This is a genomic window from Streptomyces sp. SKN60, assembly GCF_026236535.1.
Taxonomy (GTDB): domain Bacteria; phylum Actinomycetota; class Actinomycetes; order Streptomycetales; family Streptomycetaceae; genus Streptomyces.
In genome coordinates this window covers 169976-282959 of the sequence record NZ_JAHTMW010000003.1, presented here as the reverse complement: position 1 = coordinate 282959, position 112984 = coordinate 169976, and the positions used below count along the sequence as shown (strand labels likewise).

The 112984-nt window shown below is 73.3% G+C and carries 102 protein-coding genes, 2 tRNA genes and 1 riboswitch (2 of these 105 cut by a window edge); of the genes, 47 read left to right on the top strand and 57 right to left on the bottom strand.

What is annotated here, in order from left to right:
• The 3 genes from KV205_RS07205 to KV205_RS07195 form a co-directional block, all read left to right on the top strand.
• Positions 1-1005, top strand: the 3' portion of a protein-coding gene (locus tag KV205_RS07205; RefSeq protein ID WP_265863300.1) for an aspartate aminotransferase family protein. It extends 381 nt beyond the left edge of the window; the window shows 1005 of its 1386 coding nt (coding positions 382-1386); the start codon falls outside the window, past its left edge; the stop codon is at positions 1003-1005.
• An 86-nt stretch (positions 1006-1091) separates the two neighbouring features.
• Complete coding sequence (locus KV205_RS07200; protein ID WP_265863112.1) at positions 1092-1691, top strand: helix-turn-helix domain-containing protein; 600 nt, start codon at positions 1092-1094, stop codon at positions 1689-1691.
• Positions 1692-1709: 18 nt separating this feature from the next.
• Positions 1710-1859: a DUF6126 family protein gene (locus KV205_RS07195; RefSeq protein WP_265863110.1), complete on the top strand. Its 150-nt coding sequence runs from the start codon at positions 1710-1712 to the stop codon at positions 1857-1859.
• A gap of 15 nt (positions 1860-1874) precedes the next feature.
• Here KV205_RS07195 and KV205_RS07190 read toward each other — a convergent pair whose 3' ends face one another.
• On the bottom strand, positions 1875-2672 hold the full coding sequence (locus KV205_RS07190; RefSeq protein ID WP_265863108.1) for a tyrosine-protein phosphatase: 798 nt from the start codon (positions 2670-2672) through the stop codon (positions 1875-1877).
• Between the two features lie 373 nt (positions 2673-3045).
• Positions 3046-3202, top strand: a riboswitch (cyclic di-AMP (ydaO/yuaA leader).
• A 4-nt stretch (positions 3203-3206) separates the two neighbouring features.
• Here KV205_RS07190 and KV205_RS07185 point away from each other — a divergent pair.
• Entirely contained in the window at positions 3207-4178 is a 972-nt protein-coding gene (locus KV205_RS07185; protein ID WP_265863107.1) for a LysM peptidoglycan-binding domain-containing M23 family metallopeptidase, read from the top strand.
• A gap of 173 nt (positions 4179-4351) precedes the next feature.
• Entirely contained in the window at positions 4352-5146 is a 795-nt protein-coding gene (locus KV205_RS07180; protein WP_265863105.1) for an SGNH/GDSL hydrolase family protein, read from the top strand.
• On the opposite strand, the gene KV205_RS07175 is transcribed toward KV205_RS07180, so the two are convergent.
• From KV205_RS07175 to KV205_RS07155, 5 genes are read right to left on the bottom strand one after another with little or no spacing between them, the layout of a single operon-like run.
• Positions 5143-6015 carry an STM4011 family radical SAM protein gene (locus KV205_RS07175; protein ID WP_265863103.1) on the bottom strand — a complete coding sequence of 291 codons (873 nt, stop codon included), beginning with the start codon at positions 6013-6015 and terminating at the stop codon, positions 5143-5145. The two genes, KV205_RS07180 and KV205_RS07175, sit on opposite strands and share 4 nt — an antisense overlap.
• An 11-nt stretch (positions 6016-6026) precedes the next feature.
• On the bottom strand, positions 6027-7367 hold the full coding sequence (locus tag KV205_RS07170) for an STM4012 family radical SAM protein (protein ID WP_265863101.1): 1341 nt from the start codon (positions 7365-7367) through the stop codon (positions 6027-6029).
• The gene (locus tag KV205_RS07165; protein WP_265863299.1) at positions 7364-8194 is read right to left on the bottom strand and encodes an STM4013/SEN3800 family hydrolase; all 831 of its coding nucleotides are present in this window, start codon (positions 8192-8194) and stop codon (positions 7364-7366) included. Before KV205_RS07165 ends, KV205_RS07170 begins: the two co-directional genes overlap by 4 nt.
• A gap of 35 nt (positions 8195-8229) precedes the next feature.
• Complete coding sequence (locus tag KV205_RS07160) at positions 8230-9387, bottom strand: STM4014 family protein (RefSeq protein WP_265863099.1); 1158 nt, start codon at positions 9385-9387, stop codon at positions 8230-8232.
• The gene (locus tag KV205_RS07155) at positions 9384-10358 is read right to left on the bottom strand and encodes an STM4015 family protein (protein ID WP_265863097.1); all 975 of its coding nucleotides are present in this window, start codon (positions 10356-10358) and stop codon (positions 9384-9386) included. Before KV205_RS07155 ends, KV205_RS07160 begins: the two co-directional genes overlap by 4 nt.
• Before the next feature lie 235 nt (positions 10359-10593).
• On the opposite strand from KV205_RS07155, the gene KV205_RS07150 reads away from it, so the two are divergent.
• The 8 genes from KV205_RS07150 (at position 10594) to KV205_RS07115 (ending at position 18540) form a co-directional block, all read left to right on the top strand.
• A complete protein-coding gene (locus KV205_RS07150; protein ID WP_265863095.1) occupies positions 10594-11724 on the top strand; it encodes a hypothetical protein in 1131 nt (376 codons plus the stop codon).
• 134 nt (positions 11725-11858) lie between these two features.
• A complete protein-coding gene (locus KV205_RS07145) occupies positions 11859-12665 on the top strand; it encodes an SIMPL domain-containing protein (RefSeq protein WP_265863093.1) in 807 nt (268 codons plus the stop codon).
• Between the two features lie 203 nt (positions 12666-12868).
• Complete coding sequence (locus KV205_RS07140; RefSeq protein ID WP_265863091.1) at positions 12869-14071, top strand: MBL fold metallo-hydrolase; 1203 nt, start codon at positions 12869-12871, stop codon at positions 14069-14071.
• A gap of 531 nt (positions 14072-14602) precedes the next feature.
• Positions 14603-16543, top strand: a complete 1941-nt coding sequence (locus tag KV205_RS07135) for a sensor histidine kinase KdpD (RefSeq protein ID WP_265863089.1) — start codon at positions 14603-14605, stop codon at positions 16541-16543.
• Positions 16544-16549: 6 nt separating this feature from the next.
• Positions 16550-16984 carry a roadblock/LC7 domain-containing protein gene (locus tag KV205_RS07130; RefSeq protein WP_265863088.1) on the top strand — a complete coding sequence of 145 codons (435 nt, stop codon included), beginning with the start codon at positions 16550-16552 and terminating at the stop codon, positions 16982-16984.
• Positions 16985-16986: 2 nt separating this feature from the next.
• Positions 16987-17358, top strand: a complete 372-nt coding sequence (locus tag KV205_RS07125) for a DUF742 domain-containing protein (protein WP_265863298.1) — start codon at positions 16987-16989, stop codon at positions 17356-17358.
• Positions 17336-17971: an ATP/GTP-binding protein gene (locus KV205_RS07120; RefSeq protein ID WP_265863087.1), complete on the top strand. Its 636-nt coding sequence runs from the start codon at positions 17336-17338 to the stop codon at positions 17969-17971. The genes KV205_RS07125 and KV205_RS07120 overlap by 23 nt, the downstream gene beginning before the upstream one ends.
• Positions 17968-18540, top strand: a complete 573-nt coding sequence (locus tag KV205_RS07115; RefSeq protein ID WP_265863085.1) for a GAF domain-containing protein — start codon at positions 17968-17970, stop codon at positions 18538-18540. The genes KV205_RS07120 and KV205_RS07115 overlap by 4 nt, the downstream gene beginning before the upstream one ends.
• Before the next feature lie 173 nt (positions 18541-18713).
• On the opposite strand, the gene KV205_RS07110 is transcribed toward KV205_RS07115, so the two are convergent.
• The 3 genes from KV205_RS07110 to KV205_RS07100 form a co-directional block, all read right to left on the bottom strand.
• Positions 18714-19922 carry an acyl-CoA dehydrogenase family protein gene (locus KV205_RS07110; RefSeq protein ID WP_265863083.1) on the bottom strand — a complete coding sequence of 403 codons (1209 nt, stop codon included), beginning with the start codon at positions 19920-19922 and terminating at the stop codon, positions 18714-18716.
• A 540-nt stretch (positions 19923-20462) separates the two neighbouring features.
• A complete protein-coding gene (locus tag KV205_RS07105) occupies positions 20463-21356 on the bottom strand; it encodes a transketolase family protein (RefSeq protein ID WP_265863082.1) in 894 nt (297 codons plus the stop codon).
• A 55-nt stretch (positions 21357-21411) separates the two neighbouring features.
• Positions 21412-22110, bottom strand: a complete 699-nt coding sequence (locus KV205_RS07100) for a transketolase (RefSeq protein WP_265863081.1) — start codon at positions 22108-22110, stop codon at positions 21412-21414.
• Positions 22111-22235: 125 nt separating this feature from the next.
• Here KV205_RS07100 and KV205_RS07095 point away from each other — a divergent pair.
• From KV205_RS07095 to KV205_RS07085, 3 genes are all read left to right on the top strand, one after another.
• Positions 22236-22309: transfer RNA gene (locus tag KV205_RS07095), tRNA-Pro, on the top strand.
• 222 nt (positions 22310-22531) lie between these two features.
• Entirely contained in the window at positions 22532-25084 is a 2553-nt protein-coding gene (locus tag KV205_RS07090) for a discoidin domain-containing protein (RefSeq protein WP_265863080.1), read from the top strand.
• Between the two features lie 196 nt (positions 25085-25280).
• Entirely contained in the window at positions 25281-26663 is a 1383-nt protein-coding gene (locus tag KV205_RS07085; RefSeq protein WP_265863079.1) for an FAD-binding oxidoreductase, read from the top strand.
• A 33-nt stretch (positions 26664-26696) separates the two neighbouring features.
• Here the strand turns inward: KV205_RS07085 and KV205_RS07080 are convergent, their stop codons facing one another.
• Complete coding sequence (locus KV205_RS07080; protein WP_265863078.1) at positions 26697-27350, bottom strand: DUF1326 domain-containing protein; 654 nt, start codon at positions 27348-27350, stop codon at positions 26697-26699.
• 141 nt (positions 27351-27491) lie between these two features.
• On the opposite strand from KV205_RS07080, the gene KV205_RS07075 reads away from it, so the two are divergent.
• The 5 genes from KV205_RS07075 (at position 27492) to KV205_RS07055 (ending at position 29686) form a co-directional block, all read left to right on the top strand.
• A complete protein-coding gene (locus KV205_RS07075; RefSeq protein ID WP_265863077.1) occupies positions 27492-28304 on the top strand; it encodes a DUF2182 domain-containing protein in 813 nt (270 codons plus the stop codon).
• A 115-nt stretch (positions 28305-28419) separates the two neighbouring features.
• Complete coding sequence (locus KV205_RS07070) at positions 28420-28635, top strand: hypothetical protein (protein ID WP_265863075.1); 216 nt, start codon at positions 28420-28422, stop codon at positions 28633-28635.
• Positions 28632-28994 (top strand): metalloregulator ArsR/SmtB family transcription factor, encoded by a 363-nt coding sequence (locus KV205_RS07065; protein WP_265863074.1) that lies wholly within the window; start codon positions 28632-28634, stop codon positions 28992-28994. The genes KV205_RS07070 and KV205_RS07065 overlap by 4 nt, the downstream gene beginning before the upstream one ends.
• Positions 28995-28999: 5 nt before the next feature.
• Entirely contained in the window at positions 29000-29509 is a 510-nt protein-coding gene (locus KV205_RS07060; protein ID WP_265863072.1) for an ATP-binding protein, read from the top strand.
• 57 nt (positions 29510-29566) lie between these two features.
• Positions 29567-29686, top strand: coding sequence for a DUF6126 family protein (locus tag KV205_RS07055; protein ID WP_265863297.1), 120 nt, complete (start codon positions 29567-29569; stop codon positions 29684-29686).
• 34 nt (positions 29687-29720) lie between these two features.
• On the opposite strand, the gene KV205_RS07050 is transcribed toward KV205_RS07055, so the two are convergent.
• The 12 genes from KV205_RS07050 to KV205_RS06995 all read right to left on the bottom strand — a co-directional run bounded on the left by KV205_RS07050 (position 29721) and on the right by KV205_RS06995 (position 41348).
• Positions 29721-31196 (bottom strand): NADH-quinone oxidoreductase subunit C, encoded by a 1476-nt coding sequence (locus KV205_RS07050; RefSeq protein ID WP_265863070.1) that lies wholly within the window; start codon positions 31194-31196, stop codon positions 29721-29723.
• A gap of 2 nt (positions 31197-31198) precedes the next feature.
• Positions 31199-32797: a proton-conducting transporter membrane subunit gene (locus KV205_RS07045; RefSeq protein ID WP_265863068.1), complete on the bottom strand. Its 1599-nt coding sequence runs from the start codon at positions 32795-32797 to the stop codon at positions 31199-31201.
• Entirely contained in the window at positions 32797-33489 is a 693-nt protein-coding gene (locus KV205_RS07040; protein ID WP_265863067.1) for a hypothetical protein, read from the bottom strand. The genes KV205_RS07045 and KV205_RS07040 overlap by 1 nt, the downstream gene beginning before the upstream one ends.
• A gap of 7 nt (positions 33490-33496) precedes the next feature.
• Positions 33497-34450, bottom strand: a complete 954-nt coding sequence (locus KV205_RS07035; protein ID WP_265863065.1) for a respiratory chain complex I subunit 1 family protein — start codon at positions 34448-34450, stop codon at positions 33497-33499.
• Positions 34447-36468 (bottom strand): proton-conducting transporter membrane subunit, encoded by a 2022-nt coding sequence (locus KV205_RS07030; protein ID WP_265863064.1) that lies wholly within the window; start codon positions 36466-36468, stop codon positions 34447-34449. Before KV205_RS07030 ends, KV205_RS07035 begins: the two co-directional genes overlap by 4 nt.
• Complete coding sequence (locus KV205_RS07025) at positions 36465-36947, bottom strand: NADH-quinone oxidoreductase subunit B family protein (protein WP_265863063.1); 483 nt, start codon at positions 36945-36947, stop codon at positions 36465-36467. Before KV205_RS07025 ends, KV205_RS07030 begins: the two co-directional genes overlap by 4 nt.
• Before the next feature lie 384 nt (positions 36948-37331).
• A complete protein-coding gene (locus KV205_RS07020; RefSeq protein WP_265863062.1) occupies positions 37332-37748 on the bottom strand; it encodes an STAS domain-containing protein in 417 nt (138 codons plus the stop codon).
• Positions 37745-38182 carry an ATP-binding protein gene (locus tag KV205_RS07015; protein WP_265863061.1) on the bottom strand — a complete coding sequence of 146 codons (438 nt, stop codon included), beginning with the start codon at positions 38180-38182 and terminating at the stop codon, positions 37745-37747. The genes KV205_RS07020 and KV205_RS07015 overlap by 4 nt, the downstream gene beginning before the upstream one ends.
• Positions 38179-38592, bottom strand: coding sequence for a pyridoxamine 5'-phosphate oxidase family protein (locus KV205_RS07010; protein WP_265863059.1), 414 nt, complete (start codon positions 38590-38592; stop codon positions 38179-38181). Before KV205_RS07010 ends, KV205_RS07015 begins: the two co-directional genes overlap by 4 nt.
• Positions 38589-40340 carry a SulP family inorganic anion transporter gene (locus tag KV205_RS07005; RefSeq protein ID WP_265863057.1) on the bottom strand — a complete coding sequence of 584 codons (1752 nt, stop codon included), beginning with the start codon at positions 40338-40340 and terminating at the stop codon, positions 38589-38591. The genes KV205_RS07010 and KV205_RS07005 overlap by 4 nt, the downstream gene beginning before the upstream one ends.
• A complete protein-coding gene (locus KV205_RS07000; protein WP_265863056.1) occupies positions 40337-40678 on the bottom strand; it encodes a metalloregulator ArsR/SmtB family transcription factor in 342 nt (113 codons plus the stop codon). Before KV205_RS07000 ends, KV205_RS07005 begins: the two co-directional genes overlap by 4 nt.
• A gap of 211 nt (positions 40679-40889) precedes the next feature.
• A complete protein-coding gene (locus tag KV205_RS06995; RefSeq protein WP_265863054.1) occupies positions 40890-41348 on the bottom strand; it encodes a pyridoxamine 5'-phosphate oxidase family protein in 459 nt (152 codons plus the stop codon).
• Positions 41349-41544: 196 nt separating this feature from the next.
• On the opposite strand from KV205_RS06995, the gene KV205_RS06990 reads away from it, so the two are divergent.
• Positions 41545-42048 (top strand): hypothetical protein, encoded by a 504-nt coding sequence (locus tag KV205_RS06990; RefSeq protein ID WP_265863052.1) that lies wholly within the window; start codon positions 41545-41547, stop codon positions 42046-42048.
• A 182-nt stretch (positions 42049-42230) separates the two neighbouring features.
• Entirely contained in the window at positions 42231-42896 is a 666-nt protein-coding gene (locus tag KV205_RS06985) for a vitamin K epoxide reductase family protein (RefSeq protein WP_265863050.1), read from the top strand.
• Here KV205_RS06985 and KV205_RS06980 read toward each other — a convergent pair.
• From KV205_RS06980 to KV205_RS06970, 3 genes are all read right to left on the bottom strand, one after another.
• On the bottom strand, positions 42875-44026 hold the full coding sequence (locus tag KV205_RS06980) for a PP2C family protein-serine/threonine phosphatase (protein WP_265863049.1): 1152 nt from the start codon (positions 44024-44026) through the stop codon (positions 42875-42877). The genes KV205_RS06985 and KV205_RS06980 overlap by 22 nt on opposite strands.
• Positions 44027-44096: 70 nt before the next feature.
• Entirely contained in the window at positions 44097-47084 is a 2988-nt protein-coding gene (locus KV205_RS06975; protein ID WP_265863047.1) for an ABC transporter substrate-binding protein, read from the bottom strand.
• Between the two features lie 103 nt (positions 47085-47187).
• Positions 47188-47823 (bottom strand): bifunctional 2-polyprenyl-6-hydroxyphenol methylase/3-demethylubiquinol 3-O-methyltransferase UbiG, encoded by a 636-nt coding sequence (locus KV205_RS06970; RefSeq protein ID WP_265863046.1) that lies wholly within the window; start codon positions 47821-47823, stop codon positions 47188-47190.
• A gap of 542 nt (positions 47824-48365) precedes the next feature.
• Between KV205_RS06970 and KV205_RS06965 the strand changes: the two genes are divergently transcribed.
• The 4 genes from KV205_RS06965 to KV205_RS06950 all read left to right on the top strand — a co-directional run bounded on the left by KV205_RS06965 (position 48366) and on the right by KV205_RS06950 (position 53181).
• Positions 48366-49781, top strand: a complete 1416-nt coding sequence (locus KV205_RS06965; protein WP_265863044.1) for a family 2B encapsulin nanocompartment shell protein — start codon at positions 48366-48368, stop codon at positions 49779-49781.
• Positions 49782-49872: 91 nt separating this feature from the next.
• Positions 49873-51195: a family 2 encapsulin nanocompartment cargo protein terpene cyclase gene (locus KV205_RS06960; RefSeq protein WP_265863042.1), complete on the top strand. Its 1323-nt coding sequence runs from the start codon at positions 49873-49875 to the stop codon at positions 51193-51195.
• 40 nt (positions 51196-51235) lie between these two features.
• Positions 51236-52114 (top strand): geranyl diphosphate 2-C-methyltransferase, encoded by an 879-nt coding sequence (locus KV205_RS06955; RefSeq protein WP_265863041.1) that lies wholly within the window; start codon positions 51236-51238, stop codon positions 52112-52114.
• 131 nt (positions 52115-52245) lie between these two features.
• Positions 52246-53181 (top strand): Ku protein, encoded by a 936-nt coding sequence (locus KV205_RS06950; protein WP_265863040.1) that lies wholly within the window; start codon positions 52246-52248, stop codon positions 53179-53181.
• Between the two features lie 15 nt (positions 53182-53196).
• On the opposite strand, the gene KV205_RS06945 is transcribed toward KV205_RS06950, so the two are convergent.
• The 4 genes from KV205_RS06945 to KV205_RS06930 all read right to left on the bottom strand — a co-directional run bounded on the left by KV205_RS06945 (position 53197) and on the right by KV205_RS06930 (position 57912).
• Complete coding sequence (locus KV205_RS06945; protein ID WP_265863039.1) at positions 53197-53766, bottom strand: hypothetical protein; 570 nt, start codon at positions 53764-53766, stop codon at positions 53197-53199.
• A 7-nt stretch (positions 53767-53773) separates the two neighbouring features.
• Entirely contained in the window at positions 53774-54703 is a 930-nt protein-coding gene (gene ligD, locus KV205_RS06940; protein ID WP_265863038.1) for a non-homologous end-joining DNA ligase, read from the bottom strand.
• Positions 54700-55326 carry a DNA polymerase ligase N-terminal domain-containing protein gene (locus tag KV205_RS06935; protein WP_265863037.1) on the bottom strand — a complete coding sequence of 209 codons (627 nt, stop codon included), beginning with the start codon at positions 55324-55326 and terminating at the stop codon, positions 54700-54702. The genes ligD and KV205_RS06935 overlap by 4 nt, the downstream gene beginning before the upstream one ends.
• A 63-nt stretch (positions 55327-55389) precedes the next feature.
• Positions 55390-57912, bottom strand: coding sequence for an ATP-dependent Clp protease ATP-binding subunit (locus tag KV205_RS06930; RefSeq protein ID WP_265863036.1), 2523 nt, complete (start codon positions 57910-57912; stop codon positions 55390-55392).
• Between the two features lie 223 nt (positions 57913-58135).
• Here KV205_RS06930 and KV205_RS06925 point away from each other — a divergent pair, with 223 nt between their 5' ends.
• Both KV205_RS06925 and KV205_RS06920 read left to right on the top strand, forming a co-directional pair.
• On the top strand, positions 58136-59140 hold the full coding sequence (locus KV205_RS06925) for a Dyp-type peroxidase (protein ID WP_265863035.1): 1005 nt from the start codon (positions 58136-58138) through the stop codon (positions 59138-59140).
• Between the two features lie 5 nt (positions 59141-59145).
• Entirely contained in the window at positions 59146-59970 is an 825-nt protein-coding gene (locus KV205_RS06920; protein ID WP_265863034.1) for a family 1 encapsulin nanocompartment shell protein, read from the top strand.
• Positions 59971-60012: 42 nt separating this feature from the next.
• Here the strand turns inward: KV205_RS06920 and KV205_RS06915 are convergent, their stop codons facing one another.
• Positions 60013-60477, bottom strand: a complete 465-nt coding sequence (locus KV205_RS06915; protein WP_265863033.1) for a GreA/GreB family elongation factor — start codon at positions 60475-60477, stop codon at positions 60013-60015.
• Positions 60478-60605: 128 nt separating this feature from the next.
• On the opposite strand from KV205_RS06915, the gene KV205_RS06910 reads away from it, so the two are divergent.
• Positions 60606-61292 carry an HAD family hydrolase gene (locus tag KV205_RS06910; RefSeq protein ID WP_265863296.1) on the top strand — a complete coding sequence of 229 codons (687 nt, stop codon included), beginning with the start codon at positions 60606-60608 and terminating at the stop codon, positions 61290-61292.
• A 36-nt stretch (positions 61293-61328) separates the two neighbouring features.
• Here the strand turns inward: KV205_RS06910 and KV205_RS06905 are convergent, their stop codons facing one another.
• The 3 genes from KV205_RS06905 to KV205_RS06895 form a co-directional block, all read right to left on the bottom strand.
• A complete protein-coding gene (locus tag KV205_RS06905; RefSeq protein WP_265863032.1) occupies positions 61329-62432 on the bottom strand; it encodes a serine protease in 1104 nt (367 codons plus the stop codon).
• 49 nt (positions 62433-62481) lie between these two features.
• Complete coding sequence (locus tag KV205_RS06900; RefSeq protein ID WP_265863029.1) at positions 62482-67740, bottom strand: trypsin-like peptidase domain-containing protein; 5259 nt, start codon at positions 67738-67740, stop codon at positions 62482-62484.
• 125 nt (positions 67741-67865) lie between these two features.
• Positions 67866-68723 carry a DNA/RNA non-specific endonuclease gene (locus tag KV205_RS06895; protein WP_265863027.1) on the bottom strand — a complete coding sequence of 286 codons (858 nt, stop codon included), beginning with the start codon at positions 68721-68723 and terminating at the stop codon, positions 67866-67868.
• A gap of 106 nt (positions 68724-68829) precedes the next feature.
• Here KV205_RS06895 and KV205_RS06890 point away from each other — a divergent pair, with 106 nt between their 5' ends.
• Positions 68830-69639, top strand: a complete 810-nt coding sequence (locus tag KV205_RS06890; RefSeq protein WP_265863026.1) for a caspase family protein — start codon at positions 68830-68832, stop codon at positions 69637-69639.
• Positions 69640-69653: 14 nt separating this feature from the next.
• On the opposite strand, the gene KV205_RS06885 is transcribed toward KV205_RS06890, so the two are convergent.
• The 7 genes from KV205_RS06885 to KV205_RS06855 all read right to left on the bottom strand — a co-directional run bounded on the left by KV205_RS06885 (position 69654) and on the right by KV205_RS06855 (position 80175).
• Positions 69654-72758, bottom strand: coding sequence for a helix-turn-helix transcriptional regulator (locus KV205_RS06885; protein WP_265863024.1), 3105 nt, complete (start codon positions 72756-72758; stop codon positions 69654-69656).
• Positions 72759-72997: 239 nt separating this feature from the next.
• The gene (locus KV205_RS06880; protein WP_265863294.1) at positions 72998-74695 is read right to left on the bottom strand and encodes a S8 family serine peptidase; all 1698 of its coding nucleotides are present in this window, start codon (positions 74693-74695) and stop codon (positions 72998-73000) included.
• Between the two features lie 567 nt (positions 74696-75262).
• Positions 75263-76111, bottom strand: coding sequence for a GNAT family N-acetyltransferase (locus KV205_RS06875; protein ID WP_265863022.1), 849 nt, complete (start codon positions 76109-76111; stop codon positions 75263-75265).
• Positions 76112-76248: 137 nt separating this feature from the next.
• Positions 76249-77151, bottom strand: coding sequence for a hypothetical protein (locus KV205_RS06870; protein WP_265863020.1), 903 nt, complete (start codon positions 77149-77151; stop codon positions 76249-76251).
• Positions 77148-78185, bottom strand: coding sequence for an SPFH domain-containing protein (locus KV205_RS06865; protein WP_265863018.1), 1038 nt, complete (start codon positions 78183-78185; stop codon positions 77148-77150). The genes KV205_RS06870 and KV205_RS06865 overlap by 4 nt, the downstream gene beginning before the upstream one ends.
• A 53-nt stretch (positions 78186-78238) precedes the next feature.
• The gene (locus KV205_RS06860) at positions 78239-79342 is read right to left on the bottom strand and encodes a DMT family transporter (RefSeq protein ID WP_265863017.1); all 1104 of its coding nucleotides are present in this window, start codon (positions 79340-79342) and stop codon (positions 78239-78241) included.
• Positions 79339-80175, bottom strand: a complete 837-nt coding sequence (locus KV205_RS06855) for a phosphatase PAP2 family protein (RefSeq protein ID WP_265863015.1) — start codon at positions 80173-80175, stop codon at positions 79339-79341. Before KV205_RS06855 ends, KV205_RS06860 begins: the two co-directional genes overlap by 4 nt.
• A 167-nt stretch (positions 80176-80342) precedes the next feature.
• On the opposite strand from KV205_RS06855, the gene KV205_RS06850 reads away from it, so the two are divergent.
• Positions 80343-80975 (top strand): TetR/AcrR family transcriptional regulator, encoded by a 633-nt coding sequence (locus KV205_RS06850; RefSeq protein ID WP_265863014.1) that lies wholly within the window; start codon positions 80343-80345, stop codon positions 80973-80975.
• Positions 80976-81004: 29 nt separating this feature from the next.
• Positions 81005-81394 (top strand): DUF488 domain-containing protein, encoded by a 390-nt coding sequence (locus tag KV205_RS06845; RefSeq protein ID WP_265863012.1) that lies wholly within the window; start codon positions 81005-81007, stop codon positions 81392-81394.
• A gap of 83 nt (positions 81395-81477) precedes the next feature.
• Here KV205_RS06845 and KV205_RS06840 read toward each other — a convergent pair whose 3' ends face one another.
• Positions 81478-82005, bottom strand: coding sequence for a DUF309 domain-containing protein (locus tag KV205_RS06840; protein WP_265863002.1), 528 nt, complete (start codon positions 82003-82005; stop codon positions 81478-81480).
• Positions 82006-82122: 117 nt separating this feature from the next.
• Here KV205_RS06840 and KV205_RS06835 point away from each other — a divergent pair.
• Positions 82123-82196: transfer RNA gene (locus KV205_RS06835), tRNA-Pro, on the top strand.
• An 84-nt stretch (positions 82197-82280) separates the two neighbouring features.
• Here the strand turns inward: KV205_RS06835 and KV205_RS06830 are convergent.
• Entirely contained in the window at positions 82281-83237 is a 957-nt protein-coding gene (locus tag KV205_RS06830; protein ID WP_265863000.1) for a glycoside hydrolase family 16 protein, read from the bottom strand.
• Between the two features lie 361 nt (positions 83238-83598).
• Here KV205_RS06830 and KV205_RS06825 point away from each other — a divergent pair, with 361 nt between their 5' ends.
• The 3 genes from KV205_RS06825 (at position 83599) to KV205_RS06815 (ending at position 87418) form a co-directional block, all read left to right on the top strand.
• Positions 83599-83835, top strand: a complete 237-nt coding sequence (locus KV205_RS06825) for a hypothetical protein (protein WP_265862998.1) — start codon at positions 83599-83601, stop codon at positions 83833-83835.
• Positions 83836-83999: 164 nt separating this feature from the next.
• A complete protein-coding gene (locus tag KV205_RS06820; RefSeq protein WP_374214638.1) occupies positions 84000-86150 on the top strand; it encodes a bifunctional polysaccharide deacetylase/glycosyltransferase family 2 protein in 2151 nt (716 codons plus the stop codon).
• Between the two features lie 2 nt (positions 86151-86152).
• The gene (locus KV205_RS06815) at positions 86153-87418 is read left to right on the top strand and encodes an acyltransferase (protein WP_265862997.1); all 1266 of its coding nucleotides are present in this window, start codon (positions 86153-86155) and stop codon (positions 87416-87418) included.
• A gap of 22 nt (positions 87419-87440) precedes the next feature.
• On the opposite strand, the gene KV205_RS06810 is transcribed toward KV205_RS06815, so the two are convergent.
• From KV205_RS06810 to KV205_RS06800, 3 genes are read right to left on the bottom strand one after another with little or no spacing between them, the layout of a single operon-like run.
• A complete protein-coding gene (locus KV205_RS06810; protein WP_265862995.1) occupies positions 87441-88703 on the bottom strand; it encodes an MFS transporter in 1263 nt (420 codons plus the stop codon).
• The gene (locus tag KV205_RS06805) at positions 88696-89928 is read right to left on the bottom strand and encodes an MFS transporter (protein WP_265862994.1); all 1233 of its coding nucleotides are present in this window, start codon (positions 89926-89928) and stop codon (positions 88696-88698) included. Before KV205_RS06805 ends, KV205_RS06810 begins: the two co-directional genes overlap by 8 nt.
• Positions 89922-90659: a class II aldolase/adducin family protein gene (locus KV205_RS06800; protein WP_265862993.1), complete on the bottom strand. Its 738-nt coding sequence runs from the start codon at positions 90657-90659 to the stop codon at positions 89922-89924. The genes KV205_RS06805 and KV205_RS06800 overlap by 7 nt, the downstream gene beginning before the upstream one ends.
• A gap of 152 nt (positions 90660-90811) precedes the next feature.
• Between KV205_RS06800 and KV205_RS06795 the strand changes: the two genes are divergently transcribed.
• Positions 90812-91810: a cupin domain-containing protein gene (locus KV205_RS06795; protein WP_265862992.1), complete on the top strand. Its 999-nt coding sequence runs from the start codon at positions 90812-90814 to the stop codon at positions 91808-91810.
• 71 nt (positions 91811-91881) lie between these two features.
• On the opposite strand, the gene KV205_RS06790 is transcribed toward KV205_RS06795, so the two are convergent.
• From KV205_RS06790 to KV205_RS06745, 10 genes are all read right to left on the bottom strand, one after another.
• Positions 91882-92775: an AAA family ATPase gene (locus KV205_RS06790; RefSeq protein WP_265862991.1), complete on the bottom strand. Its 894-nt coding sequence runs from the start codon at positions 92773-92775 to the stop codon at positions 91882-91884.
• 266 nt (positions 92776-93041) lie between these two features.
• Entirely contained in the window at positions 93042-94109 is a 1068-nt protein-coding gene (locus KV205_RS06785) for a cupin domain-containing protein (protein WP_265862990.1), read from the bottom strand.
• A gap of 85 nt (positions 94110-94194) precedes the next feature.
• Complete coding sequence (locus KV205_RS06780) at positions 94195-95421, bottom strand: MFS transporter (RefSeq protein WP_265862989.1); 1227 nt, start codon at positions 95419-95421, stop codon at positions 94195-94197.
• A 40-nt stretch (positions 95422-95461) separates the two neighbouring features.
• Complete coding sequence (locus tag KV205_RS06775; RefSeq protein ID WP_265862986.1) at positions 95462-96598, bottom strand: ABC transporter ATP-binding protein; 1137 nt, start codon at positions 96596-96598, stop codon at positions 95462-95464.
• Between the two features lie 29 nt (positions 96599-96627).
• On the bottom strand, positions 96628-98397 hold the full coding sequence (locus KV205_RS06770) for an iron ABC transporter permease (protein WP_265862985.1): 1770 nt from the start codon (positions 98395-98397) through the stop codon (positions 96628-96630).
• A gap of 10 nt (positions 98398-98407) precedes the next feature.
• Entirely contained in the window at positions 98408-99523 is a 1116-nt protein-coding gene (locus tag KV205_RS06765; protein ID WP_265862983.1) for an extracellular solute-binding protein, read from the bottom strand.
• A 31-nt stretch (positions 99524-99554) separates the two neighbouring features.
• Positions 99555-100664: an extracellular solute-binding protein gene (locus tag KV205_RS06760; protein WP_265862982.1), complete on the bottom strand. Its 1110-nt coding sequence runs from the start codon at positions 100662-100664 to the stop codon at positions 99555-99557.
• A gap of 113 nt (positions 100665-100777) precedes the next feature.
• Positions 100778-102355, bottom strand: a complete 1578-nt coding sequence (locus KV205_RS06755; RefSeq protein ID WP_265862981.1) for an ethanolamine ammonia-lyase reactivating factor EutA — start codon at positions 102353-102355, stop codon at positions 100778-100780.
• An 8-nt stretch (positions 102356-102363) separates the two neighbouring features.
• Positions 102364-103491, bottom strand: a complete 1128-nt coding sequence (locus tag KV205_RS06750) for an ethanolamine ammonia lyase-activating protein (protein WP_265862979.1) — start codon at positions 103489-103491, stop codon at positions 102364-102366.
• A 118-nt stretch (positions 103492-103609) separates the two neighbouring features.
• The gene (locus KV205_RS06745) at positions 103610-104362 is read right to left on the bottom strand and encodes a 2,3-diphosphoglycerate-dependent phosphoglycerate mutase (protein ID WP_265862978.1); all 753 of its coding nucleotides are present in this window, start codon (positions 104360-104362) and stop codon (positions 103610-103612) included.
• Between the two features lie 155 nt (positions 104363-104517).
• Here KV205_RS06745 and KV205_RS06740 point away from each other — a divergent pair, with 155 nt between their 5' ends.
• From KV205_RS06740 to KV205_RS06720, 5 genes are all read left to right on the top strand, one after another.
• Positions 104518-104841, top strand: coding sequence for a 2Fe-2S iron-sulfur cluster-binding protein (locus tag KV205_RS06740; protein ID WP_265862977.1), 324 nt, complete (start codon positions 104518-104520; stop codon positions 104839-104841).
• Positions 104842-104906: 65 nt separating this feature from the next.
• Entirely contained in the window at positions 104907-106193 is a 1287-nt protein-coding gene (locus KV205_RS06735) for an aromatic ring-hydroxylating dioxygenase subunit alpha (RefSeq protein WP_265862976.1), read from the top strand.
• A gap of 3 nt (positions 106194-106196) precedes the next feature.
• A complete protein-coding gene (locus KV205_RS06730; protein WP_265862974.1) occupies positions 106197-106676 on the top strand; it encodes a 3-methyl-2-oxobutanoate hydroxymethyltransferase in 480 nt (159 codons plus the stop codon).
• Between the two features lie 37 nt (positions 106677-106713).
• Positions 106714-107631, top strand: a complete 918-nt coding sequence (locus tag KV205_RS06725; protein ID WP_265862972.1) for a 3-methyl-2-oxobutanoate hydroxymethyltransferase — start codon at positions 106714-106716, stop codon at positions 107629-107631.
• A gap of 3 nt (positions 107632-107634) precedes the next feature.
• The gene (locus KV205_RS06720) at positions 107635-108492 is read left to right on the top strand and encodes an alpha/beta fold hydrolase (protein ID WP_265862971.1); all 858 of its coding nucleotides are present in this window, start codon (positions 107635-107637) and stop codon (positions 108490-108492) included.
• A 66-nt stretch (positions 108493-108558) separates the two neighbouring features.
• On the opposite strand, the gene KV205_RS06715 is transcribed toward KV205_RS06720, so the two are convergent.
• Positions 108559-109002: an RpiB/LacA/LacB family sugar-phosphate isomerase gene (locus tag KV205_RS06715; RefSeq protein WP_265862969.1), complete on the bottom strand. Its 444-nt coding sequence runs from the start codon at positions 109000-109002 to the stop codon at positions 108559-108561.
• Between the two features lie 3 nt (positions 109003-109005).
• Positions 109006-109947: an ABC transporter substrate-binding protein gene (locus KV205_RS06710; protein WP_265862967.1), complete on the bottom strand. Its 942-nt coding sequence runs from the start codon at positions 109945-109947 to the stop codon at positions 109006-109008.
• Positions 109948-110022: 75 nt separating this feature from the next.
• On the opposite strand from KV205_RS06710, the gene KV205_RS06705 reads away from it, so the two are divergent.
• The 4 genes in view from KV205_RS06705 to KV205_RS06690 are tightly spaced (at most 2 nt apart) and all read left to right on the top strand, a layout consistent with a single transcriptional unit that may run on beyond the window.
• Positions 110023-111138: a zinc-binding dehydrogenase gene (locus KV205_RS06705; RefSeq protein WP_265862965.1), complete on the top strand. Its 1116-nt coding sequence runs from the start codon at positions 110023-110025 to the stop codon at positions 111136-111138.
• Positions 111135-111842 (top strand): 4-carboxy-4-hydroxy-2-oxoadipate aldolase/oxaloacetate decarboxylase, encoded by a 708-nt coding sequence (locus KV205_RS06700; RefSeq protein ID WP_265862963.1) that lies wholly within the window; start codon positions 111135-111137, stop codon positions 111840-111842. The genes KV205_RS06705 and KV205_RS06700 overlap by 4 nt, the downstream gene beginning before the upstream one ends.
• Positions 111832-112857, top strand: a complete 1026-nt coding sequence (locus tag KV205_RS06695; protein WP_265862961.1) for an amidohydrolase family protein — start codon at positions 111832-111834, stop codon at positions 112855-112857. Before KV205_RS06700 ends, KV205_RS06695 begins: the two co-directional genes overlap by 11 nt.
• A 2-nt stretch (positions 112858-112859) precedes the next feature.
• A protein-coding gene (locus tag KV205_RS06690; protein ID WP_265862959.1) for an ABC transporter substrate-binding protein crosses the window boundary here: on the top strand, positions 112860-112984 show its start. It continues 880 nt past the right edge of the window; only the first 125 of its 1005 coding nucleotides appear in the window; the start codon lies at positions 112860-112862; the stop codon falls past the right edge of the window.

Sequence of the window (112984 nt, the reverse complement as noted above, 5' to 3'; positions counted from 1 at the left end):
GCCGTCGAGACCGCCCTCAAGTTCGCCCGGTACGCCACCGGCCGGCCCAGGATCGTGTACTGCGCGCACGCCTTCCACGGCCTCACCACCGGCTCCCTCTCCGTCAACGGCGAGAAGGGCTTCCGGGACGGCTTCGCACCGCTGCTCCCCGACACGGCGATCGAGCTGGGCGACCTCGACGCCCTGGAGCGGGAGCTGCGCAAGGGCGACGTGGCGGGCTTCGTCGTCGAGCCCATCCAGGGCAAGGGCGTCCACGAGACCCCGCCGGGCTTCCTGCGCGCCGCCCAGGAGCTGCTGCACCGGCACGGCGCGCTGCTCATCGCCGACGAGGTGCAGACCGGTCTCGGGCGGACCGGCGACTTCTACGCGTACCAGCACGAGGACGGGGTCGAACCCGACCTGGTGTGCGTCGCCAAGGCGCTCTCCGGCGGCTACGTACCGGTGGGCGCCACCCTGGGCAAGGACTGGATCTTCAAGAAGGTCTACTCCTCGATGGACCGGGTCCTCGTCCACTCGGCCAGCTTCGGCTCGAACGCGCAGGCCATGGCCGCCGGGCTCGCGGTGCTCTCGGTCATGGAGGCCGAGGACACCGTGGCGCACGTGCGCCGGACCGGCGACCTGCTCGCCGGCCGGCTGCGCGAGCTGGTCCCGCGCTACGAGCTCCTGAAGGAGATCCGCGGCCGCGGGCTGATGATCGGCATCGAGTTCGGCCGCCCGACCTCGCTCGGCCTGCGCAGCCGCTGGACCATGCTCCAGGCGGCCCGCAAGGGGCTCTTCGCCCAGATGGTCGTGGTGCCGCTGCTCCAGCGCCACCACATCCTGACCCAGGTGTCGGGGGACCATCTGGAGGTGATCAAGCTGATCCCGCCGCTGGTCGTCGACGAGGCGGACGTGGAGCGCTTCGTGACCGCCTTCACGGCGGTGATGGACGACGCCCACGCGGGCGGCGGACTGATGTGGGACTTCGGAAAGACGCTGGTCAAGCAGGCGGTCGCGCAGCGCTGACCGGATTCCGGCGGCCCCCGGGGTCCGGGTTTTGCCTCTGAGGCAAGAAAGTTGCCTCAGAGGCACAAGCCTGGCGCAATGGACGCATGGACCACGTCACCGACGCCCTGCCGGACGTCGCTCCGCAGCTGCGGGCCCTGCGCCGCCGGCGCGGGCTCACCCTGGAGGCGGCCGCCCAGCGCGCCGGGCTCTCGCCCGCCCATCTGTCGCGCCTGGAGACGGGGAACCGGCAGCCCTCGCTGCCGATGCTGCTCGCGCTCGCCCGTATCTACGGTACGACGGTCTCCGAGCTGCTCGGCGAGGCGCCGCCGGAGCGCGACCCGGTCGTGCGGGCCGGGCGCTCCGAGCCGGTCGAGGCCGACGGCTGGAGCTACCGGCAGGCCGGCGGCGCCGGCCGCGCCATGCAGGCGCTTCGCGTCCACGTCCCGTACGCCACCAGCGCGGACATCGTGCGGGTCCATCCCGGCGAGGAGTGGATCCATGTCCTGGAGGGGCGGGTCAGGCTCGCGCTCGGCGAGGCCGTGCACGTGCTCGACCCCGGGGACAGTGCGCACTTCGACTCGCTGACCCCGCACCGGATCGGCGCCGCGACACAGGCCGGGGCCGAGCTGCTGTTCGTCCACACCCTGATGCAGAGCCCCGCCGCCGAGCTGTGCCTCGGCGCCGGGACCCCGCATCGACGCTGAGGTCTAGAAAGGACCGACATGTCCGAGAAGTCCGTACCGGTCACCGGCGAGGAGCGCGGTGAGGGCAAGTTCCCCAAGGGCCTGGTGCTCCGGCTCTTCGCCTACCTGGTCGCCGGCCACGTCTTCGCCGCCTTCCTCTATCTGCTCTTCTCCATGGGCGGGAAGTAGCCCCGACCTGAAGGGTCACGCCTCGGTGAGCAGCCGCCCGCGCAGCCGCTCCCGGGTCTCCGGGGCGAGCCGCAGCCCCTCCGCCAGATAGACGTCGACCGAGCCCCAGCTCTCCTCGATGGTCCCGAACGCGGCCCGCAGATACTCCACCCGCGCGTCGAACAGCGGCGCGAGCAGCTCCATCACCTCCGGCGACATCCCGTCTGGGGCGGTGGAGCTGCGCTGCACCTTGTAGCGGCGGTGCGGGGCGTTGGACTTCACGTAGTCCGCCTCGATCGCCTCGTGCTCGACGCCGACCGCGAGCAGCGAGATCGCGATCGCCAGCCCCGCCCGGTCCTTGCCGGCCGCGCAGTGCATCAGGGCGGGGACGCTGTCCTCGGCCATCGCGTGCAGGATCCGGCTGTGCTCGGCGGTCCGCTCGACGATCATCTTCCGGTACGAGTCGGACATCCGGGCCGCGGCCTTGCCGTCGCCCAGGATCCCGCGCAGCTGGTCCAGGTCCCCGTCGCGGACCAGCTTCCAGAACTCCTTGCCGTCGGCCGGGTCGTTGAGCGGTATGTTCACGTTCCGCACGCCCGGGAGCTCGACGTCCGCGCCCTCGATCCGCCGGTCGGCCTCGTTGCGGAAGTCGAAGACCGTGTGCAGTCCCAGGGTGGTGAGGAAGGCCGCGTCCTCGGCGGTGGCGTGCGCCAGGTGACCGCTGCGGAAGAGGTGCCCGGGGCGCACGGACCGGCCGTCCACGGTCGGCAGTCCGCCCAGATCGCGGAAGTTGCGTACGCCGGTGAGTTCGGGCTCGGTCGTCGCTCGCGTCACGGTTGCTCCTGCTCTCGAGATCGGTTCCTGCGGCAATCATCATGGCTGGCGGGCCGCGTGGGCACCCCATCGGGATGGAATGGGCGATCTGTCCGGATTGAGCGCTTGGGTATAACGCGCCCTGGTTGCAGGGGAGATGGGTTCCGGGGCGTGAGCAGCGTCATAGACGTGACGGACCGTGCCTGATCGTCTTTTTCAAATTCCCCCCGGCAAAGGGAAATCGAGAGACCGTCATCGACGGAGGGTCACCGGAATTCCGGACGGATATCAAGGAATTCGAGATCGAATGGAACCGGTGGCTTGTTCCGCTCGTCCCCGCTCGTCTAGCGTCGCGCTCACTCCGGACGGACCGCCTCATCCTGCCGCCGACCGGAATCCGCACTCACCCGTAGACGGCAGGAGCGGGGGACCCAGGTAAGTCGCCGATCCCTCGGAGAGAAGGACGGCTCGGGGTGAAGCCGCGCGACCGCGCGGCCGGACATCTCCAGTCCGAACCCGACAGCTCACCTCGCAGGCGACGGAGAGGAAACCGCCATGCCCGCGAAGGGTAAGCACCGCCGTACCAAGGCCAACCCGATCACCCGCGGGTTCGTGGCCGCCGGCGCCGGAGGCGCCGTCGTCGCCCTCCCGCTGATCGGCGCGACCGGCGCGCACGCCGCCGAGCAGGCCGCCCCCGCCGCCCGCCCGGCCGTCGCCGCCGTGGCGCCCGCCGCCGTCACCCCCGCCAAGGCCCCGGCCGCCAAGGGCACGAGCTACACCGTCGTGCGCGGCGACTACCTGTCGAAGATCGCCACCGAGCACCACCTGGCCGGCGGCTGGCAGAAGCTCTACCGCGACAACCGCCAGGTCGTCGGCGAGAACCCCTCGCTGATCCTGCCCGGCATGAAGCTCACCCTCGGCGCCAAGAACACCGCCAAGGCCGCGCCCGCGCACAAGGCCGCCCCCGCGCCGAAGGCCGCGCCGAAGAGCTCCGCCAAGAACGGCGACACCGCGCCGAGCCGCGCCTCCCGCGGCAGCGAGCGCACCGCGGCCCCGGCCGCCGCCGACTCCTCCTCTTCCTCTTCCTCTTCCTCGTCCTCCTCGGCGGGCGCGACCAGCTCCTCCGGCTGGGTCGCCCCGGTCGGCGGCGGCATCTCCACCCCGTACCGCGCCTCCGGCTCCATGTGGTCCTCCGGCTACCACACCGGTGTCGACTTCATCGCCTCCACCGGCACCACCGTCCGCGCGGTCGGCCCCGGCACCGTCTACTCCGCCGGCTGGGGCGGCGCCTACGGCAACCAGGTCGTCATCCAGCACGCCGACGGCACCTTCTCGCAGTACGCCCACCTCTCCTCGCTGTCCGTCTCCGCCGGCCAGACGGTGAGCGGCGGCCAGCAGATCGGCCTCTCCGGCGCCACCGGCAACGTCACCGGCCCGCACCTGCACTTCGAGATGCGCACCGGGCCGGACTACGGCTCCGACATCGACCCGCTGGCCGTCCTGCGCCAGCACGGCGTGAGCATCTGACGCCACGTCGGCAACCCGACCCGTTCGGACAGCACCCGGAGGCCCGGCACCTGCGTGCCGGGCCTCCGGCGTATTCCGGCTTGGTGGAATCTTTATCGGTGGCATATGTCACCCGGCGTCAACCCCTCCTTACGGTCGCGTAGGTCACACGGGGAGGGGAAAGATGTGGTCCCGTGGCAGACGATTCGAGATCTACAGAAAACAACTCATTCGGGTCGTACGCGGCGATCGGTGACAGCTTCACCGAGGGCGTCGGAGATCCCGGGCCCGACGGGTCGTTCGTCGGCTGGGCGGACCGGTTCGCGGTCCTGCTCGCCGACGAGATGCCGGAGCACGACGACTTCCGGTACGCCAATCTCGCCGTACGGGGGCGCCTCCTGGACCAGATCGTCGCGGAACAGGTCCCGCGGGCGAAGGAACTCGCCCCCGACCTCGTGACCTTCTGCGCCGGCGGGAACGACATCATCCGCCCCGGCACCGACCCCGACGACGTCGCCGAGCGCTTCGAGCGCGCCGTGGCCGACCTCACCTCCGCCGTCGGCACCGTCATGGTGACCACCGGCTTCGACACCCGCGACGTGACCCTGCTCAAGCACCTGCGGGGCAAGATCGCCACCTACAACGGGCACGTCCGGGCCGTCGCCGACCGGTACGGCTGCCCGGTGCTCGACCTGTGGTCGCTGCGGTCCGTCCAGGACCGGCGCGCCTGGGACGAGGACCGGCTCCACCTCTCGCCCGAGGGCCACACCCGGGTCGCGCTGCGCGCCGCCCAGGTCCTCGGCATGGCGGTGCCGGCCGACCCGGAGCAGCCGTGGCCCCCGGAGCCGCCGCGCGGCACCCTGGAGGTCCGCAAGGACGACATCCACTGGGCCAGGGAGTACCTGGTGCCGTGGATCGGGCGCCGGCTGCGCGGCGAGAGCTCCGGCGACCACGTCGAGGCCAAGCGCCCCGACCTGATGCCGCTCTAGGAGACCCGCCACGACGGATGCGCGGCGAGGTTCGCCGGGACGCGTTCCAGGACGCCCCCGGCGAACACGTCGTACAGCGGCAGCGTCTCCAGGTGCACATAGCCGATGTGGCAGTCGCACACCGCCAGCGGGCACGGCCGGGGCCGCAGCGCCGCCCGGTACGAGCCGTCGTAGAGGTTGCCGAGCTCGGCCCGTACGAAGTGGCAGCGCCGCACCGTGCCGTCGCCGTCCACCGAGATCACCGACTCGCCCGTGCGGCACGGCAGCCCCGCCGAGGCGTGCGGATGCCGGCTGTACGGGAACAGCGGGTCGAGCTCCGTCCAGCCGGCGGCCGCCGCGTCCGTGTATGTATGCCCCTCGGCCGCGTTCACCCACAGGTACACCTGCTCCGGCAGCTCCGCGCGCAGCCGCCGGGCGTGCTCCCGGTGCTCGGGCAGCCCCACGATCCCCACACTGAAGCGCACCCCGCGCGCGGCCAGCTCCCGGCACTTGCCGAGGAAGCGCTCGTACGGCGTCTGGCCCGGGTGGTAGGTGCACCACAGGGCCACCGTGTCGAGGTCGGCCTCCGCCAGCCAGTCGGTGCGGCAGCTCAGATTGGTCTGGATCGCCACCCGCTCCACGTGCGGAAGGTGCGAGAGCTCGACCAGCGTGCGCCGGTACCAGGACCGCACCAGGCCCTCGCCCCACGGGGTGAACAGGACCCGCAGCCGGTCCCCGGTCTGCCCGGCCGCCCACCCGGCGAAGCGCTCCAGGGCCGCCCGGTCGGCCCGCAGCCGCTCCGGGCTGTCCCGCCGCTTGGCGAAGGGGCAGTAGGGACAGTCGTAGTCGCAGGAGGCGAGCGGCCCCCGGTAGAGCACGGTCAGGTCCATCCGGCCGCCCCCTACTTGGCCTCGTACGCGGCCATGGCCGCCCGCACCGCCGGGGAGAACAGCTCGGGACCGAGCCCGTCGGAGTGCGCCAGGCCCTCGGGGGAGAGCCGGAGCAGCCCGGCCGGGGCGTCGGCGTCCAGCCAGCCGCGCTCCTCGAAGCGGGCCAGCTCGGCCCCGAAGTCGTCGAACGCCGAACCGCCGAACCGCGCCGCGTAGTCGGCGAGCGGCATCCCCGCGGCCTGCAGCAGCGACTGCAGCAGATGCCGGCGGCGCGCCTCGCCGGCGTCGACCCGGCGGCCCACCTCGGCCCGGGAGAAGTCCCGTGTGTCGGTGTAGGTGTCGATGATCGAGCGGATCTCGGGCATGCCGACCGCGTAGTCGAAGGAGTAGTGCAGCCGCGACGTGTAGGAGCGGGCGCCGCAGCCCAGGCCGATCATCCCGTCGGTCTGGCAGGCGTGGTCGTCCGGGCCGAGCGCCGGTGCGTCCGCGCGACGGAACATGCGCATCGACACCTGCTCGTAGCCCCGCGCCAGGAGGTGGTCGCGGCCGTGCCGGTAGAGCCGCAGCCGCCGCTCGTCCCACTCCCGGTCGCTCTCCGCCGGGCCCTTGCGGCCCAGACCGGTGAGCGGCCGCACGTACAGCGGATACAGATACAGCTCCTCCGGGCGCCAGACGAGGGCGGCGTCGAGCGAGCGGCGCCAGCTGGCCTCGGTCTGGCCGTCGATGCCGTAGATCAGGTCGATGTTGAGGACCGGGACGCCGGTGTCGCGGATCCGGCCGAGGGCCGCCTCGACCTCGGCCCGGCGCTGCGGGCGGACCGCCGCCCGCGCCTCGGCCTCGACGAAGCTCTGCACCCCGATACTCAGCCGGGTCGCGCCGCGCTCCGCGAGCACCGCGAGCCGGTCGGCGGTCGCCGTCGACGGCGAGGTCTCCACGGACAGCGGCACCGCCCGCAGGTCGGCGCCCATCCGCCGCTCGGCGATGTCGCACAGCCGCTCCAGCTCGGCAGCCGTGAGGAAGGTGGGCGTGCCGCCGCCGAACGCCGCCGTGGCGAACCGCACCGGCGCCGCGTCGCCCAGGGCCTCGCGCACCGCCGTCGCCTGCCGGTCGAGCGCGTCCAGGTAGCGGGTGGTCAGCTCGTCCGGGGCGCCGATCCGGGTGAAGAGGTTGCAGAACCCGCAGCGGACCTCGCAGAAGGGTATGTGCGCGTAGAGGGACAGCGCGTCCTTGGGCTCGTCCGCCCACAGCCCGGCGAGCGCGGGCCGGTCGGGCAGCGGACGGTAGGCCGTCTTGTGCGGATAGGCGTAGACGTAACTGGTGTACGGGCGGACCGCCTCGGTCACGGTGCTCATGCGGCGCCGCCCTCGTTGGCGTCCGGGCCGGGAAGGACGAACTGCGCGTACGGCACCGTCCACACGCTCTCGTGGCCGAGCCGGTGTCCGGTGAAGCCGTCGTCGCCGTAGGCCGTGCCGTGGTCGGAGCAGACGATCGCGAAGCAGTCGCGGCGGCTGCTCATCGCGGCGAACAGGCGCCCGATGTGCCGGTCCACGTACTCGAGGGCGGCGGCGTGGGTGGCGCGGGAGTCGCCGGCCTCGCGGCTCGCGCCCGCCAGATGGAACCAGTTGGGCTGGTGCAGCGCCGAGACGTTGACGAAGAGGAACAGCCGGCGGTCCCGCGGCAGCGCGGCGACGACCTCCTCGGCCCGGGCGACCTGGGACTCGAAGGAGGTCGGCGAGGCCACCCCGAAGGACGGCTCCCAGTGGCTCTCCTGGAAGAGGCCGGGCAGCACCGTGCCGAGCGGCGGCTGCTTGTTGAAGAAGCCCACTCCGCCGACGCACACCGTGCGGTAGCCCTCGTGCGCGAGCGCCGACACCAGATCGGGCGTGTCGTGGAAGACGAAGGTGCCGTCGGCGGTGGTCTCGCTGCCCGCGAACCGGGCGGCGAAGAGCCGCGGGTGCGGACCGGGCGTCGCCGGGGTCGGCAGGAAGCCCGCGAACATCGCCTGGTGGGAGGCGTAGGTGAAGCTGCCGGGCGCGTGCCGCCGCTCCCACGCCCCGCCCGGCAGATGCCGGGCCAGGTTCGGTATCCGGCCCTCGGCGGCGAGTTCGGCGGCCACGTCGAAGCGCAGGGTGTCGAGGGTGACCAGGAGCAGATCGTGGCTGCCCACGATCGCGTTCATGTCGACGTGCGGGGTGTCGGGGGTGTTCGGGGGGTTCACGGCGTGCTGGTTCCTGTGGTGCTCGGGGTCCTGAGGGAGGTTCGGGTACGGAGCAGGGCGGCGACCTGGGCGGCGTAGGTGTCCTGGTCCTCGGCCCCGCTGCCCGGCAGCCCGGTGAGCCCGGGCAGCAGGTCGCCGAAGGCGTTGACCTCGCCGACCGAGAAGCGGCGCCAGCCGGCGGCCGGCAGCAGGTCGACCCCCACGCAGTGGGTGCCGGGGAAGGCGGCCGCGGCCCGCTCGCACACGGCGAACGCGTCGGCGAACCGGCCGCCGGCCGCGACGGTCGCGGCCCGGACGGCGGCCAGGTCACCGCGGGCGCCGCCCAGATGCAGATTGGTCAGGGGGGAGCGGCTGGTGCGCACCACGGCATGGGTGGCCCGGCCGTCGACCACCACGACCCGCAGATCGGCGGCCCGGCCGTCCAGGGCGGCCTTCGGTATCCAGCGCTCGATGTGCAGGCCGTCCGGCGCGAGGGCGTCCACCAGGGCGGCGACCTCGGCCTCGGTGCCGTAACGCCGCACCCGAAGCGAGTTGAACAGACGCCCGTCCGGGGCCCGTTCCACCGAGGTGGTGGCCTGGACCCGGCCGCCGCCCGCGGTCTCCACGGCGAGGACGCCCGAGGCGGAGGAGCCGTGGGCGGGCTTCACGAACACCCGGGCCAGACCGGCGCCGGCCATCAGCGCCCGCAGGTCCGCCCAGCCGCGCACCGGCGGCCCGCCCGGGCCCGAGGTGGGGGAGTCCGGCACGGGCACCCCGGCCGCCCGCAGCCGTCCGTGGGTCAGCCGCTTGTCGAACAGGACGGCGGTCTCGGCCGGGTCGTCCACCAGGACCGCACCGGCCGCCGCCACCCGCGCGGCCAGCTCCGGAAGGGCGCCGGTGAACGCCTCGTACCAGCGCCGCGAGCCCTCCACCCGGGTCGGGTCGTCCGTGCCGCGCAGCAGCCGGTCCACCTCCGGGTCCTCCCCGGGGCTGTCGACCCGCACGGTCTCGCCGGAGCGGAACTCCGCGGTCCCGCGCAGCACGTCGAGCCACGGCACCACCCGCGCCGCGGGCAGCCCGGCGGCCGCCACCGCGTCCAGGAAGAACCGGACCCGGCGGCTTCCGGGGTTGCCGACGACGGCCAGGTCCGGGCGGGGGCCCGCGGCGGAGGTCACTCGCCGACCGCGGTGTAGCGGTAGATCTCGCCGTTGTACTCGTCGGGGACCTGGCGGTCGCTCACGTCCACGGCGACGCCGTGCGGGGCGAGTGCGGCGGTGACGCGCTCGGCCGTCTCTTCGGAGAGGAAGTGGTGCGACAGGTCGAGCCGCTTCAGATGGGTGAGCGGCTGCCCGGCGAGCAGCGCCTCGGCGCCCTGGTCGGTGAGCTCGCCCATGGACAGGTCCAGCTCCTCCAGGCGGGCGACGACGGGGGCGCTCGCCACAGCGGCGACGACCTCGTCCTGGGTGTCGCTGTTCCGCAGCCCCAGGTACCGCAGCGCGGGCAGCCGGGTGCCGGACAGGATCGGCTCCAGATCGGCAGGCGTGGTGTCGTTGCCGTAGTCGTCCCGGCCGAGCCACAGCTCCAGGTGCTCCAGGGCCGGGAAGTCGCAGGCGCCGATGTCCCGGACCACGGCGGCCGGCAGACCGCCGGTCTGCACGACGAGCCGGCGCAGGCCCTCGTGCCGCAGCGGCGGGAAGGCCAGCTCGCTCGCGCCGCGCACGGCCAGGGTGACCAGGCCGGGGTAGGCGGCGAGCAGCGGGGTGACGTCGGACTGGACGATCCAGGAGATCTCGCAGTCCTCGGACAGCATGTCGCCGAGGAACACCGCCTCCAGGGCGGGCAGCCGGTCCTTCGCCGCGACCAGCGCCTCGACGATGGCGGCCGAGGAGTTCTCGTACGCCTCGTCCCAGCCGCCGACGACCACGGCCCGGACCTTCGCGGTGTCCACGGTGTCGAGGAAGCGCGGGAAGAGCTGCTCCCACTCCTCGTCCTCCGGCTCGGCGTAGGTCGGCGCGGACAGCCGCCAGGCCACCGCGGCGGGGTCGGGCAGCTCGGACTGCTCGGCCGCTTCGGCCTTCCCGCCGGGAGCGGGGAACTCGAACACGGGCAGGTCGTGGAACACCCGCAGGTAATTCCCGATGGTCATGAAGGCTCCAGACACCAGAGGGGCCGCCGGACGGCGTGGATCGGCCGATGCCAGAAGTTCTACCAAGCGGCACTGACAACGCCCGTACCCGGGCCGGGAGCTCCGCGGCCGCCGCCGCAACGCCGGTGCACCGCCCGCGTTCTGTGGGGTTCCTGTGTGTGCCCCGCGCGCGTGGTGTAGGTGTTTCGTGCGTGTCACACCGCCAATGTGATGATTCGTCTGATAATCATCATCCGTGTCCGTCCGACGTATTCTCACGGCCCTGCTGTTCGCCGCCGCCGCGCTCTGCACCGCGATCCCGGCCGCCGCCGACACGGGCAAGGGAGGCGGCACCCGCCTCCCCCTCCCGGCCGCCTTCACCATCCGGGGACTCGACCTCCACGACGCCCAGATCGCCAAGTTCGACGACGTCTACTACCTGTACGGCTCGATGTACGGCTGCGGCTTCGAGTGGTATGTCAAGCCCACCCCCTGGTGCGGCTTCGGGGTCTCCACCGCGCCCACCCCGCAGGGCCCGTGGACCGCGCCGCGGCCGCTCTTCGACCCCACCGCCGCCGACCCGTGGACCGACGGCTCCTGGCAGGACACCTGCGGAGCCACCGGACAGGGCTGCTTCAACCCCCGGATGATCCGCCGCTCCGGCTGGGGCCTCGACGACGGCGGCTTCGTCCTCTGGTTCAACAGCCCCCGCCACTACACCCTCAGCCAGGCCAACGCCTACAACACCATGGAGTGCGCCTCCGCCGCCGGACCCTGCGGACCCGGCACCGGACCCGCCGCCGAAGGCTCGTACCGCAAGCCCGACCTGACGATCTGCGCCGGCAACGGCGACTTCGGCATCATCGAGTCCGGCACCCCCGGCGAGCCCCCGGCCATGGTCTGCACCCTCCCCGGCACCGCACAGCTCAACATCGAGCAGCTCGACAGCCGGGGGACCGGCGGCACGGGCGTCGGCGTCCGCAAGGTCGCCGGGCTCAAGAAGGTCGAGGGCCCCGGCGGCTGGTGGGACCCGGTGCAGCGGCGTTACGTCCTCACCTACGCCGACCCCGCCTGCGGCTACTGCACCGGCACGCCCATCGGCTACGCCACCGCGCCCTCGCTCTACTCCGGCTGGGCCGCGCCGGAGAACCTCGGCTGGAGCGCGCCCGTGTACGGCCGCCGCGTCTTCAACGGCAACAGCTGCGGCGGTGCCCCGCGCACCGTCTCCGTCCTCGACGGGCAGCCCTGGCAGATCATCGACCTGTGGCTCGGCACCCGCAACGAGGCCGCCGCCGCCACCCATCTCGTACCGCTCTCCTACACGCCCACTCCGGGCACGGCCGGCGACGGACTCCTGTGGCGGCCGCCGCTCTCGCTCAACTGCTGAGCCGGCCGGCCCGCCCCCTGGTACGGAGAGGTGAAGGACGGCGCCGTACGGTCGTGGCGGCGGGGCCGGGCGGGCGGCGGCTGGTGGGATGTGCGCGGCCGGAGCACCGGCAACCACCCCCGAAGGGACCGCCCATGACACCCCGTCATCCCCGCGATCTGCCCGGCGCCCGACTCGCCGGACCGTTCCGCACCCTCGCCGTCGGCGCCGCTCTCGGCGGGGTGCTGCTCGGTGCCGCCGCCCCCGCGAGCGCCGCCCTCGCGAAGGCCGCCGCGCCGGGCGCCGCGGCCCCGGCGGCGGCCGTACGGGCACCCGTACCGGCCACCGTGACCGTCAGCGGCAGCGGCCGGGCCGCCGCCGCGCCCGACCTGGCCGTGCTCTCGGTCGGCGTCGAGGCCACCCGCAAGACCGCGAAGGAGGCCCTGGCCGCCCAGAACGCGGCGGCGAAGGCGCTGGTCGACGCGCTGCACGCACAGGGCGTCGCCGACCGCGACATCCGCACCGAGAGCCTGTCCCTCTCGCCCGTCTACGCCCAGAGCACCGAGGGCGAGAGCAAGGTCACCGGCTACCAGGCCGGGCAGACCTTCGCCGTGAAGGTCCGCGACATCGACCGGGCCGGCCAGGTCATCGGCGCCGTCAACGACGCCACCGGCGACGCGGGCCGGATCAACGGCGTCGTCTTCGACGTGTCCGACCCCACCGCGCTGCGCGCCACCGCCCGCGAGGCCGCCTACCGTGACGCCCACGACAAGGCCGCCCAGCACGCCAGGCTCAGCGGCCACCGGCTCGGCCGGCTGGTCTCGCTCACCGAGGGCGAGAGCGTCCGCCCCGGCCCCGCCGCCGTCCCCGGCGCCGCGGCCGACGGCGGCGAGGCCGTGCCGCTCGCACCCGGCGAGATCGAGGAGCACGTGACGGTGACGGCGGTGTACGAGTTGATCTAGGCCGACCCGGACCCGGACCCGGACCCGGACCGGGCGGGGTGAGGGGCGGGGCGCGGAGGCGGACGCCGTACCCCTGGCGTACGCCCGCCACGGCGCTCCCACGGCGCTCCCACGGCGCCGCCCCCGGACAAAGACAAGATCGCCACGGCGCCGGACCCGGCGGGCCGCCCATAATGAAGGGACCACCGACCTCAGGAGGCCCTGTGACCGGCACTGGCTCCGACCCCTCGCTGCGGGCACGGCTGCGCGCGCTGCGCCCCGCGGCCTTCGGCGCCGATCCGAGCGGAGAGCGGCTGGAGCGCATCCGCCGCTCCCCGAACTTCGCCGACGGGGTCTTCCAGAACCCGGAGCAGGCCCGGCACCGGCCGTCCGGCTCGACGATCGAGTTCGCCAAGGTCTACTTCGAGAAGGAGGCGCGGGCGCGCCGGGCCCCCACCGGCCACATCCCCGTGCACCCGACCACCGTCGCCGACCTGGCCAAGCCGCCGGCGAGCGGGCTCCGGCTCACCTGGATGGGCCACTCCAGCGTCCTCGCCGAGATCGACGGGCGCCGGGTGCTCTTCGACCCGGTCTGGGGCGAGCGCTGCTCGCCCTTCGCCTTCGTCGGACCCAAGCGGCTGCACCCCGTGCCCGCGCCGCTGGCCGCGCTCGGCCCGGTCGACGTCGTGGTGATCTCCCACGACCACTACGACCACCTCGACCTGCCGACGATCAAGGCCCTGGCGACCACCGACACCCTCTTCGCGGCGCCGCTCGGCGTCGGCGCCCACCTGGAGCACTGGGGCGTGCGCCCCTCCCGGCTGCGCGAGCTGGACTGGAACGAGTCGACCGAGGTCGGCGACCTGCGGCTGACCGCCACCCCGGCCCGCCACTTCTGCGGCCGCGGCCTGCGCAACCAGCAGCACACCCTGTGGGCCTCCTGGGTCGCCGAGGGCCCGGAGCACCGGATCTACCACAGCGGCGACACCGGCTACTTCTCCGGCTTCCAGGAGATCGGCGCCGCCCACGGCCCCTTCGACGCCACCATGATCCAGATCGGTGCCTACTCCGAGTACTGGCCCGACATCCACATGACCCCGGCCGAGGGCCTGCGGGCCCACCTCGACCTCCAGGGCGGCAGCCCGCACGGCGTGCTGCTGCCCATCCACTGGGGCACTTTCAACCTGGCCCCGCACCCGTGGGCCGAGCCGGGGGAGTGGACCAAGGACGCCGCGGAGGAGGCGGGTCAGAGCATCGCCCTGCCCCGCCCGGGCCAGCCCTTCGAGCCGTCCGGCAAGGTGCCCTCCGACCGCTGGTGGGGCGGCATCGCCCACCCGCTGCCCCGCCACTGGAGCCGCGGATCCGCCCCGCAGACCCCGGCCGCCGAGGGCCGCAGCGGAGAACTGGACCTCGCGGCCGAGCGCTGACCCGGCCGCGCCCGTGGGGCGGGACGCGAAGATCGCGTAGAAAGCGAAGGATGCGATAGCGAATACGGACCGGGCCCGTCCGGCCCGGTCCGTGCCCGGCGGCGGCGAGAACCGGCCGGGAGGGGTGCGCTCCGGGGTGGTCACGCAGAGGGGTCGCGCGCTCACATGGCGGATTCCGGTCCGGTGGACGGTACGGGGAGGGCGGCGGTTCCTGGGGCCTCCCCGGGCCTCCGGGGCGGGCGCAGGGGCGGCCCCGCGTGACCCCGGGTCTGCTTCCGGTCCGGTTCCGGTCCGTTTTCGCGGAGCCTCGAACGGCGAGTTTCGGCCAATCATTCCCGGCCGATGGTGCGGGGGCGATACCAGAGCGGGGCGGTCTACGGGTAAGTTTGCCAACTGCGCACCGCACGTGAACGGTTGACGACTATCGTGGCTGCTTGGTGATCATCGGTAGGCTCAACTCACTCACGTCACACCTCCCCCGTAGTGCACCCCCGTCGCACGCCGATTCCTGGGCACGTACCAAGGACACTCATGTCTCAACTTCGCGCACCCGCCGCGCGTTCCGAACGCCGCGAGGGCGGGCGGCACGGCCGGTCAGGCGCCCGCACGCCCGCCGGGCCGACCGGCGCCGGCCCCGATCCGACCCCGGCGCCGTCCCCCGCGCCGCTCCCGACCGAGGCACGCATACGCTCCCAACTCCTGCGTACGTCCGTGCTTCCGGCGGTCGCCGTCGCCCTCGGCGGCGCCGCGGCCGAGCTGTTCACCATCCGCACCACCGGCGCCGAGGCCGGACCCGGCCTGTGGGCCGCGCTCACCGGAGCCGCGGCCATCACCGTCGCCTCCGTGAGCGCCGCCGCCATCGGCGCCGACCGGGCCGCCAAGTCGATCCTCGACCGGGCCGGCACCCTGCGCCAGACCGCCCTCCGCGGGCAGGGCGAACTGCGCACGGTCGTCGAACAGTTGCGCAGGGGCGAGACCCCCGCGGCACGGCCCGCGCTCCCCGCCGGCACCCCCTCCGGCGACGAGTTCGACCGCCTCTCCGACGAACTGACGCGCTCTCACGAAGCCGCCGTGGCCGCCGTGGTGCAGGCCTCGCAGCTCTCCAGCAGCGTCGGCAACGAGCAGAAGGTCGAGGTCTTCGTGAACCTCGCCCGACGCCTCCAGTCCCTTGTCCACCGCGAGATCCAGCTGCTCGACGAGCTGGAGAACGAGGTCGAGGACCCCGAGCTGCTCAAGGGCCTCTTCCACGTCGACCACCTCGCCACCCGCATCCGCCGCCACGCCGAGAACCTCGCCGTCCTCGGCGGCGCCATCGCCCGCCGCCAGTGGTCGAACCCGGTCACCATGACCGAGGTGCTGCGCTCCTCCATCGCCGAGGTCGAGCAGTACCCCCGGGTGAAGCTGGTCCCGCCGATCGACGGCACCCTGCGCGGCCACGCCGTGGCCGACGTCATCCACCTGCTCGCCGAACTGGTCGAGAACGCCACGCTGTTCTCCGCCCCGCACACCACCGTGCTGATGCGCGCCCAGTACGTCACCGCCGGCCTCGCCATCGAGGTCGAGGACCGCGGCCTCGGCATGCCCGTGGCCGAGCAGAACAAGATGAACGCGCTGCTCTCCGACCCCGACCAGGTCAACGTGGCGCACCTGCTCCAGGACGGGCGCATCGGACTCTTCGTGGTCTCCGCGCTCGCCCGGCGGCACGGCATCGCCGTGCGTCTGCAGTCCAACATCTACGGCGGCGTCCAGGCCGTGCTCGTCCTGCCCCAGGGCCTGCTCGGCGCCGACCCCGAGGGCCTGGCCCGCGGCGAGGCCGCCCAGGCCCAGGTCGCGCAGGCGCAGGCCGCTCAGGTCCAGGCCGCGCAGTCCGCCCAGGCCCCGATCCCGGCCCCGCAGCACCAGAGCCAGCCGCAGCCCCCGGTCCAGCCGCAGCCCCAGCCCCAGGTCCAGCCCCAGCCCAGGCCCCACGTCCCGGCGGCGGTCCCCGCTCCGGTCCACGCCGGCGCCGGCGTCCCCGGGGACCACCCGACGGCCCCGCTGGTCATGGACCGCGGCGCCCTCACCGCCCCCGCCCCGACCCCGGCACCGCAGTCCCCCGCGGCGCCCGCGCCCGTCCCCGTGACGGCGCACGCGCAGCCCCACCTCCCGGCTCCGCATCCCGCCCCGGCCGTCCCGGCCACCCACGCCGCCCCCGCCCCCATGGCGGCCGGCCCCGCTCACCCCGCTCCGGCGGCCGTGGTCCCCCCGGCCCCGCGCTCCGGAGCGACGGGCAGGCCCGACCTTCCCAAGCGGCGCGCCCAGGAACACCTCGTACCGCAGCTGCGCGAGGAGCCCACGGCCCGCCCCGACGAGGAGCCCGCCCTGCACGACCCGGGTCTGATGGCCGCCTTCCAGCGCGGCATCGGACTCGCCGAATCCCAGCCCGCCCCCCGTGAATCGCTGCGTCCCCCCGGCGACGCGCACAAGGAGTAGATGTACATGGCGAGCAATGTGCCGCACGGCCATTCCTCGGATCTCGACTGGCTGCTGAGCGGCCTGGTCCAGCGGGTCCCCTACACCCGCAACGCCGTACTGCTCTCCTCCGACGGCCTCGTGAAGTCCGTGCACGGCCTCGACCCCGACGCGGCCGACCACATGGCCGCGCTGGCCTCCGGGCTCTACTCGCTCGGCCGCAGCGCCGGCGCCCGGTTCGGCGACGGCGGCGAGGTCCGCCAGGTCGTCGTCGAACTGGACTCCACCCTGCTCTTCGTCTCCACCGCCGGCTCCGGCACCTGTCTCGCGGTGCTCGCCGGCCGCGAGGCCGACGCCGCCGTCCTCGGTTACGAGATGGCGATGCTCGTCAAGAGCGTGCGGCCGTATCTGGTCACCCCGGCCAGACAGGCCGCCGGTACGGCGGGCAGTGCGGTCCAGTGACCATCGGGTCCCACCAGGAAGGGCCCTGGCTCGACGACGCGGCCGGCCGGCTGATACGTCCGTACACCGTCAGCGGCGGCCGGACCCAGCCGACCGCCGCGCTCGACCTGCTCTCGATGGTGATGGCGACCGGCGCCCTGCCGCAGACCCACATGGGTCCCGAGCACAGCCTGGCCCTCGGGCTGTGCGAGGGGCCCACCTCGGTGGCGGAGATCGCGGCGCACTTACGGCTCCCGGCCGTCGTGACCAAGGTCCTCCTCTCCGATCTCGTGGACTGCGGGGCGCTCACCGCCCGCGCGCCCCGCTTCCACGCCAATCCAACCGACCGTTCCTTGCTGGAGGCAGTGCTCGATGGCCTACGACAACGGCTCTGAGCGCCACGACCGAGGTCACGAAGGCTTCGCGAGCGACCCCTTCCCCACCGCCCTGAAGATCCTGGTGGCGGGCGGTTTCGGGGTCGGCAAGACCACCTTCGTGGGCGCGGTCAGCGAGATCGAACCGCTCAGCACGGAGGAGCTGCTCACCTCGGTCAGCGCGGCCACCGACAGCCTGGAGGGCGTGGAGTCCAAGACGACCACCACGGTCGCCATGGACTTCGGCCGGATCACCCTCGACGGGCGCAACGTGCTCTACCTGTTCGGCACGCCCGGCCAGGAGCGCTTCTGGTTCATGTGGGACGAGCTCTCCGAGGGCGCCCTCGGCGCGGTCATCCTGGCCGACACCCGCCGGCTCGAGGACTGCTTCTCCGCCGTCGACTTCTTCGAGCGGCGCGGCATCGGATTCGTCGTCGCGGTCAACGAGTTCGACGGCTCCTACCGCTACGAGCCGGACGAGGTGCGGGCAGCCCTCGACCTGAAGCCCGAGGTGCCGGTCGTGCTCTGCGACGCCCGGATCTCCAGCTCCGCCATCCGCACCCTGCTGACCCTCGTCCAGCATCTGCTCACCAACATCCCGGCCGCCGCGCCGACCTACGGAGCCACGACATGACCTACGACCCGACCGGTCATCTGCTGCTCACCCCGATCGACCAGGAGGCCCCCGCCCGGGTGCGCCGCCTGCGCGAGCTGGGGCTCGGCGAGCAGCCCGACCCGGCCTTCGACGAATTCGCCCACCGGCTCGCGGAGGTGACCGGCGCCCCGTACTCGATGGTCAACTTCATCGACGAGAACCGGCAGTTCTTCGCGGGCCTGCACACCCCGGCCGGCACCCACTCGGGCACCGACCTGGGCGCGACCGCCGCCGGCGGTGGCGGCGTCGGCCGCTTCATGGCCCGCGACCACGGCTACTGCCCGCACGTGGTGGTGCGCCGCAAGGCCCTCGTCCTCGAAGACGTCTGCGACTACCCGCGGTTCGCGGGCAACCCGGTCGTGGACGAGATCGGCATCCGCTCCTACATGGGCGCGCCGCTGATCGACCGCAGCGGCGTCGCCCTCGGCACCATCTGCGTCGTCGACACGGACGTCCGGCCGTGGGGCCGGGCCGGCCTGGAGACGATCAAGGCGATGGCGGCGGAGCTGGTGGAGCAGATCCACCGGCGCGAGGACGGCCTGCTCTGACCGCCTGTGCTGACGGCCTGTTCTGACGGCCTGTCTGGCGGGCGGCTCCTGCGGCCCCCGCGCGGGGGTGCCCCGGGTCCGGCTGTTTCGCCGGAACCCGGGGCACCGCTCGTTCCACCGGCCTTCCCGGCGGCCGCGGTTCCGGCGCGTTTCAGGCGCGGCTCAGGCGCGGCTCAGGCGTGCGCCGGCTCCATGGGCTGCATGCGGACCACCTCGGAGAGTCGCTCCGACCAACTGCCCTTGTCCTGGCCGAGGGCGACCTCGGCGAGCCGGAGGAGCTGGATGTCGGAGGTGCCCGCGGGCGCGAAGATGTGGTGCGCGTCGCGGAGGTAGCGCTCGATCGGCCGGTCGGTGTACAGGCCGGCGGCCGCGTGGATCTCCATGGCGCTGCGCCCGGAGTCGATCGCCGACTCGACGTTGACCAGCTTGGCGTTCATCAGCTCGGTGTCGCAGGACATGCCCTGGTCGAGCAGGTGCACCGCGTGGTACGCGGCGAGCCGGGCGGTCATGAGCCGCGACTGCATCTGGCCCAGCTTCAGCTTCACCGTGGGGAGTTCGGCGAGCGGCTTGCCGTAGCGGATGCGCTCGGTGGCGAAGCGGGTGGTCTCCTCCAGGATCGCCTGGTGGATGCCGAGCGAGACGGCGGTGAGGTTGGCGCGGCCGTAGAGCACGCTGGAGGAGTACGCGACGGAGAGGCCGTCGCCCTCGTTGCCGAGCCGGTTCGCGGCCGGCACCCGGCAGTTCTCGAAGATGAGCTCGCCGAAGCTGAAGCCGTGCAGACCCATGGCGGGCTGCTGCGGGCCGGTGCGGAAGCCGGGGCGGTCGGACTCCACCAGGAAGGCGGTGAGTCCCTTGGAGCCGGGGCCGGTCCGGACGACCACGCCGTGCAGGTCGCCGACGTGGCTGTTGCCGACATAGACCTTGCGGCCGTTGAGGATGTAGTCGTCCCCGTCGCGGACCGCGTTCGCCTCCATGCCGAGGACGTGGCCGCCGGACTCGTACTCGGTGACCGCGATGGTCGGCAGGCAGTCGCCGGCCGCGATGGCCGGAAGCCAGGTCTTGCGCTGCTCGTCGCTGCCGAAGTGCACGATCTTGGCGGTGCCCAGCTGCGAGGCCTGGACCATGGCACCCATCGCGCCGCTGACCCGGGCGAGCTCCTCGATGATGATCGTCTTGGCCAGATGGCCGGCGTTCATGCCGCCGTACTCGTGGCCGATAGTCGCGCCCAGCCAGCCCTGTTCGGCGATCAGCTTGGACAGCTCGTGGTGCACCGTGCGGGACGCCTCCATCTCCGGTATCCGTGGCCGGACCTCACGCTCTGCGAAGTCCCGCACCGTCTCCCGGAGCTGATGATGCAGTCGGCTGCTGAAGTAGCCGTCCATACGAGTCCCTCCCTACGAAACGCCTGCTCGTCGAGTGGTCCGAACAGGTGGAACATCGGCAGTGATCCCGTCCCGAACAGGCCGACCACTTCATGGTGTTGATCTTTACGGGGTGGATCAATATCGACACCAAGTTTGTCCGAAACCGGAACGGTTGACGTTTGTTTCTGACTGTGTTTCGCGTGGTCTTGGCCTGCTCGGTCCGATCAGGACTGAATCAGCCAAGGTCGACTTTCTGCCACATGCCAACGGCATGCGTTTCAGGGGCATATGCGGTGGACTCGGAACCGATCATTCCTTAGCGCACTTGATCACCTGAGAGGCGGCATTCCGGACCCGTCCGGTCCTGCCGGCGGCACCGGGGCCGTCCTGCCCGCGGCGCGCCGAACCGTCCCGAGGGGGCTCCCGGGGAGCGCGCGGGGGCGTTGCGCGGTGCGAGGAGTCGTGACGGAGAGTGGCCGGTGTTCGTCACGGAACGTGCGCGGGCGTATGCGCCGGGGTGCCGGAACTCCACACGCCTCTCTGTGTATACGGGGGGGCTCAGCGCAGGAAGGCGCCGATCCGGGCCCGCAGGCTCGCCGGGTCCAGGCCCTGCCCGGCCAGGTGCTCGTCCACCGTGCCGTAACGCCGCAGCTCGCGCCGCCCGATGCCGAGCCCGAGCACCCGGTGCGGCACCTCGGCGAGCGCGTCGTTCGCGGCGCCCGTCGACGTCCCCGCGAGATACGGCTCCACGAGCACCACGTCCGGCCGCGCCCCGGCGACCGCCCGGCGCAGCGCGGCGCCGTCGAAGGGCCGCACGGTCGTCGCGTACAGCACCGTCACGTCGAGCCCCTCGGTCGCGGCGAGCACCGCGTCCAGCATCGGCCCCACCGCCACGACCACCCCGCGCGAGCCCTCGCGCAGCACGCCGAAGCCGTCCCCGGCGAGCGGCTGCGCCGAGGCGTTCGCGTGCGCCGACAGGCGTACGTACACCGACTCGTCGCTCGCGGCCGCCCGCCGCAGCAGCGTCTCCGCCTCGTCCGGGTGCCCCGGCACCTGCACGGTCCAGCCGTCCAGGGTGTCCATCAGCGCCACGTCGCCCGGCGACATATGGGTGAAGCCGCCGGCCGGCCAGTCGTACGAGCCGCCCGCGCTGACCAGCACCCCGTGCGTGCCCTGGTGCCCGAAGTCCAGCTTCAGCTGCTCGAAGGGCCGCTCCACCAGGAACGACGCGAAGGTGTGCATGATCGGCCGCAGCCCGGTCAGTGCGATCCCGCCGCCGACGCCGATCAGCAGCTGCTCCCGGATCCCGACGTTGATCGCGCGCTCGGGGTGCCGCGCCAGGGCCGGCCCGAAGCCGTCCCTGCTGATCTCGGCGAGGACGAGCGCGAGCCGGGGATCCTCGTCGAGCAGGCGGGTGGTGGTGGCGATGAAACGGTCGCGCATGGTGTCCATGACGGATTTCTCCTGGTGTGGCCGAGTCTGCTGGTCTGCCGGTCTGGTGGGGAGGTCAGTGCTTGGGCTCGACCCGGGCGACGACCGCGCGCGGCCGCCCGGGGTGCGGGGCGGTGAAGGCGGCGTACAGCGCCTCGTGGTCCCGCCCGTCGACCGTCTCGGCGGACCAGCCGGCCGCCGCGAACCGCGAGGCGATCCCGCCCGGCCAGCCGTAGGTGGCGGAACCGTTGTCGATCACCAGCGTGTGCAGCTGCTCCAGGCCGGCGGGCCCGGCATAGGCGAGCGCCTCGTGGTTGCTCCCCTCGTCCAGCTCGGCGTCCCCGATCAGCACCCACACCTTCGGCTCGGCCAGCCCCTGCGCCCGCAGCCCGAGCACGGTCCCCACGGCCAATGGCAGCCCGTGCCCCAGCGACCCGCTTCCGATCTCCACCCCCGGCACCAGGGTCCGGTCCGGGTGGTGCCCGAGGATCGACGTGTACCCGCCGAACCCGCTCAGGGCGTCCTCGTCGACGAACCCCTTGTCGGCGAGGACCGCGTAGTACGCCATGGGCCCGTGCCCCTTCGACAGCAGGAACCGGTCCCGGCCCGGGTCCCCGGCCCTCTCCGGCGTCACCCGCAGCACCCGGTCGTACAGCACCCACAGAGCGTCGAGCGTCGAGGTGGCGGCCGTCGAGTGCTTCTCGTCCCCGGTCATCAGCCCCATGAGCCGCTGCAGCCGGTCGATGTGCGGTGTCGTGTACGTCGTGTTCGTCATGCACCACACCGTGCTACCTCAAGTCCACTTGAGGTCAACCCGCAAAACGGTTCGTGAGCACGAGCTGAAGTGCGGTATTGTTCTCATGCGCGCTCGGCCGGGGAAACCCCAGGTCAGACGGGCAACGGGACGTGGCGCAGCTTGGTAGCGCACTTGACTGGGGGTCAAGGGGTCGCAGGTTCAAATCCTGTCGTCCCGACTCGGAAGAGTCGTTGGTCGAGGGGCCGTTTCAGAGAAATCTGAAACGGCCCCTCGACCGTTTCCGGGGTCGGGACCGGGGGTCGGGGGTGCGGCGCGGGCGGTGGCCCGTACGGCCAGATGCGAGTTCGCGTCAACTCCGCTGTTCTGCGGTCGAGTTGGGGCGGTTTGGCCTATCTTCTAGGGGCCCGTAGCGGTGCACGGTTGGCCCCAGGAGGTCCGATTGCAGTCCAGACGTATGCGCGCCATATCCGGAGCGCTCCGGCGCTCCCCTCTGCTCATAGCCTTCGCCCTCGGCTCGCTGCTCGTCGGGCTCACCCCCTGGCTGGGCATGGCGAGCCCGGGGCCCGGCGGTCACGGCCCGACCCCGCCACCGGCGCCCGTGCCCTTCGACCAGCAGACCGCGCAGCAGTCGCCGCACCACGGCATCGCCCCGGCGAACGCGATGGAGCCGACGGCTCCCGTGCTCGCCCGGACCGGGTGGACGGCCACGGCGAGCGACGAGGAGACCCTCAAGGAGAACGGCCGCGCGGTCAACGTCCTCGACGGCAGCGTCACCACGATCTGGCACAGCAGGTGGTCGGGGACGCCGGCCCCGCTGCCGCACAGCATCACCGTCGACATGCACCGTACGACGGTGGTCTCGGCGCTCGTCTACCAGCCCCGCACCGACAAGGCCAACGGGCGGGTCGGTGAGTACAGCATCAGCGTGAGCGTCGACGGCCGGAACTGGGGGAACCCGGTCGCCACGGGCACCCTCGCGGACGACGCCGGCGCCAAGACCCTCGGATTCGCCCCGCAGGGCGCGCGGTTCGTCCGGCTCACCGCCCTCACCGAGGCCGGCAACCGCGGCCCGTGGAGCTCCGCCGCGGAGCTCAACCTGCTCGGCGACCCCGGAACCCCGGCGGCCACCGTCGATCTGCCCCGGACCGGGTGGACGGCCACGGCGAGCGACGAGGAGACCCTCAAGGAGAACGGCCGCGCGGTCAACGTCCTCGACGGCGACGCCACCACGATCTGGCACAGCAGGTGGTCGGGGACGCCGGCCCCGCTGCCGCACAGCATCACCGTCGACATGCACCGCACGACCGCGGTCTCCGCCCTCGTCTACCAGCCCCGCAAGGACAAGGCCAACGGGCGCGCGGGCGCCTACACCGTCACCACCAGCACCGACGGCACCGCCTTCGGAGCCCCGGTCTCCTCCGGCACCTGGCGCGACGACGACACCGTCAAGACCGCCACCTTCATCCGCGCCGCCAACGCCCGCTACATACGCCTGACCGTGAGCACCGAGGCCGGCAACCGCGGGCCCTGGACCTCCGCCGCCGAGATACGCCTCAGCGGACCGGCCGACCCCGCCGTCCACGGCACGTGGAGCCGGATCACCGGCTTCCCCCTGGTGCCGGTGGCCACCGCGGTCCTGCCGGGCGACAAGCTCCTGGCCTGGTCGGCGTACGCGGTCGACCGCTTCGGCGGCAGCAACGGCTACACCCAGACCGCGATCCTGGACCTGAAGACGGGCAAGGTGACCCAGCGCCGGATCGACAACACCGGCCACGACATGTTCTGCCCGGGCATAGCGATGCTCGCCGACGGCCGGGTCCTGGTCACCGGCGGCAGCAACGCGGAGAAGGCGAGCATCTACGACCCGGCCACCGACGCCTGGTCCGCGACCACCAGCATGAACATCGCCCGCGGCTACCAGGCCATGACCCTGCTCTCCACCGGCGAGGCCTTCGTCCTCGGCGGATCCTGGAGCGGCGCCACGGGCGACAAGGCCGGCGAGGTCTGGTCCCCGGACACCCGCACCTGGCGCAAGCTCCCCGGCGTCCCCGCCGCCCCCGCCCTCACGGCCGACCCGGCCGGCGCCTACCGCGCCGACAACCACATGTGGCTGTACGCCACCTCGGGCGGCAAGGTGCTCCAGCTGGGCCCGAGCAAGCGGATGAACTGGATCACGACCGCCGGCAACGGGAGCATCGCCTCCGCCGGCACCCGGGCCGACAGCGACGACGCCATGAACGGCAACGCCGTCGCGTACGACATCGGCAAACTGCTCACCCTGGGCGGCTCGCCCGCGTACGAGAAGACCCCCGCCACCCGGCGCGCGTACACGGTGAGCATCGACGGCAGCGGGGTCCGGAGCGCACGCACGGGCGACATGGGCTACGCCCGCTCCTTCGGCAACAGCGTCGTCCTGCCCGACGGCAAGGTCGCCGTGTTCGGCGGGCAGGCGTACCCCGTGCCCTTCAGCGACGCCACCTCCGTGCTGACCCCCGAGCTGTGGGACCCGGCGACCGGACGCTTCACCCCGCTCGCCACCATGGCCATCCCGCGCAACTACCACAGCGTGGCGAACCTGCTGCCCGACGGACGGATCTTCTCCGGCGGCGGCGGCCTGTGCGGCGACTGCGCCACCAACCACGCCGACGGGGCCGTGTTCACACCGCCGTACCTGCTCAACCCGGACGGCACGCCCAAGCCGCGGCCCGCCATCACCGGCGGAGTGCCGCCCCGGGCCGCCGCGGGCAGCTCGCTCGCCGTCACCACCGGCGGGCCGGTGGCCTCCTTCGTCCTGATGCGGGCCGCGGCCGCGACCCACTCCACGGACAACGACCAGCGACGGGTCCCGCTGGCCTCCACGGCCACGGGCGCCGGTACGTACACGGTGTCCATCCCGGCCGACCGGGGCGTGGTTTTGCCGGGCACCTACATGCTCTTCGCCCTGGACGCCCAAGGGGTGCCGAGCACCGCCCGGTTCCTCACCGTCTCCTGACGGTACGACAGCGGCGTCCGCCGCCGGCCGGGAGCACCGGCCGGCGCCGGACGCCGGGGCGGGGCGCTGCGGCGGGGCGCCGCGGCCGGGCCCGGCGCCGAATCGCCTACCGGTGGGTCCGGTCGCATACTGACGGCGTAGCGCAGGCGGTCGTGGCCGTACGGCCGTCATCGACGGCTCAGCAGGGACCAGCGCCATGACCACCACACGACCCGCTCCGCGGATTCCGGGCTTCCAGGGCGAGCTGATCGGGCCCGCCGACGCCGGGTACGAGACCGCCCGCCGGTGCTTCAACCGGGACCACGACCAGCATCCGTCCCTGGTCGCCCGCTGCACGAGCCCGCAGGACGTGCGGGCGGCGCTCCGGTACGCCCGCGAGAACAGCCTCGGGGTCTCGGTGCGCGGGGGCGGGCACGCCACCGCCGGCTTCGCCTCCTGCGAGGGCGGGATCGTCGTCGACACCGGCCCGATGAAGCGGGTGGAGATCGACACCGAGGCCCGCACCGGGCGCTTCGGGGCCGGTCTCACCTGGGGTGAACTGGACGCCGCCACACAGGAGTCCGGCCTCGCCGTGACCGGCGGCCGGGTGTCCGACACCGGAGTCGCGGGGCTGACCCTGGGCAGCGGCTCGGGCTGGCTGGAGCGGATGTACGGGCCGTCGGCCTGGAACATGCTGTCCGCCGAGGTGGTGACCGCCGACGGGCGGATCCTGCACGCCGACGAGACGGAGCACGCCGACCTCTTCTGGGGCCTGCGGGGCGGCGGCGGGAACTTCGGCGTGGTGACCGAGTTCGGCTTCCGGCTGCATCCGGTCGGCCCGCTCCTGTACGCCGGGATGCTGCTGCACCCGCGCTCGGCCGCCGGGCCGCTCACCCGCTTCTACCGGGACTTCCTGGAGCAGGCGCCCGACGAGGTCACCGGGGCCGTCGCCCTGATCACCGCGCCGCCCGAGGACTTCGTCCCCGAGGAGGCCCGCGGGAAGCCGGCGGTCGGCGTCATCGTCGCGTACATCGGCGACCCGGCACGGGGCGAGGAGATCCTGAAGCCGCTCGTCGAGTGGGGCGAACCGCTGGTCAGGATGGTGCAGCCGATGCCGTACACCGCCGTGCAGCGGATGCTGGACGACGGCACCCCGACCGGCGTCAGCGAGTACTTCAAGATCGACTATCTGCCGGAGCTGCCGGACGAGGCCCTCGACACGGCGATCGCACAGGCCGAGTCGGTCACCGCGCCCATGACCCAGGTCATCTTCTGCCCGCTCGGCGGCGAGATGGACCGCCTGGACGCCGGCGCCATGGCCCTCGCCACCCCGCCCGTGAAGTGGGTGTACTTCTGTCTGACCGTCTGGTGGGGCCACGAGGGGCGCGAGCGGCACATTGACTGGGCGCGCGGCTTCCACACGGCGATGCGGCCGTGGACGACCGGCACCTCGGTGCCCAACTTCATCTGCCCGGACGAGGGCGCCCGGCTCCGGGCCTCGTTCGGCCCGGAGAAGTACGCCCGCCTGGTGGCGCTGAAGGACCGGTACGACCCCGGGAACGTCTTCGCCCTCAACCAGAACATCCCGCCGAGCGGATAGCCCTCGGCCGGGCCGGGTTCGGCTCGGCCGGGTTCAGTCGGGGCCGGACCAGTCGAAGGTGATGGACTTGCTCGACTTGCCCGAGCGGTCCCACGAGAAGCCGAAGGCGTCGGCCCGGTCGGTGGTCGCGCGGCCCCAGGTGGCCAGCTGATCCGGGCCGGTCTCGCAGCCGGGCAGGTTGGTCGACTGGACGCGGGCACCCTCCGGGGTGGTCGGACCGGTCAGCGCCTCGGCGCGGGCCTCGACCCGCCCGGGGACGGTGGCCCGCCAGCCGGCCAGGTCCTCGTCGAACTCCACCTCGATGGGCGCGAAGTCCATGCCCCGGACCTCGAAGGCCCCCATGCTCACCAGCTGTGCGGGCCAGCTGCCGGCCTGCCCGCTGAAGATCATCTGCAGCGCCTGGCGCTGCCCCTCGTCGGCCCGCTCGTCGAAGATGAAGGCCGCGTACGCGTCCGAGTGATCCGCCCAGACATTGCCGACGAAGGTACCCAGCATCACCATGTTCAGGCCGTCGAGCCGGACGTCACCGAACGTGCCTTCGCGTATGTGCCACACCAGGACGCCTTCGCAGTCGCCGGTCGTCGGCGGCTGGGCGAAGGAGCACGGACACGGAATATCGCACTTGCACACGTCGAACCAGTCGCCCGCCACATGCCAGGCAGGCGCAGCCTGTGCCGCCTGCGTCATCGTTCTCACCCCTGTCGTCCTCACCCCTGTCGCTCTTCCTCTCCTTCCATCGTCCGCCCGGGCCGCCGCGGCAGCCACCGGCGAGCGGTTTGCGGCCGCCGCGATCCGTGCTGTGCTGGAGGGGACGGACGGGAGTGCGTCATGCGGACCACGCGGCGGCGGATCACCAACAGCCGTCCCTTGCGCACGGGAGCGCTGCTGCCGGCCCGGGAACTCGCCGTCGCCTGGTCGCTCCTCGTCGTGATCGCCGCCCTGGCCTGGCTGCTCACCGTGGGCCAGGCCCGGGACATGGGGGTCGAGCCCGGCACGATGGGCATGGCGCTGCCGCTGTTCCTGCTGCTGTGGCTGGCGATGATGGCGGCGATGATGCTGCCCTCCGTCGCGCCCGTCGCCCTCACCTGGGTCAGGGGAATCGCCCGGCAGTCCAGCGGCGCCGCCAGGGCGGTGCGCACCGCCGAGTTCCTCTGCGGCTATCTGCTCGCCTGGACCGCGTTCGGCATGCTCGCGTACGGCGGCCTCGCCCTCACCGGCGCCCTGGTCGACCGCGACCCGGAGGCCGCGCGGTGGATCGGGGCCGCCGCCTTCGCGCTGGCCGGGCTGTACCAGCTGGGCCCGCTCAAGGACATCTGCCTGCGCCACTGCCGCAGCCCGATGGCCCAGCTGATGCGGTACGCCGCGTACCGGCCGCGGCTGCGCGATCTGCGGGTGGGGCTGCACCACGGCGCGTACTGCGTCGGCTGTTGCTGGGCGCTGATGGTCGTACTGATCCCGCTCGGGGTGATGAACATCGCCGCGATGGCGGGCGTGGCGGCGCTGATCTTCCTGGAGAAGCTCTCGTACCGGGGGCCGCAGCTGGCCCGGGTCGCCGGTGTCGCCTTCCTGGTCCTTTCCGTGCTCGCGCTCTTCCAGGACTGGCCGCTGCCGGGCCTGGAGGGCTCGATGACGCCGATGTGACGCGGCGGGCCGTATCGGACGGCTCGGCGGCGGGCGCCGAGGCGGGTAGGATTTGCGAAATTCTTCAATTCGGCAGTTCAGTATTCAGCTAAGTCCTAGCGGGCAGGAGAGTGGCGTGAGCACGTTCACCGAGGCGGTGCTCGAGCGGGTCCGGGCGGCGCGGGTGCGTCTGGAGACGGCGCTCGCCGCCGAGGACGCCTTCGGCGCGGCCCTCGCCGAGGAGGAGCTGGACGACGCCCTGCGCCTGGCGCGCAAGCACGGCATCGAGACCGACGCCAACGCCGACACCGACTCCGACGCCGTCGGCGACGAAGGGGCGGGCGGGGCGTGAACAAGACGCAGATCCCGCTCTACCAGGCCAAGGCGGAGTTCTTCCGGATGCTCGGGCACCCGGTCCGCATCCGCGTCCTCGAACTCCTCCAGGACGGTCCACTGCCCGTACGCGATCTGCTCGCGGCGATCGAGATCGAGCCGTCCAGCCTCTCCCAGCAGCTCGCGGTGCTGCGCCGCTCCGGGATCGTCACCGCGACCCGGGGCGGTTCGACCGTGGTGTACGAGCTGGCCGGCGGCGACGTGGCCGAGCTGCTGCTCTCGGCGCGCCGGGTGCTTTCCGTGCTGCTCAGCGGCCGGCAGGACCTGCTGGTCTCGCTGACCGAGGCGACCGAGCGGGCCGAGCGGGCCGCTCGGTGAAGGGCATGGAGGGCGCCGGGCCCTGGCGCCGCCACCGGCCGCCGGCCGCGGCGGTCGAGCACGCCCTGCCGCGCGTCGAACGGCATGTGACCAGCACCCGGGTCGGTCCCGGCGCCGTACGGGAGGCCACGCAGGCCGTACGGGACAGCCTGGCCGGAGTCGGCGTCGACCCGCGCAGCGCGCTGGCCGACGCGGTGCTCCTCGTCCTCGGCGAGCTGGTCGCCAATGTGCTGCGGCACGCGCGGCAGACCACGGTGATGGACATCGGCGTCACCGCCGCCCCCGGCCGGCTCGTGCTGTCCGTCGCCGACGGCGATCCGCGGCTGCCGGAACTGGACCCGGTTCGGACCGGCGACGGGCTGCGGTCGGTGATCGAGGTCGCCGCCCTGTACGACGGCGAGCTGAGCGCGGAGCCCGCGGTGAACCACCACGGCAAGATCGTCATGGTGAGCTTCTGCCGCGCGCCCGGCACGAACACGAGCAAGAACACGAGCACGAGCACGAGTGAGGAGTGAGCTGAGATGGCCCGGAAACGAGCGGCCGGCGACGGCGACGGCGGCGCCGGCTGGGACATGGAGAAGTGGAAGGAACGCGGTGTGATGCTGCGGGTCTTCGTCTACATCTTCGCCACCCACGCCTTCGCCGGCTTCGTCTGGCTCCTCTTCTACGTGGGCCAGCACGCGCCCAAGTAGGCGCGGCCGCCCGGGTGTTCGGCGAGCGTCGGGTTCAGAGGTCGTTGCCCGCGTACGACAGGTTGAAGCTCTTGTTGGTCAGCGGGAAGTCCGGGACGATCGTGTCCGCGAGCGCGAGCGGCAGCGCGGGCCAGTTGAAGAAGGACGGGTCCACCGGCTTCACCCGGGCCAGCCGCCCGTCGGCCGTCGTCTCGACGCGCGTCGTGAGCGTGCCGCGCCAGCCCTCCACGATGCCCACACCGGATCCCGAACCCGCCGCCACCGGCACCACGGACGCGCCCGGCGCGAGCTCCTCGGCGAGATGGTCGATCAGCGCGAGGGACACGTCGATCTCCTCGGCGCGGACCAGGAAGCGGGCGAGGACGTCGCCGGTGTCGCGCACCGGGACGGCGAGCTCCGTGTCGTACGACAGGAAGGGGTGGCCGACCCGCGCGTCGGTGCCCGTCAGGCCGCTCGCCCGCGCCACATAGCCGAGGCAGCCGAGGTCCCGGGCCGCCCCGGCGTCGAGGACCGCGGTGCCGGTGAAGCGGTCGCGGACGGTGGAGTGAGCGAGGGCGAGCCCGGCGATCTCCCGGATGTCCCGGCCGAGGGCCGCGAGCCGGGCCGGGGTGGGCAGGGTCCGCAGGACGGCGCCGCCCGGGACCACCCCGCCGCGCAGCAGACGGTGGCCCGTGACCTCGGCGTTGAGCCGGAGCAGCTGTTCGCGCACCCGCTGCGCGTGCGCGTTGAGGACGCCGTGGCCGACGTCGTTGCAGAGCATGCCGAGGTCGGCGACGTGGTTGTGCAGCCGCTCCAGTTCGAGCAGCAGCGCACGGGCGCGGGCGGCGGCGGGCGGGATCCCGGTGCCGGTGGCCTCCTCGACGGCGAGGCAGTACGCGAGGGCGTGCCCGACGGCGGTGTCCCCGCTGATCCGCTCGGCGAGCGGCAGCCCGCCGGCGATCGTCCGGCCCTGGAAGAGCTTCTCGACCCCGCGGTGCACGAACCACAGCCGGGCCTTCAGCTTGAGGATCGTCTCGCCGACGACGGAGAAGCGGAAGTGCCCCGGCTCGATGAGCCCGGCGTGCACCGGGCCGACGGGGATCTCGTACACGCCGTCGCCCTCGACCTCCAGGAAGGGGTACGGGCCTTCCTGCTCGGCGAACGGCGGCGGGGGCCCCGCGTCCGGCCGCATCGGGTACCAGCCCTTCGGCCAGTGGAAGTGCCGCACCAGCCGGCGGGGGAGCGGATGCCCGAGCGGCACCACGCCGTGCAGGTCCCGCATCTCCCGCTCGAACCGGCCGGCCGGGAAGGACAGCGGAGCCAGGGTCGGCACCTCGGGCTTGTCCGGGTCGAGCAGCACATGGAGCTCGGTGCGCACGTCCGGCGGCCCGGCGGTGAAGAGATACACGACACGGATCGCGACGCCGTCGTCGTGGTGCGCGGCGACCAGCGCGAGCCGGTGGCCGGAGGCGAGCAACTCGGCCGTACGCGCGGGGAGTTCCTCGACATGGATCTCATGGGCGGTACGCATGGTCAGTGGCCTCCGATCGCGGCGGCGGCGTCGTGCAGGAGATCGGTCAGCGGCCCGGTCGCGAGACCGAGCGCGGCACACGCGACAAGCCCGAGGACGAGCGGCCACACGGCGCCCGCCCCGCCCGGCACCGTCGCGGGTGCCGGTACGGGGGAGGGCCCGAGGACCATCCGGGCGGTCCGCGCGGCGAGCGCCGCGAACGCGGCCAGGACGAGCAGCAGCGCCCCGGCCGTCGCCCAGCCCATCCCGGCACCGGCGGCGAACCCGGCCCGGACGATGCCCAGTTCGGAGGCGAAGAGGCTGAACGGCGGGAAGCCCAGAAGCGCGAGCACGGCGAGCCCGAGGACCCCGCCCAGCCACGGCAGCCGGGCGAGCAGCCCCCGCACCCGCCCGATCAGGGTGGTCCCGGTCAGCCGCAGCACATGGCCCGAGGCGCAGAAGGCGACCGACTTCGCGAGCCCGTGCCCGGCGATGTGCAGCAGCACGGCCGCAAGGGCCAGGGGCGTGCCGATCGCCGTGCCGAGGGCGATCAGACTCATGTGCTCCATGCTGGAGTACGCCAGCATCCGTTTGTAGTCCCGCTGGGCGAGCAGCAGCCCGGTGGCGAGCGCCAGCGTGAGCAGCGCGATCCCGGTGAGCAGCAGCCGGGTCCAGCCGTGCCCGAGCGCCCCGTCCGCGATCGTGTCGTACCGCAGGACCGCGAGGAAGGCGACCGAGAGCAGCACCCCGGACATCAGCGCCGAGACCGGGGCCGGTGCCTGGCTGTGGGCGTCCGGCAGCCAGGCGTGCAGCGGCACCAGGCCCGCCTTGGCGCCGAAGCCGAGGATCACCAGGGACACCCCGAGGCGGGTGACCGACGGGTCGAGCGCGCCCGCCCGGGCGACCAGGGTCGGCCAGTCCAGGGCGTGCGCCTCGTCGATGCCCGCCTGCCGGGCCGCGTAGTACACCAGGACCGTGCCCAGGAAGGCGAGCGCGATCCCGGCCGAGCAGATCACCACGTACTTCCAGGCGGCCTCGACCGACCGGCGGGTGCGCCGGTGGCCGACCAGGAACGCGGTGACGATCGTCGTCGCCTCCACCGCCACCCACAGCACACCGAGGTTGGCCGTCACCACGGCCAGGCACATCGCGGCCAGGAACGCCTGGACCAGCGTGTGCAGCAGGGCCGTGGCGCGCGCCGAGAGGCGCTCACCGGCGCCGTACGACGGCAGGCTCGCGCAGGCGACGAGCGCGACGGCGCCCACCACGAACAGCATCCACACGGTCGGCGCGTCCGCCCGCAGCAGACCGCCGAAGGCGTCGAGCGCCCCGCCGCGCGGCAGCGCCGCCGCCAGCAGCGCCCCGCATCCGAGCACGACGGCCGGGGACGCCACGCCCCACCACGGGGCGCCTGGAGCGGGCGGCGGCTCGGCGGCCGGGGCGGGTTCCGCGGCCTGCTCGGGCTCCGGGCCCGCCGCTCCGACCAGGACCGCGGCCGGCCGCGGCAGCTCGCGCGGGATCCGGCGCCGCAGCCGGGCGAGGACGAGGGCATGGGCGCCCGCCACGGCACCGGGCACGGCGACGGGCGCGGCGAGGACGGCAGCGGTCATGGTGGCCTGCATCAGTCGTGCAGCTCCCTCAGATCGTCGAGATCGGTGGTGCCGAACGCGGCCCGCATCCGCGCGGTGAGCAGCTGGAGGACCAGCATCGCGAGCAGGACGTCGAAGGAGACGCCGAGTTCGACGATGAGCGGCACACCGGAGGCGGCGAGGAACGCGGTCGCCGTGATGCCGTTGTCGAGCAGCAGGAACCCCACGACCTGGGCGAGCGCCCGCCGCCGGGTGACCAGGACGAAGAACCCGATGAGCACCACGGCGAGACCCACCGGCAGCGCCCGCGTCGCCGGGCTCGGGTCGAGCTCGACCAGCGGGCGCGCCACCGCGTAGGCGAGCAGCGTCAGGGCCGCCGCCGCGAGCAGCGAGGCCGCGACGTTCACCACCGGCCGGGTCTCCCGGCCCTCCGCGCCCCCGGTGTCGTACGGGCGCCGGTCGGCGGTCGCCGCGGTCAGCGCCCGGCGCATCAGGTACGGCAGCACCCCGGCCCGCAGCACACCGATCCCGGCCGCCACCGCGACCAGGTCCGCCCGCCCCTCGTGCAGACCGAGCAGCAGCGCGATCGCGGCGAGGGCCACGCCTTGCAGGGCGAAGGTCCGGACGATCGCGGCGAGTTCACGCCGCCACAGGATCACCACGGCGGCCAGCAGGAAGGCCCCGCAGGCCAGGTCGAGCAGCTGGACGTACGCGCTGCCGCTCATGTCCGGCTCACGCTCCGCTCAGGAAGTAGGAGGCGGTCACCGCGAGCAGCGCCAACAGGAAGGAACCGGCGAGGAGTTCCGGCACCCGGAAGAGCCGCACCTTCGCCCAGAACACCTCCGCCGCCGCCAGCGCCGCGCCGAGCAGCGCCACCTTGACCGCGAACGCCACCAGGGCGAGCGCCAGCGCGCCCACCGACGCCGAGGTGGCGATGCCCCACGGCACGAACAGCGAGGCGAGCAGCCCGAGCAGCACCGTGAGCCGCATCTGCGCGCCCAGCTCGACCAGCGCCAGGTCCCGGCCCGCGTACTCCAGGACCATCGCCTCGTGCACCATCGTCAACTCCAGGTGCGTGGACGGATTGTCGACCGGAATGCGCCCGGTCTCCGCGAGCACCGCGACCACGAGGGCCGCGGCGGCGAGCAGCCCGGCCGGGGACGCGAGCCGGTCGGGCTCGCGCACCGCGCCGTCGACGATCGCCGGCAGATTGGTGGTCCCGGCCGGTATCGACAGGGCGAACACCGCCATCAGGAGCGTCGGTTCGACCAGCGCGGCGATCGTCATCTCCCGCGAGGCCCCCATGCCGCCGAACGCGGTGCCCGTGTCGAGGCCCGCGAGCGCCAGCGTCACCGTGCCGAGCGCGAGCAGCGCCACCACCAGGATCAGATCCGCCCGCCCCGCGACCGGCGTGTCCGTCGAGAGCAGCGGGACCAGCGTCGCCACCACCAGCGTGGTCGCCACGAGCAGCGCCGGCGCCGTACGGAACGCCGGACCCGTCCCGGCCGGCGCGATCGGCTCCCGGCGCAGCAACTTCCTGGTGTCCCGCAGCGGTTGCAGCACCCCGGCCCCGGCCCGCCCCTCCAGGCGGGCCCGCACCTGCCGCATCAGACCCGTGAGCAGCGGCGCCCCGGCGACCACGGCACCCGTCTGCGCGGCGACCGCCGCGTACCCCAGCGCGCTCACCAGCCCACCACCAGGACGACGAAGAGGGAGAGCAGTCCGACGAAGCCGTACCCCAGATAGACGTGCACGCTGCCGCCCGCCAGCCGGCGCGCGGCCCGACCGGTGCGGGCGAGACCGTCGAGCACCGGCCGGTAGAGCCGGTGCTCCACCCGGTCCGGCACCCGGCCCCGGAACCGTACGCGCTCCACCAGATAGGCCGACTCGCGCACATGCGTGACGTCGACGTCCTGCTCGGGGGCGAGCACGTCGTCGAAGACCCGCTGCAGCGGCTCCGCGAACGAGGTCGCCGTATAGGCCATGCGCGGGGTCGGGGCCCCGCCGCCGCAGTCCCACAGCCGGGCCCTGCGCCGCCGGCCGCCCAGGATCCTCGGCAGGGCCGTGGCGAGCAGCACCGCCAGGGTGAGCGCGAGCGCCACCCACAGCGGCGACAGCGAGGTCGCGATGTCGTGCAGCCGGACCGTCAGGGCCCCGCCCGCCACCGAGCCGGTCCCCGGCAGGCCCGCGTCGGCCACCGCTCGGTCGAGCCCCGGGCCGAGCAGCCCCGGCACCAGGGCGAGCCCCGCGCACCCCGCGGCGAGCAGGCCCAGGCCCGAGAGCATCAACGGCGGTGCCTCACGGGCCCGTTCGGCCTCCCGGCTGCGCGGGCGGGCGAAGAAGCCGACCCCGAGGGCCTTCACGAACACCGCCGCCGCCACCCCCGCCGAAAGCGCCACGAGCCCCACCGCCAGCGGCAGCGCGATCGCCACCGCCACCCCCGGCATCTCAAGCCCGTGGATCAGCGACTGCAGCAGCAGCCACTCGCTGACGAACCCGTTCCCCGGCGGCAGCGCCACAGCGCCGAGCGCACCCATCGCGAAAAGCCCGGCCGTCACCGGCATCCGGGGGCGAAGGCCGCCCAGACGGTCCAGGTCCCGCACCCCGGTGGCCCGCACCACCGCACCCGCCGCCCCGAACAACAGGGCCTTGAAAGCAGCGTGGTTGACCACGTGCAGCAGGCCGGCGGCCAGTGCGAGCGCCGCGAGCCCCTGGTCGCCCGACGCGGCGAAGAGCCCCGCCGCACCCGTGGCCACCAGGACGAGACCCAGGTTCTCCGCCGTCGAGTACGCCAGCAGCCGCTTCACGTCCGACGAGATCGCCGCCTGCAGGATCCCGTACACCGCCGAGACCCCGCCGACCCCCATCAGCCCCAGCCACCACCAGGCGGGACCCCCGCCGAGCAGATCGAACCCGGTGCGCACGATCCCGTACGCCCCCAGATTCACCATCGCCGCGCTCATCAGCGCCGACACCGGCCCCGGCGCCTCCGGATGCGCCCGCGGGAGCCAGGCGTGCAGCGGCACCGCACCCGCCTTCGAGGCGAACGCCGCCGCCGTCAGCACGAACACCGTGCCCCGCACCGCCGGCGACAGCTCCCCGGCCCCGGCGCGCAGCGCGTCGAAACCCTCCCCGCCGGCCCGCGCGGCGAACAGCGCGAAGCCCGCGAGCAGCAGCACCAGACCCAGATGGGTCATCACCGCGTACCAGAGACCCGCCGTGCGCACCTCAGCCCGCGCCCGGTGCTCCACCAGGACAAGGAGCAGCGAGGAGAGCGCCATCACCTCCCACACGAAGAGGAACGTGGAGACGGAGGCGGCCGCCGGGACGAGGAGCAGGGTGAGCGCGAACAGCGGCAGCACCGCCTGCGCGGTGCGGGACGCCAGTCCGAGCGTGCCGTGCCCGGACGCGTAACCGATGCCGTACACGGCCACCGCCGCGACCACCGCGCCCGCCACCGCCATGAACAGGCCGGAGAGCGCGTCCACTTGCCACACCGTGCCCGCGAGCGGCAGCAGCTCCGGCAGCCGCCCCGTCCACTGCTCGCCGCCCAGGGCGCCCACCCCGGCCGCGCAGCCCGCCGCGCCGACCCCGGCCGTGCACACGCCCGAGGCCACCAGGCGCGCCCGGCCCGGCAGTACGGACCCGGCCACGGCGCCCGCGGCGGCCAGCGCCCCGGCGGCGCCCAGGCCCGCCGCGATCACCGGCCGGTCACCCGGCGCAGCGCCGCCACGATGGCTTCGGGTTCGGGTGGACAGCCCGGCACCGCCAGGTCCACGGCCACGACGTCGGAGACGGCGCCCTCGATCCCGTAACCCCCGGCGAACTCCCCGCAGTCGATGGCGCAGTCGCCGACCGCGACGACGATCGGCGGCTCGGGCATCGCCTGGACCGTGCGCCGCAGCGGCTCGGCCATGTTCCGGGTGACCGGCCCCGTCACCAGGGCCACGTCCGCGTGCCGGGGCGAGGCCACCAGCCGGGCGCCGTAACGCTCGGCGTCGTGCACGGGGTTGAACGCGGCGGCGATCTCGATCTCGCAGCCGTTGCACGAACCGGCGTCGACACAGCGGACCTGCGCCGAGCCCCCGAGCCGCCGGGCCTGCGGGAGAGGGCCGTCGGCGGGCGCGGGCGGCGCGGGTTCGGCGACCCGCCCGGTCGTACGGATCTTGCGCAACAAGCCCATGAACGCCCCTCCCGACAGGGTGGTGAGGACAGTCCTCCGTGGCGGCTAACGGGGTTCTCCGTAGCCGGAGTTACGGAACTTTCCTTGCGCTTTGCGTGCTTTGTTGAGATTTTGTACGAGCGATTCCGCGGCATGGCGGCCGCTCCATTTTGTGGCTCGGCTCACCTCCGGGCGCTGTGAGCCGGACTCACAGCCCCGTACGTGCTCGCCCCCTCATTCTTCGGGGGCTGCGCGCGCTCGGGGCTGTTCCCCCGGCGCGCCCTTCGGCTCGCTCGCCGGCGCCCGGCCGAGGGAGGCGACCGCCCCCGCACGCGGATGCTGTCCATGTGCGGCGAGGGCGGCCGCCGGTCTCGGCGGAGCCGTCAGAACCGGGGTGACGGCATGTCACCCCCTCTTCCGGGGCTGCGGGGCGGTGCGGGAGCCGGGCCATTCGTCGCTGCACCACTCGCGCAGCTCCCCGCCGTCGCCCTGGTGGGCGGCGAGCGCGGTGGCCAGGTCGGCGTGGACGGTCATCTCCGGGCAGTCGCCGCTGGGCACGAGGGAGCCGTCGGCGGGGATCGCGGCGAGTTCGAGGGGCCGGCCGCCGTCCCGCAGCCGGCGGGCGGCGTCGGCCACCGCGAGCTGGCCGCCCGCGGACCAGCCGCGCAGACCGGTGAGGTCGAGGATCACGGGACCGTCGCCGCGGGCCACGACCCAGCCCACCGCACCGCCGAACCGGCTGACCGCGTCGGCCCCGAGATAGCCGGCGAGCGAGAGCACGCTCAGGCCGGGGCGGGTGGTGTAGCGCCATTCGATGGTCATGGTGTTGCCTTCGCGGGTTGCAGGGGGAGGGTGATCCAGACGCTCTTTCCGCCGCCGTCGGCGTCCCGGCGGACCACACAGGTGCCGCCGGCGGCGGTCATCACCTCGGCGATCACGGCGAGTCCGCCGCCGGCGGTGGCGGCGAGGACCCCGGGATGGTGCGGATGCCGGTCGTGCACGGCGAACGCGAGCGTGTCGTCGCCCGCCGCGAAGGTGACCGTGAGGCTGGGCGAGGTGTCGGCGGCGTGCCGGACGCTGTTGGTGACCAGCTCGCTGAGGATCAGCAGCGCGGGCCCGAGCGCGGGATGGCCGGCGGCGATGCCCCACTCGGCGAAGGTCATCTCCGCCGTCTCGCGCACCACCCGGACCGCCGCGGGCAGCGTCGGCACCGTCAGCACATGACGGTGGGGCAGCGCTGCCGTCGCGGAGCTCATCGCGTCTCCACCGTGCCCAGGCGGTATCCCGTCACGGTCTGCGGGGTGATCCGCAGCAGGGTGTCGTGCGGCCCGTACGCCCAGCCGGGCAGGGTCCGCCGGTAGTGCGCGGCCTCGACCGCCTCGGCGACCGGTTCGGCGGGGCCGGTGACGGTCACGCTCCAGCCGCTGCCCGCCGGCATCCGGATCTCGTCGACCTGGTACGTCAGCGTCGGGCGGGCGTGCAGCAGATCCGCCTGCACCGGGGCGCGGACGATGAGCCGGCCGTATTCGAGGACGTGCACGGCGGGACGCACGACGGCCTGCTCGCGCTGGGCGAAGACCAGACGTCCGTGGGCGGCGCCTTCGAGCAGCCAGAGGGCCTCGGCCCCGGAGGTCTCGACGACCCGGCGGGTGGTCGGCACGCTCATCGGGCCGCCTCCTCGGGCACCCGTCCCGAGCCCTGCCCGGAGGGGCCGGGCTGTCCGGGGACCACCGGGAGGAGGCCGGCGCCGTGCAGATGGGCGCGGGCGCCCGCGATGGCCTCGGGGGTCGTGGCGTACTCGCGGCCGTCGAGCCGCAGCAGGTCGAGCGCGCCGACCGAGTCCAGGGCCTTGCGCTGCCCCGGCCGTATCCCCGAGGTCATGACGACGATGCCGCGCCGGTTGAGCTTCTCCACGGCGTCCTTGAGGACGAGTGCGCCGGTGGCGTCGATCGTGGTCACCCGGGACATCCGCAGGATGACCACGCGGACGTCGGCGACCTCGGCGAGTTCGAGCAGGAAGCGGTGGGCGGCGGCGAAGAACAGCGGGCCGTCGATCCGGTAGGCGACGATGTGCTCGGCGAGCAGGGCGTGCTCCTCCGCGGTGTGCTCGCCGGGCAGGTCGGCCGTGAAGTCGACCTCGGCGAGCCGGGCCTGCCGGGCCACGGCGCGCAGCGCGAGGGCGCCGGCGACGACGAAGCCGATGATCACCGCGTACACCAGGTCGAGCGCGAGGGTCGCGACGGCCGTGAGGACGAGCACGACGGCGTCGGAGCGGGTGGCCTTCGCCATGGCGCGCAGCGAGCCGACCTCGATCATCCGGATCGCGGTGGCGATCAGGACGCCGGCCAGCGCGGCGAGCGGGATCCGCGACACCAGCGGGGCCGCTGCGAAGACGATCATGGCGAGGACGGCGGCGTGGGTGAGGGCCGCGAGCCGCGACGAGGCTCCGGTGCGCACGTTGACGGCGGTACGGGCGATGGCGGCCGTGGCCGGGACGCCGCCGAACAGCGGGGCGGCCAGGTTCGCCAGGCCCTGCCCGAACAGCTCCCGGTCCGGGTCGTGCTTCTGGCCGACCGTCATGCCGTCGGCGACGGTCGCGGAGAGCAGCGACTCCAGGGCGGCGAGCGCGGCGACCGCGACGGCGGGCGCGAGCAGCGAGCCGAGCGCCGAGACGTCGAGGAAGGCGAGGGAGGGCGCGGGCAGTCCGGCCGGCAGGTCGCCGATGGGGGCGGCGGCGTCGAGGTGGAAGAGCTGGGCCGCCACGGTCGCGGCGACGACCGCCACGATCGAGAAGGGGATGGTGGGGCGCCAGCGGGCACCGAGCAGCATGATCAGCGCCACGCCGGCCGCGAGGCCGACGGCGGTCCAGTTCGGCGTCTTCACGAACTCCTGGATCGCGTGCCAGGTCACCACCAGGACCCGGTCGCCCTCGGGCTTGGGGACGCCGAGCGCGTTCGGGATCTGCTGCAGGCCGATGACCAGGGCGATGCCGAGGGTGAAGCCCTCGACGACGGGGGCGGGGATGTAGCGCATGTACCGGCCGGCCCGGGCCACCGCGAGGCCGATCAGCAGCACACCGGCCATCAGACCGACGGTCAGCACGCCGCCGGGGCCGTACTCCGCCACGATCGGTACGAGGACCACGGTCATGGCGCCGGTCGGGCCGGACACCTGCAGGTTCGAGCCGCCGAACAGCGCGGCGAGCGCACCGGCGACCACGGCGGTGGCCAGACCGGCCTCGGCGCCGAGGCCGGAGGAGACGCCGAAGCCGAGCGCCAGCGGCAGCGCGACGATGGCGACGGTGAGCCCGGCGAGCAGATCGCGACGGGGGTCGCGGCGCATGGCGGCGTAGTCGGCGCGGGCGGGCAGGAGGGAACGGATCCGGCGCAGGGCCGGGGCGAGGGCGGTGCTCATCGCGCGGCGACCTCGGCTTCCCGCAGCTCCGCCAGGAGCTCGTTCTGCCCCGCCAGCATCTCGGTGAGGATCCGCCGGGCGGCCTGCATGAGGTCGGCGACGTCGCCGCCGGCGAGCGTGTAGACCACGGTGGAGCCCTCGCGGGTGGAGGTCACGATCCCGGACCGGCGAAGGACCGCGAGCTGCTGGGAGAGCGCCGGGGGTTCGACCTCGATCTCGGCGAGCAGGTCGCGTACCGCCATGGGTCCGTTCTGCAGCAGCTCGAGGACGCGGATGCGGACCGGGTGGCCCAGCATCCGGAAGAACTCGGCCTTGGCCTGATACAGCGGAACCGGCACGATCGCGGCCTCTCCTCACGCCCCGCGCGGCGGCGGCGGGGTCCTGGCTCGGTGCTGTGCCCGCGGCTACCTGCGGGCACAGCGAAACCATCATGTATCGAATTGCCGAATTATGCAATTCATGCATTGGGGAGAGGTGCAGCACAGGCCGGTGTGGCAGGGGGGTTCGGGCGTGGCCGGCGGGCGGCGCCGGCGGGGGGAGCCGGTGGGTTCAGCCGGCCTCGACGAGGCGGATGCCGGTGACCAGGTCGGGCCGGATACGGACCACCTGGTCCATGGTCTGGTCCGACCAGGGCGTGAGCAGACGCTCGTAGCGGGCCAGGTCGTCGGGGTCGGTCACCGGATGGCAGTAGCCCGTCACCACGGTGCTCCAGCCGAGCCGGGTCGTCATGTCGATGTCGTCCGCCTCGTAGGCCACGACGACTCCGCGCGACCCGGCCTCCCGCGTGCTGAGGACGAGCGCGCCGCTCTCGTGGGTGCGGATGACGATCTGCCCGTCGTCGACGATGTGGTTGACCGGGCGGATCGCGGGCAGCGCCTGCCGCGTGAACACGATCCGGCCCAGCGGAACGCCGGCCAGCAGGCGCAGGGCCTCGTCGGCGTCGAGCTCGACCGAGCGGCGCGGACCGGTGGCGGCCGGGGCGGAGGAGCGGGTCGGAGCGTCGTTCATGGGTGGCGTCCTGAGTCGGCGGGGCGGGCGGTCGGGAGGGGCGGGGTGGGGGTGCTCCGCGGGTGGCTCATTTCAGTAGACGACCGGGCGGGTGCGGGGCGGAAGGGCCGTTCGGCCCCTTGCCGCCGCCCGCGGCAGCTCGCTTCACTGCGGGAGACGAGGATGTCACGCAGGAGGCGCGAGGGGTGAGCGAACGGTGATCGTCGCGGTGGGACACATCGATCTGAGCCGGGAGGCGAGGACCGCGGTGGAGGCGGAGCTGAGCGCACGGCTGAGCCGGCTGCCCGCCGGGGAGGCCGGCCTCGTACGGGCCGGCCGGGGCGTCCCTGCCCTGTTCGCCCGCGCGGCGAAGGCCGCCGGCCGCCGCCTGGTCGTCACCTTCCCCGCCCCGGAGTCCGGTACGGGCCCGGCCCCCGAGACGCTGCCGCCGGCCGACCGGCTGCCCGCCGGGGACCTGCTCGCGCTCGCCGACGAGGTACGGCTGCTCGCCTACGACCCCGCCGACCGCGACGCCTGCGTCTGCGCCGACGAACACCTGGTCAAGGGCTGCCGGCACCTGCTCGCCGTTTGGGACGGCTCGCCGTCCAACGGCCGGGACGCCACGGCCCACCTGGTCGCCTACGCCCTCGCCCGGGGCATCCCCGTGGACGTCGTCTGGCCGGACCACGCCCGGCGCGAGTCGACGGCCCCGACGCGGTAGCGGCGTCCGCGCGGTCGCGTCGCCGGGGCGCCGGCCGCCGGAGCCGTCGAACACCTGTGGGCGGGCCGTTCGGCCCTTGGGGGCGGGGGAGCGGCTCGGCTTCACTGCGGCGCATCCATGGCCCGTTCCCGACGGTGGCCCTTCCCGACGCCAGTGAGGCGGTACGCAGTCCGATGAACCCGATGGCCGACACCCCCACACCCACCCGGCACCGCCCGTCCCACGGTCGGGCGGGCGGCACGCGGGCCGCCACCCGCGAGCCGGCCCCCCTCGGCGCCTCGCGGGCGTCGGCCTGGCTGCTGATCGTGACCGGCGCCCTGGGCACGCTCGCCTCCTTCGTCATCACCGTCGACAAGTTCGAACTCCTCGCGAACCCCGGCTTCAGCCCGTCCTGCAACCTCAGCCCGGTCGTCTCCTGCACCAACGTGATGGCGAGCGACCAGGCCTCCGTCCTCGGCTTCCCGAACCCCCTGCTCGGCCTCGCCGCGTACCCCGTCGTCGTCGCCATCGGCGTCGCGCTGCTCGCCGGCGCCGCCTTCCGCCGCTGGTTCTGGCTCGGTCTGCATCTGGGCACGGCGCTCGGCGCGGTCTTCTGCATGTGGCTGATGAGCCAGGCGCTGTACGAGATCGGCGCCCTGTGCCTCTGGTGCTGCCTCGCCTGGGCCGCCACCATCGCGATGTTCTGGTACACCACCGTCCACAACCTGCGCCACGGCATCCTCCGCGCGCCGCGCGGACTCGTCGCGGGGGCACTGGAGTTCCACTGGGTGGTGCCGGTCACCTGGTACCTGGTCGTCGTCCTGCTGATCGCCACCCGCTGGTGGGACTACTGGCGGACGCTGCTCTGACGACATTCGGCCGCGCGGCGGACCGCCAGGACGGTGGTGTCGTCCGTCAGGCCCGTCGCCGCGTGCGCCGTGGCCGCCGCGCGGATGCGGGTGACGAGGACGCCCGGGTCGGTGAGGGTGGGGTCGGTGCGCAGCGAGCGGGCGAGGTCGTCGTAGAGCGGGTAGAACTCGCCGTCGGCGTCGCGGGCCTCGGTCACGCCGTCGGAGAACAGCAGCAGGGTCTCGCCGGGGGCGAGGGTGACCGTCGTGGCGGAGGGGTGCTCGTCGGTCAGGGACAGCATGCCGAGGGGCAGCGTGGACTCGCCGGCCAGCGGGCGGACCCCGGCGGTGCTCACGGCGAGCGGCGTGAGGTGGCCGCAGTTGACCAGGTCGACGGCGGTGCCGGTGGTGTCAGGACCGGCGGGCGGGAAGTGGAGGAGCGCGGCGGTGGCGAAGCGTTCCGTCTCGTCGCTGCCGAGGGCCCGCACGTACTCCTGGTGGCGGCGGAGCCGCGCGTCCATGCGCAGGGCGACGTCGGCGAGGTCGCCCTCGTGGGCGGCGGCCTCACGGAAGCTGCCGACCAGGGCCGCCGCGCAGGCGACCGCGTCGAGCCCCTTGCCCTGCACGTCGCCGAGGACGAGCTGGGTGCCGTGCGGCGAGGGCTGGATGTCGTAGAAGTCCCCGCCGACCCGGGCGGCGACGTCCGCCGCCGTGTACGTGGCGGCGTGCTCCAGGTCGCCCCACCGCGACGGCAGCGGGCGGAGCACCGTACGCCAGGTGGTGTCGGCGACCTCGCGGACGCGGGCGGCCCGGCGTCCGGCGCGCAGCCGGGCACGGCACACGACGAGCGCGCCCAGACTGCTGACCAGGATCAGGCTGAGTCCCGGGGCGGTGCTGCGGAGGGTGACGTACACCGCCAGGGTGAGCGCCGCGTAGAACGCGGTGACGCGCAGGCCGCACAGCAGCGCCGCGAGGCCGGGGACGAGGAGCAGCCACGCGAGGCACTGCCCGCTGTTGAGGTGGCCGGCCCCGTAGCCCGCGAGGACGAGGGCCATCAGGAGGCCGGGGAGGAGGAGGACCAGCGCGCGGCCGTGGCGCGAGCAGGCAGCGGTCACGGTCGTGAGGCGGTGGCGCTCCAGCGAAAGGTTCACGTTTTAACTAGACCTGACGGCCGGGGGACGGTCGACCGGCCCAAAGTCCCGAAACCGCCGGCCGAAGTCCCTACGCGCCCCCGCCCACTCCAAGGGCCTGGATGTCGACCATCCCGTACGCCTGGTTGACGTAGACGTTCGTCAGGCGCGGGTTGCGGTAATTCAGGGCCTTGGTGGCGACGACCGGCAGGTAGTAGGCGCCGTCGGTGACCTTGTGGTTGATGTCGCGGTGGAGCTCGGCGGCCTTCGTGGGGTCGGTCTCCGCGGCGGCCCGGTCGAAGAGGGTGTTGATCGCCGGGTCGTTCACCTGGGCGTAGTCGGTGTTGCCCGAGGCGGTGATCGACCGGCCGTCGGCCAGGGGCCGGAGGAAGCTCGCGCCCTGCGGGTGGTCGCCGACCCAGCCGGTGACGATCAGGCCGTAGCCCTGGTTCTTGACCGTGCTCGGGGAGCCCACGCTGGAGTAGAACTTCGAGAGGTCCAGCTTCTCGATCTCGAGCGTGATGCCGACCGCCTTGAGGCTGTTCTTCAGCACCTCGGCGGTGGCGACGTTCTGGGAATGGCTGTCGCGCACCGCGAGCTTGGCGGCGAAGCCCTGCGGGCGGCCGCAGGCGCGCAGCTCCTCGCGGGCCTTCTCGGGCTGCGCCTTGCCGGCCGTCAGGCCGTAGGGGTCGTAGGCGTCCGACCCGGGGACCGTCGGGGGCAGCAGACTGCCGAGCGGGGCGCCGGCCGTCGGGCCGCCGCGCGCGGTCTGCAGGGCCCGGGGGTCGGCCGCGTAGAACACGGCCTTGCGGCAGTGCACGTTGTCGAACGGCGCCGTCTTCGACACCAGCGCCACCATCGGCACATAGCCCGTGGCCGGCGCGTCCGCCGAGGCCTTCAGCTTCGCGTCGCCGAGCACCCGCGCACGGGCGGCCTGCGCCAGACCGCCCTGCTGCGCGTCCAGGTCGGCCGAGCCGTTGAGGAGCTGCGCGGTCAGCGCCTCGGGATCCTTGGTGACCGTCAGCTCGATCCGGTCCGGCAGCGCCCGGCGCAGCGGGTCGGTGGACTGCTTCCAGTTGGTGTTGCGCACCAGGACGAGCGACTGCTCCGGGGTGTACGAGGCGAACTTGTACGGCCCCGAGGCCACCGGCCGCTGCCCGTAGCGCGCGCCCGTGTCCCGGTCGCGCGGCACCGGCGCGGTCGCGCCCATGGCCAGCAGGTGGGGGAACATCGAGTCCGGCTTCGCCAGGCGGAACACCAGGGTGCGGTCGTCGGGCGTCTCGATCGCCGACAGGCCGTTCTTCTCGGGCGTCGTGTCCTTCGCCGGGCCGGGGTACTTCCCCTGCGGGTCGAGCGCCTCGACGAAGTAGGTGGGGCCGCCGCTGACGACCGACTGGTCGAAGACCCGCTCGATCGCGTACTTGACGTCCTTGCTCGCGATCGGCGTGCCGTCCTCGAAGGTGACGCCGGACCGCAGCCGCACGGTGTACGTCTTCCCGTCCGGCGACACCTCCGGCTGCGCCTCGGCCAGATCCGGTACGAGCGAGGTGCCGGCCCGGCCCGGCTTGGCGTCGTACGCGAGCAGCGTGCGGGCGTAGAGGCGCTGGACGTTCCAGACCCAGCCGTAGTACGCGCGGCCCGGGTCCCAGGAGTCGGCGTCGTAGGCGGTGCGCAGCCGCAGCGTGCCGCCCTTCGCGGTGGACGGGTTGACCACGTTCGTGACGGCCGCGTCGAACCCGGTGGCGCCGGAAGGGGTGACGTCGTTCTTCGAATCGTCGTTCTTGGAGGCGGACTTGTCGTCCTTCTCCTTGCCCTGGTCCAGCAGGATGGCGGTGGTGACGCCGCCGCCCGCCACCAGCGCCGCCGCGACGGCGATCGCCACGATCCGCTGCCGGTTGCGCGCGGGGCGGCCCGGAGCGGTCGGGGCCGCCGGGCCGGCCGGCCCGGGCCACGTGGTGGACACCAGGCCCGGGGCCTGCGACGGCATCGGCGGCACGGTCCGCGGCAGCGGCGGCGCCGGCGGGGGAGTCTCCACCACGGGCGTCGTCGGTACGGGCGCTTCCGGAGCCGGAGTCCCGGGTACGGGCTGCGCCGGTACGGGCTGTGCGGGTGCGGGTGCGGGTGCGGGTGCGGGCTGTGCGGGCGCCGGCGCGGGCCGCTTGGCCAGGGCGTCCCGGGGGTCGGGCGTCGCGGGCGGCGGCGTCTTCGCTGCCTCCGCCCCCGCCGGGCGGGTGAGCGCCGCGGCCACCGCGCCGGGCAGCCAGTCCGTCTCCTGCGGCAGCCCGCCGCCGTAGGTGTGGGTGCCGGTCTCGCCGAGCAACCGGGCGAACTCCGCGAGGAGTTCGGGCACGGTGGGGCGCCGTGCCGGGTCCTTCTCCAGGCAGCGGGCCACGAAGTCCGTGCCGTCGGGCAGGCCCCGCAGGTCCGGAGTCTCGTACACCGCACGGAAGTTGACCGAGTGCGCCGGGCCGACGCCGAACGGCGCGGTGCCCGTGCCGGCGAAGGCGAGGACCGCGCCGAGCGAGAACACATCGCTCGCCGGGCCGATCCGATGACCGGTCACCTGCTCGGGCGACATGAAGCCGGGGGTGCCGATGACCATGCCGGTCTGGGTGAGGACGCTGGACTCGGTGGCCAGGGAGATGCCGAAGTCGATGACGCGCGGGCCGTCGGTGGCGAGCAACACGTTCGACGGCTTGAGGTCGCGGTGGATCAGCCCCGTGCCGTGGATGGCCTCCAGGGCCTCGACGAGCCCGGCGCCCAGATAGTGCAGCGAGCGCCGGGGCCAGGCCCCGTGGGCCTGGATCGCCGCGTCGAGCGGCAGGCCCGGAACGTAGGCGGTGGCGAGCCAGGCGGGCGAGCCCTCGGGGTCGGCGTCGACGACGGCCGCGGTGAAGAAGCCGGTCACCCGGCGGGCCGCCTCGACCTCCCGGGCGAACCGGCGCAGGAAGTCGGGGTCCTCGGCGAGTTCGGCGCGCACCACCTTCACCGCGACCATCCGGCCGCTGGTCGAACGGCCCAGGTACACGCGGCCCATGCCGCCCGCGCCGAGCCGCGCGAGGATCCGGTACCGCCCCACCTGCCGCGGATCTGCCGCGCCCAGCGCTTCCAACGTTCCCCCCGGTCGGTGACCCCACCGTCGGGGGCCGTCCGGGGACGATTACATCAGACCCCGCCGCCCCTCACGGCCGCCGGGCGTAGCAGAACAGATGCTCCTCCGGCACGGCCGACGGTTCGTCGGGGCGGAACTGGGAGACGGCGTGGTGCAGGACGTCCAGGCCGCACTCCTCGCGCAGCAGGCGTACGTACTCCTCGGCGGAGAAGCTGGAGACCCGGGCCCGGCGGCCCATCCAGACGATCTCGACGTCTTCCACGTCGGCCGGGACGGTCGCGCTGACCAGGAGGCCGCCCGGCCTCAGCCAGGACGCCATCCGGCGCAGCGAGTCGGCCGCCCCGGCGCGGTCCATCATCAGGAGCGGGAAGAAGGCGCAGACGGCGTCGAAGCCGCCCTCCGGGCCGGTGAACTCCCGTACGTCGCGCCGCTCGAAGCGGGCGCCGGGGACCTGCCGGCGGGCCAGGTCCACCATGGTGCCGGACACGTCGATGCCGGTGACCGCGTGCCCGGCGCGGTCGAGGAGCTCGGCCACCGGCCGGCCGGTGCCGCTGCCGACGTCCAGGACCCGGGCGCCCCGGGGGAGCCGGTCGAGCAGCCAGCCGACGGCGGCCAGCTGCTCGGGAAGGTGCCCGAAGGCCTTCTCGTACCCGATCCCGACCTCGTCGAACAGCTCCTCGGCCGTCAGCGCCCGCTCTTCGCTCATGTCGCTCCCCTCCCGCGGGCCGGCGGCCCGATCGCGGACCGCCTACCCAGCGGAGGCTCGGCGCATGTCGGTGGGCCGGGGGGCGCGGCGGCCATCGGCTGCTGCTCCGCGGGCTCCCCGTTCGGCGGGCGTCCGGCGCCCTCCGCGCGCTCCCGCCGGTTGCGTGGGCGGACCGCCGCCGGTGGGTGGCCGAAACAGCGCGGCCCCGCTGTTTCGCACCGCTCGTTCGGCGGAGGCTCACGCGCGCCCCCGCCCTCGCCTGCGACGGGCCGTGACCTGACTCGTTTTCAAGAGCGCCTGTCCGATGGTGAGTTGCGTGAGGGGCGTACGGCGGGCCGCGCGCGCCCCGGCGCACTCTCCCGAATGGCTCGAAAGTCGTCGTTGCCCGGATAAACCCCGGCAGAAGCAAGATCACTGCTTCGAGGTAACGCCGCCGAACTGGCTGGGCAGGCCTCCTCTCGCGGCGGTTAGTGTTCCCCCGGATCTGGACGGAATCCCAGAGATTGTGTCGGTTTTTCCTCTTTTCAAGGAGCGCTCGTCCCATGACCGTTGAGACCGGCCCGGAGATGGAGCTGGAGCCGTCGCGGCCGCAGTCCAGCCTCAGCACCGCGGCAGCCCGGAACCTCGCCACCACGACCAAGTCCGCCCCGCAGATGCAGGAGATCACCTCCCGGTGGCTGCTGCGCATGCTCCCCTGGGTGGAGACGAAGGGCGGCGCCTACCGGGTGAACCGCCGACTCAGCTACACCGTCGGCGACGGCGTCATCGAGTTCGTGCAGGACGGCGCCTCCGTCCGGGTCATCCCCCGGGAGCTCGGCGAACTCGCCCTGCTGCACGGCTTCGAGGACGAGGACGTGCTGCGGGCGCTCGCCGACCGCTGCGTCCAGCGCGACTTCCGCGCCGGCGAGGTCCTCGTCGAGCGCGGCGCCGCCGCCGACCAGATTCACCTCATCGCGCACGGCCGGATCAGCCAGACCTCGGTCGGCAAGTACGGCGACGAGGTCGCCGTCGCGGTCCTCGCCGACGGCGACCGGTTCGGCGAGAACGCCCTCCTGGACGCCGACGCCACGTGGGACTACACCGCCACCGCCGAGACCCCCGGCACCCTGCTCACCCTCTCCCGCTCCGACTTCGCCGCCGTGCAGGCGCAGGCGCCCGCGCTCGCGCAGCACATCAGCGAGTTCAGCGCGCTGCCCGGGCAGCGGCAGAACAAGCACGGCGAGGCCGAGATCGCCATGTCCGCCGGTCACGTCGGCGAGGCCGAGCTCCCCGGCGCCTTCGTGGACTACGAGCTCAAGCCGCGCGAGTACGAGCTCTCCGTCGCCCAGACGGTCCTCAAGGTCCACACCCGGGTCGCCGACCTCTACAACGGCCCGATGAACCAGACCGAGGAACAGCTCCGGCTCACGATCGAGGCGCTCCGCGAGCGCCAGGAGAACGAGCTGATCAACAACCGCGAGTTCGGTCTGCTCCACAACGCCGACTTCAAGCAGCGGATCCAGACCCACTCGGGCCCGCCCACCCCGGACGACCTCGACGAACTGCTCTGCCGCCGCCGCGGCACGAAGTTCCTCTTCGCCCACCCGAAGACCATCGCGGCGATCGGGCGCGAGTTCAACAGCCGCGGGCTCTACCCGGACCACGTCGACGTCGGCGGCCAGTCCGTCCCGGCCTGGCGCGGGGTCCCGATCCTGCCCTGCAACAAGATCCCGATCAGCAACGAGCAGACCAGCTCGATCATCGCCATGCGTACCGGCGAGGACAACCAGGGCGTCATCGGCCTGCGCCAGACCGGTCTGCCGGAGGAGTACGAGCCGGGTCTGTCGGTGCGCTTCATGGGCATCAACGAGCAGGCGATCATCTCGTACCTGGTCACCACCTACTACTCCGCCGCGATCCTCGTGCCCGACGCGCTCGGCGTACTGGAGAACGTGCAGATCGCCCGCAGGCGCGACTAGGGCCCAGGCGGATACCCGCTCGTCCGAGGGCCGCGCCCGGCCGGGCCCACCCGGGCCGGGGCGGCCCCCTCATCCCCGCAAGGAGCCACGGATGCCCGACCCCGGGCTTTCCCCGCTGCCCGGCCCGCCCTCCGCCCCCTTCCGGTCCGCGTCGGCCACGGTTACGGCCCCGGCGCCGGTCGACGTGACCCTCGCCCCGGCGCCGGCCGAGGCGCCCGTACCGCCCGAGTCCGCCATCGAGCGCATCCTGCGCGGGCCCAGCGGTCTGGGCACCACGGCACTCTCCCTGGCCCGGCGTCCGGCACCGCCGGAGGCGCCGCCCGCGGCCGGAGCCGTACCGGACGCCGTGCCCGGAGCCGTACCCGAGGTGGCACCGGAGGCGGTGGCCGAGGCCGTGGCCGAGGTGCTGTCCGCGTCCGGGACCACGGCCGACCAGGGCACGCCCATCCCCGGCCTGTACTTCCACCCGATCGCCGAGCCGGACCCGGCCCGGGTGGCGGAGGTCAGCCGCCGGATCAAGGAATGGGCGGTGGACGAGGTCCAGGCGTACCCCCCCGAGTGGGAGGACCAGTTCGACGGCTTCTCCGTCGGGCGCTACATGGTCGCCTGCCACCCGGACGCGCCGACCGTCGACCACCTCATGGCCGCCACCCGTCTGATGGTCGCCGAGAACGCGGTCGACGACTGCTACTGCGAGGACCACGGCGGCTCGCCGATCGGCCTCGGCAGCCGGCTGCTGCTCGCGCACACCGCCCTCGACCCGCTGCACACCACGGCCGAGTACGCGCCGGCCTGGCGCGAGTCGCTGGAGTCGGACGCGCCGCGGCGGGCCTACCGCTCGGCGATGGAGTACTTCGACCAGCTGGCGACGCCGTCCCAGTCGGACCGCTTCCGGCACGACATGGCGCGGCTGCACATGGGCTACCTCGCCGAGGCGGCCTGGGCCGAGACCGACCACGTGCCCGAGGTGTGGGAGTACCTGGCGATGCGCCAGTTCAACAACTTCCGCCCCTGTCCCACCATCACCGACACCGTCGGCGGCTACGAACTGCCGGCGGACCTGCACGCCACCCCCGCCATGCAGCGGGTCATCGCGCTCGCCGGGAACGCGACCACCATCGTCAACGACCTGTACTCCTACACCAAGGAGCTGGCCAGCCCCGGCACGCATCTCAACCTGCCCGTGGTGATCGCCGAACGCGAGGGCGTCTCCGCCAAGGAGGGCTATCTGAAGGCCGTCGAGGTCCACAACGACCTCATGCACGCCTTCGAGGCCGAGGCCGCCGCACTGGCCGCCGCCAACCCCGTGCCCACCCTGCTGCGCTTCCTGCGCGGCGTGGCCGTGTGGGTCGACGGCAACCACTACTGGCACCAGACCAACACCTACCGCTACAGCCTGCCCGACTTCTGGTAAGCACCCGCGACCCGACGTCCGGCAAGAAACGGATCTCTCTGTGACCACCGAGCTGACCCCCACCGACGCCTCCACGATCATCCCCGGCCCCGCGAACCCGTACCAGGGCGACATCGCCCGCTACTGGAACGCCGAGGCCCGGCCGGTGAACCTGCGCCTCGGTGACGTGGACGGCCTCTACCACCACCACTACGGCATCGGCGAGATCGACCATGCCTCCCTCGGCACCCCCGAGGACAGTGAGTACGAGAAGAAGCTCATCACCGAGCTGCACCGCCTGGAGTCGGCCCAGGCCGAGGTCCTCCTCGACCACCTCGGCCCGATCACCGCCGAGGACACCCTCGTCGACGCCGGCTGCGGCCGCGGCGGTTCGAGCGTGATGGCCCACCAGCGCTTCGGCTGCAAGGTCGAGGGTGTCACCCTCTCCTCCACCCAGGCCGAGTTCGGCAACAAGCGCGCCCGCGAGCTGGGCATCGACAGCCACGTGCACGCCCAGGTCTGCAACATGCTCGACACCCCGTTCGAGAAGGGCAGCATCGCCGCCTCCTGGAACAACGAGTCCAGCATGTACGTCGACCTCGACGACCTGATGGCCGAGCACTCCCGCTTCCTGCGGATCGGCGGCCGCTACGTCACCATCACCGGCTGCTGGAACCCCAAGTACGGCCAGCCCTCCAAGTGGGTCTCCCAGATCAACGCCCACTTCGAGTGCAACATCCACTCCCGCCGCGAATACCTGCGCGCCATGGCCGACAACCGGCTGGTCCCGAACGCGGTCGTCGACCTGACCGCCGCGACCCTCCCGTACTGGGAGCTGCGCGCCACGTCCTCGCTGGTCACCGGCATCGAGGAGGCCTTCATCGAGTCGTACAAGGACGGCTCCTTCCAGTACCTCCTGATCGCCGCCGACCGCGTCTGATCCGCCGCCCCACCGGCGGAAGAGAGGCCGGGCCCGTCCAGCGGACGGGCCCGGCCGTTTTCGCGCGGGCCGGGGCGGGCAGCCGCCGGGCTGAAGGGGGTCGTCGTACGGCCGGGGCGGTGGTGAGCGAGATGGCCCGACCCGTGTGGACCGGGGTGCTGAGCTTCGGCCTGGTGAGCGTGCCCGTCGGTCTGTACACCGCCACCTCCGCGCACACCCTGCGCTTCCACCAGCTGCAGCGCGGCACCTCCGACCGGATCCGCAACCGGCGGGTGAACGAGCGGACCGGCGAGGAGGTCGAGCTCGGCGACATCGTGAAGGGCTTCGACGCGGGGGACGCGTACGTCCTCGTCGAACCCGACGAGCTCGACGAGATCGCGCCGGGCCGCTCGAAGGCGCTGGAGATCAGCGGATTCGTGGACCTGGAGGCGATCGACCCGATCTACTTCGACCGGACCTACTACCTCGGGCCGAAGACCGGTGAGTACGCCAAGGTCTACGGCCTCCTGGAGCGGGCGCTCGCGAAGGCGGGCCGGGCGGGGGTGGCGACCTTCGTGATGCGCGGCCGGGAGTACCTGGTGGCGCTCAAGTCCGAGGACGGCATCCTCACCCTGCACACGCTGCACTGGGCCGACGAGATCCGGGATCCGCGCGAGGAGATCCCCGACCTCCCGACGGGACGGACGAAGGCCGGCGCCAAGGAGATGCGGATGGCCGAGCAGCTCATCGACGCGCTCGCCATGGACTGGGAGCCCGAGGAGTTCCACGACACCTACCGCGACAAGGTCGCCGACCTGATCAAGGCGAAGAAGGCGGGCGAGACCGTCGAGAAGGCCGAGCCCGCGGCCGAGGCCACCCATGTGATCGACCTGACCGAGGCCCTGCGCGCGAGCGTCGAGCGCGCCCGCGGCAAGGGGAAGGGCAAGCGGAAGAAGTCCGGGCTCACGGAGCTGACCAAGGCCGAGCTGTACGAGCGGGCCGCGGCGGCCGGGATCCCCGGGCGTTCCGGCATGAAGCGCGACGAGCTGATCGAGGCCCTGGAGCAGGCCGGCGAGAAGGCCGCCTAGCGCCCTGGCGCCGCCTCACGAATCCCCGGGTTTCTCCCCTCCCGGGGCTTCCCAGGGCTTCTCCCAGAGCTTCTCCCGGTGCCCCGGTCCGGGCCCGTGCCCGGTGTCCCCGGGCACCCCGGGCATCCTCCGTTCCTCCGGATCCGGCGGCTTGTCCGGCTCCTCCCGGCCCTCGCGCCGGCCGGGTTCGGGGAGCATGCCCGGGTGGCCGGACTCGTCCGGGATCAGCGGTTCCTCCGGCATGAACACCCGCAGGGCGCGCTCGGTCTGCTCCGGGTCCGGCACCGTGACGGCGACCCGGGCGAAGGGCGCCTCCGGGGCCAGGTCCATCCAGAGGACCGGTGACTCGGCGCGTACGGCGACGAAGTCCGTACCGGCCGGGCCGTGGCGGCGGCCCACGCAGCGGCCCGGCAGCCACAGGCCCCGGCCCGCGGTGCCGCGCAGCACCCGCCACCAGCTGGGGTCGACGCCGAGGGCGCGCAGCGCGGCGACGGGCACGCGGATCGTGCGGCGCCGTGCGGCCAGGGCCTCGCGCGGTCCGAGGCGGACCACGATCTCCGTTCCTTCCACCGTCACACGCGTCACGGCCTGCTCACCCGCCTTCGTCCAGGGCGCCTTCGTCCAGAGCGCCTTCGTCCAGGTCGGCGAGCCGGCGCCGGGCCGCCGCCGCGGAGTGCCCCCGTGGCGGGTTCCGCCATGCCGTGCGGTCGAGCAGCTCGTCGGCGTCCCGCAGGGTCCAGCGGCGCGCGGTCAGACCGGGGTCGTCCAGCTCCGCCCAGTCCAGCGGTGCCGCGACCGGGGCGCCGGGCCGGGCCCGTACGGCATAGGGGGCGACGGCGGTCTGGCCGTAGCCGTTGCGCTGGACGTCCAGGTAGAGGCGCTCGCCACGGTCCTTCTTCCGGGCCGCGGTGGTCAGTTCGTCCGGGTGCCGGGCGGCGAGCAGATCGGCGACCTCGCCGGCGAAGGCCCGTACCTCGTCGAAGGTGTTCCGGCGCAGCAGCGGCACCACCACATGCAGGCCGCGCGATCCGGTGGTCATCAGCAGGGAGGGCAGCTCAAGCTCGTCGAGCAGCGCGTGCATACGGCGGGCGGTGCGGCGCACCGCCTCGAAGTCGTCGCCCGGCGGGTCGAGGTCGAAGACCAGCCGGTCCGGGTGGTCGGGGCGGTCGGCGCGGGACAGCCAGCGGTGCGGGGTGACGCAGGCCTGGCCGGCCAGATAGACGAGGGTGGCGGCGTCCTCGCAGAGGACGTAGGTGACGGTGCCGTCCGCCTTGGGCAGCTCGGCGTGGGCGATCCAGTCGGGGAAGTGCTCGGGGAGGTCCTTCTGCATGAAGCCGGAGTCGTCGATGCCGTCGGGATGCCGCTCCAGCATCAGCGGGCGGCCGCGCAGCTGCGGCACCATGCGCCGGGCGATCCGCCGGTAGTAGGCGGCCAGATCGGCCTTGGTCAGCCCGTCGTCCGGGAACAGCACCTTCTCCGGCCGGGGCACCTCGACCCTGCGCCGGCCGGCCCGGACGGTCATGACGTGCTCCCGGCGACCTGCCGCAGGGTCCGGCCGGTACGGGCCGACCGGGCGCGGTGCGGATCGGTGCCGCCGTCGTCCGCCCGGGCCCGCCGGTCGGCGCGCTTGACCAGCAGCCACGCCTCCCGGCCGGTGCCGTCGCCGCGGATCCGGGTCAGGGCGAAGCCGCCGTGGAGTTTGCGCCCGTCCAGCCAGAAGGACGCGTGTCCGGCGTCGAGCGCCTCGGCGAACGGGACCTCCTTGCCGTGCCGGTCCTCCGACAGGTTCCGGTAGGTGCCCTCGTCCCAGACGATGACCGTGCCGGCTCCGTACTCGCCGGGCGCGATCACGCCCTCGAAGGCGCGGTACTCCAGCGGATGGTCCTCGGTCGGCATCGCAAGCCGTTTGTCCTGCGGATCGGCCGACGGGCCCTTGGGCACGGCCCAGGACCGCAGCACCCCGTCCACCTCCAGGCGGAAGTCGAAGTGCAGCGCCGTCGCGTCGTGGATCTGGACCACGAACGAGGGCGGCCCGCCCGGAGCGGCGGCTTCGTCCTCGCCCCGCGGCTCCTCGGTCCGGGAGAAGTCCCGCCGGCGGTGGTACTCCTTCAGCGCGTGTGCGCTCGGCCTGTGCTTGGGACTCACGGCCGCCTCCTCACGGCGTGGCATCGGCCCCCGTCACCCGGCGGGTACCCGGGATGCCGCGACCTAGACCACGGCCCGGTCGTCGGCCGCCCGGCGGATCGTGCAGTGCAGCGAGTCGTCGAGGACGTCGGCGACGATCGTGTCGCCCGGGTCGGCCTCGCCGGAGAGCAGCAGGGTGGCGATGCGGTTGTCGAGCTCGGTCTGGATGGTGCGGCGCAGCGGACGGGCGCCGAACTCCGGCTGGTAGCCGTGCGCGACCAGGAGCTTCTTCGCCGCCTCGGTGACCTCCAGCCTCAACCCCTGGGCGTGGACCCGGTGCTCGCTGCGGTCCAGGAGGTGTTCGACGATCCGGGTGAGGTCCTGCTCGGTGAGGCTGTGGAAGACGATGATGTCGTCGATGCGGTTGAGGAACTCGGGCAGGAAGCGGCCCCGCAGGTCCTCCATCAGCTCGTCCTTCAGCTCCGCCGCGTCGCCCTGGTGCGCGAGGATGCGGTGCGCGCCGATGTTGGACGTCATGATGACGACACAGTGCCGGAAGTCCACCGTGCGGCCCTGACCGTCCGTCAGGCGCCCGTCGTCCAGGATCTGCAGGAGGGTGTTGAAGACGTCGGGGTGCGCCTTCTCCACCTCGTCGAAGAGCACCACGCTGTACGGCTGGCGGCGCACCTTCTCGGTGAGCTGGCCGGCCTCCTCGTACCCCACGTATCCGGGCGGCGCGCCGACGAGCCGGGCGACGGTGTGCTTCTCCTGGAACTCGCTCATGTCGAAGCGGATCATGCGGTTCTCGTCGCCGAACAGCAACTCCGCGAGGGTCTTGGCGAGTTCGGTCTTGCCGACGCCGGTGGGGCCGAGGAAGAGGAAGGAGCCGACCGGGCGGTTCGGGTCGCCCATGCCCGCGCGGTTGCGGCGCACCGCCTCGGAGACGGCGGTGACGGCCTCGTCCTGGCCGACGATCCGGGCGTGCATCTCCTCCTCCAGCTTGAGCAGGCGTTCCTTCTCGCTGGTGGTGAGCTGGGAGACCGGGATGCCGGTGCGGCGGGACACGATGTCGGCGATGTCGGAGGCGGTCACCGACACGACGCCCTCGCGCCGCTCCTCGATGCCCGCCAGCTCGCCCTCCACCTCGGCGATCTGCTTCTTCAGCTCGGAGGCCCGCTCGAACTCCTCGCTCGCGACGGCCTGGTCCTTCTCCCGGCGCAGCTTCGCCAGCCGGTCCTCGCGGCTGATCACCTCGGTGGAGCGGCCCGCGCTGCGCAGCCGGACCCGGGCGCCCGCCTGGTCCATCAGGTCGATCGCCTTGTCGGGCAGGAAGCGGTCGCTGATGTAGCGGTCGGACAGCTCGGCCGCCGCCGCGAGGGCGCCGTCGGCGAACCGGACCTGGTGGTGGGCCTCGTACGCGTCGCGCAGCCCTTCGAGGATCTGCACGGTCTCCTCGACCGTCGGCTCGGGGATCAGGACCGGCTGGAAGCGGCGCTCCAGGGCCGCGTCCTTCTCGACGTGCTTGCGGTACTCGTCGATGGTGGTCGCGCCCACCACGTGCAGCTCGCCGCGGGCCAGGGCCGGCTTGAGCATGTTGCCCGCGTCCATCGAGCCCTCGCCGGTCGCGCCCGCGCCGACCACGGTGTGCAGTTCGTCGATGAAGAGGATGATCTCGCCCTCGGCCTGCTGCACGTCCTCGATGACCTTCTTCAGACGCTCCTCGAACTGGCCGCGGTACTGCGCGCCCGCCACCATCCCGGACAGGTCGAGCGAGACCACCCGCTTGTCCTTGAGGGTGTCCGGCACCTCGCCCGCCACGATCCGCTGGGCCAGGCCCTCCACGATGGCGGTCTTGCCGACGCCCGGCTCGCCGATGAGCACCGGGTTGTTCTTGGAGCGGCGGGACAGGATCTCCACCGTCTGCTCGATCTCGTCGGCCCGCCCGACCACCGGGTCGAGCCTCCCGGCCCGCGCCTCCTCGGTGAGGTCCCGGCCGAACTCGTCCAGGGTGGTCGCCGGCTGCTTCGGCGCCGCCACCGGCGCGCTCTCCGGCCGGGACGCCTGCTCCGCGAGACCGCGCAGCTTCTGCACGTCCAGGTCCTCGGCCCGCAGGAAGCGCGTCGCGCCGGAGTCCGGGTCGCGCAGCAGCGCGCCGAGGATGTGCTCGGGACCGATGTACGAGACGCCCGCGGCCTGCGCGTACGCGTGCGCGGCGGCCAGGGTCCGCTTGGCCGCCGGGGTGAGCCCCGGCTCCGCGGACGGCGCGCCGGACTCGCGGGGCAGCACCGCGGAGATCTGCTCGGCGAGCTTGTCCGGGTTCACCCCCGCCTCGGACAGGATCCGGCGGGAGGTCTCCACCTGCGTCGCCGCCCACAGCAGGTGCTCCGTGTCGAGGTCGTCCGTGCCGTCCTCCACGGCCCGCCGGGCCGCCCGGCTGACCAGCTCGCGCGAGGACTCGGTGAGCAGACGTCCGATCGGCACGCGCTGGACCGCCGGGGGAGAGGAGGCCGGAGACATCCCGAAGAAGCGGTTCAGCAGGTCGCTGAAGGCCTCGGAGGAACCGAAGGGATCGGACGGGCCGAAGGGGGAACCGAACGCCATCGACATCTGCTGCTCCTGAGGATCTGCTGCTCCTGAGGGGGTGGGGGCATCCCCACTCAAACCCGGCCACTCGCACCCCGCAAGCGGGTCGGCACGCCCCGACGGCCGGATGACCCGCACGCCCGAACCCCGGGTGCGGGGCGGTGGGGGCGTGGTTACGCTGGCCGCGATTCCGGCGCCCGAAGAGTGCGGGAACGCCCGGTTCGGTCAAGTGTCTCCAGGGAGTCGTGTGAGCAGCCCCCAGCCCGTCCTCGCCCCTCCCGCGAAAGCCGCCGTCTTCCTGGTGGCCACCGTGAACCCCGGCGGCGAGGCCGCGGTGCGCGACGCCCTCGACGGGCTCGCCGGACTCGTCCGCTCCGTCTCCTTCCGCGCGCCCGAGGACGGGCTCACCGGCATCGTCGGCATCGGCGCCACCGTCTGGCCCCGGCTCTTCGACGCACCGCCGCCGGCCGGCCTGCACCCCTTCCGGGAGCTGCGCGGCCCCCGCCACCACGCCCCCAGCACCCCCGGCGACCTGCTCCTGCACGTACGCGCGGTGCGCATGGACCTCTGCTTCGAGCTGACCCGCCTCGTCGCGGCGAGCCTCGGCGACGCCGTCACCGTCGTCGACGAGGTGCACGGCTTCCGCTACTTCGACGAGCGCGACCTGCTCGGCTTCGTCGACGGCAGCGAGAACCCGCAGGGCCGGGCGGCGGCCGAGGCGGTCCACGTGGGCGACGAGGACCCCGGGTACGAGGGCGGCGCCTATGTCACCGTCCAGAAGTACGTGCACGACCTGACGGCCTGGGACGCCCTCCCCGTCGAGGAGCAGGAACGGATCATCGGCCGCACCAAGTCCGCCAACGTCGAACTCGCCGACGACGTCAAACCCGCCGACTCGCACGTGGCGGTCAACACGATCGTCGACGCCGACGGCACCGAGCGGCAGATCCTGCGCGACAACATGCCCTTCGGAAGCATCGGGAGCGGCGAGTTCGGCACCTACTTCATCGGCTACTCCCGCACCCCCGAGGTGACCGAGCGGATGCTCGACCGGATGTTCCTCGGCGAGCCGCCGGGCGCCACCGACCGCATCCTCGACTTCTCCACGGCCGTCACCGGCTGCCTCTTCTTCGTCCCGAGCGCCGACTTCCTCGACGTCCTGCCCGACCCGCCGCACCTCGCCGCCGCCACGGCCGGCCCGCCGGCCGTACCCGCCGGTTCGCTCGGCATCGGCAGCCTGAAAGGAGCCTGACCGCCATGACGCCTCCCGGCGACCCCACCGCCCTCGACAACCTGCACCGCGAACTCGCCCCGGTCACCGCCGCGGCCTGGGAACAGATCGAGGAGGAGGCCCGGCGCACCTTCCGCCGCCATGTCGCCGGCCGCCGCGTCGTCGACGTGCCCGACCCGGCCGGGCCCGGCCTCGCGGCCGTCGGCACCGGCCACCTCGCCGGCATCGACGCGCCCGCCCCCGGCGTCACCGCCCGGCTGCGCGAGGCCAAACCCGTGGTCGAGCTGCGCGTGCCGTTCACCGTCAGCCGCGAGGCCGTCGACGACGTGGAGCGCGGCGCCAACGACTCCGACTGGCAGCCCGTGAAGGACGCCGCCCGGGCCATGGCCTTCGCCGAGGACCGGGCCGTCTTCGACGGCTACCCGGCCGCCGGCATCGACGGCCTGCGCGAACGCAGCTCCAACCCGGTCCTCGGCCTGCCCACCGAACCCCGCGACTACCCCGACGCCGTCAGCCGGGCCCTCACCGCGCTCCGGCTCGCCGGCGTCGACGGCCCCTACGCCCTGCTGCTCAGCGCGGACGACTACCGGGCCGTCAGCGAGACCTCCGACCACGGCTACCCGATCGCCGCCCACCTCGCCCGGATGCTGGACGCCCCGCCGATCTGGGCCCCCGCCGTCACCGGCGCCTTCGTCCTGTCCCTGCGCGGCGGCGACTTCGAACTGCGCCTCGGCCAGGACCTGGCCATCGGCTACACCGCCCACGACGCCGACAGCGTCGAGCTGTACTTCCAGGAGACCTTCGCCTTCCTCGCGTACACCGACGAGGCCGTCGTCGTCCTCGAACACTGAGGCGGAGCGCGGAGCGCCGGACCGGACCGGACCGGGCCCGGCTCAGGCGCCGACGGAGACCACGACCGCGTTCATCGGGCCGCCGGGCGTGCGGTACGTGACGGTGTCCCCGGCCCGCCGGCCGAGCAGCGCGGCGCCGAGCGGGCTGTCCGAGGTCACCAGGGCCGGGTCGTCGGCGTCCGCCGGCTCACCGACGTGCACCGTCGACTCGCCGCCGTCCTCGAAACGCACGGTGACGGTGGAACCCACCCCCACCGCGTCCGCGGACGGCGCTCCGGCGACGGCGGCGCCGCGCACCCGCTCCTCGATCCGGGCGATGCGCTCGTCGAGCCGGGCGACCTCGTCGGCGCGCTGCAGCTCGTCCGCCTCGTCGGCCCGGTCGCCGACCGCGTCGTCCCCGCCCCTCAGGGTGACGGCCACCGCGGCGCGCTCGGTGCGCAGCTCGGCCAGTTCCCGCCGGAGCGCCCGGAGGGCGTCGGCGCTGATCGGCTGGGGACCGTCGGTCATGGCTGCTCCCGTCGAAGGGGTGGGGGCGGGTCGTCTCCATTACCGCACCGCCCGCCACACCCGGCAATCCGGACGCGCCCCCGCCCCCGGCGGCGGCGTTCTACGATCGAGGGGTGATCAAAGGCGTCATGTTCGACTTCTCCGGCACCCTGCTGTGCGTCGAGTCCATCGCCCACTGGCTGGACGCCGTCCTCGCCGAGACCGAGGTCGGACTGTCCGGCGACGAGTTCGCCCACACCGTGGAGCGGCTCACCTACCACGGCGCCATGCCCGGCGGGCCGAACCCGCAGCGGGTGCCCGCCCGGCTGGAGCGGCTCTGGGCGGAGCGGGACCTCGACGCCGAGCGGCACCGCGCCGCGTACACCGCCCTGATCCGCGAGGCCGGCGTCACCGACCCGGTCCTCGTCGACGCCCTCTACGCACGGCACATGACGCCCGAGGCCTGGCACCCCTACCCCGACACCGCGCGCACCCTCGGCGAGCTCAGCCGCGGCGGCGTCTCCGTCGCCGTGGTCAGCAACATCGGCTGGGACCTGCGGCCGGTGTTCCGCGCCCACGGGCTCGACCGGTGGGTCGACGTCTACGCCCTCTCCTTCGAGGTCGGCGTCCAGAAGCCGGACCCCGGGATCTTCCGCTTCGCCTGCGAACGGCTCGGCCTCGCCCCCGCCGAGACCCTGATGGTCGGCGACGACCGGCGCGCCGACGGCGGCGCCGAGGCGCTCGGCGCCCGGGTGCACTTCGTCGACCACCTCCCGGTCGACCGGCGCCCGCACGGCCTGCTCCCGGTCTTCGGCCTGCTCGGCGACACCGCCTGAGGCCCGTACGAGCGGCCGTGTCCGCCCCCGTACCGCTCACACCCAGTTGACCTCGGCCTCCGCGAGCAGCGGATCGTCCTCCAGCTCCCACAGCGGCACCGCCACGTTCCCGGTCCGGTAGCGCCCGCCGTAGTGCAGGCCGAGGACCCGGTGGTCGGTGAGGTCGAAGACCGGGGAACCGCTGTTGCCGCCCAGGGTGGAGCAGTCGTGCCCCATCACCAGACCGCCGGGCGTGAACTCGGTCGCCATGCCCGGCTGCAGCCGCTTCACGTTGTAGACGTCCATGAAGATCCGCCGCATCGACTCCGGCTCGTTGCGCCGCCCGTCCCAGGCCGGATAGCCGATCACGTACACCGGCCGGCCCGGCACGCTCGCCGGGGCGTCCGCCGCGACCGCCAGCGGGGTCGGCAGCGGCTCGCCGTCCGGCGGCGCGATCCGCAGCAGGGCCAGGTCCACGTCCGGGTGGATGCCGATCACCCCGGTGATCTCGTACGGCAGGGGGCCGGCGGCCGGCACCGGTCCGGGCGCCTGGTGCGCGGGCAGCTCCTCGCCCGGGTCGACCCGGGCCGTCATGCCCTGCTGGAAGGACCAGCCCGCGCCCTCGGCCCGGCTGAACTCGGCGGCCACGTGCCGATTGGTCATCACCGCCTCCGGACCGACGAGGAAGGCCGTGCCGATCCAGTCCAGGTTCGGATGCCCGGTGACCTCCACCCGCCCCACCCGGGCGATCGACTCGCGGATCGCGGTCCGGGACGCGTCGAGCACCGACCAGTCGCCCGGCTGCGGCGGGAAGTCCTGCCCCTGCACCAGGATCGCGGGCCGGCCCTCCAGGAGGACGATCGCCTCCACCCCGAAGTACTCGTCCTCGTCGATCTCGTCCGCCCGGTCCGCGGCCAGCTTCTCCAGCCCGGTGACGCCCGCCTCCAGGACCCGGGCCCGCTCCTCCTGGGCGAAGCGCCCGATCTCGGCGGCCGGGGCGACGCCCGGCGGCAGCTCCTGCGCGGACTCCTGGATCTCCAGCTCCGCCTCAAGCCGGCTCCGTACCCGGGCCGCCACGGCGCCGAGATCGCCGAAGACCTGCTCGGGGCCGGTCGCCACCGGGGACCCGGTGTGCGAGCCGCTGCGTGATCCGTAACCCATCTCCCGTCACCTCCGCCCGCCGCCCGCGGGCGGCTCCGTCGTCGGCGGCTCAGTCCTCCTCCGGCGGCAGCGCCGCCTGCGCCGCCATGATCTCCTCGTACAACTCCCGTCGGCTGTCCCGCAGATGGGCCAGGATCCGGCTCAGCTGGGTGCCGACGTTCACCACCGTCGTGCTGCGGCCCTGGTACTCGACGCCGTTGACCCGGCGGGCCCCGCGGTGCAGGGCGACGACCGTCCAGCGGTCGGTGAAGACCGGCGAGCCGGAGGAGCCGCCCTGGGTGTCGGTGAAGTAGGCCAGGCTGTCCTCGTTCACCTGGTAGACCAGGTTGTTGCGCAGCGCGACCCGCTTCGGCATGCCCTTGGGGTGCTGGATGATGTTGACCGCCTGGGCGTCGCCGGCCCGGTTCTCGAACGGATCGGTCGCCACCCGCAGCACCTGCCGCTCCGGCTGAGCCTCCGTCAGACGCAGGACCGCGTAGTCGAGTTTCGGGTCCCAGGCGACCAGGGCGGCGGCCGTCGCCTCCTCCGTCTCGGCCTGGTCGGCGCCGTAGTCGAAGCGCGAGCGGGAGTTGCGCACCTGGAGCAGGAGGTCGTCCTCGGCGGCCTGCGCGCGGCCGCCGCCGATGCCGTTGCGGGCGTTCACCACATGGTGGTTGGTGACCAGGAGCCCGGGCGCGATCAGCCAGCCCGTGCCGACGTGCGGGTACGCGGGATGCAGCGGCCGGCCCGCCTCGTACGGCGGCACCGTGACCCGGGCGACCGCGCCGCCCGCGAGGAAGCCCTCGTGCAGGAACTCGAAGGGCACCATGTCGTCGCGCACGACGATCTCCTCCAGGGAGTCCACCGACAGGAACTCCGCCGGGAGTTCGGGCTCGCCCGCCGCGTCGCGCACCACATGGTCCAGGGCCGCCTGGAACACGGCGACCGCCGCCGGGTCGGCGGCGAGCCGGATCGCGTTGCGCAGCCACAGCTCCAGCGGCACCTCGCCCTCCATCAGGCGCTCCACCCGGTTCATCGTCCGCAGGTCGGACTGGATCTGCTTGAAGGGGGTGGGCTGCGGCAGCAGCGCCATCCAGAAGTGGTCCTTGATCCCCGCGAACAGCCGCCCGCGCATCGCCCGGTCGGCGAGCCCTGCCTCCATCGCCGCGTTCTCCACGCCGAGCAGCGCGTCGGAGTCGAGGTACGGCTCCTTGCGCCAGGCCGCCTCCGCCTGGTCCGGCGGCGGGGTGAGCCCCACGAGCTCCGTGCCGCCCGGCACCGGCCCGTAGCCCGGGCCCGCGAGCGCCGAGCCCGCGTCCACGGCCTCCGCCACCCCGAGCAGCAGATCCCCGCTGCGGTCGCTCAGCGTCAGCGCCCGCCAGGCCAGGCTGTCCAGGGTGCCGTGCCGGCGGGCCTCGCGCAGCGCCTCCTCGACCTGGTCCGGCGGCATCGGCGCACCGCCACCGCCCTGACCGCCGGCGACCGGCTCCGCCGAGGCCGAACGGGCGCCCGCCGCGGCCGAGTCCAGGATCCTGGCCAGCGGCTCGCGCAGCTGCGGCTCGTCCGCCATCGCCGCCTCGAACCGGCGGGCAAGGGCCGCCACCACCGCCTCGTCGTCCTCCGGCAGGCCCACGAGCCGCAGCGTGCGGGCCAGCGCCGGCGGGTCCACCCGACAGGCCGACACGGCCGCCGCCCGGGCGAGCGCCGGCTGCCGGGCCAGATCCTCGTCGGGCAGCCCGCGCAGCCGCCGGGCGAGCCGCGCGTCGGTGTCGCCGGAGTCCGCGTCGGCGGCCGCCGCGAGCCGCGAGCGGGCCACCAGGACGCCGATCGACTCGTACGGCAGGCCGAGGCCGGCCGCCACCCCCTCCGCCTCCTGCAGATCGCGGTCCGCGTCCGCGAAGTCGCCCGCGTCCTGCGCCAGCCGGGCCGACAGCTGCAGCAGTTCGAGCCGGGTCTCCGCGCACCCCGCCTCCGCCGCCCGGTCCACCGCCCGCTCCGCCGTCTCCCGGGCGTCCGCCGTCCGCCCCGACCGGGCCAGGGTCTCCACCAGGAGCGCGTGCAGCCGGCTGCACGGCGTCCACGGCTGCCGCTCGGCGAGCCGGCGGGCCGCGGCCTCCACGTACCCCTGGGTCAGCAGGTCCTCGACCTCGCGCGCCGCGATCCGCTCCCAGTCCTCCTGCTCGGCCCCGGCCATCACCTGGTCGGGCACGTGCCCGCCGATCCGGCCGAGCAGGAAGGCCGCCGAACGCGGCGCCATGTCCCGGTCCGCGCCCACCAGGTGCGCCTCCACCCCGGAGCGCCAACGCGCCTCGACCGTACGGGGGTTCTCGCCGAGCCGCAGCCGGTGGTAGATCTCCTCGGCCCGGTCGCGGACCGTGTCGCGGGCCGCGTAGTACGCCACCGCCCGGGTGTCCACGGCCCGCATCAGATCCGTACGGGCGCCGTCGGACAGCCGCAGCATGATGGACCGCAGGTCCGGGCGGTGCCGGATGGCCAGCGGCCCCGCCGACTCCATCAGGTCGAGCCGCGAGGTGAGGAGACCGAAGAACCGGCCCGCCTCCGCCGTCGACGGCACCGCCACCCCGGCGGGCCCCGCGAGCACCTCCCGCACCAGGTCCGGCGTGATCACCCGCAGCGCGAGCCCCGCCTGGACGAGGGCCCGCAGCTCCGGGTCGGCGATGTGCTTGAGCAGCCGGTCGTACAGAGTGCCCTGGATCAGCATCTGGTCCACGCTGGTGTGCAGCCTGCGGCGCGCGGTGAGCCCGCTGAGCAGCTCGCCGAGCGACTCCGTGTCCGCGCCGAGGGACAGCGCGGTGCGCGCCGCGAGCCGCAGGCTCAGCGGATGCCCGCCGACCCGCGCGTACAGACCGCGCGCCACCGACTCGTCGTCGATGCCCGCGGACATCAGCAGATCGACCGACGCCTGCTCGTCCAGCTCCGTCAGCTCCATGTCACGCGGTACGACGACCCGCGCCGGGTGGTCGATCGGCGCCCGCCCCGCGACCACGAACCGCAGCCGCGGATACGCCGCCCGCAGCGCCGTCCACACCGCCCACATCCGGGAGATGAGCGGCGAGCCGCGGTACTGCGCCTCCTCGAACGAGTCCACCGCGATGACCAGCGGCGGCTCCATCGCGCCCGGCGGCACCGCGACCGCCTTCGCGACCAGGCTCGCCAGCTCGCGCGCCAGGTCCTGCTCGCGGGCGCTGGCCCGGGCGTGGAAGCCGGCCGAGTAGTCCCGCCCGTAGGTGGCGCGGGTCGCCGAGAGCCGCGACAGCTCGTCGAGCTGACTGCGCTCGCCGCGCTGCACTCCGGCGGTCCGCCCGCAGCGCTCGGCGAGCGCGTCGAAGGCCTCCCGGTGCTCCGGGTACTGGATGCCCAACTGACGCGCCGACTCGGCGATGACGGTGGCCGGTTCATGGATCGAGAGGGTGGGCCGCTCGAAGTCGATGCAGGCGAACGGGAACCCGTCCGGCGCGGCCTCCTTCAGGGCATCCAGGAGGAACCGGGCGAGCAGCGTGCTCTTCCCGATCCCGCCGATCCCGTGCAGCAGCACGGGCGGCTCGGCCGGCTCGGCCGGCAGTGCCAAGTAGGCCCGCAGCGAGTCCAGTTCACGGCTCCGGCCGTGGAACGTGTCCCGTACGAGCAGCCGCAGCGGCTGCAGCAGCCGGGCCCGCTCAAGGCGCCGCTGCACCTCCTCGACGGAGGGCAGCAGACCGCCGGTCCCCGGCACCTGCCCGAGCCACAGCACCGCCTGGAGCAGGTCGGACAACTGCTCCACGTCCGCGTCGGGGGGTACGGCCGCGGGCGCGCCGGACAGCAGGGCGAGGGCCGCCCGGGCGACCCCCGGCTCCGCATCGGGGCCGGGCGCGTTCGCCGCGAGGGCCCGCCGGGCGGCCTCCGGGCCGGTGAGGCCGCGCAGGGCCTCCGTGCGCACCTCGGGGGTCAGGGTCCAGCGGACGGAGCGCTGGGGGGCCGCCGAGGCCGTGCAGTCGTCGACGAGTTCGAGCGCCGCGCGGCCGCCGGCCTCGCGTTCGTCGGGGAGCCGGAGCTCCGCCGGGTCGAAGGATTCGAGGAGGCAGGCCGCCTCGCGGTAGGCGCGCCGGAGTTCGGGCAGTGCGGTGACCACGGGGGCGGCGGGGGAGCGGAGGCCGGTGCGCAGCCGAGTGAGGTAGTCCTCGCCGGGTGCGAGGGCGAGCCGGATCCGTACCGCCTGCTCGGTCGCCGTGCACAGCCGCCGCATCGGGCTGTCCCCGGGCACGCCGCCGGGCTCGTCCCCGGGGCCGGCCGCCTCGGCCGCGCGCAGCACCTCGTCGGCGGCGTCGGTCACAAGCCCGGGAGACAGCGGGCCCCCGGCCTCGCGGAGGAACTTCCCGAAGAAGTCCCGCAGTTCGTCCGGGCCGGCCGGGACCGCCGTGTCCCGGCACTCGTTGTTCCTGATGTCGTACGGGAGTTGGTGCAGCGTCGTCTCGTAGCCGAGCAGCACGAGCCGCGGCACCGTCTCCTTCCGCACCGGAGTGTGCTCGTAGATCGCGAGCGCGAGCTTGCCGATGCAGTCGAAGACGTCGGAGTTCGGGTCGAGCGCGTCGCACTCGTCGAGCACCAGCCAGAAGCGGTCCTCGGCGGCCGTCGCCCGGCTCACGATCCGGTGCACCGCGTCGTCGATCGACGGCAGTGGATCGTTCAACCGTGTCGGATTCAACGGGAATCCGTCCGCCTCCGGGCCCGCCACGAACTCCCAGAGCCGCGCCACCAGCCGCTCCGCCGTCGAGGTGCGCGCCAGGGTGACCCGTACCGGACGGAACCCGCGGTGCTGCCCCAGGTGCCGGATCAGCCGGTAGGTGTACGAGCGCCCGCTGTCCGGCTCGCCGTCCACCACCAGGACCGTCTGCTCCGGGTCCGCCACGAAGCGGCGCAGCGTCTCGCGCAGCTCCGCGCGCCCCAGGAACACCTCGGTGCCGTGCCGGAGGACCACCGCCTCGAAGGGGTCGGCCGCCGCGTCCCGGGCGGCCTCCTCGTCCTCCCGCAGCCGCCCGAGCAGCGCCCGCACCTCCATGCCCCGCCCCACCGCGTCGGCGGCGTCGAGCCGGTCCAGGGCGTCCAGGCGGGCCAGCGCGTCGAGCAGCCGCCGTTGCTGGGCCACGTCCCGGCGGGCGGCGCCGACGATCAGCCGCGCGTTGGCGTCGCGGTCCGGGGTGAGCGGCAGACTCGTGACGAAGTCCGTGGTCAGCGAGGTGCCGAGGAGCCTGGTCCGGGGATCCGGATCGTCCAGGAGATGGTCCCGCACCCAGCTGGTGACGAGGCCCCACTCCGTCTCGGTGAGCGGCATGACGCACCTGCCCGGGCGTCCCTGCGCCGTTGGGGACGCCTGCTCGCTGCTGTCATCGTCCCGCCGCCCGCAGGCCCCCGCAATCGCTGCCGGACCGCACCGGGCGGCCCCGCCCCTATCCCGTCTCAGTCCGCCATCGCGATGTCCTCGTACGACTCCAGGCGCCGCCAGCGGTCCTCCGGGCCCCGCGAGGGCGGCATCAGATCCACGTCCGGCAGCGGCCCCAGCTCCAGTTCGGTGATCTCCGCGACGTCCGACACCGGCACCTGGTACGTGCGGAACGGGCCGAGCGGCGGCGGCGCGCCCGGGACCGCCCCGGCGAACGCCCGGTCCGCGTCCCGGCTCAGATCCGGGCTCTGGTCGAGCACGTACCCGGTCGCCGCCAGCGCCCCGTCCTGCATGAAGGCCGCGACCTTCCAGAAGCGCAGTGGCACCTGGATGCCCCGGTACGGCGGATCGGAGTCCTGGAGCACCGGCCCGGTCAGCACCACCAGCTTGCGGTCGAACGCCGCCGCGTGGTCGAGGAGATAGTTCTCCAGGCCCTGCCACAGCTGCTTGCCCTGGTTGAACACATCCGCCTGCGGCGCCGCGTTGGTGAAGTGGAAGGTGTCCGTGTTCGCCCGCCCCGCCACCGCCGCCGCGCCCCACACCGGGTCGAGCCGGCGCACCAGATGGCCCCGGTCCAGGCTGTTGTTCTTGTACACCTCCTCGCCCGCCTGCTGCTCGCGCGGGAGGCGCGGGTCGTAGAGCCAGACGTCGTCGCGCTCCACGTCGTCGAGCAGCTCGCCGCCCTCGATGCAGACGGCGGTCGACGCGGCGAGCCGCCGGTCCGGCCGGAACACCACGGTGAAGTGGGTGTACGGCAGGATCACCGTCTCCACCGACGCTCGGGCCGGCAGCGCGAGCGGCACCGCCGGGCCGAGGAAGCCCTCGTCGTAGCCGGTGCGGTCGGCGAGATCATGCCGGGAGTCGCTGGGGTTCATACGATGTAAGTACCGCGCGGACGAGGGTCGCCCACGGCACCGGACCCGCAGGCCACTCGAACAGACGCCCCCGGTGCCCCCTCCCCACGCCGTGAGGAGGCCTCCCATGCCCACCGGACTCTCCCTGCACGTCGGCCTCAACCGGGTCGACCCCGAACGCTACGACGGCTGGGACGGCACCCTCGTGGCCTGCGAGAACGACGCCCGCGACATGGCCCGCCTGGCTCGCGCCGCGGGTTTCACGGAGACCGTCCTGCTCACCCGCGAGGGCACCGTCGAGGGCGTCACCACTGCCCTGCGCGCGGCGGCCGAACGGCTCTCCGCCGGCGACATCCTGCTCTTCACCTACTCGGGCCACGGCGGCCAGGTGCCCGATGTCACCGGCCCCGACGACGAGCCCGACCGGCGCGACGAGACCCTGGTCCTCTACGACCGCCAGTTCCTCGACGACGAGGTCCACCAGGAGTTCCGCCGCTTCGACGACGGCGTACGGATCGTCACCCTTTTCGACTGCTGCCACAGCGGCAGCAGCGTCGAGCTCCCCGGCGGCGAGGCGACCACCGCCCGCTATCTGCCCGAGCCGCGGCAGATCGCGCTGTACGAGCGCGACCGCGTCTTCTACGACGATCTGCAGCGCTCCGTCGCCAAGGCCGCCGCGGTCACCGGCGACGGCCAGGGCCCGCCGGTGATCCTGATCTCCGCCTGCCAGGACAACCAGACCGCCGCCGACGGCCCGGTCAACGGCGCCTTCACCGAGGCGCTCCTGGAGGTCTGGGAGGACGGCGTCTTCCGCGGCGACTACCGCACCTTCCACCGGGCGATCCAGCGCAGGCTGCCGCCCACCCAGAGCCCCAACCTCTACACGACGGGAGCCCCCGCGCCGGCCTTCCTGGGCCAGCGCCCGTTCACGGTCTGAGCAGGGTCACACGCTCACGGTCGGAGCGCGGTGGCCAGCTGGGCGCGCGAGCGCACGTCCAGCTTCTGGTAGATCCGGGTCAGCCGCGCCTCGACCGTCTTCACGCTCAGATACAGCTTGGCCGCCGCCTCCTGGTTGCTGGCCCCCGAGCCCACCAGGCGGGCGAGCCGCAGCTCCGCCTCGGTCAGCGAGGCGAGCCCCGGCAGCGCGTCCTCGCCCACCGGGCCCTCGCCCCCCGGACCGGCCGGCGCCTCGCCGGCAAGCGCCAGCCACGGCGCCGCGCCCACCCGCTCGAACACCGCGGCCGCCGACTGCAGCGCCGCCTGCGCCGCCGAACGGCGCCGCCGCCGGCGCTCCACCCGGGCGAGCGCGATCAGCGCCCGGCCCCGCTCGACCGGCAGATCCGCCTCGCCGAACCGGGCCGCCGTCCCCGCGAGCAGCTCCGCCGCCGAGTCCGTGCGGCCCTCCGCCGCCAGACACAGCGCGTACGCCCGGTCGAAGCCGAGCAGCACCGTCGACCGGCCGAGCCGCTCGGCCACCGGCCGCACCTCGGCGAGCAGCGCCGTCGCCTCGTCCACCGCGTCGTGCGCGAGCAGCGCCTCCGCCAGCTCCTCGTGCCAGCGCAGCATCGACGGATCCACCGTCGACTGCGCCCGCTCGTTCGTCTCCACCCGGCGCAGCGTCTCCAGGGCCGCGCTCACGTCCCCGTTGACCAGCTGCACCCGGCCGAGGGCGTACAGGCTCCGGGACAGGAACACCCGGTCGCCCTCCTCCTCCGAGGCCTGCACACTGCGCCGCGCGTAGCTGGCCGCCCGGGCGAAGCTGCCGCCCGCGGTCTCGGCGAGCGCCAGCGCGTACCAGGCGGGACCCGGCGACAGGCCCGCCTCCAGGGTCAGCGCCAGCGACTGCCCGGCGTGCGCGAGCGCCGAGGCGCACGGACCGATCCGCGACTCGATCTCCGCGAGCGTGCTGAGGAGTTCGATCGCGTCCTCCACCGAACCCCGCCGCTGCACCAGCGGAAGGAGCGCGCCCAGCTGTGCCCGCGCGTCCGACAGGCGCCCGTCGAAGAGGGCGTGACGGATCGTCAGGATCTGGGCGGCGTTCCGGATCCCGGCCGGCCGCTCGGCCGTCTCCAGGGCCCGCGCCTGCGCGAGCACGGCCTCCGCGTCCGGCGCGCCGAGCGCCCGCTCCATCCGCGCCTGTACGGTCAGGGCCTGGGCGGCCGTACGGGGGTCGCCCATCGACGCGGCGAGCGCCGCCGACTCCATGGCGGCCGCCCGGGAACGCAGCGGATCGCCGTCCGCGAGCACGTACTTGATGGACAGCCGGAGCTGGACGGCGGCGCGCAGCGCGGTGTCGTCCTCGGAGTCCTCCATGGCGTGCACGTACATCTCGTCGAGGCCGGTGAGGCCCTGGCCCGCGGTGTCGAGGACGGCGAGCCGGGCCCGCACCCGGTCGGTGGGCGCCGCGTCCCGGGCCAGCAGGTCGGTCGCGGCGCGCATCGCGAGATCGGCGCGGGCCGCCCGCGCGGCCTCCTCGGCGGCGTCGACCAGGCGGGTGATCCGCTGCTGCCCGAGCCGGCCCGGCGTGGACTCGGCGGCGAGCAGGGCGAGTTCGGCGGCCAGCGCGCTGTTGCCGCGCCGCCGGGCGAGGTCCGCCGCCTCGGCGACCTCGGCGGCCAGCTCCTCGTCGGGCGCGTCGGTGGCGAGCGCCCGGTGCCGGACCGCCTCCACCGGGTCGTCCACGACCCCGGCCAGGGCGGCGTGGCCGGCGCTGCGCTCGGCCCAGCTCGCGTCGTGCACCAGGGTGGAGGGCAGCAGCCCGGCGGTGAAGGCGACCGTGCCGTCCTCGGACAGCGACACCAGACCGGCCCGCTCGGCCGCCGCGAGGTCGGCCTCCGCGTTCGGCCGCCCGGCCCGGCGCACCAGGGCGGCGTGCGGGCGCAGCGCGAGCGCGGCGAGCAGCAGCGTCGCGCGCACCTCGGACGGCGCCGCGCCGAGCAGCTGCCGGGCCAGGTCGCGGGCCCGGCCGGAGAGCGTCAGGGCCTCGGCGTGGTGCACCGGGGTGCGGGCGTCGGCCAGCGAGCGGCCCACGGCGAGCGCGAGCCGCGGGTTGCCGCCGCTCGCCTTGTGGATGCGGCCGGCCATCCGGGACGGCAGCCGGTGGTGGATGAGCAGTTCGGCGATCTCGTCGGCCTGCAGCGGCGGCACGAGCAGCACGTCCGCCTCCGAGGGCACCCAGAGCCGGGTGCCGTGCGGATCGGTCCCGGCGCCGCCGCCCGCGGCGGCGTCCGGGCCGGGGCCGGGGTCGTACGCCGCGTAGGCCTCGGGCGTCTCCACGCCGATCACCCGCAGCGCGGGCGGCGCCAGGTGAAGCGCGAAGCGGAGCAGGTCGGCGCTGTCCGCGTCGATGTGCTGCACGCCGTCGACCACCAGCAGCGCCGGGCCGCGCGCGGTGAGCGCGCGCAGGATCCCGGCGATGCCGAGACGCAGCGCGATCGGGTCCCAGCCGCCGTCCTCGGGCGGCGCCTCGCGGCACAGCATGGCCACGGCGGCCCGCTGCGGCCCGGGCAGCCCGTCGAAGACCCCGGAGGCGAGCACACCGATCCCGCCGACCGGCGCGTGCCCGCAGGAGCGGCGCCCGCCCGTGCCCGGGCCGTCGGCGTGGTCGCCGGGGCCGCGCTGGGCCGGGAGCTCGGCCGTGCGGGGCTCGCCGTCGCCGGGTGCCGCGCCCGGCTCCGTACCGCCGTGTGCGCCGTATGCGCCGTGTACGGGGTGTACGGGGTGTCCGGCGTCGTACGGGACGGTGGGCGGCTCTCCGGCGCCGGCGGCGGCCCCGGGGTGGGCCGGGCCCGGCCAGGTGACGGTGGCGGCCACGGAGGCGACGAGCGCGGCGGCGGCCGCGCCCGGTATGTCCCGGTCGGCGGGGAGGGTGGCCAGCCACAGCACCGTCTCGCCGCGCGCCTCGGCGCGGGCGGCGGCGGCCACGGCGACCTCGGTCTTGCCGACCCCGGCGGGACCGGTGAGCAGCGCGCGACCGCGAGCCTGCAGGACGCGTTCAAGGCGGCCGAGGAGTTCCTCCCGGCCCACCGGCGCAGGCCGGAGCGGCGCAGTCGTCATGTGTCCACCACCCTCCGGAGCTCGGGCCCTGCCCCATGAGCCCGTTGCGCAGAGAATACGGAGCGAGGCGGCTGAGTCCAGGCCCCTTGTCCGGCATACGGACAACCGGCTCCGGTGAGCCGTTCCCGCCCAACTGCCGGAAGCGCCCGTGGTGTAGACCACGGGCGCTTCGCTGACCAGCGACGATGCTGGTGTGTGGGGGGTGGTTCCGCGGCGATCCGACGAGCGGATCGGGTGGATCAGAAGGTCAGGCCCCAGGAGTCGATGTAGCCGGTGTCACCCGAGTACACGTCCCGGACCTGCAGCTTCCAGGTGCCGTTCGCGACCTCGCTCGACGCGTCCACGGTGTAGGTGGTGAGGACGTTGTCGGCGCCGTCGGACGACGAGGACTGCTTCAGGTTGCGCACGGTGCCATCCGGGGCGATCAGGTCGATGACCAGGTCGCCGCGGTAGGTGTGCTTGATGTCCACGGCGACCTTGAGGGCGGCGGGCGCGTTGCCGGTCAGACCGGTGACGGCGATCGAGGACGACACGGTGGTGTTGTCCGAGATCGTCACGTTGTTCGTGTTCGTGAAGACGGTGCCGGCCGGCGGGGTCGCGCCGGTGACCGCGTCCACCGTCTTGGCGGTGTCGGCGATGCCGGTTCCGCAGCCGCCGGTGCAGGTGCCGGGGAGCGGGCGGGCGTTGTTCTTGATCGCCGACTCGATCTCGGCCGGGGTCAGGGTCGACTTGGCCGACTTCAGGAGCGCGGCGAGACCGGCGATGTGCGGCGCCGCCATCGAGGTGCCCTGGTAGGGCTTGTAGGTCTCGGTCGACTGGGTCGTCAGGCCCGAGTTCAGCGTCGAGTAGATCGCGTTCTCGGGGGTGGTGACGGTGCCGGGCGTGTCGGTCGCGTTGCGGGTCTCGCCGCCGGGCGCGGCCACGTCCACGATGGAGCCGTAGTTGGAGTAGTACGACCGGGCGCCCGCGCGGTTGGTCGACGCCACGGTGATGACGCCGGAGCAGTTCGCGGGGGTGAAGCCGGAGGCGTTGGCGTTGCTGTTGCCCGCGGCGACGACGACGGTGGTGCCGCGCGAGACGGCGCCGTTGATCGCGGTCTGGTAGACGCTCGGGCAGGTGGAGCTCGCGCCGCCCAGGCTCATGTTGATGACCTTGGCCGGCGTCGGGTTGGCCGGGACGCCCGGCACGGAGCCGCCGGAGGCCCAGGTGATCGCGTCGGCGATGTCGGAGGACGAGCCGCCGCACTTGCCGAGCACGCGCACGGGCTGGATCTTCGCGTTGTACGCGATGCCCGCGATGCCCTTGGTGTTGTTGGTGACCGCGGCGATGGTGCCGGCCACGTGGGTGCCGTGCCAGGAGGAGTTCGAGGCGGTGGAGCCGGTGCCGCACTCGCCGTCGGTGGCGTTCCAGTCGCCCTCGTCCTTCGAGTCCGCGTCGCGGCCGTTGCCGTCGCGGGCGTCGGCGGCGGTGGAGATGAAGTCGTAACCGGAGACGACGTTCGTCGCCAGGTCCGAGTGGGCGGCGTAGCCGGTGTCGATCACGGCGACGGTGACGCCGGAACCGGTCGTCTTGTCCCAGGCGGTGGGGACGTTCATGCCGCCGGTGGGCTCGAAGAGGTCCCACTGCTTGGCGTAGTCGGTGTCGTTGGGCGTGACCGCCATCGGGTACGCGCGGATGTCCGGCTCCACCGAGGCGACCTGCGGGTCGGCCTTGAACGCGGCCATGACGTCGGCGACGTCCTGCTTGTCCGCGGACCCGCCGAGGTCGACGAGCGCGGCGCCGCCGGCGAGGCGGCGCTCGAAGGACAGCTTCTCGCCGGTGCGGGCGCCCTTGTCGGCGGCGTCGCTCTCGGCGGCGGAGTTCGAACCGGCCTCGGCGGCCGAGGACTTGTAGGTGACGATGACCTTCTCGACGGGCGCGCTGGGCAGCCCGGTCATCGCCTGCGAGGCCGGCGCGGCCGGCTTCGGGGAAGGAGCGGCCGGGACGGCGGCGAACGCCCCGGTGGTGGTGGCAGCGGCGCCGAGGATCGCGGCACTCGCGACCACCACGGATATGACTCTCCGCCTGGAACCGTTCAAGGTGTGGCCCTTTCGGAATTACGACGTGAGGGAGCAGTGGCGGCGGCGCGGGAACGTCGGCGCGAAGTGGGGTCGCGGTCCTTCGCTCCCTGGGCGTGGGGGCCCGTGCGCCGCCACCGGCGCGACGACCCGGGTCAAGGCCGTCCCCGGCGGACACCCGTCACCCGTCCTCATGCACCTGACAGGTGGAGGTGGGGAAAGAGCTGCCGGTGCGGCAGACAGTAGGGAACGCCGAGGTGAACTCGATACGGGGAAAACCCTTGTCGGGTTCAGGGGGAGGGTGGGGGAGGGTGCGGGGAAGGAAACCTGACGATTGCCCCGGGCAACAGGCCCCGGACCAGGGAGAACGCCCCCACGAGGGCGAACCGGTCCCCGGCCGGTGTCCGGCGCGGCCGGACGGAGGCGCTCCGCCCGGCCGTGGGCGGTTCAGCCCAGTTCGAGGGTTGTCACGCCGAACACCCGCTCTTGGGCGATCGGGCGGATCGGGCCCGTGTACATGCGGGCCGTTTCGAAGGTGGGGGTCAGGGCGCGGGAGAGGGCGAGGGGGGCGGCGGCGGGGTTGGACTCGGGCATGTCGACGGCGACGCGGGGGGAACCGAAGGCGCGGGCCTCCGTGGCGAGGGCGTCGAGGAGGGCGGACGCGTCGGCCGGGGTGTCGGCGAAGAGCGGGCCGATCCGGGCCTCCGACTCCGCCGGGCGGACCACGCCGTAGCCGCTGATCCGCCCGTCCGTGAGCCGGACCAGGGCCCGGTGTCCCGGGGTGCTCAGCCAGGGCGCCAGGAAGCTCGGGCGGTCGGCCGGATGGCACGCGCTGTCGTACGCGGCGAGCTCGGCCCGATCCACCCGCTCCGCCGCCACCACATCCGCCACCGGCCGCTCGGGCGGCGGGACTTCGCCCACGTAGCGGGCCGTGCGGTAGGCCGGGGCGAAGCCCGAGCGGCGGTAGTTGTCCTGCTGCGCGGGCACCCCGTCGAGCCCCACCGTCCGGTCGCCCGCGTGCGCGAGCGCGGTGCGCCAGGTCGCCAGACCGTGGCCGAGACCGCGCAGCTCCGGCCGTACCAGATAGAACCCGAGGAAGGAATACGCGTCGCTGTAGTTGACGACCGAGATCGCGGACACCGGCTCCCCGTCGATCCGCCCGACGAAGAAGCCCTCCGGGTCCTGCGCGAAGAACGCCCCGGCGTCCGCCGCACCCGGGTTCCAGCCCTCCTCGGCGCACCACTCGCGCACCAGGGCCCAGTCCTGGAGGGAGGCGCGGGAGACGTGGAGGGTCATGGGGGTCCCTTCGACGGCGGGCGAAGTGCGGGCGGTGGGGCGGCGGCCGAGCATAATCCCGCCGGCGGCCCCGCACGTTCCCCCGCCGTCGCTTTCCGGCCGCGCCGCCGCGCCGCCGCGCCCGCGTACCGACCGGCTCACCCCACCAGCCGCAGCGCCGTCTCCGCCACCCCCACCCGCACCGACTGACCCCACGTCAACTCCAGCGCGTCCGCCTCCATTCCGTCCCCGAAGGCCACGAGCCGGTCCGACTCCACGACCAGACCGAGCCGTTCGCCCGCGCCGAGCAGCCCCTCCACCCGCGCGGTGCCGGTGACCGGCGACGGCCAGGCCTCCCGTACCGTCCAGGCGAGCCGCGCGTCCGTCGCGGCGGGCAGCGGCAGGGCGCTGGCACGCTGCTGCCAGAGCGAGCGCAGCCAGCCGGTGGCGCCCGTACCCGTGCCGATGAGCACGCCCGACGAGGCCTGCGCCTCGGGCGCCGCCGACGGGGCGCGCAGCGTGTAGCGGGCGGTCTGGTGGCCCGGCGGGCCGATGTAGATCTCGTTGAGGGCGAGCAGCCGCTGCGCGTCGTCCGTGACGGCCTCCGCCATCGTGAGCAGGTCCGCGCCCGTCCGCGCCGCCGCGGCGCCCGCCGCCGACGGAAGCAGCCGGCGCGCGTCGCGCGGCCGGTGGCGGACCAGGACGCCCGGATTGCGCCCCGGATCGGCGTCGATCCCGACCACCGGCTGCCCGGTCAGATACTTGGCGACATTCGCCACCAGACCGTCCTGCCCGACCACCACGACCACGTCCTCCGGAACGAACAGGAACCGGTCCAGGTCCGCCCGCTCCACCCGGGCCTGCCGCCAGCGCAGCGGCACGGCCGCCGCGACCTCGGCGAGCGCCCGCCCGTTGCGCTCGTGCCGCTCCCGGACCTCGTCCACCGAGCGGCCCCGCGCGGCCAGTTGGAACGCGGCCTGCCCGTGCGTGCCGTGCCGGGCGAGCAACTCCTCGTACTCCGTGGTGCGGTGGACGAGCACCGCCCGCGGCGCCAGGCTCATGACCGCGCGCCCCCACCCCGGCTCTCACCGCTGCCGTCACCGCCGCCGCCGAGCTTCGCGAGCAGCCCGGTCACGACGTCCGGCGACAGCGTGAGGTTCTGGATCCTGGGCAGCTGCTCGGCCGCCCGGGTCGCGGCGAGCGCGTGCAGGGTCGCCGGGGCGACCTCGGCGTGCGCCCGCAGCCACGCCGCCTGCGCCTCGGCGCGCGCCGCGCCGACCTCCCGCGCCGCCTCCGCCTCCGCCCGCGCGAGCCGCACCGTGCGGGCGGCCTCGGCCTCGGCCCGTACCGCGTCGGCCGCCGCGCCCTCCTCCGCCTCGCGGCGGGCGTTGATGCCGCGCTGGTCGACCAGCCGCTCCTCCTGCCGGGCCAGCTCGATCTTGCTGGCCAGCTCGTTCTCGGCGATGGCGCGCTCGCGCTCGACGGCGACGGCCCGCCGCTCGTACGTCGCCCGGTCGGCCTCCTGCTGGATCTGCTCGCGCGCCGGGGTGCGCAGCGCGCGCTCGACCTCGGGTTCGGGGCGCAGCGCCACGACCCGTACCGCCACCACCTCGATGCCGGTCTCCGGCAGCCGCGGCTCGGCCGCGAGCCCGGCGGCCATCCGCTCGCGCACCGCGCCGACGCCGTCGACCAGCGCCTCGGCGAGCGGTATCCGGGCCAGCACGGCGAGCGCGTGCTGCTGCGCGGTCTCGGTGAGCAGCGTGCCGATCTGCTCCAGCGGGGTGCCGCGCCAGGCGCCGGTGTCCGGGTCGAGCGAGAAGTCGAGCCGGGTGGCGGCGGCCGCCGGGTCCCCGATCCGGTACGTGACGGTCGACTGGACGCTCACGTCCTGGAAGTCCGCGGTACGGGCGTGGAACGCCATGGCCAGCTCGCGGTCGTCGACCGGCACCTCGGACAGCGCGGCCGACAGCGAGCGGAACCAGAAGCTCAGCCCGGTCCCCTCGTGGACCAGCTTGCCGCCCCGGTGGTGGCGGACGTGCGCGGTGGGCGCGGACCGCAGATGGCGCCAGCCGGCCCGGCGGGTGATGTCGGCCATGATGAACCTCCCCTTGTCGTCGCATGGACGATAGGGGTGGGCGGTTCTTTTCGTCAACCTGACGAGATGGGTTCGGGGGCGGGGAGCGTGTCCGGTACGACGAGCAGCGGCGGCCCGTCGAGGAGTACGGGTTCGTCGCGCGGCTCCTGCGCGCGCTGCACCGGCACCGGCGTCGGCCCCGTGCCGCTGCCTGCGCCTGCGCCTGCGCCTGTGCCCGGGCCCGCGTCCGCACCCTCGGCCGCCGTACCGTCGGCGCCCGCGCCCCCGGCCCCCGCCCCGACGCCCGTCGTCAGCAGGACCACGCCGCGCGCCGCCACCAGCGCCGCCGCTGCGGCGACCGCCCAGCCCCAGACGCCCGCGCGGAAGGTCTCGCCGAGCAGGGCCACGCCGATGACCGCGGCGGCGGCCGGGTTGGAGAGGTTGACGACGGCGAGCGGGGCGGCGAGGCCGCCGCGGTAGGCGGACTGGGAGAGCAGCAGGCCGCCGGCGGCGAAGGCGGCGATCAGGACCGCGAGCAGTGCCGTCTGCCACCAGGCGGTGGGGCCGCCGGGCAGGTCGCGGGCGAGCGCGACGGTCAGGGTCTGGGTCAGCGCGGAGCCGACCGCCGAGGCCACCCCGGACGCCGTCGCGTGCCCGAGCCCCCGGCCCCGCTCCCGGCCGCCGGCCCCGGCCCGGCCGCGCGCGGCGAGCAGTCCGATGAGCAGCAGGGTCACGCCGGTGACGACCAGGGTCTCGCGCAGGTCGAGCGCCTCCTCCGGCGCGACCGGCCCGGTCACGGCCACCAGCCCGACCAGGCCCGCGAGGGTCCACAGCGCACCGCGCCACTCGATCCGCGAGACCCGCCGGTGTGCCCCGTACGCCCCGATCGGCAGCGCCGCCACCAGGGTCAGCGCGCCGAGCGGCTGGACGAGGGTGAGCGGTCCGTAGTGGAGGGCGGCGACGTGCGCCAGCGCGCCGGCGGCGTTCAGACCCACCGCCGACCACCACTGCGGGCGGCCGAGCAGCCGGCGCAGCGCGCCGCGCCCGCCGGCCGAGGCCGAGGCGAGACGCGACTGGGCGACGGCGGCGAGGGCGTAGCCGGCGGCCGAGACGAGGGAGAGCAGGACCGCGACGACCGTGCCGGCCGCCCCGCCCCCGGCGCTCATCGTGGCGCTCATCGGAGCGCTCCGGCGGCAGCGGCGGCGGTGACGGGAGTGCGCGGCACCGGCGGCCTCGCCTGGAGGTCGTCGTACGGCGGGCGGCGGCGCCGCACCGGTGCCGGTACGGCGAGCAGGGCGAGGCCGAGCAGCGCGGCGGCGACCAGCGCGTCGAACCAGTAGTGGTTGGCGGTGCCGACGATGACGAGCAGGGTGAGCAGCGGGTGCAGCAGCCAGAGCCAGCGGGCTCGGGTGCGGGTCGCGGCGATGATGCCGATCGCGACCATCAGGGCCCAGCCGAAGTGCAGCGAGGGCATCGCCGCGAACTGGTTCGCCATCGAGTCGGCCTCGGGCGTCGCGCCGTAGACGGAGGGGCCGTACACCCGCGCGGTGTCGACGAGCCCGCTCGCCGCGAGCATCCGGGGCGGCGCGAGCGGCAGCAGCAGGTGCAGCGCGAGCGCGGCGGCGGTGAGGAGGGCGAGCACCCGGCGGGACCAGAGGTAGTGGGCGGGCCGGCGCCAGTACAGCCAGCCGAGGAAGACCAGGGTGGCCGGGAAGTGCACGGCCGCGTAGTAGGTGTTCGCGGCCCGGATCAGCCCCTCGCCGTGCAGCAGCAGCTGCTGGACCGCGCCCTCGCCGGGCAGGTGCACGGCCCGCTCCAGGTCCCACACGCGGTCGGCGTTGTGGAAGGCCCGGGTCTCGTGCCCGTTCGCGAAGAGCCGGCCGAACTTGTAGACCAGGAACAGCGCCGTGACCAGCAACAGCTCGCGTACCAGCGGCGGCCGTCCGGGGGTAGCCGTCGGCCCCGGTCCTGCAGGACGTGTCTTTCGTATCCCGCGTATCCCGGTAGCCATGGCGCGGCCCCTTTTTCCGTCAATTCGGACAGCAAACGGAGTGACTGTAGATCCGATTTCATCGAGACGCAAGCGTATCGATACGTTTGCGTCTCGATTGTGCACCCCCTACTCTCGGATGTGCGGAAACCCATCCGCTGGGGTACGGGGTCTCCGGGAGGAAACCGATGTCCACGCACGCCGCGACCGCCGCCGCCCGCCGGGGCAAGCTCACCGCCGAGCGGGAGGCCGAGCTGTACGAGGCGGTCATCTGTCTGCTGCGCGAGGGCGGCTACGACTCCGTGACCATGGAGGGCGTCGCCGCCCGCACCAAATGCGGCAAGGCCACGCTCTACCGCCAGTGGGGCACCAAGCCCCGGCTCGTCACCGCCGCCCTGGACAAGGCCCGCTGCGCCGTCTTCACCGACATCGACACCGGCTCCCTCGTCGGCGACCTGCGCGAGGCGGCCCGGGTCGCCGCCTCCCGCCGCGAGCGCGACGCCGAGCTGATGGAGGCCGTCAGCCAGGCGTACATCCAGCACCCCGACCTGCGGGCCGCGCTCCGCGAGACCGTGATCGCCCCCGAGGTCGCCGCCCTCGACGCGATGCTCGGCCGGGGCGTCGAGCGCGGCGAGCTCGCCGCCGACAACCCCGCCATCGGCTTCGTCGCCCCCTGCTTCCTGGGCATGCTCCGCATCGAGCGCATCTTCGAGGACCGCTTCGCCGACGCCGCGACCATGCGCGTCTTCGTGGACGCGGTGCTGCTGCCGGCGCTCGGCGTGACGCAGGGCCCTGAGCCGGACGAGCCCGCCGAGGTGTGATCCCTCCCGCCGTCCGGCACCCTGAGGTCATGCCCCACGCCACACCAGACTCCTCCCGGCCGCCGGTCCGGGTCCGCGTCCGCCGGGTCTACGAGCCGCCCGAACCCGACGACGGACTGCGGGTGCTCGTCGACCGCCTCTGGCCGCGCGGCCTGGCGAAGGCCGACGCGCACCTCGACGAGTGGCCCAAGTCCCTGACCCCCTCGAACGAACTCCGGCGCTGGTACCACGGCCCCGACGGCGAGTTCGCGGAGTTCCGGCACCGTTACGAGCAGGAGCTCGCCGCCCCGGACGCCGCCGAGGCCCTCGCGCGGCTGCGCGCCCGCGCCGCCGAGGGGCCGGTCACCCTGCTCACCGCCGCCAAGGACCCCTCGGTCAGCCACACCGCCGTCCTCATGGAGGCCCTGGGCGCCCAGTGAGCGGCGCACGGGCGGGGCGACGTCCGCGCAGCTGACCCGACTCCCGGCCGGCCCGGTCCAACTCCGCGCCACGCCCGCCGCGTTCAGCCGCTGAGCCCGCGCAGCCGGGGCGCCTCCGCCACCGGATCCACCGCCCCGGCGCCGCCCGCCGCCCCGACCCGGGCGGCCAGCTCCCGCGCCCACGCGACGAGTCCGGCGACATCCACCCCGTACGTCTCCCCGCCCCCGTACCCGTCCCGTACGTACCCCTCGATCCGGCCGGCCCCGCGCAGCAACAACCGCGCCCCGCCCGTCGCGTTCCCCCGCGCCGCGTGCGTCAGCCCCACGGCCAGCTGGGCGAGCCCCTGCCACAGCTCCCGCTCGTCCTCCGGCCGCGCCTTCCAGGCGTCCTCGAACACCTCGTGGGCATGGAACGGCATCCCGGCGTCCAGCAAGCGCTGCGCCTCCCGCACCGCCTCCCCGGGCGTCCGCACCACCCCCTCCGGCTGCCGCGCGACCCCCTCCGCCCCGTACGCCAACGGCCGCCCGAGCCCGTCCCGCGGCCGACCGCTCCGCGCCCGCCCCGCCGCGTCCCGGTCCCTGCCCCGATCGCTGCCCCGATCCGTGTCCATCCCCCCATTCTCCGCCGCCGCGCGGCGGTGACCCCCCGTGTGCTGATCCACCCCGTGAAGTGAGGTAATGTTCTCTTGCACGCCGACACCGGGTCCGAACCCGGGACGGACGAGCACCGGGACGTGGCGCAGCTTGGTAGCGCACTTGACTGGGGGTCAAGGGGTCGCAGGTTCAAATCCTGTCGTCCCGACTCGAAGGAGTCGCAGTTCAGGGGCCGTTTCAGAGAGATCTGAAACGGCCCCTGACTGGTATTCGGGGGCCGGTCGCAGGCGGGTCAGGACTTCGGGACGGTGTTGATGTAGTCGGTGCCGGCGCCGTGGAAGCCGTCCACCGTCTTCTGGAGGTCCGCCGGGGAGACGGCCTCGTCGGCCTTGTAGTAGACCCAGTCGACCTTCATGTCCCAGGTGCGCGGGCCGCCGGTGAAGGGGAGGTCGATGAGCCAGTTGCTGAAGTGGATGTCCATCTGCTCGCGCGGGACGTACTTGCCGGAGCTGGTGAAGAGCTTCTCGCCGTCCAGGGAGTAGACGACCTTGCCGTCCATGGCGGTGATCATCATGGTGTGCCAGCCCTTGAGGCTCCGCTTGAGGGTGTGGTGGACCCGGTCCGGCGGGTCGGCCTTGTACCAGCTGACGTTGTCGAGCTGCGGACCCACCGAACCCCAGCCGCCGTTCGGCAGGTACTCGAAGTCGAGTTCGCTGTAGTTCTCCGAGGAGTCCGCGGGGGAGATCGGGAAGAAGGTCTGGACGACGTGGTCGCCGTCGCGTCCGTTCACGGGCTTGTCGCTGAGGTGGACCCGGGCGGCGAAGGTTCCCTCGAAGAAGTTCCGGCTCGTGGTCTGCACCTCGACCTGCGTGGTGCCCTGCGCGGTGCCGTCGGTGGCGGAGCGCAGCCGTAGGACCTTGCCCCCCTCGGCCGTCGGGTCGGTGGGGAAGGCGGCGCCGTCGGCGCTCCAGGTGTCCTTGATCCCCGGGCCGCCCCCGCCGGTACGGATCTCCCAGCCGTGCTCGGCGAGGGAAGGGTCGTCGGCGCCGGTGTAGTCGAAGTCGTCGAACAGGGTTCCCGGCGGTCCGGTGGGCGTCGGCGAGGCGTCCCGCGCGGGCGCGGCGGCGTCGGCGGCGCCCCCACCGGCCGCGGGGTCGGCGGAACACGCGGCGAGTGCGCACAGGAGGGCGGGCAGCGTGAGCGCGGTCCTCGCGCGGCGGCGAGAGGTGCGGCGGCGGGGCTGGCTCACACGGGCTCCTTGGGGCGTTTCGGGGCGTAGCGGCGGTGTCTGGACACGCCTGTTACATGGGGATCGATCGCTGATCGCGTGAATCGAGCGGTCATCCTAGCGAAGGTTTCAAGCCAACCCGCTTGGCGCTCGTGGCCCCGCCAACCGGGTGTCCGGGCACGCCCGTCGACATACCGATCCGGTTACGACGCTCGATTGGAACATGTCAAATAGGTACATCACGCACTAATCGATGCGGGTCGTGCGCTACGGTCCGCTCTACGCTTCACCGGTCTCCACACCCTGCACAAAAAGGCCACAAATGATGCGCCAAGCCACCACATACTCCGGGCGCGGATCGATCCACCCGGCACAGCCCGGAGTGGCTGAATCGCATCAGGAGGAGCCAGCTCCGGCACCGGTGTTCGTCGACCAGTCGGGTCTGCGCAGCCGTCGCTTCCGGCGCTTCGGCTGGCCGGTCTCCGTGGTCGGCGCGATCCTGGCGGCCGCCATGGGCAGCAGCCTGATCGGCATGCAGTCGGACGCCCCGGCGATGGGGATACCGCCGAAGCCCTCGTACCTGCCCCCCAGGGGGCCCCTGTCGCCCGCCCTGCCCTAGCGGGCGCGGTCCGTGGCACCCCACCCGACAAGTCCGGCCGTTCCGCCGGACACCGAGACATTCTCTGACCCTGACATGCCGTGACCCTCGTGTCGCGCGAAGCAACGCCTGTGGGCCGCCCGGGCGTGCCTGATCGTCCGCACCACCCCTCTCCAGGAGCGCCCTTGTCCCGCCACCAGCGTCGTCGGCAGTCCCTGCTGAGGCCGCGCCGACTGGCTGCCCCGCCGCTGCGCTTCTTCATGCCGCTGTCCCTGCTGGCCTGCCTGCTCGCGCTCCTCGTCCTGCGCGGCCTCGCCACCAACGAGGCCTTCCACGACACCCGGATCGCGACCTCGGTCGACAAGACGACCGTGCCGCAGAACCTGCTCAAGGGCGGCCCGGTCATCGACGCGCGCGGCGCCAAGAACGAGCGCCCGGTGAGCTATCGGATCCCCGACCACACCGTGGTCCTGAGCTTCGACGACGGCCCCTCGCCCGAGTGGACCCCGAAGATCCTGGACGTGCTCGCGGCCCACGATGTCCGCGCGGACTTCTTCGTGACCGGCGCGATGACCACGCGCCACCCGGAGCTGATCCGGCAGATCGTCGCGGGCGGCCACGAGATCGGCGTGCACACCTTCACCCACCCCGATCTCGCGTACCAGTCCCACGCCCGGATCAGCTGGGAGCTGGCGCAGACGCAGCTGGCGCTGGCCGGCGTCGCGGGCGTCCACAGCGCGCTGTTCCGCCCGCCGTACTCCTCCGACGCCTCGGCGCTCGACGACTGGAACTACCCGGTGATCAAGTACGTGGGCTCCCACGGCTACCTCACCGCGTTCATCGACCGCGACACCGACGACTGGAAGCGTCCCGGGGTCGACGAGATCGTCAGGGCGGCGATGCCGCGCAAGCCCGGCGCGGGCGAGCTGATCCTGCTGCACGACGCGGGTGGCGACCGTGCCGAGACCCTCGCCGCGCTCGAGCGGATCATCGTGAAGCTGCAGGGCGAGGGGTACCGCTTCGCCACCGTCTCCGAGGCGCTCGGCGCCACCAACGCCACTGTGCCGGTGCACGGCTACCAGCTGTGGGCGGGCAAGTGCTTCATCTGGGCCAGCAAGGCCGCCGTGCTCACCCTGCCGGTCCTTGTCGCGCTCCTCGCCGTCGTCGGCTTCCTCAACTTCGGCCGGTTCGCGCTGATGCTGGTCCTCGCACCGCTGCACGCCCGGCGCTCCCGGCGGCGGGACGCGTGGGGACCACCCGTCTACGAGCCGGTCACCGTGCTCGTCCCGGCCTACAACGAGCGCGAGTGCATCGCGAACACCCTCAACTCCCTGATCGTCAGTGACCATCCGATCGAGGTGATCGTCATCGACGACGGCTCCACGGACGGCACCGCGGACATCGTCGAGGAGCTGAACCTGCCGTTCGTCCGGCTGATCCGCAAGGTCAACGGCGGAAAGTCCAGCGCGCTCAACGCCGGCATCGCGGCCGCGTCGCACGACATCGTCGTGATGATGGACGGCGACACCGTCTTCGAGCCGTCCACCGTGCGCGAACTGGTCCAGCCCTTCGGCGACCCGCGGATCGGCGCGGTCGCGGGCAACGCCAAGGTCGGCAACCGCGAGAGCCTGATCGGTGCCTGGCAGCACATCGAATACGTCCTCGGCCACAACCTGGACCGCCGGATGTACGACATGCTCAACGTCATCCCGACCATCCCCGGCGCGGTCGGCGCCTTCCGCAAGGAGGCCCTGCGGCAGGCCGGCGGGATGAGCGACGACACCCTCGCCGAGGACACCGACATCACCATGGCGGTGCTCTGCGACGGCTGGCGGATCGTCTACGCCGAGCGCGCCCGCGCCTGGACCGAGGCCCCCGCCAGCCTCCAGCAGCTCTGGTCCCAGCGGTACCGCTGGAGCTACGGCTCCATGCAGGCGATGTGGAAGCACCGCCGCGCCGTGACCTCCCGCGGCCCGGCCGGGCGCTTCGGCCGGATCGGGCTGCCGCTCGTCGTGATGTTCGGCGTGGTCGCCCCGCTGCTCGCGCCGCTGGTCGACATGTTCCTGCTGTACGGCATCCTCTTCGCGGACGCCCCGATCACCCTCGCCAGCTGGGGCGGCTTCATCCTGCTCCAGGGCGTGCTGTCCTGGTACGCCTTCCGGCTCGACGGCGAGAAGCCCCTGCACCTGATCAGCCTGCCGATCCAGCAGCTGGTCTACCGGCAGCTGATGTACATCGTCCTGTTGCAGTCCGCGATCACGGCGCTGACCGGTGGCCGACTGCGCTGGCAGAAGCTCCGGCGCACCGGCGAGGTCGCCGCACCCGTGGAGGCCTGACCATGACCACATCCTTCGGGTACCGGGGCACCCAGGACACCGTGCAGCTGCGCATCCCCGCCGTTCTGCGACCCGAGCCCGAGCCGGAGCCGAAGTCGGATCCCACGGCACCGTCCGCGCGCAAGGGCGGCCGGGACCGCTATCTCGACCTGCTGCGCGCGCTGGCGCTGGTGCGCGTGGTGTTCTACCACAACTTCGGCTGGTTCTGGCTGCCCATCGTCTTCCCGTCGATGGGTGTGATGTTCGCGCTGGCCGGGTCGCTGATGGCGCGCTCGCTCAGTCGGCCCGCCCTCGGCGTCATCCGGGGCCGGCTGCGCCGACTGCTGCCGCCGATGTGGCTGTTCGGCGCGGTCATGCTCACCCTCGAGCTCGCCGACGGCTGGGGGCCCGACGCCGAGGGGCACCCCGACTGGTGGTGGGGCAAGCTGCTGTTCTGGCTCGTGCCGCTGAGCACTCCGCCGTACGCCGAGTCGCTCGACGGCTTCGACCATCTCGTGGGGCACAGCTGGGCGGTGCAGGTCATCGTCCCGCTCTGGTACCTCCGCGCCTACCTCTGGTACGTCCTAATGTCACCGCTGCTGCTGTGGGCGCTGCGCCGGGCGCCGGTGGTCACGCTGTCCGCGCCGATCGCGCTGACGATCGTCATGCACACGTTCTTCGCCGACCAGGAGTTCATCTACGCCCGGGTCTGGGAGACCGCCAGCGACTTCGCCATGTTCGGCTCCTGCTGGATCCTCGGCATGGCTCACCAGGAGGGCCTGCTCAAGAAGATCCCGCAGTACGTCGTGCCGTCCGTCGCGCCGCTGATCATGGTGGCCGGCTGGTGGTACCTGCAGACCCGGCCGGTCGATCCGACCGTGCCCACCGACATCGAGAGCTGGCCGATAGCCCAGGCCCTGTGGTCCTTCGGCTTCGTCGCCATCCTGCTCCACGTCAGTCCCTCCTGGGACCAGTGGCCCCGCCCGCTGGAACGCTGGAACGGCCTGATCAGCCTGCTCAACTCACGCGCCGTCAGCGTCTACCTCTGGCACGAGACCGCGCTGGTGGCCGCCATCCCGCTGATCGACCCCCTCTGGTCCGTCGGCTTCTTCTACGAGCACGGCCAGTGGCTGCTGACCAGCCAGTGGTTCCCGCTGCTTGTGGCGATCCCCCTGACCGGCCTCCTTGTGCTGACCTTCGGCTGGGTCGAGGACGTGGCCGCGAAGCGCCCCCCGCGGCTCTTCCCGTACCCGCGCCGCGTGCGGGGCAGGCGCCGGGCGGGCGCCTGACGGGGGCCTGACGGGGGCCGGTTCACACCCTGTCGTCCCGAGGTGCGGCGGTCGGAGGCCGCAGGGCCGTGGGCGGCCCGGCCGGGTGCCGCAGCCGGGGGAGGACGAGCGCCGCGGCGGCCAGGGCGCTCGACGAGGCCACGGCCATTCCGGCGCGGGCGCCCCAGAGGTCGCAGACGAGGCCGAGGAGCGGCATGCCGAGCGGGGTGCTGCCGAGCACGACCAGGCCGTGCAGGGACATCACCCTGCCGTGCATGCCCGGGTCCGTGCCGAGCTGGAGCAGGCTCTTGCCCAGGGTGTTGAAGGCGAGGTTCGCGATGCCGACCGCGACCATGCCGGCGAGGGCGAGCGACAGCCAGGGGGACGCGGCCACCAGCGCGTTCGCGGCGCCGAAGCCGAGCGCGGCGAGGAGCAGGGCCCGGCTGGTGACGCGGCGGGCCGCCGCCGTGCCGAGGGCTCCCGCGACGGCGCCGACACCGAGGGCCGAGGTGAGCCAGCCGTAGGTCGCCGCGCCGCCGTCGAAGGTGTCCCTGGCGAGGACCGGGAGCACGGCGCGGAAGTTCTGTCCGAGCAGGGCGACCACGCCGATGAGCAGCAGACAGGCGCGCAGTTCGGGGTGACCGAACACATAGCGCAGGCCCTCGCGGACCCCGCCGCCGCCGGCCGGTGCGTCGTCGAGCCGGCGGCGGGTCGTCCGCGGGTCGATGAGGAGCAGCCCCCAGATCACCGGTACGAAGGAGACGGCGTTGAGCGCGAACGCGTAGCCGGGTCCGACCGCGGCGATGAGGCCGCCGGCGACCGCGGGTCCGACGAGGCGGCCGAGGTTGTGCACGGTGGAGGCGAGCGCCTGCGCGTTGACGTAGTCCGCCGGTGCCGTGAGTTCGGCGACGAAGGCCTGGCGGGCCGGGTTGTCGAGGACGGTGACGAAACCGAGCGCGAGCGCCAGCGCGTACACCGTCCAGAGCGCGGCGGCCCCGGCGAGCACCACGACGGCCAGAGCCGCGGCGAGCACCCCGCTCGCCGCCTGGGTGGCCAGGAGCACCCGGCGGCGGTCCCACCGGTCGACGAGCACGCCGCCCCACAGTCCGAAGAGAAGCATCGGCAGGAACTGCAGGGCCGCGGCGAGGCCGACCGTGAACGCGTCGTCGGTGAGGTCGAGCACCAGCCAGTCCTGGGCCACCCGCTGCATCCAGGTGCCGATCACGCTCACCGAGTGGCCGGTGAGGAAGAGGCGGTAGTCGCGATGGGACAGCGCGCGCAGCGCGCGGACCGCCCCGTCACGCACGGCCGGCTCCCTCCGCCGGCGGTGCGTTCAGATGCGCGCGCAGCCGGCCGGCGGCGAGCGCGGGCACCGCGATCGCCGCTCCGGCGATCATCAGCGCCGCCGAGACCGGCAGGACGGCGACCAGGCCGGCGGCGCCGAACGGCGCCGTGAACAGCGCGGCGGCGCGGAAGGTGCCGGCCGTGGCGATCGCCTCGCCCCGCTCCTCGGGGTGGACCGCGTCGCTCGCGATGGCCGGGCCGAGGGTCTGCAGGGCTCCGGCTCCGAGGCCCGAGACGCCGAGCGCGAGGCCGGCGGCCACCGGGGACCCGCCGAGCGGGCCGAGCAGCGCGAGCGCGCCCCCGGTGGCGAGCGTGCCGAGGGCGAAGGCCCGGGCGAGGGCCGCGCGACCGGTCCGGCCGATGACCACGGACCCGGCGAGCGAGGAGGCGTTGGCGACCGCGACCAGGGCGCCGACGACGGCCGCGCCGTTCCCGGCCCGCACCAGCATCACCGGGATGTAGGAGCCGAGCAGACCGCGCCACGCGCCCGCGCTCACCCCCGCCCAGCACCCGGCGGACACCCCGGGCCGGCGCCACATCCGGCCCGGGGCGCGGCCGTCCGGCCGCCGGAACGGCGGCAGCCGGTCCAGGAACAAGGCAGGTACGACGGCGCCGGCGGCGATCGCGGTGCAGACGGCCAGCGCGTACGCCGGGCTGCGCTCCGACAGCAGGCCCGCGAGCACCGGCCCGACGAGCAGACCGGCGCCGGAGGTGAAGTTGACCGTCGCCAGGGCGCGGACGGACGAGCCGGCGCCGCGCACGACATGCGTCTGACTGCCCGTCCAGAAGCAGGCCCGCGCGACTCCCTGGAGCAGTTGCGCCGCCACGAACGGCACGAGCGCCGCCGAGACCGCCACGACGAGGTTCGACACGGCGAGTACCGCGCCCGCCACGGCCACCAGGGTCCAGTCCGGCAGCACCCGCATCACCACGCCGAGTCCGAGCCGGGTGGCCATCTGCGACACCGCCGAGACGGCGGTCAGGACGCCGACCCCGACGCTGCCGTAGCCGGCGTCGAGGGCGAGCAGCGGCAGCGCGACGGAGGACAGGCCGAGCGCGCACGAGAAGACGACGGCGCCCCCGGCGGAGGCGACGGTGTCACGGCCGGGAAGCCGAGGAAGCCGAGGAAGCCGAGGAAGCCGAGGGAGTCGGAGGCGGCGCCGGACCGGCCGCCGCTCGGTCAGCACGTGGCCTCCCCGGCGGTCCGGCCGAGCCGGCTGAGCTCGTGGCGCCAGGCGGTGTCGTGGTGGAACGCGCCGCCCAGGTCGGGGAGTTCGGCCAGATCCTCCTCGGGCAGGTCCCGCAGGGTGCCGCCGGCCTGGACGACGTCCAGGGAGAGCCGGGCGAGCGTGTTCAGGGAGACGGCGCGCAGGACGGCCTCGGGGACCGAGCCGCCGGTGCTGGTGAGCCCGTGGCCGCGCAGCAGCACGGCGGGGCGCTCGCCCAGGGCGCCCACCATCTCCCGGGCGAGGCGCCGGTCCCGTATCAGCACCCCGCGCGGGTGGACCGGCACGCCGCCGGCGGCGAGCCGGGCGCCGGGGATGTCGAAGGCTCCGACGACGGGGCGCAGGGTGATCCCGGCCAGGTCGGCGGCGACCACGGCCGGCGGATGGGCGTGCACCACGGCCCGTACGTCCGGGCGGGCCCGCAACACCTCGGTGTGCAGGGGGAGTTCGTTCGGCACGGACCAGTCGTCGAGCTCGCCGGGGGCTGCCGCCCGCCCGTCCAGGTCGACCAGGCGGATGTCGGCGGGCGTGGTGCGGTGCAGCCCGCGCTCCCGCGGCCCCCGGCACCGTACGAGCAGCGTGGTGTCGTCCATCCGCAGGCTGATGTGGCCGAGGATGCCGTCGGCCAGGCCCCGGGCGGCCAGCACGCGGCAGGCGTCCGCGACCAGTTGACGCTCCCGTGCGTACCGCATGAGCTCCCCTCCCCTGAAGGATCAATGGTCTGACGTTAGGTCTTCGATCCGGGGTGGTCAACATCGCCCGGGGGCTGCCCGGGGGATTGGCGGGACGGGCTATGGGTCTTATGGTTAGTCCGATAGGTGGCACTGTCCTAACAGGAGGATCCATGGCAAAGAAGGGACGCGTCTTCGTTCGCGGTCTGACCTCGGAGACGTACGGCCTGAATCACTTCCGCGAGCGGCAACTGGCTGTGGAGCGGGTCAGGGACGACTCCGTCGTCGTCGACGACGCGAAGGTCGCGCACTCCGGGGACAGCGCGAAGTCGCGCACCTGGTGGCGGGTGGGTCCGGGCGACGAGGACTTCCTCACCCAGACCATCCAGGTCCACTTCGTGGAGCTGCCCGGCCAGTCGAGCAACCACGGCCACGGACACCAGAACGAGGCCGCTTTCTACATCCTCGAGGGCCGCGGCTACGAGATCCACGACGACCGGCGCTACGACTGGGCCAAGGACGACCTCGTCTTCGTCCACACGGACTCGGTGCACCGGCACTTCAACCCGTACGACGAGAAGGCCAAGGCGCTCGTGGTGAAGGCCAAGAGCACCTGGATGTTCATGGGCCTGATCCAGCAGGGCCGTTCGGGCCCGATCGACCGCCCCGAGGAGTTCGGCGAGCGCGAGGACTGGTCGCGGATCTGGACGCCGGGCGTGCTCGACCGCAAGAAGGTCATCAGCCCGAAGGACACCGCCTGGGAGATGACCCCGCTGGGCCGTACCCGGGTGATGGCCTCGCCCGGGATGACCGACGGGCGCATCTTCTCCGTCGACGCCTACGAGCTGGACATCGCCGCCGGCAGCCGCTCGGGCAAGTACTGGAAGATGGCCGACGAGGTCTTCTACGTCCTCGAGGGCGGCGGCTACGCGCTGCAGTGGGAGGTCGAGGCGGAGATCGCGGAGAAGTACTACGCGCGCGTCGCCAAGGAGCCCAAGCGCTTCGAGATCACCGAGGGCGACACGCTCTACGTGCCGCAGAACCACATCTGCCAGCTGTTCGCGGCGGACGGCACCCCGCTCAGGGTGTTCTCCGCCCAGAACCGGGTCTTCAAACACCTGGGTTACGACACGGTGCACTACGTCGAGAACGCCCCCGAGTACCAGGGCTGATCCGCACCACGGCAACGCGAAGGGCCCCGCATCGTGAGGGATGCGGGGCCCTTCGCACGGGCGGTACGGGCTCAGGCGCGGCGAGCGGCTTCGGCGGCCGTCTCCTCGGCCGCCTCCACCAGGTCCTCGGCCGTCAGGAGGGCCGGGTCGGCGGCGGTGGCGAGACGGAGCGCGAGCGCCCCGTGCACGGTCTTGCGGATGCGCCGGCCGTCCACTCCGTCGAGCAGCCGGCCGACCTTCTCGTGCACGGTGCCGTTCTCGGCGAGCGGGATCAACTCCGGCCATTGGGAGGCCAGTTCGCGCAACGAATCTGCCACGATCAGCGGCGTCACCGCGGCCGAGGGCAGCTCGGTGCGGATCACCAGGTCGGCGCGGGACAGAAAGGCCTCGTCGACGGCGTCGGCGAAGTTCGTCGTCACCACCAGCAAGGTGCCCGGCCGCTGGGCGCGCAGCGCGTCGAGACCGCTGAGCACCGCGTCGGTGGCCCGGTGCACATCGACCGGATTGGTGTCGAAGGACGCGCTCTGCCGCCGGACGGCCAGCGCCTCCACCTCGTCGACCAGGACCACGGTGTGCGGCCTGCGGGCGGCCAGTTCCGGCAGGTCCTCGTGGAACAGCCGGCTCACCGCACGCTGGCTCTCGCCGAGCAGCTCGCTGGGAAACGCGTGCGGATCGACATCGACGAGCGTCGTGGCCCCGTGCGGGGCCAGGGTCCGGGCGGCCGCCTGGGCCAGGCCCTGGGCAAGGGTCGTCTTCCCGGTGCCCGGCGGCCCGGCGAGCACGATCAGGCCGTGCGGGGCGACGGCGGAGCCGGCGAGCCGCCGCCCGTGCCGGAGCACGAGGACGGCGGTCGCGAGCAGCCGCTCCTTGACCCGCGGGTCGACGATCACCGCGTCCCACGGACCGTCGTGGTGGTCGCTGGGCAGGGCGTGCACTCCGGCGACGCCGTGCGGCAGGGAGCTCATGCGGAGCCTCTCTCCTTCCGGTATGCCCTAGGTCCTGTCCGGAAAGTCCCGCCTGGCTCGCGGTGTCTGGCACGCACTCCCCCGTAGCCCTTCGGGCACGGGAGGTGCCCCCACCGCGTTGTCGTCGGTCGCCATGGCAAGCCATGTCTCCCTCCTCCGCCTTGCGATCGCACGCACCAGACACCGCGAGCCCTGCCCTGCGGGCAGACTGGGGGTACCTCCCGGCGAAGCCAGGGGGAGCTACTTTCCGGACAGGCCCTAGGTCCTCACGGCCAGGTCGGCCGGTCGTTCTCCGGCCACTCGATGGTCGAGGGGTCGCCGGCCTGGGCGTCGCGGATGTGGGTCGGCGGCTCCTCGAACAGGACCAGCGGGTCGCACAGCACCCGCATGGTCTCCAGGAGGCTGTCGAACATATGGATCCGCACCACCTTCGCCGTGCGCTCCGGGTCGGTGTTGATGTGCTGGTGCCACAGGAAGTGGTCGACGACGATGAGGTCGCCCTTCTTCCACGGGTGGCGCTTGCCGCCCTCCGGCTCGGTGCCCAGATAGCTCTCGCCGGAGCCCTCGACCACGTACAGCCAGGCCTCGCCGGGGTGGCGGTGCATCGACTGCTGCCGGCCCGGGCCGATCTCGAACATCGCCATGGTGATGCCGGAGGCCTGGTACCCGATCGCGCGGTCGAGCAGGAAGGTGGTGCGGGTGCCGCGCGGGGTGTTGCGCAGCTCCAGCTCGTCCCAGTCGGTGTGCAGCCGGCCGGAGCGACGCCGCTCCTGCTCCCTGGCCAGGCGGCGCAGCCGGTTGGCGTACGGGTCGGCGCCGTCGATGCCGGGGGAGTACGGCGGCCGGGGCGCGAGCCCGGCGAACGGGGTGTGTCCGGCGTCCTCCAGGACCGCCATGCCCATGGTCTCCAGCATCGGCTGGCTGGAGAAGGTCAGATAACGCACGGTGGTGTCACCGTCGTTGCCGCTGCGGTGCCAGGCCCAGGACGGCAGGTGGAGCGAGTCGCCGGGGCCGAAGTCGACGCGTTCGCCGTCGATCTCGGTCCAGCCGTGGCCGGCCACGACGAAGACCATGGCGTCCCAGGAGTGGCGGTGCACCGTGGTGGTCACTCCGGGGTCGATCTCATGGGCGAGGGCGTCCATGGTGCGGGTGGGCCGGTCGCCGTCGGCGCCGACGTAGACGCCGACCCTGCTGCCGCGGGCGGTCTCGTGCATCGTCGCGTCGTCGAGGCCGACCACGGTGCGGTGGTTGTCCCGCCAGTCCTCCAGGAACTGCGCGCGGCGGCGCTTCTGGACGTGGTAGTGGGTGGTTTCGGTGGTGGTGTGCGTACTCATCGATCCTCCGGCAGGGGTGCGTTCGGGAAGACGGCGGTTAGCGAGACGGCAGGTGAAAGAGACGGCGGGTGAGAGAGACGAGGGGTTACGCGGCGGAGCTCGGCCGCGGAACCCGGTACTCGCGGATCGTGCGGCTGCGCAGGGCGCTCGCCCCGGCGGCGAGTGCGGGCACCAGGCCGCCCGCGGAGAGCGCGGCGACCGGTCCGAGCGCCCCGGCGGCCACGCCCATCAGGGAGTCGCCGACGGCGGGCCCGCCGCGCGAGGCGATCTGGTACGTGGCGGAGACCCGGCCGCGGAGTTCGTCGGGGGTCTCCAGCTGGACGGCCGCGTGCCGCACCGTGGTGGCCACGGCGTCGGCGGCCCCGAGCGCCACGGCCATCACCAGGGCGGGCCAGAGGGAGGGCGCCAGGGCGAGACCCACCACGGCCAGGCCGTAGGCGGCCGTGCCGTACAGCACGACATGTCCCGAGCGGGCGGTGCGGACCAGGCGGAACACCCACGCCGAGCCGATCAGGGCGCCGGCCGAGGGGGCCGCCGCCATCAGTCCGTACCCGGTGGCCCCGGTGTGCCAGACGTCGGCGGCGAGCGCGGGCAGCAGCACCCGGTAGGCGCCGAACACGGTGGCGGCCAGGTCGAGACCGATCAGCTGCCGGATCACGGGGCGCCGGGCCACGTACGCCGTGCCCTCGCGCATGCTCTGCCACACCGGCGCCCGCGCTCCGTCCGGCTTGGGCCCGGGGGTGCGCAGCAGCGCCAGGACCAGGACCAGGGCGGCGTACGTCACGGTGTCGAAGGCGTACACGAGGCCCGGGCCGCCGATCGCGATGAGCAGCCCCGCGAGCGCCGGTCCGAGCAGCACGGCGAGTTCGCGCGAGGGGTTGAGCAGGGCGAACGCGTCGACCAGCTGTTCGCGCGGCACCATCGCGGGGATGAGCGCCTGGCGGGCCGGCTGGTCGAAGGTGGCCGCCGCAGTGGTGAGCAGCGAGGACAGCACCACTGCCCAGACCGTGGCCCGGCCGGTCAGGGTGACGGCCGCGAGGGCGGCTGACACGAGCAGCGCCAGGGCCTGCGAGGCCTGGAGCAGCCGCCGCCGGTCGAGCCGGTCCGCGTACACGCCGCCCAGCGGGGACAGGACGACGAGTGCCACGGCCTGGGCGAGGCCCACCAGGCCCACCTGAACGGTGGACCCGGTGAGCTCGTACACCTGGTAGAGGGTGGCGGCCGTGGCGCCCCGCGTTCCGATCTGGGAGAGGACGACTCCGCCCCAGTAGAGATCGAAGTCCCGGTTGCGCAGCACCTCGGGTATGCGCACGTGCCTCCTTTCCTTGTCTTGGGGTCGGGTGCGGGGCGGCTCAGTCGGCGGGGACGACGATGACCTTGTCGGGGGCGACGGTGAAGTGGACGCTCTCGCCCGGCGGGACGGAGAGGTTCGGGTTGGAGCGGTTGCGGATCTCCACGCCGCCGCCGACGTCGATGATGTGGTCCACCGTGTCGCCGAGGAACGCCCGGGTGGCCACGGTGCCGCGCCACTCGTTGGGCACGCCGCCGCGCGGCTCGCGGGTCAGGTCCACGGACTCGGGGCGGATGGACAGCAGCACCGCGGAGCCCACCGCGGGCACCCGCTCCACACCGCGGGCGGTCAGCCGGCCCTGGGCCGTCTCGACCTCCACCTCGTCGCCGCGCACCGCGACGACCTTCGCCTCAAGGAAGTTGGAGGTGCCGATGAACTCGGCGACGAAGCGGGTGGCCGGCTTGGTGTAGATCTCCCGGGGCTTGCCGATCTGCTCGATGCGGCCCTGGTTCATCACCGCGATCCGGTTGGACATCACCAGGGCCTCGGCCTGGTCGTGCGTCACATAGATCGCGGTGAGGTTCAACTCGCGTTGCAGCCGCTTGAGTTCGAAGCGCATGGACTCGCGCAGCTTGGCGTCCAGATTGGACAGCGGCTCGTCGAGCAGCATCAGCTCCGGACGGGTGACGAGCGCGCGCCCCAGGGCGAGCCGCTGCTGCTGGCCGCCGGAGAGTTTGGTGGCCGGCCGGGACGAGTAGGCGCCCAGCTCGATGACGTCCAGGACCTCCGCCACCCGCCGCTCTATCTCCGCGCGGTCGGGCCGCTGAGCCCGGGGGAGGACCTCCAGCGGGAAGGAGACGTTCTTGAACACGGTCATGTGCGGCCAGATGGCGTACGACTGGAAGACCATGCCGAACCCGCGCATGTTGGCACGCAGGTTGATGCCCTTCTTGTCGTCGAACAGCACCCGCTCGCCGAGGGTGATGGATCCGGTGGTCGGCTTCTCCAGACCCGCGATGGAGCGCAGCGTGGTGGTCTTGCCGCAGCCCGAGGGGCCGAGCAGGGTGAACAGCTCGCCTTCCTGGATCTCGAAGTCGATCCCGCCCACGGCATAGGCGCGGGTGTCGTCGCCGCCCGTGCGCTTCTTGCGCTTGGCGGGCGACTCGTAGCTCTTCTTGAGGGACGATACGGTCAGCATGGGGTTCTTCCTCTGGATCCGGGGCGGGGTCAGTCGTCCTGCAGGCCGAAGCGGGCTCCGACGCGGTAGGCGCCGGCGACGAGGACGCAGAGCAGCAGCACCATCAGCACGCCGAGCGCGGCGAGGGTGGTGAACTGACCGTTCTCGAACTGCTCCCACATGAGCACCGACATGACCTCGGTCCCGGGGCTGTAGAGCAGGATCGTGGAGGACAGCTCGCGGAAGGACACGACCAGGATGTAGACCCAGCCGGCGAGGACACCGCTGCTCATCAGCGGCAGCAGCACTCGCCGGAAGGTCTGGAACCAGGACGCCCCCGACACATGGGCCGACTCCTCCAGTTCCGGCGACATCTGGGACATCGCCGAGGTGCTGTAGCGCATTCCGTACGGCAGATAGCGGGTGCAGTACGAGATGAGCAGGATCAGCAGCGTGCCGTAGATGGGCAGCGGCATCCGCAGATACACGAAGGACAGCGCGAGGCCGAGCACCAGGCCGGGGATGACGATCGGGGTGAAGGCCAGCACGTCGAGGACCTGGCGCCCCCTGGCCTTGGTGCGCAGCACGACCCAGGAGACCACCGAGGTGAGGAGCATGACGGCGGTGGCCGCGCCGACGCCCACGATCACGGAGTTCTTCAGGGCGTTGAGGGCCTGTGGCATCTCGAACACCCGGGCGTAATTGGCGAAGGACATGCTCGACAGCGTCTTGCTGCTGGGCGCCGTGTAGAACTTCAGGAGCGAGGCGTAGAACAGCACGGCCACCGGCAGCACGACCGTGATGCCGAAGTACAGCAGCACGCCGGCGCCGACCCACGGCTTGGCCCGGCCCAGGTCGACCGGGCGCGGCCGGAAGGCCTTGCCGGTGACCGTCTGGTAGTTGCGCGAGGAGCGCTGCAGCCACTGGGTGAACAGCACGCCGACGGCGGCGATCAGCAGCAGCCCGGTGGCATACGCGCCGGCGGCGCCGTAGTCGATGGGGTAGGCGCGCAGCACGAAGTAGATGCGGCTGGTGAAGACATAGGTGCCGTTCTGCAGCCCGAGCAGGGCCGGCACCTCGAAGCTCTCCAGGGACTGCACGAACATCAGCAGGGCCACGGAGATGGTCGCCGGGCGCAGCAGCGGCACGGTGATGCGGCGCAGCACGGTCCAGGTGCCGGCGCCGGACATGGCCGCCGACTCCTCCAGGGAGGGGTCCATGGCGCGGAACGCGGAGACCATGAGCAGGAAGGCGACCGGGGCGTGGTGCAGGCCCTGGACCCAGATCATGCCCGGGACGCTGTAGACGTCGATGGGCGAGGAGCCGAACAGCGGCTTGAAGAAAAGGGAGTTGATCAGCCCGCTGTCCGGGTCGCCGAGGAAGATCCACGACGTCGCGTAGAGGATGCCGGGCACGATCAGCGGCACCATCGAGGCGGCGAAGAACAGTCCCTTGAACGGGGTGTCGGTGCGCACCAGGACGTACGCGAGGGCGGTGCCGACGACCAGCGAGAGCAGGGCCGAACCGAAGGCGAACACCAGGGAGTTGCCCAGCATGGTGCCGGCCTGCGCGTTGCCGCCGTAGGCGCGGGCGAAGGCGTCGAAGGAGATGCCGACCCCGTCGGAGTCGATGAAGGTGTCGTGCAGCAGATAGCCGAGCGGCACGACGGCGATGTATCCGACGATGACGATCGCCGCGCCGACCATCAGGGTCTGCGGGGACAGCCTGCCGCGCAGCAGCGCGGGGATCCGGGAGGGGCGCCGGCCCGGGGCGGGTGCGCCCGGCGGCGGGGCGGCGCGTTCGGTGGGGGCAGAGGTCACAGCCACAGTGCTACTTCTCCATGTTGTCGGCGCCGCGCAGCAGCGCGTCGTACTTCGCGTCCCAGTCGGCCTTCTTGTCGGTGAGCGCGTCGATGGCGAAGGGGGCCAGGGTGAGGCCGTCCAGGCTCTTGTCGCCGGGGACCTTGGTGGAGGGGGACAGATGCAGGTCGACGATCACCTGCTGGCCCTCGTTGAGCATCCAGTCGTAGAACAGCCAGGCGGCGCCGGGGTGTGCGGCCCCCTTGATCAGGCCGACGCCGTTGGGCCGCGGGAAGGCGGGAACGGTGGACCTGCCGCTCGCGTCGCGGTAGGCGACGGGGGCGCCCTGTTCCTTGGCGCGCTCGGTGATGTAGGTGTAGTTCATCGCCTCCATGGCGGTCTGCCCGGCGGTGAGGAACTGCATCATCGTGGTGTGGCCCTTGGCGGCCTTGGAGTTGGCCGCGATCTTCTTCCACAGCGCGTCGACCTCGGCCTGCGACTTGCCGTGCTTGAGCCAGTACGTGGTGACGTTGGCGTACCAGTCGGAGTCGCTGATCTCCAGGGTGATCTTGCCCTTGTACTCGGGCTTGGCCAGGTCCTCCCAGCTCTTCGGCTCCTGGCCGGGCTTGATCAGATCGGTGTTCCAGGCGGGGTGGAAGATGTTGAGCCGGGTGGCGCTCCAGTCCGGGAACCGGCCGGTCTCGTTCAGCTTGTCTCGCGACGCGCCGTCGAACGTCGCGAGGATGCCCTCCTTGGACAGGGCGTCCATCTCGGCGAAGTTGGTCTCCACGACGTCGGCGCCGGCCCGGCGGGCCTGCGACTCCTGGGAGATGCGCTGCAGGACCGTCTCGGAGTTGCCGCGGAAGACCTCGACCTTGACGCCGGTGTCCTTCTGGAACGCCTTGGTGATGGGGCCGACGATGTCGGCCGTCATCGAGGTGTAGAGGGACAGGGTGCCGCCCTCGGACTTCGCCGCCTTCTCGGCCTCGGCGCGCTGCCGGTCGGGGGCGGCCGAGGCGATCCTGTCGTACGTCTCGGTGGACGCCGCGCCGCCGGCCGCCCGGGGGGTGACACCTCCGCAGGCGGTGAGCAGGGTCGAGGCCGCCAGGACGGTGCACGCGGCGGTTACTGCTGAACGGCTCTTCATCGGGGGCTCCCGGGGTGTGAGGCTCTGCGCTTCAGTCGGACGTGGGGACGCCGCGGAGCAGGGCGTCGTAGGCGGAGTTCCACTTCTGGTTGTCGGAGGCCTCGGACTTGTCGAGGCTGTAGACCTCGGTGCCGGGCGGGATCGGATCCCGGAAGCCGGGGACCTCCTTGGCCGCGGGGATCCGCTTGGAGTCGGCGATGATCCGCTGGCCCGCGGTGAGGACCCAGTCCGTCCACAGCAGGGCGGTGGCGGGGTGCTTCGGCTCCTTCATCAGGGCGAGGCCGTTGGGTCGCAGGATCACCGGTTCGACCGAGGGCCGCCAGGCGACCGGGGCGCCCTTGGCCACCGCCTTGTCCAGGGTGTGGCTGTAGACGGAGGCGGCGATGCCGAACTGGCCGGCGCTCAGCATCTCGCCCTGGACGGTGTGGCCCTTGGTGAGCCGGGCGTTCTCGGCGATCCCGCGGAAGACGTCGTCGACCTTCTGCTGGGACCAGCCCTTCTTGTCGGTGAGGTACGTGGACATGGCCATGTACCAGTCCCAGTCGCCGATCTCGACCGACACCTTGCCCTTCCACTTGGGGTCGGCGAGGTCGGCGAAGGTCTTCGGCTCCTGGCCGGCCGGGACCTTCTCGGTGTTCCAGCCGACGACGAAGGCGTTGAACCGCTCGGCGGTCCAGCCGTCGGGCTTGGTCGCCTCGGGCTTGAGGCCCTGGAGGGCGGGGCCCCGGTACTCGTACAGGACGTGCTGGTCCTGCAGGGCGCGCAGTTCGATGTCGTTGGTGTCGACGACGTCGTTGTTCGTCCGGCGGGCGCCGTGCTCCTGCAGGATGCGCTGCAGGACGGTCTCGGAGTTGGCGCGGAAGGCGCGGACCTTGATGCCCGGGTAGGCCTTCTCGAAGCCGTCGACCAGTTCCTGGATGTCGGTGTTGGAGGTGTAGAGGTCGAGGACCCCGCCCTCCTTCTTGGCCGCGGCGAGGAGTTTCCCGGTCCGTTCGGGACCGGTGAGGGCGTCGTACGGGGCGTAGGCGGCGGACTCGCCGGACGCCGCGCCGTTCTTGGCGTCGGAGGTGACCGGGGTGCCGCAGGCGGCCAGCAGGAGGCCGGAGGCCAGCAGAGCGGCCGGGAGGGTTCGGTGATGCATCGCACGCTCCTTGGGGCGTCATTGCCAATGGATCGTCGTGCTGTGCGAGGGAGGGCCGGCCCCGTGGCCGGGGCCGTCGACTGCGTATGAAACCGGAGGATTGGCCTTATGGTCTAACCATAGGTTGGAACCGTTACCGGACCTTTACCGGCGCCGAACACCAGGGACTTGATGGTCACCGGCACGGTGCGCGAGGGGTGCCGCACCCGCCCGATGTCGATGTGGTCGAAGTCGTGCAGGCTCAGCCCGTCCACGACGAGCACCTCGGACCGGACGCCCAGCTCCTCGCGCAGCAGCCGGCCGAGCGTCATGGCCACGTCGCCGTCGAGGACGACGTACACCGGCCGGCCGGCCGCGATCCGCGCGGCCAGGCCGTCGCGGATGCCGGTGGCGAGGGCGAGCAGCCTGCCGTACTCGGGCAGCCCGCTCCACTCCACGGCCAGGGCGACATCGCCCTCGGCCCCGCGTTCGTCGAGGCTCTGCCGGACCGCGTCGGCCACGGCCCGGGCGTCGACCGTGTCGCCCAGCGGACAGCCCGGGCGCACCACCGGCAGATCGCGCCGCGGCAGCAGCGCGTCCGGGTCGCTGACGCAGCCGGTGTTGCCGCTCAGCTGGACGCTGTACTCGGAGGCGCCGAGCGCGGTGGCCCGGATGCACTCACCCGCCGGCAGCAGCGGCCAGGGGAGCTCCCCGGCGTCGAGCCGTCGGCGCACCGCGTGCCCGAGCCGCCGGCCCAGGTCGCCGAAGTCGTGCTGCTCGCGCCCGTAGACGTACTCGGCCACGCCGCCGGAGAACAGCACCCCGTCCAGCGGGCCGGGATCCCCGAGCCGCCGTGTGAGGTACAGACCGTCCTCGCCGGGCGCGCCGCGCAGTACGTCGACCAGGGCCCCCGCCATCGCCTCGGCGACCCGGTCGAGCTCCGCCGGGCGGGCCGTGTCGCCGAGCCGCCAGTCGAAACCGGCCCGCGCCGCGTGCCGCCGCCCGGCCGGCTCCAGACGGACGATCCGCCTGTCCTCGTCCGTCACCTGGAGCCGGCCGCCGATGTGGACCGCCGCGGTCGAGAGCACCCGTCCGCCCTCGACCACGGCGAGCTTGGTGGTGCCGCCGCCGATGTCCACGACCAGGAGCCGTTGCCGTCGCTCGTAGGAGCGGCGGGCGGCGCCGGAGCCGTAGGCCGCCAGTCGGGCCTCCATGTGGTGGCCCGCGGTGGCGGTCACCAGGCGGCCGCCGCGCTCGGCGAGGACGCCGGCGATCGCCTCCGCGTTGTGCCGCCGCAGGGCCTCGCCGGTGAGGATGACGACCCCGGTGTCGATCGCTTCGGGGGTGACTCCGGCCTTCCCGTACGCCTCGTCGACGATCTCGCCGAGTCGCACGGCGTCGATGTGCTCTCCGCTCGTGTACGGGGTCAGGGCGACCGGCGACAGATAGCGCGTCTCCCGGGAGACGACGTGGTAGCGGCTGGTCAGCTCCTCGCCGATGCGCCGCAGCCGGAGCCGGGAGAACAGCACCTGGGTGCCGGAGGAGCCGATGTCGATGCCCACGCTGTGCAGGGTGACGTTGTCCTGCTGCCAGATCGGGTTGTCCTCGATCGGGCCGAGCGGCTCGTCGTCGTGGTCGTGGGTGTGCGCGGGCACGTGCGGGGCGTGGACGGTGCGCGGGGGAGGGGCGGTGTGGGTGTGGGTGTGCACCACGTGCGTGCTCAGCCTTCGGCGCCGGGCAGCGGCGGCAGGGTCTCCAGCTCCGATGCGTAGATGGCGTCCATCCGCGGGGTCATGGCGTGCTTGGCGAGGGCCTCGCGGAAGGTGTCGCGCACGAAGGCGGACTCGTCGGCGTAGTCGATCTGGTCCCCGCCGATGCGCCGGCTGATCCACGCCTTCGGCACGCCCTGGGCGTTGCGCACGGAGACGACCTCGTGCTTGAAGGCGAGATAGCGGCTCGGCTCGGTGCTGGTGTTGAAGTGCTGGTGGAACCACATGTTCGGCGGCACGATGAGCGAGCCGGGGCCCCACTCGTAGCGGCGCGGCTCCTCGCCCTCCGGCCACATCAGGCTGTAGCCCTCGCCGGACAGGATGATGACGTGGGCACCGGGACCGTGCCGGTGACCCTTCTTGTACGTGGCCGTGGGGAACTGCGAGATGTGGCTGTTCATCGAGCCCTTGGCCATGGTGAAGCGGATGTGGCCGCCGCCGGCGCCGCGCTCCTTGGCCTCCACCAGCGGCAGGCTCACCGAGTCCGCCACGAAGTTGGTGTCGAGGAGCAGGCCCCGCTGCTCGCCCTTGGGGGAGAAGTAGTCGGGCTCGCCGTTGAAGCGCTCCGGGAAGTCGCGCGGGGTGTCGAAGACGAACTCCGGGTCGCCGTAGAGGTTGATGACCGGCGGCATGTTCGTGGAGGACACGAAGCGCGCGGCCTTCCGGCCGGAGCCGTTGAAGTGCTGGTGGTGCGCGTTGAGCGGGATGGCGAAGATCGAGCCGGTCTGCCACTCGAAGGTGACCGAGTCGCCCTTGTCGTTCCACACCCGGGTCGAGCCCTGGCCGTCGAGGACCAGGATCTGCTCCTCGAACAGCTGGCGCTGCGGGGCCAGCGCGCCGCCGGCCGGGATCTCGCACACGTAGCAGTCGTTGGAGGTGCGGGTGGCCTCGTGGTTGATGAAGACCCCGCGCCCGCCGCGGCGCTCCCAGGGCTTGAGCTCCACAGTGCGCAGATCCGGGATGTAGTGCGCGGCGATGATGTCGAGACCTTCGTCTGCGACCCAGCGGGTGTACGGGGAGTCCTTCTCGGTTGCGAACTTCGCTGCGAACGTGTCGTCGACGATGGCGTCCTTGGACATCGGGACCCTTCCTGATTGGTGCCGCCACTGACCGGGGCGTACGAAGGCTGGGATTGGTAGAACCATAAGTCCATCAAGTTGACCCGTCAACGGATCTGCGGGCTCCGGATATACGGCGTTAAAAGCCCTGCTCGGCCACGGATTTGGCGGCCGAGCGGGCGGCCTCCGGGTCCAGGTAGCGGCCGCCGCGCAGTAGCGGCCGCAGCTGCGCGTCCAGTTCGTAGCAGAGCGGCATGCCGGTCGGAATATTACGTTCCGCCGTCTCCTCCGGGGTCAGTCCGTCCAGGTGGGAGACCAGGGCGCGCAGCGAGTTGCTGTGCGCGGTGACGAGTACGGTGTGGCCGGCCCGCAGCTCCGGCGCCACCACCCCGTCCAGGTACGGCAGCAGCCGGGCGAGCACGTCCGCGAGCGACTCGCTGCGCGGCAGTCGCGCCGCGTCCAGGCCGCCGTAGCGCGGATCCCCCGCGTAGCCGGCCGCCTCGTGCTCGGGCAGCGGGGGCGGTACGGCGTCCACGGAACGGCGCCAGCGCCGGTAGGCCTCCGCTCCGTACCGGGCGCGGACCACGCTGCGCTCCAGGCCCTGAAGGGCCCCGTAGTGGCGCTCGTTGAGGCGCCAGGTGTGGCCTGGCGAGACGTCCGGGCAGTGCGCGGCGGCCAGGGCGAGGGTGCAGGTGCGAATGGCGCGGACGAGGTTCGAGCTGTGCGCGCGGGTGGGGCGGAGTCCGTGGCCGAGCAGCAAGTGACCGGCCTCGCGGGCCTGTTGCTCACCGCGTGCGGTGAGGGGTGTGTCGATCCAGCCGGTGAAGGTGCCGCGGGCGTTCCCGTGGCTCTCGCCGTGGCGCAGCAGCACCAGGGTCAGGGGGCGGGGCATGGCGGGTCCTCTTCCGTCTCTTGTTTCCGCGTTCAAGCATCTGGTCTAATGGACAGACCATAAGCCGGACAAGCCGGACCACGGGCCAGGGCAGCGCATGCCGGCCCGTGGCCCGCCGGTACGGGAACGGTCAACTTCGAGAAGAGGGAGGGACCTTGCCGAAGGTCATCTTCGCCACCTCCGACGGGCCCCAGCACATCGTCGACGCCCCGCCGGGCGACTCCCTGATGTCCGCCGCCGTCCGCAACGGCGTCCCGGGCATCGTCGCCGAGTGCGGCGGCAACCAGTCCTGCGCCACCTGCCACGTGTGGGTGCGCGAGGAGTTCGCCGAACGCGTCGGCCCGCCCGGCGACATGGAGGACGACCTGCTCGACCTCGCGGTGTCGGAGCGGCGCGCGACCAGCCGCCTGGCCTGCCAGATCACGCTCACCCAGGAGCTGTCGGGACTGATCGTGGACGTCCCGCCGCACGAGTCCTGAGCCCCCGCACACCCCGCTGCAGCAGTCGCCCCGCCCCGGGGCCCCAGCATCCGAAGGGAAACTCCGTGCTCCGCAAAGAGATCAACGAACTGCTCACCCAGACCGGCCCCGGCACACCGATGGGCGAGCTGTTCCGGCAGTACTGGATCCCGGCCCTGCTGGCCGAGGAGCTGCCGGAGAACGACTGCCCGCCCGTCCGCGTCAAGCTGCTCTCCGAGCGCATGATCGCCTTCCGCGACAGCGAGGGCCGCTACGGACTGATCGACGAGTTCTGCGCCCACCGCGGAGCCTCGCTGTGGTTCGGCCGCAACGAGGAGGGCGGGCTGCGCTGCCCGTACCACGGCTGGAAGTACGACGTCACCGGCCAGTGCACCGAAGTGCCCTCCGAGGCCGACAACTCCAGCTTCTGTGCGAACGTCAGGCTCACCTCGTACCCGCTGGTCAAGATCGGCGACGTGCTGTGGACCCACATGGGCGACCGGGCCACCCGGCCCGAACCGCCCGAGTTCGAGTGGGTGCACGTGCCGGCCGAGCAGACCTACACCTCCAAGCGCTGGCAGCAGTGCAACTGGCTGCAGGCCTTCGAGGGCGGCATCGACTCCAGTCACGTCACCTTCCTGCACTCCGGCGGCCTCAAGAGCGACCCGCTGTTCAAGGGCGCGAAGGGCAACGAGTACAACATGAACGACACCAAGCCCTTCTTCGAGGTCGCCGACTCCGAGGGCGGCCTGTTCGTCGGCGCCCGGCGCAACGCCGAGGAGGGCAGCTACTACTGGCGCATCACCCCCTGGGTGATGCCGTCCTTCACGATGGTGCCGCCGCGCGGCGACCACCCCGTGCACGGCCACTGGTGGGTGCCGATCGACGACGAGAACTGCTGGACGTACTCCTTCGACTACCACCCGGTCCGCGCGCTCACCGGGACCGAGCGGCAGGCGATGATCGACGGCCACGGCGTCCACAGCAGGACCGTCCCCGGCACCTACCGGCCGGTCGCCAACATGGACAACGACTATCTGATCGACCGCGAGGCGCAGCGGCGCGGCGAGACCTACTCCGGCGTCGCCGGCATCGCCATGCAGGACGCCTCGCTGCAGGAGTCGATGGGCCCGATCGTCGACCGCACCAAGGAACGCCTGGTACCCGCCGACAGCGGCATCATCAAGGCCCGCCAGAAGCTGCGGAAGGCCGCCCTCGCCCTGCGCGACGAGGGCGTCGTCCCGCCCGGCGTCGACCCCGAGCACCACAAGGTCCGCTCGGCCGCGGTCGTGCTGCCGCAGGCGGAGTCCTTCCTGGACTCCTGCCGGGACGCGGTCAAGGTCGTGCCGGGCGCCCCGCAGACCACGGTCTGAGCCATGACCCCGGCCACCCCGCACCTGAGCGAGAGCGCCCGGGCCGCCTCGGCCCACGAGTCCCGCTTCCGCATCGACGCACCCATCACCCCCGCCCGGACCGCGCGGATCGTCGCCCTCGACGCCCGCGCGGCCGCGGTGGCCCGCCGGCTCGCCGCCCGCACCTGGGCCGGCGCCCGCTTCTACACCGCCGTCAGCACCGAGACCCTGCACCGGCTCGACGGCACGCCCGTCCCGCTGGACGGGGTGATCGCCCGCACCGACGTGGTGGTCGTCCTCGCCACCGAGGACCGCGGCCACCGGGTGGCCGCCGCCATCGGCGGCATCTGCCGGCGGCGCGGCATCACGACGGCCGGCGTGGTGCTCGGGGAGGGATACGAGGCCGGTGACGCGGTCGCCGCGCTGCGGCCGTACGCCCGGGTGCTGCTGCGCTCCGCCGACGAGGGCGACGTCCTCGAACTGCTCACCGCGCTCCGGGTCTAGACCCTGACACCGAGTACGAGAAAGGAGTGCGGAACCTGTGACGGACAAGGCGACGGACAAGATGACGGACAAGGCGCAGGACAAGAAGACCGACAAGGTGACGCTGAACGCGCTGCGCCGCATGAAGGACGAGAAGCGCAAGATCGTCGGAGTGGTGGCCTGGGACTGCCCGATGGCCCGCATCGCCGACCGGGCCGGGGCCGACCTGATCTCGGTCGGCGACACCGTCGGGGTGAACCTATGGGGGCACACCAACCCCCTGGAGATCACCCTGGACGAGATGCTGGTGGTCACCAAGGCGGTACGGCGCGGCACCCGGCGCGCCCTGCTGAGCGCCGACTTCCCCTACGGCCCGCTCCAGGAGGGCGGCGCGGCCGCCGTACGGGCGGCGATCCGCTTCGCCAAGGAGGCCGGCGTCGACCTGGTCAAGCTGGACGGCGCCGCCGACTTTCCGGAGGCGGTCGAGGCCGTCACCCGGGCCGGCGTCCCGGTGTTCGCCCAGTTCGGCATCACCCCGCAGACCGCCCTGCGCTACGGCGTGGAGTACCGCGGGGTCCCCTCGGCCGCCGAACAGGTGCCGGAGGAGATGCTGGAGGCGATGGTCGCCGAGGCCAAGCGCCTGGAGGAGGCCGGCGCCGTCCTGCTGAACTTCACCAACTCCGGGCCCGTGGTGGGCGCCGCGGTGGCCGCCGCGGTCTCCGTGCCGGTCGTGGGCGGCTTCGGCGGCGGCCCCTGGCTGGACGGCCGGATGCGCATGGCCAACGCCGCGATCGGCTACTCCGCCCAGGCCCTGGACGACCCGCCGGAGACGTACGCCCAGGTCGCCCGTACCGCATTCGACGCGCTCACGGCGTACGCCGAGGACGTGCGCGCGGCCCGGCAGATCGCGGGCGGCATTCCGGTGCCGCCCGCCGAGACCGCCGAGCCCGTCTCGCCCGCGGACAAGGAGGGCTGAGCCGTGCCCACCGCCCTCATCGACGGGATCACCACCCGCTACGAGACCACCGGGGACGGGCCGCCGCTCCTGATGTTCTCGCCCGGCGGCTTCGACTCCAGCCTGGAGGCCTGGCACACCACCGGCGTCTACCGACGGCTCGGCCTCCTCGACCGCCTGGCGGAGCACTACACGTGCATCACCTTCGACCGGCGCGAGTCCGGCCGCTCCGGCGGCCGGCTGGAACGCCTGACCTGGGAGGGGTACGTACGCCAGGGCCTCGGCCTGCTCGACCACCTGGGCATCGACCGGACCTACCTCATCGGCGGCTGCGTCGGCTGCTCCACCGCCGCCGCGCTCGCCGTCGCCCGGCCCGAACGGGTCGCGGGCATGGTCCTCTACTCGCCGGCCGGCGGCGTGCACTACCGGCGCAAGCAGCACCAGCGCTTCGACGCCCACCTCGCCCACGCGGCCGAGCACGGGCTGCGGGGCGTGGTGGAGCTGGCGCGGTCCACCGGGGACGGCTTCTCCAAGGACCCCCGGGTCGGGCCCTGGGCCCATGTGCTGCGCCACGACGCGCGGTTCGCGAAGGAGTACGCCGCCTGCGATCCGGAGCGGTACCGCACCCTGGTGACCGGCAGCGCCCGGCTGCTCTTCGACCGGGACACGGTGCCGGGCGCGGAGCCGGAGGACCTGCTCACCCTGCGGGTGCCGGCTCTGATCGTGCCGGGCGAGGACACCTCCCACGCGCCCTCGGCGGCGCGCTATCTGCAGGAGTGCCTGCCGGTCAACGAGTACTGGGACGTGCCGGTCGCCGAGCAGACGGACACGACCGCCCCGGAGCGGATCCTGTCCTTCCTCGCGGGGGCCTCCGGGGCGTGACCCCGGGAGATGCGAACGGCCGCCGGCCCCGGGTCACCCCCGGGGCCGGCGGCCGTTCCACGCGCCTCAGCCCTGCTGCTCCAGGGCGGCGATCTGGTCCATCCGGCGCTGGTGGACGCCGCCCTTGAAGGGGGTCGTCAGCCAGGTCTCCACGATCTGCTCGGCCTCCTCGGCCTCAAGGACCTTGGCGGGCAGGACCAGTACGTTGGAGTCGTTGTTGCCGCGCGAGATCCGGGTGAACCACAGATCGGGGCAGAGCCCGGCGCGGATGCCCGGCAGCTTGTTGCAGGCGATGGTCTCGCCCAGGCCGCTGCCGCCGAGCACGATGCCCCGGTCGGCCGTGCCCCCGGTCACCCGGGCACACACCCGTACGCACAGCTCCGGGTAGTCGACCTCGTCGGGCGTGTGGCTGCCCAGGTCCGCCACCGTGTGGCCGGCCGCGGCGAGCCGGGCGACGAGCCGGCCCTTGAGCCGGAAGCCGTTGTGGTCACCGGCGATCGCGATGCGCATGGCTCAGCCCACCAGGTCCAGGGTGGCCGGTGCGAACAGCTCCTCCAGCGGGCGCGGTCGGCGCAGGATCCGCTGGTCCACCGCGTGCCGCAGCAGCGTCTCCAGGACGTGCCGGTTGGGCTCGATCCCGTACGGCAGCGGGTCGGCGCCGGTCAGCCGCATGACCCGGCGGTGCAGGGCGTCGGTGGCGGTGTCGCCCTCGCCGGCCCGCAGCCGCTCCACGTACGCCTGCTTGGCGCGGGCGAAGGCGTCGAAGACATGCGCGGCCAGCTCGGGGTCCTTCTCCAGGAGCTCGTCGCGGACCACGACCAGGTGGTTGACGGGGAACAGGCCGCGCTCGGTGAGGGCCCGGTAGCCCGCCTTCTCGGCGTCCGGAAGCAGCGGGACGACCTGCTCGGACCGCGGCTGGACGCCGATCACGGCCGCCAAGTCACCCTCCGTGAGGGCCTCTTCGAGAGTACGGCCCGGCGCGAGGGACTCCACGTTGCCGGGCGGCGTGTAGTCGGCCACGTGCTCGTCGCCGGAGAGCACCCAGGTGACCTTGGACAGGTCGACCCCGTGCTCCTCCTGGAGCACGGCGCGGGCCCACACCCCGGTGGTGACGGTGTAGCCGCGGCTGACGCCGACCCGGCGGCCTTCGAGCTCCTTGGGGTCGGTGACGGGGGCGGCGGTGTGGTGGTGGATCGCGCCGTGGTGGAAGCCGCGTACCAGGAAGGCCGGCACGGCCGTGAAGCGGGCGCCGTGCTCCTTGGCCACCAGATAGGTGGTGAGCGCCATCTCGCTGACGTCGTAGGCGTGTTCGCGGACCATGCGGCGGAAGGCGTGCACGAGGACCGGGACTTCCTCGAAGTCGAAGGAGAAGCCGTGCGGCCTGACGGCCCCGGTCTTGAGTGCCGCGTTGTTGCCCTGGGTCCGGGTGACTGTCCGTAGCTGATCATCCGTCATGACGGAAAGGTAGCATGGTCAGACCATCAGTCCATAGACTGTGCGCGTACGACGGCTTCCACCCGAGGAGGGTTCATGGCGGAAACGGTGCGGGCTGCGGTCCGGACGGCGCCGGGTGTCACCGAGATACGCGAGCTGCCCATGCCGGACGTCCCGGCGGACGGCGCACTGCTGAAGGTCGAGGTCGCCGGGATCTGCGGCACCGACGCGAAGATGTACGGCAAGCCCCCGTTCGGCGACCCGGTGATCATGGGGCACGAGAACGTGGGCGTCATCGCCAAGGCGGGCAGGGAGTTCACCGCCCGCAAGGGCCTGGCCGAGGGCGACCGGGTCTTCGTCGAGCACTATGTCGGCTGCTTCCGCTGTGCCTGGTGCCACGCCGGCGAGTACCGGCACTGCGAGGCGACCGACTGGCGCACCAACCCGGACGCCCGGCGCTACGGCTACACGTCCTGCGAGAAGCCCGGCACGCTGTGGGGCGGCTTCTCCGAGTACCTCTACCTGCCGTGGAACGCGGTCACCCACAAGGTGCCCGACGGGGTCTCCGCCGAACTGGCGGGCCTGGTCACCCCGTTGTCCAACGGCATCGAGTGGGCCCTGGTGACCGCGGGCGTGGGCTATGCCAGCACCGTGCTCATCCAGGGCCCCGGCCAGCAGGGCCTCTCCCAGGTGGTGGCCTGCAAGCAGGCCGGCGCCTCGCAGATCATCGTCACCGGCACCACCCGGGACGCCGCCCGCCTCGCGCTCGCGAAGGACCTCGGCGCCGACCACGTCATCGACGTCCTGGCGGAGGACGCCCTGAAGCGGGTCCACGAGCTCACCGGCGGCCGGGGCGTCGACGTGGTCCTCGACTGCACGGCGGGCGCGGGCACCTCGCCCGTACTCCTCGGCATCAACGCGCTCAAGCGGCGCGAGGGCGTCATGGTCTCCCAGGGTGAGCTCGCCGCCTTCCCCGACTTCCCGCTGAAGAAGCTCACCGAGAAGTCCATCGCGCTCAAGAGCGCCCGCGGCCACAGCTACCGCTCCTGCGAACTCGCCCTGGAACAGCTGGCGTCCGGCCGCTTCCCGCTGGAGAGGCTGGCCACCCACACCTTCCCGCTGCACGAGGCCGACCGGGCCGTCCGCACCGTCGCCGGCGAGACCGGCGAGGACGCCGTGCACGTCTCCCTGCTGCCCTGGGCGGCCGCATGAGCACCGTCGTCACCCACATCCCCCGCACCGATCCGGCCGTGGTCGACGCCCTGGGACGGTACGGCGTCGCCACCGTGCACGAGGCGCAGGGCCGCACCGGCCTGCTCGCGCCCGCCCTGCGCCCGGTCTGGCCGGGCGCGCACGTCGCGGGCACCGCGGTCACGGTCAGCGTGCCGCCCGGCGACAACTGGATGATCCACGTCGCGGTCGAACAGTGCCGCGAGGGCGACATCCTGGTCGTCTCCCCGACCACCCCGTCCGAGGCGGGCTACTTCGGCGACCTGCTCGCCACCTCGGTGGCCGCGCGCGGAGTGCGCGGACTGGTCATCGACGCGGGCTGCCGCGACGTGGCCGATCTGCAGCGGATGGGCTTCCCCGTGTGGGCCCGGCACATCAGCGCCTTCGGCACCGTCAAGGAGACCCTGGGCGATGTGAACCTGCCGCTGGCCTGCGCCGGCCAGATCGTCCGCCCCGGGGACGTGATCGTCGCCGACGACGACGGCGTGGTGGTCGTGCCGCGCGCGAACGCCGCCGGCGTCGTGGCGGCCGCCCGGGCCCGCGAGGAGAAGGAGGAGCTCTCGCGCAAGCGCTACCGGGACGGCGAACTCGGCCTGGACGTCCACCGCATGCGCGAGCGGCTCGCCGCCAAGGGCCTCACCTATGTGGAGGCCCAGGGTGAATCGGAGGCCGACGGTGATCATTGACATCCACGGCCACTACACCACGGCCCCCGCACCCCACCAGGCCTTCCGGGACGCCCAGTTGGCCCGCCTCGCCGACCCCTCGCGGCCCGTCCCGCGGACCGAGCGGATCAGCGACGACGCCCTGCGCGAGAGCGTGGAGCACAACCAGCTGAAGATCCTGCGCGAACGCGGCGGCGATCTGATGCTGTTCTCCCCGAAGGCCTCGGGAATGGAGCACCACATCACGGACCCGGCCACCGCCCGGGACTGGGCGCGGGCCTCCAACGACCTGGTGCACCGCGTCACCGAGCTGTACCCGCGGCACTTCGCCCCGGTCTGCCAGCTCCCGCAGACCCCCGGGGGCGGAGTCGCCGACGCGGTCGCCGAACTGCACCGCTGCGTCACCGAGTCGGGCTTCGTCGGATGCAACCTCAACCCGGACCCCTCCGGCGGCCACTGGACGGCCCCGCCGCTGACGGACCCCACCTGGTACCCGCTGTACGAGGCCCTGTGCGAGCTCGACGTACCGGCCATGGTGCATGTCTCCAGCGCGTGCAACCCGGTCTTCCACACCCTCGGCGCGCACTATCTCAACGCGGACACCACCGCGTTCATGCAACTCCTCCAGGGAGGCGCCGAGTTGTTCGCCCGCTTCCCCGGTCTGCGCTTCGTGATCCCGCACGGCGGGGGAGCGGTGCCGTACCACTGGGGCCGCTACCGCGGCCTCGCGGTCCGCATGGGCCTGCCGGATCCGGCCGGGCTCCTCGGCAACGTCGTCTTCGACACCTGCGTCTACCACCGGCCGGGCATCGACCTGCTGACCCGGGTGATCGGCACCGAACACGTCCTGTTCGCCTCGGAGATGCTGGGCGCCGTCCGGGGCGTCGCCCCCGAGACCGGCACCGCCTGGGACGACACCAAGACCTACGTGGACGCCGCCGGCCTCACCCCGGACCAACTCCACCAGGTGTACGAGGCGAACGCCCGACGGGTCTATCCGCGCCTGGACGCCAGGCTCCGCTCACAGGGACGATGACGATGGCTCCACTCCGACTGACCTTCGCCTGCGGCGACTACGACCGCACCCGCGCCCTCGCCGAGGGCACCGTCCGCCCCGACGGCATCGAGATCAACTACCTCAGACTGCCGGTGGAGGAGACCTT

Excerpts from the sequence above, each read along its gene's own strand:
- KV205_RS06965 (WP_265863044.1), top strand. The coding sequence starts at position 48,366 with ATGACCGTTGAGACCGGCCCGGAGATGGAGCTGGAGCCGTCGCGGCCG.
- KV205_RS07100 (WP_265863081.1), bottom strand. The coding sequence starts at position 22,110 with ATGACGAACACGACGTACACGACACCGCACATCGACCGGCTGCAGCGG.
- KV205_RS07165 (WP_265863299.1), bottom strand. The coding sequence starts at position 8,194 with ATGAACGCGATCGTGGGCAGCCACGATCTGCTCCTGGTCACCCTCGAC.
- KV205_RS07115 (WP_265863085.1), top strand. The coding sequence starts at position 17,968 with ATGACCTACGACCCGACCGGTCATCTGCTGCTCACCCCGATCGACCAG.
- KV205_RS07130 (WP_265863088.1), top strand. The coding sequence starts at position 16,550 with ATGGCGAGCAATGTGCCGCACGGCCATTCCTCGGATCTCGACTGGCTG.
- KV205_RS06790 (WP_265862991.1), bottom strand. The coding sequence starts at position 92,775 with ATGAGCTCCCTGCCGCACGGCGTCGCCGGAGTGCACGCCCTGCCCAGC.
- KV205_RS06715 (WP_265862969.1), bottom strand. The coding sequence starts at position 109,002 with ATGCGCATCGCGATCGCCGGTGACCACAACGGCTTCCGGCTCAAGGGC.
- KV205_RS06910 (WP_265863296.1), top strand. The coding sequence starts at position 60,606 with ATGTTCGACTTCTCCGGCACCCTGCTGTGCGTCGAGTCCATCGCCCAC.
- KV205_RS07010 (WP_265863059.1), bottom strand. The coding sequence starts at position 38,592 with ATGAGCGTGCCGACCACCCGCCGGGTCGTCGAGACCTCCGGGGCCGAG.
- KV205_RS07105 (WP_265863082.1), bottom strand. The coding sequence starts at position 21,356 with ATGGACACCATGCGCGACCGTTTCATCGCCACCACCACCCGCCTGCTC.
- KV205_RS07110 (WP_265863083.1), bottom strand. The coding sequence starts at position 19,922 with ATGGACGGCTACTTCAGCAGCCGACTGCATCATCAGCTCCGGGAGACG.
- KV205_RS06705 (WP_265862965.1), top strand. The coding sequence starts at position 110,023 with ATGGCGGAAACGGTGCGGGCTGCGGTCCGGACGGCGCCGGGTGTCACC.
- KV205_RS07040 (WP_265863067.1), bottom strand. The coding sequence starts at position 33,489 with ATGAGCGGCAGCGCGTACGTCCAGCTGCTCGACCTGGCCTGCGGGGCC.
- KV205_RS06855 (WP_265863015.1), bottom strand. The coding sequence starts at position 80,175 with ATGGCTACCGGGATACGCGGGATACGAAAGACACGTCCTGCAGGACCG.
- KV205_RS06760 (WP_265862982.1), bottom strand. The coding sequence starts at position 100,664 with ATGCATCACCGAACCCTCCCGGCCGCTCTGCTGGCCTCCGGCCTCCTG.
- KV205_RS07045 (WP_265863068.1), bottom strand. The coding sequence starts at position 32,797 with ATGCAGGCCACCATGACCGCTGCCGTCCTCGCCGCGCCCGTCGCCGTG.
- KV205_RS07005 (WP_265863057.1), bottom strand. The coding sequence starts at position 40,340 with ATGAGCACCGCCCTCGCCCCGGCCCTGCGCCGGATCCGTTCCCTCCTG.
- KV205_RS06900 (WP_265863029.1), bottom strand. The coding sequence starts at position 67,740 with ATGCCGCTCACCGAGACGGAGTGGGGCCTCGTCACCAGCTGGGTGCGG.
- KV205_RS06960 (WP_265863042.1), top strand. The coding sequence starts at position 49,873 with ATGCCCGACCCCGGGCTTTCCCCGCTGCCCGGCCCGCCCTCCGCCCCC.
- KV205_RS07075 (WP_265863077.1), top strand. The coding sequence starts at position 27,492 with ATGCGGACCACGCGGCGGCGGATCACCAACAGCCGTCCCTTGCGCACG.
- KV205_RS06710 (WP_265862967.1), bottom strand. The coding sequence starts at position 109,947 with ATGACGGATGATCAGCTACGGACAGTCACCCGGACCCAGGGCAACAAC.
- KV205_RS07200 (WP_265863112.1), top strand. The coding sequence starts at position 1,092 with ATGGACCACGTCACCGACGCCCTGCCGGACGTCGCTCCGCAGCTGCGG.
- KV205_RS06920 (WP_265863034.1), top strand. The coding sequence starts at position 59,146 with ATGACGCCTCCCGGCGACCCCACCGCCCTCGACAACCTGCACCGCGAA.
- KV205_RS07085 (WP_265863079.1), top strand. The coding sequence starts at position 25,281 with ATGACCACCACACGACCCGCTCCGCGGATTCCGGGCTTCCAGGGCGAG.
- KV205_RS06905 (WP_265863032.1), bottom strand. The coding sequence starts at position 62,432 with ATGGGTTACGGATCACGCAGCGGCTCGCACACCGGGTCCCCGGTGGCG.
- KV205_RS06950 (WP_265863040.1), top strand. The coding sequence starts at position 52,246 with ATGGCCCGACCCGTGTGGACCGGGGTGCTGAGCTTCGGCCTGGTGAGC.
- KV205_RS06865 (WP_265863018.1), bottom strand. The coding sequence starts at position 78,185 with ATGGCCGACATCACCCGCCGGGCCGGCTGGCGCCATCTGCGGTCCGCG.
- KV205_RS06730 (WP_265862974.1), top strand. The coding sequence starts at position 106,197 with ATGACCCCGGCCACCCCGCACCTGAGCGAGAGCGCCCGGGCCGCCTCG.
- KV205_RS07155 (WP_265863097.1), bottom strand. The coding sequence starts at position 10,358 with ATGACCATCGGGAATTACCTGCGGGTGTTCCACGACCTGCCCGTGTTC.
- KV205_RS07145 (WP_265863093.1), top strand. The coding sequence starts at position 11,859 with ATGACACCCCGTCATCCCCGCGATCTGCCCGGCGCCCGACTCGCCGGA.
- KV205_RS06985 (WP_265863050.1), top strand. The coding sequence starts at position 42,231 with ATGGCCGACACCCCCACACCCACCCGGCACCGCCCGTCCCACGGTCGG.
- KV205_RS06875 (WP_265863022.1), bottom strand. The coding sequence starts at position 76,111 with ATGACCCTCCACGTCTCCCGCGCCTCCCTCCAGGACTGGGCCCTGGTG.
- KV205_RS07175 (WP_265863103.1), bottom strand. The coding sequence starts at position 6,015 with ATGGACCTGACCGTGCTCTACCGGGGGCCGCTCGCCTCCTGCGACTAC.
- KV205_RS06860 (WP_265863017.1), bottom strand. The coding sequence starts at position 79,342 with ATGAGCGCCACGATGAGCGCCGGGGGCGGGGCGGCCGGCACGGTCGTC.
- KV205_RS06915 (WP_265863033.1), bottom strand. The coding sequence starts at position 60,477 with ATGACCGACGGTCCCCAGCCGATCAGCGCCGACGCCCTCCGGGCGCTC.
- KV205_RS06885 (WP_265863024.1), bottom strand. The coding sequence starts at position 72,758 with ATGACGACTGCGCCGCTCCGGCCTGCGCCGGTGGGCCGGGAGGAACTC.
- KV205_RS07015 (WP_265863061.1), bottom strand. The coding sequence starts at position 38,182 with ATGAGCTCCGCGACGGCAGCGCTGCCCCACCGTCATGTGCTGACGGTG.
- KV205_RS07195 (WP_265863110.1), top strand. The coding sequence starts at position 1,710 with ATGTCCGAGAAGTCCGTACCGGTCACCGGCGAGGAGCGCGGTGAGGGC.
- KV205_RS07025 (WP_265863063.1), bottom strand. The coding sequence starts at position 36,947 with ATGGGCTTGTTGCGCAAGATCCGTACGACCGGGCGGGTCGCCGAACCC.
- KV205_RS06775 (WP_265862986.1), bottom strand. The coding sequence starts at position 96,598 with ATGCTGACCGTATCGTCCCTCAAGAAGAGCTACGAGTCGCCCGCCAAG.
- KV205_RS07135 (WP_265863089.1), top strand. The coding sequence starts at position 14,603 with ATGTCTCAACTTCGCGCACCCGCCGCGCGTTCCGAACGCCGCGAGGGC.
- KV205_RS06795 (WP_265862992.1), top strand. The coding sequence starts at position 90,812 with ATGGCAAAGAAGGGACGCGTCTTCGTTCGCGGTCTGACCTCGGAGACG.
- KV205_RS06895 (WP_265863027.1), bottom strand. The coding sequence starts at position 68,723 with ATGAACCCCAGCGACTCCCGGCATGATCTCGCCGACCGCACCGGCTAC.
- KV205_RS06815 (WP_265862997.1), top strand. The coding sequence starts at position 86,153 with ATGACCACATCCTTCGGGTACCGGGGCACCCAGGACACCGTGCAGCTG.
- KV205_RS06745 (WP_265862978.1), bottom strand. The coding sequence starts at position 104,362 with ATGCCCCGCCCCCTGACCCTGGTGCTGCTGCGCCACGGCGAGAGCCAC.
- KV205_RS06970 (WP_265863046.1), bottom strand. The coding sequence starts at position 47,823 with ATGAGCGAAGAGCGGGCGCTGACGGCCGAGGAGCTGTTCGACGAGGTC.
- KV205_RS06800 (WP_265862993.1), bottom strand. The coding sequence starts at position 90,659 with ATGCGGTACGCACGGGAGCGTCAACTGGTCGCGGACGCCTGCCGCGTG.
- KV205_RS06785 (WP_265862990.1), bottom strand. The coding sequence starts at position 94,109 with ATGAGTACGCACACCACCACCGAAACCACCCACTACCACGTCCAGAAG.
- KV205_RS06890 (WP_265863026.1), top strand. The coding sequence starts at position 68,830 with ATGCCCACCGGACTCTCCCTGCACGTCGGCCTCAACCGGGTCGACCCC.
- KV205_RS07020 (WP_265863062.1), bottom strand. The coding sequence starts at position 37,748 with ATGACCATCGAATGGCGCTACACCACCCGCCCCGGCCTGAGCGTGCTC.
- KV205_RS07060 (WP_265863072.1), top strand. The coding sequence starts at position 29,000 with ATGGAGGGCGCCGGGCCCTGGCGCCGCCACCGGCCGCCGGCCGCGGCG.
- KV205_RS07080 (WP_265863078.1), bottom strand. The coding sequence starts at position 27,350 with ATGACGCAGGCGGCACAGGCTGCGCCTGCCTGGCATGTGGCGGGCGAC.
- KV205_RS06880 (WP_265863294.1), bottom strand. The coding sequence starts at position 74,695 with ATGACCGGGCTGCCCAGCGCGCCCGTCGAGAAGGTCATCGTCACCTAC.
- ligD (WP_265863038.1), bottom strand. The coding sequence starts at position 54,703 with ATGACCGTCCGGGCCGGCCGGCGCAGGGTCGAGGTGCCCCGGCCGGAG.
- KV205_RS06700 (WP_265862963.1), top strand. The coding sequence starts at position 111,135 with ATGAGCACCGTCGTCACCCACATCCCCCGCACCGATCCGGCCGTGGTC.
- KV205_RS06750 (WP_265862979.1), bottom strand. The coding sequence starts at position 103,491 with ATGTCCAAGGACGCCATCGTCGACGACACGTTCGCAGCGAAGTTCGCA.
- KV205_RS06870 (WP_265863020.1), bottom strand. The coding sequence starts at position 77,151 with ATGAGCCTGGCGCCGCGGGCGGTGCTCGTCCACCGCACCACGGAGTAC.
- KV205_RS07170 (WP_265863101.1), bottom strand. The coding sequence starts at position 7,367 with ATGAGCACCGTGACCGAGGCGGTCCGCCCGTACACCAGTTACGTCTAC.
- KV205_RS07185 (WP_265863107.1), top strand. The coding sequence starts at position 3,207 with ATGCCCGCGAAGGGTAAGCACCGCCGTACCAAGGCCAACCCGATCACC.
- KV205_RS06930 (WP_265863036.1), bottom strand. The coding sequence starts at position 57,912 with ATGTCGATGGCGTTCGGTTCCCCCTTCGGCCCGTCCGATCCCTTCGGT.
- KV205_RS06840 (WP_265863002.1), bottom strand. The coding sequence starts at position 82,005 with ATGGACACGGATCGGGGCAGCGATCGGGGCAGGGACCGGGACGCGGCG.
- KV205_RS06765 (WP_265862983.1), bottom strand. The coding sequence starts at position 99,523 with ATGAAGAGCCGTTCAGCAGTAACCGCCGCGTGCACCGTCCTGGCGGCC.
- KV205_RS06850 (WP_265863014.1), top strand. The coding sequence starts at position 80,343 with ATGTCCACGCACGCCGCGACCGCCGCCGCCCGCCGGGGCAAGCTCACC.
- KV205_RS07055 (WP_265863297.1), top strand. The coding sequence starts at position 29,567 with ATGGAGAAGTGGAAGGAACGCGGTGTGATGCTGCGGGTCTTCGTCTAC.
- KV205_RS06845 (WP_265863012.1), top strand. The coding sequence starts at position 81,005 with ATGCCCCACGCCACACCAGACTCCTCCCGGCCGCCGGTCCGGGTCCGC.
- KV205_RS07120 (WP_265863087.1), top strand. The coding sequence starts at position 17,336 with ATGGCCTACGACAACGGCTCTGAGCGCCACGACCGAGGTCACGAAGGC.
- KV205_RS06995 (WP_265863054.1), bottom strand. The coding sequence starts at position 41,348 with ATGAACGACGCTCCGACCCGCTCCTCCGCCCCGGCCGCCACCGGTCCG.
- KV205_RS07050 (WP_265863070.1), bottom strand. The coding sequence starts at position 31,196 with ATGCGTACCGCCCATGAGATCCATGTCGAGGAACTCCCCGCGCGTACG.